The organism is Martinezella paranaensis (assembly GCF_014200235.1).
GTDB lineage: Bacteria > Pseudomonadota > Alphaproteobacteria > Rhizobiales > Rhizobiaceae > Rhizobium > Rhizobium paranaense.
This window is the reverse complement of record NZ_JACHBI010000015.1, coordinates 57672-153563: the sequence shown is the minus strand read 5'-3', so window position 1 is coordinate 153563 and position 95892 is coordinate 57672. Positions and strand designations below refer to the sequence as shown.

Genomic DNA, 95892 nt, shown 5'->3' with positions numbered 1-95892 from the left:
CGACGACGTCAATCGCCATCCCGTCATCCACACATGGTCCTATAAACTCGCCGACGCCGCCTGATAGGATTCGAACCACGAAAACGTTGAACTAGGCAGATCCTGCAACGGAGATTTTTTTGCTGTGCGCGATGGCAATTTTGTGTGGGTCAGCGGCCTAGAAACGCAGATTGTTCAGAAGGATGTTAAGATAGCTGATCTTGGATCACATCGAATCGCCATCACTGCCACCTTCAAGGCGGGAAGCATCGTTACAACGTTCGCGTTAAATGACGCAGGAAACATCGCGAAGGTCGCGGACATAACATTCAACACAGATCTGCCCCCAGAAGCATGGGCCAGAGCCGGCATTGATCGTGAGCAATTCGATGCGAAGCTAAAACAGTTTAAGACCATCCCGACAATGGTGCTTTGTCCGCCAGCGGCCACTTAGGCTGTGATGTCTCTTAAACTCAGCCTCGGCTGAGCGAAAAATGGCGGAGAGGGTGGGACCCTCTCCCAAAACAGCCGTAAGTCATTGATTTCCCGTGAAACGGGACGCTGCCTGGGTCCACATTTTGGTACACATTTTCCGACCGGTTGTCAAAGGTTGAACCAGGCTTTTCGCGCACCACCGCGATAGTAGTTGAGGATTGCTAAGGCTCGTGACCGCATGAATCGGTAGCGCAGCCCCTAACGCAATCCCCTATAGGTGAAGCAGGGGGTTAGTGGATTTCGTCTAAAACTTAGGGAGTTCATCAATTGATCGGACAACAACTGGGACTTGGGGAGCCAGGTCATCCGGCAATCCGCACTTAAGACCGCCCTTTTTCAAAAAATCTCCAAGGCCCGAAGCCGACTTCGAGTTTACCGCTTGGGAGGAGCTTCGATCAGATAGTCGGTCCCGGCGAAATGACATTGTTCTCGGCCATTGAAGCCTTGAGGACGGCTTCTTTCTTGTCTTGAAGAACAGCACATGCTCTCGAAAGGACGAAGTCTGTGCCACCAAACGCGAACCCCGGCTGCAGTCGCAGGATGCCATAGGCAGCTTCCACCAATTCCAAAGTCGCTCCGGCCTCCCGCTTGCGCTCGACCATTTCCTTGATCTTAGCTTCATGACGTCTTTTTTCGGCGATTTCCTCAACAACGACCTTCGAGTTCAGCCTATGCAAGCGGCGTTCACAGCCCGACACCTGGTCCGACGCCTGTCTTGCATCATCCTCCAGCGTTCGAAAGCGGCGCTCTACGATGAAAGCCACGCACAAAAGGTAGTGCCACCAACGTACCCGAGGAGCCTTTCGCAACCGCAACTCGGCATTAAAATGGTGGTCGCGTGCCGTTAAAAGCTTCCTTTCCAGGCTTTTGATATCAACGTGGAGTTTGGTGACAGTTTCAGAAAACTTGAAGTCGGGAACCACTCTATGGAAATCATATTGAGCCTGCTCCTCAAGGTGCCATATCGCAGCCATCACGCGCTCGGCAGGCTTCATAGCCAACGTGTTCGCCCACCCCAAAAGCTCAGAAAGACGTGTTTGATGTCCGCCAAGCCCTCGAATCCACCCAGTGGGTTTCAAGTCGGGAGAGACCGCACTGCCTGCGGTTGACTGAGGCATTCGAGCCGGGACAGAAGTTGTTCGAGGCACTCCAGAATCTTGCCCTGCATTTGGATCATCATTTCCAGGCCCTGCGTCTCGGAATTGGTCGAGTTGTCGAGGAGCGCTCGGATTTCTCGGGCCTCGTTGAGGATTGCTTGTTCGATGGTCGCCTTGTTTGTTTGCTGATTCATTTCTGATATTCCTCATCAAATCATCGATTTCTGATTTACGTCTGCCACTCAGGCGGGAAAGTGATCCGACCACATTTCCATTCAGGTCTTCTACGATCCACGTCCCTTCTTTTTGACCGGCAACGACGGTCAATGATTTCGACATTAGCAGAGCTTCGAGGTCGGCCCTCGTCGTTGCGGTGGCGACTGCGGCCTTCACAACCTGTCGGATTGCAGGCAGGTCGATGCCAACTCTCTTTTTCGCCTGGTGCTGCGATTGCGTGAATGCTTCGCCCATCGGTAGCTCGGTTTGGGCAAACTCGGCTTCAATTCTTGAAGCCACATCGACAGCACCGCGCTTTCGCAGTCCGGCGATTACCGTCTTCGTGTGTTTGCCCAGAACAAACCTGTGCCCGAATTTGAATTCTGACCACCTAGCGACAAGCTCATGGATGATCCGATCAAACGAGCAACTGAGCACCTTACCCGCAACAGGATCAATTTCACCGACGAGGACATGCCAGTGAGCGGCATGGGCGTCTGCGGTAGTACGCTTCTTCTTATGTTCAACGATGACCGCTCGCGCTACATCGAAATCGAATTCTCCCGCGATCATCGCAACCACCTCGCGCATCTGCGTCCTGGTGGTGGCTTCGTGAGGGTTAATGATCCAATGCCTAATGGAATATGTTGAGCGCTTGGCAGACGCATCGAGATGCATGTCGTCGATATCGGCTGCCGTGCCCTTCAAGAATTCAACGTCGTCGTTGTCTTTGCCATTTTTGAGATGGCTGATCAGCTTCTTTACGTTCGAGCTGGTCCGAAATCGGATAGCTTTTATAATCATATTGAAGACCATAATGCAGATCATGTCAGGACCCTGGCGGCATCCTTGCGTACCTGCGCGGCGACTTCCTTGAGCCGTGGGACGTCAATGGGTTTTCCGGCAAAGGCTTCGAGCATTAAGTTCGTCGAACGCCGCAATTTCGCAATGCCTTCTCGTCGCTGTTGACCGGCAACGCGCCCGCGCATGGTTTCGTTAATGGCGCAACGTATGATCGCGGAAACAGATTTCCCGGCCTCATCCGCGAAATGCTCCAGCCGTACTTTGTCGACGTCTGAAATTCGGAATTTTACAATCGCGCCCTTGGTCAATTTATAAGTTCCTTTGGGGGTCCACGGGGGCAAAGTCCCCTGGTCAGCTGCGTCCACGGACGCATGGCTGGCAGCCGTAGGCCCCTCGAAATTTTGTGCCTACGTCAAGGATTGTCTGGATGTTGGTCGGCCGCAAGTCGAAAACGCATCAGGTCAGACTGGACGCGAAAAGCCTTCAAGGAAACGGGCTTCTTCAGCGGTGATTTTTGAGATTACTTGCGGTGGATTGAAGCCAACTCTCATCGATCTCAATTGCCTGATGGGAATGGGTGATATTTCGCGCACGTGTCCCAAATAAATACAAACGCCTGACGCTGTACCTTCAAAGTAGCTATCAAAATCTTCTTTAGTTATACCAGTTTCAGCACCGAAACTGGCCCACAACTCGTCCGGATGACCTCGAAAAATCTGGACCGCAACAGCAACGGCAACCACCGCGCCAATTGGTAATGTTGCATAAATCCAGAGAGTTGTTCCGGCTTGAATCGGAGGTATCCGCCTCCGCACCTCAACCGTCTTTACACCCGAAACAATCGCCTGAACAAACTTGGGGCGAATTGAAATAATTGCATTTTCAGACAAATTACCAACCTTCAGCGAGAATTTGGGCGATCTTCTCGCTTGGCAACTCAACTGGGGACACCAGATTGGCACGACCAACGGATTCCAGCTCTCTCAACCTTTTCACCGGCACAGGCTTTGGCAACTGGATGAGATTGTCAAATGTCGTCAACAGAATATCTTCGCTTGCAGAAAAGTCGGCAATATTTTCAACGACCAAGCGACGCTTGTCCTCTCCCGAAATCTCGTGTTTTTTCGAAATCACTGCGTCGACGATCCTAGCGACAGCGACCACCGCACCAATTCCCTGTCGATCCCTCTTAGACTCGTAAAAGATAATCGGCATATCGGGTCGCATCAATTTTGCCGCTTTCGGGCTATTGATATATGCCCGCTTCGTCAAGAAAGAGGCGTCCATACTTTCGATGAAGGACAGCCGTTGCTGTCGGTTTGTGCCAAGAAGTTCGTCTGCATAACGTTTGGTGATCGGCACAATCACTCCAGCACGACCGGGCCAAACGATTATCGTGGGGCTGAGCAAATTTTCTAGTTCGTCAGGACGAAGCAAACCGGCGCTGTCCTGATCGTATCCTGCAACTATGGCGTCCGCATTCGTCGGAAAATTCGCGGGCAATGTAAATCCTGTACGACGCTGTAGTTCCTTTGTAGACGCGGTCCAGTTCTGTTCAGCAAGGGGTTTGCCCACGGCAATCTTGATTAACCGCGAAGCCGGTCCCTTCGTGAAGCCCTGGCCTCGCGCGATGCTGTGAACCATAGATTGCCCAGGAAGCTGCTCCAGCTCAAGCGTAATGGGGCCGCCTTTACATGCTTCGCGTACCAGGAAGTCCAGCAAATAATCGCTGAAAAAAGCAGAGCTTTGATGCTCGGGTCTGGTGTGAACAAGCAGTTTTCCTGATGGCATTATCGAACGTTTAAGCGACAACCAACCCAGGGCGACTATTCTCTGGTCTTGAGCTATCTTCCATATGACGTTGGTTTCAGAAACGGAATCCAAGAATGATTTCGTTGCCGTAGCCACATTGTTTTCTCGTAGATATTTTTCTGCCTCATCCCTGGATGATACTTGGGCCTGAAAGCCAGCTCCCGCGACTGCAACAGCGGCGGAAGCAATTTCATCGACGGGCAACAAATCTATGATTTCATTTAACGAAATCACATCTATCCCAAAATTGCGGATCAACTCATCTCTTGAATCAAGCAAAGCAGCGTCCCGAGTAACGAAAGCAGTCGCACGAGCAATTGCCGCGTGGGCAAGATGGCGTGCATCACTCAAAGCCTGCGCCGTACCGGAGCTTCGCAGCCCTCTCCTGACGAACACAAGGTCATGCACCTTTTCTTGAAGCTGGGCTTGATTGTCGACTTCGGCCGTAGGCAGCCGGGGCATGCTCAGGGCCATTTGCAACAACGGATCGTTGTTCACATCAGTGGAGTTTCTGCGAAGCTCTCGTACGAACTCGTCAGAAACCGCGACACGGATATCGTGGGCCAGAGCAGCACCAAACAACCGGCGAGCTTGATCACTGTGCTGCCGGTTCCGAACCAGGTCCAGAAAGATATTCAAATCTAATGCAAAGAGCGGTGACTGACCGGCACTCCGGCGGCGAAGCCCTAATTCAAATCCCGTGGGCGGGATACGATTTGATATGGAGAACAGTGTATCAGTCTCAAGCTCTCGCATATGCACCAAAATTGTTCGTCCGCGAGCTTTTCCGCCACTTCGTTCTCGAACGATTTCAAATTTTGAGCGGGCGTAAAACGCGAGAGCTGAGGGCAAATCTGCGGCGACATCAGCACGAACCGTCATAAAGCCTCGGACTTCCAACTCCGAGAGGAAGGTGCGCATCAATGCGCCCGCAAACCCAAGGCCACGGTACTTATGAACAACCGCAATTTGCTGAACTTTGGCATGAGGGAAAACACCGCTATATAGAAGGTATCCCGCGAACTCATTTTCTGCGCCAGCGTTCGCCAGCATCGCGATCACACGCCTCCGACTTATAGCCTCTCTGATCGCCGTTTCCGGCAAGAAGCCAAGGGACTCTTTCTCACTGTCGGCCAGGGCCTGAACCTGACCTGCCAAGGCGAGAAGCGTGTCAACATCTTGGACTGGCGACAATTGAAGCTGGCTCACCAACGCACCTCGTACACTAGCTTGCAACCTTCGCCGACGGAGGCAGAAGCCGATTAAGGAAAGCTTCGAGCGCCTGCCCTGGCTCAGGAGAATCCTCGCTTATAACCTTAACGTCCCATTGCCGGAGTACGACTTCCTGGATTGGGTCTGGCGTCGGCAAGAAGACGTAGGAGCTGGGTCGATATTTTGCATGTCCCGAAATCTGCCAAGTTTTCCAAATTTTGTGGAGCAACAAACGGATATTCATGTCAGTCAGACTGTAACCAATAAACAATATCGTTTTACCTAACGCATCCGACCTTAACTTAACGTCCAGAGGATAATCGAACGTCAGCCTTTCAAAATAATCAGTTTCCGTCAGAACTATAGAGTCGTCGTTTTCGAAGTCTCCGTGAAACTTCACTATTTGAGTATGTCCATCTTCAATCCTAGATATATCTCTCACATCCACAATTTTTATATGTTCTTTTTTGTGCAATTTAAAAGATGCTTCAATATTCGAGTCGTAGTTGGTGGTATATATAATAGGAAAGCCGATTTCGGTAATCAGCCTATGCACTTCGGACTTGCGTAAGACCTCGTCGTCAACGTTCCAATTCTTATCCATCCAGCTTCGAAGAGGCCCGATTGAGCCTTTTTCCAATCTGTAGAACTCAGCAAGCGTAAGATAACTTGCACCACGAGCGCCAAACACCTGGGGATCGTAACCCAATTCTCTACCCATGTGGTCAATCAGCTCAGCCCAGGTCGGCGCTCCAAGGTTTTTTGAAACACCCGCGCCGACAAAGAGGATCACATTCTTACTAGCGATTGACTGAATCAATTCATCGAGCACTGACACGTTCCTCCAGATAGGTCCGGAAACTTTCCAGGGCCCGCTTCCGCATTGATATGCTGTTCTTCTGATCCCCAAGTTCGGCAAATGTCTTATCGTAACCGTCGGGAACAAAGATACAGTCCCACTGGAAATCCCGATTTCCTCGTGGCTCAGGCGAAATCTTGCCCGAGATCGCCCCCTCGAACTGGAAGACGTTCTTTCCGTCACAAAAGCCAATCTGGGTCTTAGCGATGACGCTTGTGTCCGCCATTTGACCGAAGATTGCTGCGACGCGATCAGCTTCTAGAGTGTCCCAGAATACCTGGGTGAGGCCTGCTGGAAATCCGTTCAGCGCGTTGATGTATAGACCTGTATGCTCCACAAACAGAGGCCGACCGACCTTCTGAAAAGCCTTTATGCATTTGTCTTTGACAAGTTTTTCGACGTTGTCAGTTTGTATCTCATCGATAGCGGCATCGACCGCCACAATCTCAACGCCGGAGGCTTCAAGGATCGATTTAACCTCCTTGATCTTGAACTCATTTCTAGACATAAAGCGCAATCGCATGTTGTATCTCCTCAGAAAAACACCACTAACTTCGCGACGGAAAAACTGCAATGGCTCCTCCTGGGGGAAACCTTCCCACTATTGATCTTCATGTCCACCTTCGCGGCACCATCGATCAATCAACTGCCCTCACCTTGGCGAAAAAGAACCATGTCCATATAGCCAACCGGTACCTGAAACCGGACGAAGGGTATGTTTGGAGTAATTTCGAGGAATTTCTGAACGTCTACGATCAGATTGGAAGAGTGGTCCGCACCGCCGAGGACCTTTACGCAATAGCGATATCTTACCTGAAGCGATGCGCGTCAGAGGGTACGATTTACGTGGAATTGATGTTGTCGCCCGGGCACTCGGTCCTGAACGGCATTCCTTTTGGAGAGCAGATCAATGCCATGGAGACGGCATTCGAACACGCTCGTCACGAAGCTGGTATCGAAGGCGGGTTGATAGTGACTTGCGTACGCCACCGTGGACCAGATGAGGCCGTTGCTATGGCCGAGCAGACGGTTCAAAATTTGTCACCTGCTGTAATTGGCTTCGGTTTGACAGGTAATGAACTACTATTTGACGCAGCGGAGTTTAAGGGAGCATTCCTAGTCGCTGGGGAAGCTGGTCTGGGCCTGACCGCACATACCGGGGAATGGCGTGACGCCGCTTCAGTTTTGCATACTGTGGAGCAACTGAATCTATCGCGTGTGGGGCATGGAATAAGGGCCAGCGAAGATAAGGCCGTCCTAGAGAGACTCGTAGAACGGAATGTCGGATTTGAGGTATGTCTGTCGAGCAACTTCGCGCTAGCGCCACATTATTCGCGGTTAAAACATCCCCTGGGCGAAATGCTTGCTGCTGGATGCAAAATCTCGCTCGCGACGGACGACCCCGCGTTTTTCAACACCACCCCAAACCGAGAGTATTCAATCGCGGAAAAGTCGTTCGGTCTCTCCGCCAGTCAGCTCCTGCAGATCACGCTCGATTCAATCGACATGTCTTTCGGTCGAAGCGATACAAAGATGAGACTTCGTCAAAAGGTTGGTCACTGAAACGTATTTGGAGCATTGAATTAGTGACGGGATAAGTGACTGCTTGCCGCCTATAAATTCATGACTCAGACTGTGTCATGCAAACGAAGGTTATGAGCGGCATAAACGAATCCGTCGAATATTCTCGTGCCTCCAAACCAGCTGGCGGTTTTGGGTCGATCACTCCTCCCGCAAGGCCCTAAAGACACTCGACCGGCTCACACCCAGTTCCTTCATAATCCCAGCGACTGTCTTCCCCTCTGCCTTAAGCCTGCGCACGTCAGCGGACTTGCGACGAGCGGTAGGAGCACGGCCCTGATACTTACCTTCGGCCTTCGCTTTTGAAATGCCCTCCCGTTGCCGTTCAAGCATTAGCTCCCGCTCGAACTCGGCGATTGATCCCAGCAAGTTGAGCATCAGCTTTCCGGTGGACGTGGATGTATCCAGATTGAGGGCGAGCACCTTCAGCTCAACGCCCTTGGCCTTCAGCTTCGCGGTGATCTCGACGAGGTGAGGCATGGAACGCGCGAGCCGGTCTAGCTTGGTCACAACCAGCGTGTCACCTTCCCGCACGTAGTCGATTGCCCGCTCCAGGTCCGGCCGCTTGGTGTCGACAGAGGAGAGCTGCTCCTTAAAAATACGGTGACAGCCTGCCGCTTCCAAGTCGCGTAATTGCGCCTCAAATCCAGCTGTCTGATCGATGGTGGAGGTTCGTGCGTAGCCGACAATTGCTGATGTCATATGCGCTTAGGTTCCAATAGGCTCTGAAACATCATGAGGCGGGCAGTATCAAAGGTCAACGACCACTCATGTGGCACTTCAAAACGTCGCGCCCTCCCAGTGTCATATGGGCAAGGCCCAATGAGACACCTGAACCGGTGGTTCGGACGACCGTCGGCTCATTGAGCGAACGTCCCGGCTGGGATTTCGGCCTACGCTACTTCACAAACGCCTGTATGTTCGCTAAATGTTCACGTTTGGAGCGTTGCCTTGGGTGCCGTTTCCAAAGACACTCAGGCCATTACAGATGGATTGATTTATGGACGCGACCTACAATCTAAACGGCGGTTTTAAACCCACGACAAAACGGTTTGCCGATCTTGAGGGGCCGGACTTTTTTCCAACTCCTGGGTGGGCAACACACGCATTGATGGACAACGAGCACTTCGCAGGTGACGTTTGGGAGCCCGCATGCGGCGATGGGGCCATGGCCAAGGTGATTGAGGAATACGGCAATCCCGTTTTCGCATCCGATCTGTATGATCGTGGCTATGGGAAAGCTGGTGTAAATTTTCTTGAGGCAGACCACATAGCCGAGAATATAATCACCAATCCACCATATAACTCTGCTGAAGGCTTTGTTGCCTCGGGTACGGCGAAATCGCGAAGGAAATTTGCGATGCTGTTGCGGCTTGCGTTTCTGGAAGGTGCTAATCGTCAGCGAACGATTTTTAAAGACACACCGCCAGCAAGGGTATGGATATTCAGCGAGAGAATTACCTTCTACCCGTCAGGTAGCGTCCAAAAAGGATCAGGTACCACTGCCTATGCTTGGTTCGTTTGGGACAAGGACCATCATGGCAGTTCTGAGCTGAAATGGCTTCCTCTTGGCTACAAGGCAAGGTTTTCGGATCAGGATGCGAACCCGATGCTTTTCAAATAATCGTACCCTTTATCTGTCAGCTTTATCCCGCCGGGGATAATCTCCGCCAAGCCTTGGGTGAAGATACTTTTGCTGCCTTTATGATGGACCTTCACGTTCCCAATGATTTGCCTCCATATTGCCTCACCTTTTCGAGTCAGTGAAGGCGCGAGGTCGTCGTTTGATAGGTCGTAAAAGTCTGGCACGCGGTCCTTTATTTTCCCAGTGCTAGCCTGATGGCCGGAGAATGTGGATATTATTTTTAGCACAAGCACCCTTGCCTCGGGTTCTCTCAAGCGATCTTGAGCCTGCCGCGTGAGTTCTCCATACTGGATTTGTTGCCCCCGCCTCCACGCAAGAGCACTTTCCGGAATATCGAGTGCTCGGATGGCTGTCTCTATCTGCTCCTGTATGGCGTCATCCTGATTGATTTCGCTGGGAAGATATAGGGTGACGGTTTGCGGCGGGTGTCCTAGATACGCGCGGATATCGAAGGGTGTATTATTTTCCGTGTAACCGACGAACTTGAAGTGATCCAGCTCATCCTCATCGTTGAACACGGCGTCGCTGAAATAGGTGATTGGTCTCCACATAATCGCTTGCGGAGAAACCATAGGGCCGAGTGATTGTTTTCGTTTTTTTATCATGATCAGGGCTGCATATTGATAACAGTTGCTGTGATACAAGCCATGTCCTCGCCTTTTGCGTTCACTCGGTGCGAGACGCCCGGCGTGCGCGAGTAATACCATCTGGCTTCAAGCGGCGAACTGCCACCGGGTTCAGGAGGGATATCGCTTTCGAACTGAATGCCCCGGCGGTTTACCAGTGGGCCGACGTAGGCTTGAACCGTAGGCTCCATACCGCCGCGCGGTACACCGCCCCAAATCTCGCCAGTTTTGACTTGCTCAATCGCATCCGCTGAAGTCTGCGTAGGACTTTCCACTCTTCTGTAAGTCATTTTCCCCAACACGATTACCCGCAGGACGAGAACAGCATACTAGAAGATGATCCGTCAATATTGCCTCAACCTTGTTGGCGACGTGTGAGGAGCCGCTATCAGCAAAGAAGGTGTTTGAGGAGGGTTTTCCCGGTTCTCTCAATTTTCCGCTTCCACGATAACGTTAGCGCCCTGGTCCAGCTGCAGGCCCTTCTAAGGCCATTTGCTATTCGATGGGACGGTGGGCGAGCCAGCTCTAGCGGAATCGTCGGTCCCACCCCCAAGGCCTCTCCCTGAGATACGACATTAGCCGCTGAAGAATACTCCCGGGCGGGCTGCCCCCGCGCGGGAACCATGGAAGGTGCCGTTTCGAAGAGTAGTGCAGGGACCCGCACTCCACGGATGGTCATGACAATCTTGGAGAGCAGCCGGTCCCCATTGGTAACCCGCTGCCGACTATCGGTAGTCTCGGCCCGGTTACGGCGCTTCTTGTCGTCGTCAACTCTCTGACCGGTTTTCTCCCTAAGTGGCGACTTTGACGCTCTCCATTGAGCGAAGGCCCCTCCGGCCCTAACAAACTTGAAACGGCCTTCTGTGAGCTTCCAAGCAGCTTGCAGGGCATGATCAGGCCATTGAATCATTGCTTTATTCCGGAAGACGCCCCAAAGCATGTAGGTTGCAACTGCACCCGCCTTGCGGATCGGACTGTTTGAGAAATCGTGCTTACTGAATTTCAGGCGCAACCTATTTGCCACGGCCTCGCGATGTTCCTTTGGGACCCTGGCAATAAAATGCGCGTGCAAATCGAAAAGCCCCGAGACATCATCGTATCGCGGATGGATCACGAGTAGGAGTACCTCGAATTTCCCACTTTTTCGCAGTTCGCTGAACTCAATATTGATCCTGTCGTTGAAGCCCTTTAACGCTTTATCAAGGCGATCCGGATGGGCTTTGGCTCCCGTAAGACCAATGCACCAAAACACGCAGTCGCACAGACCATCTTGTTTTGCAAACGCTTCAAAATCAGCCACCATGGGGCGATCCTTGCGGATAGCGTTGGGGCCGAAAAAGCGGGTTCCGCGTAGCGGTCGCCCCCAATCCAGGATTTCGCCAGCCCCCCCTCCTATTAAGACGACATATCGTTCCACCTCGGATTGGAATGGATTAATCCCGATGGCGAGTAAGCGTTTTGCCAAGGCCGAGGCCGCAGCATAAGGAGATTGTCGAAGGGTCACGAGGCGGCCCAAATTGTCACTGTTTCAAATGGTCAGAGCATTTGTGGCAACAGTCAAGTTTGGGCGGCCTCACGACTAGGCGGGGGGTTAGTACCGTTCTCTCTTTTGCAGGTAGGGTGAAAGATCGAGGCCCGGCGGTAGCGGCATCGCACGTAGCACCTCAACTTCTTCGGTTTTAAGATGTTTCTTTCCGTAGTTTTGGGACACGGAAGACAGGCGATGGCCGCTTTGTAGATCGCTTGTGCGCTCATCGATGCGAGCCAGCCGCATAGCGTCTTTCGCGTTGTGGCGCGTGCTATGAAACGTGCTTTCGATGCTTTTATGAATCCCAACTTTTTTCAACATATTGTTCATGCGCTTGCTGGCGGCATCAGCTGGGTCTTTGACCTCCCCCTTGTTGAACCAGAAAGCTGCCGGGAAGACCCATTGTGTGGCATCTCTGTCGCGGGCGTACTTGATAAAGCCCGTCTCTTCGAAGACTTCATGTAAGGCGATCAACCTGCGGCTCGGCTTATTCTTAAGCTGCCGCTTTTCCTTGCCGCCATCGTCGTCAATCAAATCCGTCCGCAGATCGAGGACCCAGTAAAGCTGCCCACTGGCACCGATCATCGGATAGACATCTTTCCCCTGGAGATAAACCAGCTCCCCGACCCGGGCTCCGGTGATCGTACCGAGAAGCGGAAGCCACTTGTGGTCTGGCCGCGATAGTGTCGCTGCATGTGCAAACCAGGCATTGAGGTCTTCCACCTCGAACGGGACGCGGTCGACAGATTCCTTTGCGTCTTTAGGAATTCGGATGATCACGTCGGTCAATGGAGAACGAAACTGATATTGTGCGGCCATGTCACGGAAAAACATTCTCAACGGTGACAGGTAATTATCCTCAATACTTTTTCCAGCGAGTGTATCCAGTCTGTCCTCGGGACTTAAAGAATTGTTGTAGTCAGCGGCCTCTTGCCTGGTTTTTCCCTTTAATTCAGGAAGCTTTGAGTAGTTGGATGGGACACGTGCCAGGAGGCTCGCGAATTTTTGGAAATCAAAAAATTCATACTTGTTCACTGGTTTGTCACCAGCAAATTCCTTGAAATCATTTATCCGGTTCTGGTCCGTCCGAACTTTTTTCGGGTCAATGCCCTCATGATACCGGATTTCATTCGTCCATTGCTCCAATGACTCCGATAGAAGAGGGCGTTGGGGGCCGCCGTCTAAAGACAGGGCGACCAATCTTGCAAGACCATCCAGGTCTGCCTTCACGCCTTGCATACCATTGGAGCCCATCTGATCGGCCTGTTTCTGTAGCCTTTCGATTCGCTCACCGACTTCCTTGATTTTGATCGCGGTGGCAGAATGCTGTCGAATTTGTTCGTTATAATGCTTCAACGTCAGAGCTTTAATTTCTTTCCTGCGCACCTCCTGCTGTAGTTCGAGTGTGGAGATCGCTTCGTCATAAGTGGCCTCAAGGAGATCAACAAGTTGATCGATGATGACGCCACGCATGTCCGGAATTGTCATATTTATCGGTCCGTTGTTTCGAACCGTAATGAATATGCCTTCCGCATGACCGGCAAGTAAACGCGCAGTTTTTTTCGCTGCCGAAACGCCAGCACTCTTGAGTGTAATGCGAAGGGGGGTGCTTCCAAGCTGCTCAACTAGGTCGCGGGGCACGCGAATCTGGAACCGAAAGCGGCCAGCAGACTGGGTAAAATACATCGAATTTCCTGGTACATCGTGTGGTACAATGCCCAGTCACAGCGCCCGTTCATAAGGGAAATTCAGTGGTACAGCGATGGCGGAGAGGGTGGGATTTGAACCCACGATGCCCTTGCAGGCATGCCGCATTTCGAGTGCGGTGCATTCGACCACTCTGCCACCTCTCCGGTTATGCTGGTCGGCGCGTTTCTCAGCGCGGGCTGTCTCATAGCGAGAGAAGGATGGGATGGCAAGGGTGAATATTCAAGCTTTTCATCCTTTTGCCTTGACAGATCACAGGCCCTTATATATCCCGTGCGACGCAATAGGTGTGGATAAGTCCGTGCCTTGGCCGCCCTGCTTTGTGCGGGGCTTCACCGGCAGATCCTTTTCGAGGCCGCAAGCCTTTGAAATCCCTGCTAAATTTAGACTGATAAAAAGACGGCCGCTCGCCTTTGTGGTGAGAGAGCCGGAACGAACATGAAAGGATAAAAAATGTTCGCAGTCATCAAGACCGGCGGTAAGCAGTACCGTGTGGCAGCAAACGACGTGCTGACCATCGAGAAGCTGGAAGTCACCGCCGGCGACACCGTAGAATTCACCGAAGTCCTCGTTATCGGCGAAGGCGCCGACGCTGCGATTGGTGCTCCCTTCGTCAAGGGCGCTTCCGTCAAGGCCGAAGTGGTCGAGCACAACCGCGGCAAGAAGGTCATCGCCTTCAAGAAGCGCCGTCGTCAGAACTCGAAGCGTTCGCGCGGCCATCGCCAGCATCACACGGTCGTCCGTATCACGGACATCGTGGCTGCCAAGTAAGTAACGGGATCAAGGTTTAAAGGAGAACTCCAATGGCACACAAAAAAGCTGGCGGTTCCTCGCGCAACGGTCGCGATTCCGAATCCAAGCGCCTTGGCGTGAAGAAGTTCGGCGGCGAAGCCGTCCTCGCAGGCAACATCATCGTGCGTCAGCGCGGTACGCAGTGGCATCCGGGTTCCAACGTTGGCCTCGGCAAGGATCACACGATTTTTGCGCTTACGGCGGGCAACGTGAACTACCGTACGAAGGCCAATGGCCGCGTGTACGTATCTGTAATGCCGAAAGCGGAAGCAGCGGAATAAGCCGGTAGCGCTCTAAAACAGCCGGCGTCTCATCGACCCGGCTGACGCATCAGGTTCAGTCAAGAAAAAAGGGGAGATGGGGCGCCATCTCCCCTTTTTCTTTACCCCAACCAGGAGGACTGAACCATGCAAGGCGAATTGTTAAGGGAAGACCAATCGAGGTCTCCCGAAGAACGGCTGAGGCCGGAGCGGTTAAGGACCGATTGCCCTGTCTTATTGTCGGAAAGGCTCGTCATGCGCGCGCCCCACGAAGAAGACATTGACGCCCTTGCCCATCTCGCCAACAACGCCAACGTCGCCACAATGGTATCGCGTATGCCGCACCCGTATACGACCAATGATGCCGCCGATTTCGTGCGACGCACGAAGCTTGGCGAGATTGGCAAGTGCGTCTATGCGATCACCAAAGCCGAAAACGGCGCCTTTCTCGGTTGCTGCGGCGTCGAGCCGACGGCCGACCCAGAGACCGTCGAGATCGGCTATTGGCTGGGCGAGCCCTATTGGAACAAGGGCTACATGACGGAAGCCGCCCATGCCCTGATCGACATGGTCTTCCGGACGCGCGAAAACGTCGCCCAGATCGATGCCCGTTGCCGGGTGATGAACGTCGCCTCCAGGCGAGTCTTGCAGAAGTGCGGCTTCCAGTTCCAGGGATCCGGCCTTGCCGCATCGCTGGCGCTTGGCAGCACGGTATCGGTCGAATGGTACCGGCTCGACCGCAAGACCTGGATGTCATTGCGTAGCTGGGGAGGTCTGAGATGAACGCCGCCATCCTCCCCCGCCGTGACGTCAGGCCCCTGACGCCCGGACCGACGCCGGTCATCCGGACCGAGCGGCTGACGCTGCGCCCGCACCGGCTCGGCGACGCCGACTCGATGACGGAATCCCTGTCGGATTTCGCCGTCACCCGCATGCTGGCCCGTGTGCCGGTGCCATACGACCGACAGGATGCGCTGGATTGGCTGATCCCGCGCACCGCCGGCCTCGAGAGCGACTGGATGCTGGCCATCACCGAGCGCGACGATGTCCATATCGGCTGCGTCGGCATCGATCTCCGGCATGGCCGCTGGCATCTCGGCTACTGGCTGAACCGCTACTACTGGCGGCGCGGCATCATGAGCGAGGCTGTCGCGGCCGCGCTCGAGCGCTTCGCCCGTCGCATGCCCGAGGTCGCCGTGTTCTCCGGCGTCTTCGCCGACAATCCGGCGTCGTTGAAGCTGCAGCAGAAGCTCGGCTTCGACATCATCGGCTGCGCGGAGGTCTACAGCTTCGCCCGCAACACCATGGTTCCGCATATCGAAACCGTGCTGAAGCCGGGCGCGCTGCGGCTCTCGCAGGCGGCATGAGGCCCCGAAACAGTCATCGCCGGCTCTGTCCGGCGATGACACCTTTATCCGTCGATCTCAATCCACACCGGAAAATGATCGGACCCTTCCGCATCGATATCCACATGGGCCGATCGCAGACGATCACTGAGCCCGCAACTGATGAAGCAATAGTCGAGATGCATGCGCTTGCTACGATCGTTCGGATCCATCCAGCTATAAGCTTCCGGCTTCAGCCAGCCGGCGGCATCGAGCGCGTCGGTCGGCACGTCGAAGCGCGGCAGACGGCCGTAGAAGGCGTCTTTCAGGCCGGCAAGCGCACAATATTCCGGCGATTCCGGCACCATGTTGAAATCGCCCATCAGGACAAAATCCTCCGGCAGCGGCGGATCGGGGAGGTCGATCTCGATTGCGCCTGTCAGCGAACCGCCATCGCGCGCAAAGTTGATCGCATGATCCCGAAGACAGTGGATCTGGCGGATGCGCTCGTCCGGAGAGACGTGGTCGAGCTGCACGGAATAGGCCCGGATGGCGGCGCCGGGCGCATGGATCACCGCCTCGACGGCAGCGCGCTGCAGATTGAGTTTGGAAAGCGTGCGGCTGCGCGGCAGAAGCAACGTCCGTGTCGCAACGATCGGCCAGCGCGACAGCACCATATTGCCGAACTGAAAGCGGAGATCGCGTGGACCGGCGCCGAGCGGCAGCAGGTCCATCCCCACCCCATAGATGGAGTAATAGCCGGGCAGCAACGCTTCGATCGCCGCGACCATGTCGATGCCGCCGTTGCGGGCGAAGCCGCGGGTTACCTCCTGCAAGGCAATAATATCGGCGCCCGCAAGGTTGGCGACGATGCGTTCGAGATCATATCTACCGTCGAGGCCGAAGCCGTACTGGATGTTATAGCTCACCAACTTCACGATAATCTTTGACCTCCGGCTGAACGGCCTATATCGAAGGCGACATGACGGGCAAATGACCGCGCCGCCTGTCCTGGCGGACATGCAGAGGACGCGGTAACAATTGAAAAGAGCGCAGAGGCTTTCTTGAATCCCATTCGATCTCAGGGGTTATGCGCCAATACCGAGTGACGGAAGTAAAATGAAATTTCTCGACGAAGCAAAGGTCTATATTCGGTCTGGTGATGGCGGCGCGGGTAGCGTCTCCTTCCGGCGTGAGAAATTCATCGAGTTCGGCGGTCCCGACGGCGGTGATGGCGGCCGCGGCGGCGATGTCTGGGTCGAGGCTGTCAACGGGCTGAATACGCTGATCGATTTCCGCTATCAGCAGCATTTCAAGGCCACGATCGGCATGCACGGCATGGGCAAGAACCGCGCCGGCGCCAAGGGCGCCGACGTGACGCTGAAGGTCCCGGTTGGCACGCAGATTTTCGAGGAAGACGAAGAAACCCTGATCTGCGACCTGACGCAGGAGGGCCAGCGCTTTCGTCTCGCCGCCGGCGGCAATGGCGGCTTCGGCAACGCCTATTTCAAATCCTCGGTCAATCAGGCGCCCGATTGGGCCAATCCCGGCCTGCCGGGCGAGGAAAAGACCATTTGGCTGCGGTTGAAGCTGATTGCCGATGCCGGTCTCGTCGGCCTGCCGAATGCCGGCAAGTCGACCTTCCTTGCCGCCGTCAGCCGCGCCCGGCCGAAGATAGCCAACTATCCGTTCACGACTCTTCATCCCAATCTCGGCGTCGCCACCATCGACAGCCAGGAATTCATTCTGGCCGATATTCCCGGCCTGATCGAAGGCGCGCATGAGGGTGTGGGCATCGGCGACCGTTTTCTCGGTCATGTCGAGCGCACCCGCGTGCTGCTGCATCTCGTCTCCGCCCAGGAAGAAAAGGTCGGCAAGGCCTACAAGACCGTCAAGCACGAGCTGGAAGCCTATGGCAACGACATCACCGACAAGCCGGAGATCGTCGCACTGTCGCAGATCGACGTGCTGGACGACGAAACTCTGAAGAAGAAGACCCGCGAACTGGCGCGCGCCTGCGGCAAGACGCCGTTCCGCATTTCCGCCATCACCGGCAGCGGCATGACCGAGGTGCTGCGCGCTTTGCGTGACGTGATCGTCGAGGCGAATGCAGGCATCCAGGAAGAGAAGCCGGCGAAAGCGCCGAAGCTGCGCCACCGCGACATGCAGCCCTCCGCCGGTGCGGACGAAGATGAAGGCGATCATGGGCGCCTCAGTGACGACGGGGATTATCAGGGATGACTGCCCGCAAGCCACTCGAGCGCTACCGCCGTATCGTCATCAAGATCGGCTCCGCCCTTCTCGTCGACCGCAAGGCAGGCCTGAAGAAGGCCTGGCTTGATGGCATGTGCGCCGATATTGCCGGGTTGAAGGCCAAAGGCGTCGATGTCCTCGTCGTCTCCTCCGGCGCCATTGCGCTCGGCCGATCCGTGCTCGACCTGCCCTCCGGCGCGCTGAAGCTGGAGGAAAGCCAGGCAGCGGCCGCCGTCGGTCAGATTTCTCTGGCGCGCGCCTGGTCCGAAAGCCTGTCGCATGACGATATCGTCGCCGGCCAGATCCTGCTGACGCTCGGCGACACCGAAGAGCGCCGCCGCTATCTCAACGCCCGCGCCACCATCAATCAGCTCCTGAAGATCAGGGCCGTGCCGATCATCAACGAAAACGACACGGTCGCCACCAGCGAAATCCGCTATGGCGACAATGATCGCCTCGCCGCCCGCGTCGCCACCATGACCGGCGCCGACCTGTTGATCCTGCTGTCCGACATTGATGGGCTCTACACTGCTCCGCCGCATCTCGATACGCAGGCAAAATTCCTCGAAACGATCGCCGAGATCACGCCGGACATCGAAGCCATGGCCGGCGGCGCCGCTTCGGAACTGTCGCGTGGCGGCATGCGCACCAAGATCGATGCCGGCAAGATCGCGACCGGCGCCGGCTGCGCCATGATCATCGCCTCGGGCAAGACGGATCGGCCGTTGAACGCCATCGCAAACGGCGCGCGCTCCTCCTGGTTCGCGCCTTCGGGCACGCCGGTCACCGCCCGCAAGACCTGGATTGCCGGACAGTTGCAGCCGGCCGGTGAGCTGCATGTCGACGAGGGCGCCGTCACCGCGCTCGGAGCCGGCAAGAGCCTGCTGCCCGCCGGCGTGCGCAGCATCGTCGGCCATTTCAGCCGCGGCGACACCATTGCCGTCATCGGCCCGTCCGGCCGGGAAATCGCCCGTGGCCTTGTCGGTTACGATGCCGAGGAGGCCCGCCAGATCACCGGCCGCAAGTCGACGGAGATCGAGGCGATCCTCGGTTACCCCGGCCGCGCCGCCATGGTGCACCGCGACGACCTCGTCATGACTGCGTCCGTCAAGACGAAGGCCGAGAAATTGAAGAAGGATGAAGCCCATGCTTGATACCGTCGCACAAAGCCCCGACATCGATACTTTGATGAACGATATCGGCCGCAAGGCCCGGGCTGCGTCGCGACCTCTGGCCTTCGCTTCGACCGAGAGCAAGAACAAGGCCTTGGAAGCCATGGCGGATGCCATTCTGGCCCGCAAGGATCATATCCTTACCGAGAACGCCAAGGACCTGAAAGACGTCGAAGGCACGGATATGCTCGCCTCCTTCGTCGATCGCCTGACGCTGAACGACAAGCGCGTCATCGAGATGGCCGAAGGCATTCGCGCCATCGCCGCACTGGCCGATCCCGTGGGTGAAGTCATCGCCGCCTGGGATCGTCCGAACGGCCTGAAGATCGAGCGTGCGCGCACCCCGCTCGGCGTCATCGGCGTTATCTTCGAAAGCCGGCCGAACGTCACCGCCGATGCCGGCGCGCTGTGCCTGAAGGCCGGCAATGCCGTGATCCTGCGCTGCGGCAGCGATTCGCGCCGGTCGTCCCAGGCGATTCATGAATGCCTGGTCGAAGGGCTGAAGGCGGCGGGCCTGCCGGAGCACGCCATTCAGCTCGTGCCCGTCAGCGACCGCGCCGCCGTCGGCGCCATGCTGCGCGGCCTCGAAGGCAATATCGACGTTATCGTGCCGCGCGGCGGCAAGAGCCTCGTCGCTCGCGTCCAGACCGAGGCAGGCGTGCCGGTCTTCGCGCATCTGGAAGGCCTCTGCCACATCTACATCGATGCCTCGGCCGATCTGGAAATGGCTAAATCCATCGTCGTCAACGCCAAGATGCGCCGCACGGGCATCTGCGGCGCGGCCGAAACGCTGCTGGTCGATTCGAAGGTCGCTTCCACCCATTTGAAGCCGCTGCTCGATGGCCTTGCCGCGGCAGGCTGCGAAATCCGCGGTTCCGCCGATGTGCTCAAGCTGATGCCCGGCCTCAAGGCGGCAACGGAAGAGGACTGGTCGACCGAATATCTGGCCGCGATCATCTCGGTCGCGCTGGTCGACGGCATTTCCGGCGCCATCGCCCATATCGGCAAATATTCGTCGAACCACACCGAAGCCGTGATTGCCGAGGATGCCGCAGTCGTCGAACGCTTCTTCACCGAGATCGATTCGGCGATCCTGCTGCACAACGCCTCGACGCAATTTGCCGATGGCGGCGAGTTCGGCATGGGCGCGGAGATCGGCATCGCCACCGGCAAGATGCATGCGCGCGGGCCGGTCGGCGTGGAACAGCTTACCTCCTTCAAATATCGCGTGCGCGGCACCGGACAGATACGGGCCTGACGTGCATAGAGAAGAGATCGATTACCGCTATCAGCGCATGCCACATGCCGAACGCGGCATGGTAGTCGGTCTTTTCGGCGGCTCCTTCAATCCGCCGCATCAGGGCCATGCCCTGGTGGCTGAAATCGCACTCCGCCGGCTCGGCCTCGACCAACTCTGGTGGATGGTAACGCCGGGCAATCCGCTGAAGAGCCGTAATCATCTCGCGCCGCTTGCCGAACGCATCGCGCTCAGCGAGGCGATCACCCATGATCCGCGCATCAAGGTGACGGCTTTCGAGCAGACGCTCGGTATGAGCTACACGGCCAATACGCTCGCCTACGTCAAGGCGCGCAATACCCACGTTCACTTCATCTGGGTCATGGGCGCCGATAGCCTCAATACGTTTCACCGCTGGCAGAAATGGCAGGAGATTGCCCGCACCTTTCCGATCGCCGTCATCGACCGGCCGGGATCGACGCTGTCCTATCTCTCCGCAAAAATGGCCAAGACGTTTCACTACGCGCGCGTCGACGAGGACGACGCCCGGGTCTTGTGGAAAAAACCGGCGCCCGCCTGGACCTTCATCCACGGCCGGCGCTCGACATTGAGCTCTACCGCCCTGCGCGCAGCACAATGACCGCTTAGAGCAGTTCCAGGAAAAGTGCGCAGCGGTTTTCCGTCCGGAATGCGTCAAAACAAAGGGATAGAGCGGGAAGGCAATTCCTTGAAACGCTGGACCGCTCTGGACGCAATATCGACTCTAAATTTTTCGGAAAAACCTCCAAAATGAAAAAGCCCGACGGGGGAGGAGATCCGTCGGGCTTTCAAACCTGATCAGCAACTGGGAGGAGGAGAGTTGCTGATCCATATCGAAAGGCATTGGGAGGAGGAGATCGCCGTTTCGATGATTATGTTTTAGCAGATTTGACCAAATGATAAAACGCTGATAGCGCAATGCAGCAATGCATTATCATCATAGCTATGAAAACGATCTGCCCAAAAACGCTTCTTTTTCATGATCTGACCAGGAACCCTGGGCTGTCTCAAGAATAGCACGCCTGAAAACTCCTGTGAAATTGCACGATTCTTAACGTTACGTCTTACGCCGTGAGCGTTTGCCAGTGCGCTGAGCGAATCAAGCCATGCATTTCTGCAGTAACAAAGCAGCCCAATATGCGCCCCAAAGGCAAATCCCTATAAAATTCGTAGAGTTACGTCCCTCAACAACGCTATGTTTTCCAAAATATATCCCTAGCCAAGCTTCTTCGGTCGTTATATCTCTCGCAATACGACGACACCTTTCGGGAGAAGCATGATGGCCTCGAGCCGCCGCCAATGGATCAAACTTGCAATCGCCGCCCTTTCCGCCGCCTGGCTTGGCATATCCGCAATTCCTGCGCCGGCCTTTGCCGCCGACAAGATCACCGTCTTTGCCGCTGCGAGCATGAAAAACGCGCTGGATAACATCGACGCTGCCTTCACCAAGGAAACCGGCAAGCAGGTCACCGTCTCCTATGCAGCAAGCGGACCTCTGGCCAAGCAGCTCGAAAACGGTGCGCCGGCCGACGTCTTCATCTCCGCCGACACCGACTGGATGGACTATGTCGCCAAGAAAAAGCTGATCAAGGACGACAGCCGCGTCAACCTGCTCGGCAACAAGATCGTTCTCGTCTCCGCCAAGGACAAGGCTAAGCCCGTCGAGGTGAAGCAGGGTATGGACCTTGCAGGCCTTCTCGGCGATGGACGCCTGGCGATCGGCCAGCCGGAATCGGTGCCGGCAGGCAAATACGGCAAAGCGGCGCTGGAAAAGCTTGGCGTCTGGTCTTCCGTCGAGAAGAAGGTCGCCGGTGCTGAAAGCGTGCGCGCCGCGCTCGCGCTGGTTTCACGCGGCGAAGCGCCCTACGGCATCGTCTACCAGACCGACGTTTCCGCCGATCCGGGCGTCGCCGTCGTCGGCACCTTTCCGGAAGACAGCCATCCGCCGATCATCTATCCGATCGCGATCACGGCCAGCAGCACCAATCCAGACACGCAGGCCTATGTCGATTATCTGAAATCGGCTAAGGCTGTTCCGTTCTTCGAGCATGAAGGCTTTACGGTTCTGAAGCGCTGAGCGCTATCGCTCGACCGTAGGCAAAAAGCTCATCTCTACAGGCTCGCCGGCTAATGGCGGGCCTGACATGTCTTTGCGAGGCCGGACTTGGACGCATTGGGTTTGAGCAGCGATGAATGGACGGCGATCGAGCTGAGCCTGCGCGTCTCGACCGTCGCCATGCTGGTGAGCCTGCCCTTCGGCATTGCCGCCGCGATGGTGCTTGCGCGCGGTAAATTCTGGGGTAAATCGATCTTCAACGGCATCATCCACCTGCCGCTGATCCTGCCGCCCGTCGTCACCGGCTTTATCCTCCTCATCCTCTTTGGCCGCAAAGGCCCGATCGGTGCTTTGCTCGACCAATATCTCGGTATCGTCTTCTCCTTCCGCTGGACCGGCGCAGCACTTGCCTGCGGCGTGATGGGCTTTCCGCTGATGGTCAGAAGCATCCGCCTGTCGATCGAAGCGGTCGATCGCAAACTTGAGGAGGCCGCTGGTACGCTTGGTGCCAGCCCGCTCTGGATATTCCTCACCGTGACCTTGCCGCTGATCCTGCCCGGCATCATCGCCGGCATGATCCTGTCCTTCGCCAAGGCCATGGGCGAATTCGGCGCCACCATCACCTTCGTCTCCAACATTCCAGGCGAAACACAGACGCTGTCGTCGGCGATCTACACCTTTACGCAGGTTCCCGGCGGCGATGCCGGTGCGCTGCGGCTGACGATCGTCGCCATCGTCATTTCCATGGTGGCATTGCTCGCCTCCGAATTCCTCGCTTATCTCGCCGGCAAGAGGGTGGATTGGGAATGACGCTGACCGTCGACATCCGCCATCGATTGGGCGCTTTCTCGCTCGAGGCCGCTTTCACTTCCGACGGCGGCGTCACGGCCCTGTTCGGCCGCTCCGGCTCCGGCAAGACCTCGATCATCCGCATCATCGCCGGCCTGATCCAACCCGATCATGGCCGCGTCGACCTTGATGGCACAGTGCTCGCAGATACCGACGCCGATGTCTTCGTCCCGCGCCACCGCCGCCATTTCGGCTATGTCTTTCAGGAAGCGCGGCTGTTTCCGCATCTTTCCGTGCGGCAGAACCTGAATTACGGCCGGTGGTTCGCGCCGAAGAGCGCACGCAGCGAAAGCTTCGATGGAGTCGTCGATCTCCTCGGCATCGAAACGCTTCTCGATCGACGGCCTGCGAAACTTTCCGGCGGCGAAAAGCAGCGTGTCGCCATCGGTCGCGCCCTGCTGTCGTCACCGCGGTTGCTGCTGATGGACGAACCGCTGGCCGCACTCGACGAGGCCCGCAAAGCCGAGATCCTGCCCTATCTCGAACGGCTCCGCGACGAGACGAAGGTGCCGATCATCTATGTCAGCCATTCCATCGCCGAGGTAGCGCGGCTGGCCAACCGTGTCGTTATGATGCGCGACGGCAAGGTGGAGGCAACGGGAGCGGCGGTCGACATCTTCAGCCAGCTTTCCGGCCCGCAGGCTATCGACCGTCGCGAAGCCGGCGTTCTGCTCGAAGGCCGCGTGGAACATATCGACCGCGAGCACCGCCTGACCATCGTGGCGCTGAGAGCGGCAAAGCTCTTCGTACCCGGCGAAGCGGCTGCAATCGGCAAGACCGTTCGCGTCCATATCCCCGCCCGCGACGTCATACTGGCAACGGCGCGGCCAGAAGGTCTCAGCGCCCTCAATATCCTCGAAGGCCGGGTGCTTGCCATTGGCACAGCCGCCGACGGCACCGTGGAAGTAAAGGTGGATTGCGGCGGCGACACCGTACTTGCCCGCATCACGCAGTTTTCGTCTGAACGGTTGGGTCTGCAGATCGGATTGCCCGTCCATGCGGTCATCAAGACCGTAGCGCTCGAATCGTAAGCGCGATCAGGACTCTGTTTGCGGCTCTGCGGCGGCCTCTGCGGGGTTGCGATTGGCCTCCAGCCATTCGAGATCGCCGGCAATCGCTGCCCGTACAGAGTTCTCCATGCCGCGGAACCGCCGCAGTAATTCCTCGCCGAACGGCGTTAATGCAGCGCCGCCGCCATTCTGGCCGCCGCGCTGGGATTCGACCACCGGCTCCTGGAACATATGGTTCAATTCGCTGATCAGCAGCCAGGCGCGGCGATAGGACATGTCCATGGCCCGGCCGGCCGCCGAGATCGAGCCGGTTTCGCGAATATGTTCAAGCAGTTCCATCTTGCCGCGACCAAGCCGGTCCTGTCCCGGAAAATTGATCCGGAGAATGGGCTTCAGGGACTGTTGCGGGGCTTTGGTCATGGCGTCGGAGCGTTTCGATCTGCTCCTGTGTATACGCGTCCTTGGCTCGCCTGTACATGGGAAGCGGGAGGGCGGCGGCCTCTGCCGAATTTTACATCACCTAACGTGAGTTGGCGCCTCCGTTGAGGAGTTGCGTGGACAATTGCCCATATATGGTGCGAAAGCGGTGAAAAATACCACAAAAGCTTGTCTTTACGTCCAATAGATGACAACCAGCGTCTTGAAACCTTAATGCTTTGGTGCCTATCTTTAAGGCGTGATCGACTCAGATCATGTGCCTGTTCTGTTACTCAAGGAAGGAAGAGCACTGACAACAGTACACGCCAAGGGAAGAACGCCTGTCGTTATCCCGAAGAGCCCGGAACGTGGCGTCGATGCCGCTGCCCGCGCCCTGCAAGCCGTCCTCGTAAGCCTCGAGGACTCCAAGGCCGAAAATATCGTCACCATCAACATTGCTGGCAAGTCCGCGCTTGGAGACCACATGGTCGTCGTCTCCGGACGCTCGAACCGGCATGTCCTGGCGATCGCCGACCATCTGATCACCGACCTCAAGGACGAAGGCCTGGGCAATGCCCGCGTCGAAGGCCTGGAAGGCGGCGACTGGGTGCTGATCGACACGGGTGACATCATCATTCACGTGTTCCGTCCCGAGATTCGCGAGTTCTACAACATCGAAAAGATGTGGGCAGCACCCGATCTCGACGAAGGCACGCTGCACTAACCTGTTCCGGGCATTATTCCCGGTCCCGGTTAGTAGTATCGAATCGCCGGACATGTTTGTCCGGCAACGATCTATATTTGTGCCGCCATGATGGCGGATATGCTTGGGAGCGGGAATGCGGATAGGTCTTTTTGCCGTGGGACGGTTGAAAACCGGCCCTGAAAAGGATCTTGCGGCCCGCTATCTCGACCGTTTCGCCAAGGCTGGTCCGGCAATCGGCCTCGAATTGGCGCGCATGACCGAAGTCGCCGAAAGCCGCGCATCCAACGGCGAGACGCGCAAGCGCGAAGAAGCGGTCCTGTTGCAGAAAGCGCATCCGGACGGCGGCGTCCTCATCCTCCTCGACGAGCGCGGCAAGGCGCTAGACAGCGAAGCCTTTGCCACTTTGCTCGGCACATTCCGCGATCAGGGCAAGCGCGATCTTACGATTGCCATCGGCGGTGCCGACGGTCTCGACCCCTCCCTTTACGACAAGGCCGACGCGACCATCTGCCTCGGCAAAATGACCTGGCCGCACCAGCTTGTGCGCATTCTCATCGCCGAACAGCTCTACCGCGCCGTCACCATTCTGTCCGGCCACCCGTACCACCGGGTTTGATGTCTTCTGCTTGGAATCGAAAAGCTCGAAAACAGTTTGGCTTTCCGATATTTTGCGTTAACGGAACGCTCACACAGGCGTGTTTTGATTCCCGCCGCAAAATTGATGATGCTTCCTAGATAATCGCGCCAAACCGGTTTAATTTCACGCGATTTGAAGGGGCTAAGCCCAAACGACTGGATGAGAAAAACCCCGCCCACGCTTTTCCGCTTGCTGCTGCCCTCCCTGGCAGTGTGCCTTGGCGTCGGCGTCTATCTGGAAAGTCCGTTTCAATTCCGGGACATGGCCCTGGCGCAGGAAGATGACGGTGCTTCGCCCGCTCTCGCGCCAACCAAAGACGATCAGCCCGTCGCCACATCGACCGCACCATCGGCGCAGCAGCCGGAACAGGCGCCAGATCCGGCCGCCGACCTTGCTCGGAAGCGCGACCAGACCCGCGCCGAGCTGCAGGAATTATCAAAGACGATCAGCCTTTCCTCCGACAAGACGAAAGCCCTGGAAGACAGCATCGCTTCGCTCGACAAGAGCACCGACAGCCTGCGCCAAGCGTTGATTGACAGCGCCGCCCGCCGAAGGGATATGGACCGCAAGATTCAGCAGAGCGAAAAGACGCTGACCGATCTCGCGGTCAAGGAAGACAAGATCCGCCAATCGCTGCATGAGCGCCGTGCGCTGCTGGCCGAAGTTCTGGGCGCGCTGGAACGCATGGGCCGCAACCCGCCGCCGGCGCTGCTGGTGACGCCCGACGATGCGCTTGCTTCCGTGCGTAGCGCCATCCTGCTCGGCGCCGTCGTTCCCGGCATGCGCAAGGAGACGGACAAGCTCATCGCCGACCTCACCGATCTCACCAAGCTGCATGCCGCCACCGCGGCAGAAAAGGCTGATCTCACGGCCACCATGACCAACAGTCTGGAGGAAGAACGGCGCATGGACATGCTGATCGCCGAAAACGACAAGCTCAGCCATGAGAACGCCGCCAAACTGGATGCCGAGCGCAAGCGTTCCGAGGAATTGGCGGGCCAGGCGACCAGTCTCGAGGGCCTCGTCGCGTCGCTGGAAAGCCAGATCGGCTCGGTGCGCGATGCCGCCGCCGCGGCCCGCGCGGAAGAGGCCCGCCGCGAGCAGATGACCGATCAGCAGCGCGAACAGGCAAAGGCCCTGGCCGAAAACGGTGTGCCCGATAAAAACCGCATTGCGCCCGCATATCCGTTTTCCGACCTTAAACGGAAATTGGAGCTGCCTGTGGCGGGTGATATTCTCCGCCAGTTCGGCGACGATGATGGTACGGGGCATACGGCGATGGGCCTGACCGTCGCAACCGGCCCCGATGTGCTCGTCACCGCTCCCGCCGATGGGACGGTCGTTTACGCCGGCGCGTTTCGCAGCTATGGCCAGATGGTTATTCTCGATACCGGCGACGGCTACCATATGGTGCTGTCGGGAATGGACGCGATCAAGACGCGTCTGGGCAAATTTGTCTTCGCTGGCGAACCGCTTGCTGTGATGGGCCAAAAAAGAGTCGCGAGCGCGACTGCATTGGCGCTGGAAACGGATCGGCCAACGCTTTACATTGAATTTCGAAAAGATGGGAAGCCGGTCGATTCTCGGCCTTGGTGGACCTCCAAAGACACTGGAAAGGCACGCAATGATACGTAGGGCTTCTCTTGTTCTCGTTGGCGCATTGATGGGTGCGACCGCGATGAGCGTCATCTACACGGCGGTAGCGCCGGCGGAAGCCGCAGGCGCTTCCACGTACAAGGAACTGTCGATTTTCGGCGACGTCTTTGAACGTGTGCGCGCGCAGTACGTAACGCCGCCCCAGGAAGACAAGCTTATTGAAGCCGCCATCAACGGCATGCTGTCCTCGCTGGACCCGCATTCGAGCTACATGAATGCCAAGGACGCCGACGATATGCGCACCCAGACCAAGGGTGAATTCGGCGGTCTCGGCATCGAAGTGACCATGGACAACGACCTGGTCAAGGTCATCACGCCGATCGACGACACGCCCGCCGCCAAAGCCGGTGTTCTCGCCGGCGACTACATCACCGCCATCGACGGCCAGTCGGTCCGCGGCCTCAAGCTGGAAGACGCCGTCGAGAAGATGCGCGGCGCCGTCAAGACGCCGATCAAGCTGACGCTGATGCGCAAGGGCGCCGACAAGCCGATCGAACTCACCATCATCCGTGACGTGATCGCCGTTGCTGCCGTCAAGTCGCGCGAAGAGGGCGGCGATGTCGGTTATCTCCGCATCATCTCCTTCACCGAAAAGACCACGCCGGACCTGGAAGCCGCGATCGCCAAGATCAAGAAGGATATCCCGGCTGACAAGTTGAAGGGCTATGTCCTCGACCTGCGCCTCAATCCGGGCGGTCTGCTCGACCAGGCGATCAACGTCGCTGACGATGTGCTGGAGCGTGGCGAAGTCGTCTCGACCCGCGGCCGCAACCCGGACGAAACCCGCCGCTTCAACGCCGGCCCGGGCGATCTGACCGACGGCAAGCCGATCATCGTGCTCATCAACGGCGGTTCGGCATCGGCATCGGAAATCGTTGCCGGCGCCCTGCAGGATCTGCGCCGCGCCACCGTTCTCGGCACCCAATCCTTCGGCAAGGGCTCCGTGCAGACCATCATCCCGCTTGGCGATGGCAACGGCGCGCTGCGTCTGACGACGGCGCTCTATTACACGCCGTCGGGCCGTTCGATCCAGGGCACCGGTATTACGCCTGACGTCAAGGTCGACGAGCCGCTGCCGGATGACCTGAAGGGCAAGCTGGTGACGGAAGGCGAATCCAGCCTGCCGGGCCACATCAAGGGCCAGAGCGAAACCGATCAGGGCTCCGGCTCGGCCGCCTACGTGCCGCCGGATCCGAAGGACGACGTCCAGCTCAACTACGCGCTCGACCTGTTGCGTGGCGCAAAGACCGACCCGTCCTTCCCGCCGAACCCGGAAAAGGCGGTTTCCTCCAAGTAAGGAAATAGCGCCGGGCTGGAAACAGACCCGGCGCGTTCATATCAAGAGCGAGGTGACTCATCTCATCTCGCTCTAACTATTTGAATAAGCAGGATCTTATTCGAAATCCATTTTGGATCTGCTTGAGTGTTTTGAATCTGGAGCGTCCTTCCGCTTTGATGGTTGCATGACAGCGGAAGGCACAGGGGCAGACAGTTTCCCTTTTGGGGTGGATACGGACTTTGGGAACGGATTTGCATGCACCGCTGGGCCAGAACCGCGGCTCTGGCCGCAAGCCGCGGCGTCCGCCCTTCGGGCGCATCCTCGCCGGCTTCTGCCTGATCGCGATCGCCAGTTTTTCGCTCTATTCGGCACTGCTGCGCGACAACCTGCAGAAAACTCCCCCCGTCGAGACCACAGCGAAGGTATCGCCGCCTCAAGCCGACGATAAGCAGGCTACAGCCGATCAAACCCCGGGCCTGAAGCAGGTCGATCCGCAATCCGGCGCCGATACGCATCGGGTCATCACCAGCGATGGTTCCGTTGTGACCATGTTCAGCCCGAACACCCGCGATGGCGATGGCCCCGTACTGATCAATGCCAATCAGGTCGGCCAGGATCCGCGCATGGCGGCAACGCCGAACGACAGCCTGCTGGAGGATTCGCCTTTCGGCAAGCTGCCGATTACCGCGCCCGGTGGCTTGAGACCGATGGACCAATATGCGCGGCCATGGTCCGGCGCCCGCGGCACGCGCATCGCCATCGTCGTCAGCGGCCTCGGCCTCAGCCAGACCGGCACGCAGCGCGCCATCGAGAAACTGCCGGAGGATATCACGCTCGCCTTTGCCGCCAGCGGCAACAGTCTGCAGCGCTGGATGCAGGAGGCGCGGCGGGGCGGCCATGAGATTCTGATCCAGGTACCTTTCGAGCCGTTCGATTATCCCAGCAACAATCCGGGACCGGATACGCTTCTGACCTCGCAGCCGGCGGCCAAGAATATCGAAGACCTGCACAAGGCCATGGCCGAAATCACCAATTATACCGGCGTGATGAACTATCTCGGCGGGCGATTCCTGTCGAATGCCGGCGCCATGGAACCCGTCATGCGCGATATCGGCAAGCGCGGCCTGCTGTTCCTCGACGACGGCTCCTCGGCGCAGTCCAAATCCGGTACTATCGCCAAGGCGCTGGAGATGCCGCATGCCTTTGCGGATCTGCAGCTCGACGGAGAATTGAAGCAGGATGCCATTCTGAAGAAGCTCGACGAGCTGGAGCGCATCGCGCGCCGCAATGGATCGGCAATCGGCGTTGCATCCGCTTTCGACGAGAGCGTCGACGCCATTAGCAAATGGAGCGAGGAGGCAGCCATGCGCGGCATTGAGATCGTCGCCGTCTCCGCCCTCGCCGACGACCCAAAACATCCCTGAGGCTTAGAGGATAATCATGAGCAAGAGCCACTTCCCCGTCAGAGCTGAAGACCTGCCCTATCGCGCTTGCGTCGGCATCATGGTGCTCAACCGCGATGGGCTGGTCTGGGCCGGCAAGCGCATCCCGGACGGCAATTCCGAATATGACGGCTCTCCGCATCTCTGGCAGATGCCGCAGGGTGGCATAGACGAGGGCGAAGACCCGCTGGCGGCGGCCTATCGCGAGCTCTACGAAGAGACCGGCATGAAGACCGTGACCCTGCTCGCCGAAGCCAAGGACTGGATCAATTACGATCTGCCGCCGCAGTTGATCGGCATCGGCCTCAGGGGAAAATTCCGCGGCCAGACCCAGCGCTGGTTCGCCTTCCGCTTCGACGGCGACGAGAGCGAAATCGCCATCAACCCGCCGCCTGGCGGTCATGAGCCGGAATTCGATGCCTGGGATTGGAAGCCGATGGCAGAGCTGCCCGGCCTGATCGTCGCGTTCAAACGGTCGGTCTACGAACAGGTCGTCGCCGAATTCCAACATCTGGCCGGTCTGAAGGCGGAAGATTGAGGGCGTTCCGGCCACCTTTCAGGCGGCCGGAAGCAATAGAGCGGTTCAGCTTTTCACAGCATCTAACAACCGCTCTATCACTTTGTTTTTACGCAATTCCGGACGGAAAACCGCTTCGCACTTTTCCTGGAATTGCTCCAAGCCAATTATTCAGCAGAATCAGCGGAATCGGCGTTGAGCTGGCCGTATTTGGCCTCGCCGATCTTTTCGAGCAGTTCGATCTGGGTTTCCAGGAAGTCGATATGGCCTTCCTCGTCCGCCAGCAGCTCTTCGAACAGCTTCATCGAGACATAGTCGCCGGCATCGTGACAGATATCGCGCGACTTCTTGTAGGCGGTGCGGGCATCATATTCGCCGGCGAGATCGGCCTCCAGCACTTCCTTGACGTTCTGGCCGATGCGCAGCGGCGCCAGCGTCTGCAGGTTCGGATGTCCTTCGAGGAAGATGATCCGAGCGACGAGGCGATCGGCGTGGTGCATCTCTTCGATGGATTCCGCGCGCTCCTTCTTGGCAAGCTTGGTATAGCCCCAATCTTCCAGAAGCCGGTAATGAACCCAATATTGATTAACTGCACCGAGTTCGAGAAATAGGGCCTCGTTAAGCCGCTCGATGACTTTTTTGTCGCCTTTCAATGTCCGCTCTCCTGTTGTCTTCATGAAATTTTTTCAAGCGGGACATGAAATCAAATATTTCCGCCTCCGTCGAGTGGCGGCGGGCATGATAGTCCTCGGTCGTCTGTATAATGATGTCGACGACATTCGGGAAACAGCCGCAGCAACGGCCACGCTTCGACATGGCGTGATAGACCTTGGCAGGAACGATGAGCTGCCAACAATCCTGATCGAGGAGCTCGATAATCGTCTCCCGGATTTCCTTGTCGGTGATGTAATTACAACTGCAAACCAGCATTCTTCGCTCAGCCCGTCAAACATGACATCTGCTGTCTTGTTATCTGCGAAAGAAGACGATCTTTGTCAAGAAAAATCGATTCATTTTCCAGCGGGCAAGCCGGACAAGGTCACTTCAGCGTGAGCCCTAACATCCGGCGCATCAATGGAAGTTACGGCCTCGCGGCATGACGCTTGCCGTCTGGGCGATAGTGCTGCGGCCATCTGCCGCTATCTCAGCAGTCTGCTCGCGCACCGACCGGCTTTCGGCAAGCCGCTTCTTTTGCCGATGATCCATGGTCGGACGCAGGGCCTCATCCGCCCGATCGTTGACGCCGAACCGCCTGGCTTCGCGTTGCAGGATCCCCAGCGCTGGTGTCATATCCTCGATATAATCGACCACCACATGGATGACACCGCTCTCGCTCTGCAAGCGGCCGCGTATCTTGACCAGCCGGGCGCCCATCACGATGGCCCGGTATTTCTCGAACATCTTCGGCCAGACGATCGCATTGGAGACGCCGGTCTCGTCCTCCAGCGTCATGAAGATCACGCCCTTCGCCGATCCCGGTCGCTGCCGCACCAGCACCAGCCCGGCAATCGTCACCATCCTACCATTAGGAACATTGGGCAAATCCCGGTTCTGCACGATGCCCAGTCGGGCGAAATCCGCACGCAGGAAGGACACCGGATGCGCCTTCAGCGACAGCGAAAGATAGCGATAATCCTCGATCACCTGCTCGCCGGGGAGCATTTCCGGCAGGGAAACTGCGGGCTCGACTTGCAGGTCGGTCCGATCGGCAAGATCGAAGAGGGGAAGCTTTTCCGCGGCGCTGCCGACATCGAGCGCCCTGACAGCCCATAGCGCCTCGCGACGGCTGAGGCCGATCGAGCGAAAGGCATCGGCATCGGCCAGGCGCTCGATAGCGGACTTGGCAAGCCCGGAGCGCAGCCAAAGATCGCGCACGGACCGATAGCCATCGCCGCGGCGCTCGACGAGCTGTTCCATCTCATCCTCGGACAAACCTTTGACCTGCCGGAAGCCGAGGCGGACGGCACATTGCGCCTTGATGATCTCGCGCATCGACGCATGACGCGGCTCGACGGCATCCTGATCGAAACGCGCCTTCTCCAGCAGGCAATCCCAACTGGAATGATTGACATCCACCGGCCGCATCTCGACACCATGCTCACGCGCATCGCGCACGAGCTGCGCCGGCGCATAGAAGCCCATAGGCTGGGCATTCAGGATCGCCGCACAGAAGACATCGGGATAATAGGCCTTGAGCCAGGAAGAGGCGTAGACGAGAAGCGCAAAGGACGCCGCATGGCTTTCGGGAAAGCCATATTCGCCGAAGCCTTCAATCTGGCTGAAACAGCGCTCCGCAAAGTCCCGAGGGTAACCGTTCGCGACCATGCCCGAAACCAGGTCCTGCTTGAATTCGTCAACCTTCCCCGTTCGTTTGAATGTCGCCATGGAACGGCGTAGCCGATCGGCCTTGGCGGGCGAGAATCCGGCCGCTGTAATGGCAATCTGCATCGCCTGCTCCTGAAACAGGGGAACTCCCAATGTTCTTTCCAAGACCGCTTTCAATTCCGGACGATGGTATTCGATCGGCCTATTATGAAGAATGTCATCCCGCCGCTTGAGATAAGGGTGAACCATGTTGCCCTGGATGGGACCGGGCCGGACGATCGCCACCTCGATGACCAGATCATAGAATTTGCGAGGACGGAGACGCGGCAGCATGCTCATCTGTGCCCGGCTTTCGATCTGGAAGACGCCGATCGTATCGGCGCGGCAGATCATGTCGTAGACCGGTATGCGATCGGGATATTCGCCGCTACCAAGATCGGCGAGCTGCTTCTTCACATCGTAATGCAGCAGCAACAGATCGAAAGCCTTGGCGAGACAGGTCAGCATACCGAGCGCAAGCACGTCGATCTTCAGTATGTTGAGATTGTCGAGATCGTCCTTGTTCCACTCGATCATATAGCGATCGTCCATCGCCGTGTGCATGATCGGCACCACCTCGTCCAATCGATCCCGGGTGATGACGAAACCGCCGACATGCTGGGTCAGATGCCGCGGAAACCCCATCAGAGTCGTGGCGTAGGAAAGGACGTTGCGTGTCGTCTTGTCCTTGAGATCAAGACCGGCAATCTTCGCCTCGCGTTCGGACAACTCCTCCGTCGACCAGCCCCAGACACCGCTTGCAAGGGCAGACTGCACATCCTCGGACAAGCCGAAAGCCTTGGCGACTTCGCGACCGGCCGAGCGCGCCCGATAGCTGGTGACCGCCGCCGTCAGCCCGGCATGCTCCTTTTTGTAATGCTTGTAGATGAATTGGATGACCTCTTCACGCTTCTCATGCTCGAAATCGACATCGATATCAGGCGGCTCCTCGCGTTCCGTCGATATGAAACGCTCGAAGAGCAAGCTTGTTATTTCCGGATTGACCTCGGTAATCCTGAGGCAATAACAGACCGTCGAATTGGCCGCCGATCCCCGTCCCTGGCACAGGATATTCGCGCTACGGGCAAACTCCATGATGCGGTGCACCGTCAGGAAATAAGGCTCATATTGCCGCTCACGAATGAGCTTGAGTTCATGCTCGATCTGCATCGAGACCTTTTCGGGAATCTTTTCAGGAAAGCGCCTTCTGGCCCCCTCCCACGTCAGTCGCTTCAGCGTCTCCGCAACGGTCTCGCCATCAATGCTTTCGTCGGGATAATTGTGCTTCAACTCGTCCAGCGAAAAAGACAGCCGGCTAAAAAACTTCTGCGTATTGGTGATCGCCTTCGGATAATCCCGGAACAAGCGTGCCATCTCGACCGCATTCTTCATGTAGCGTTCGGCATTGGCCGCCAGTTTGAAGCCGGCCTCGGCGATCGGCACATGCTCGCGGATCGAAACGACGATATCGGCAAGCGGCTTGCGTTCGGTCGCGTGATAAAGCGGCTGGTTGCTGGCGATTAGCCGCACGCCGTTGCGCAATGCGATGATGGAGAGCGTAGCAAAGACCAGCCGATCCCTACCATCATAGGCCGGCGACAGGACCAGATGGAGCTTGCGGCCGAAGCGGGCCCATAGTCGCGCTAGGCACTGTTCCAGCTTGGCCTGCCCCTCCGACGTCTCGACGCTATCAGCATCAGGAACAAGGGCCAGCATCATCTCGTCGCCCCATTCCATGAGGTCGCTTTCATTGAGGATACAGACGCCTTTCTCGCCGCTCAGATTGCCGGCGCTCAACAGCCGGCAGAGATGCGCCCAGCCCTTGCGGTTCTGCGGATAGGCAAGGATGTCGGGCGTACCGTCCGAAAACACCAGGCGAGCGCCGGGTTGGAAGGGAACCGGCTTCAGGAGGGGCTTTTCCGGCTCCCCCTTGGCTCGAAGCTCCCTGTTGTTCCTAGCGGCCTCTTCATATTTTTCTCGGAGAACTTTGGTATGCGCATGCGCCTTGACGACGCCTGCAACCGAATTGCGGTCGGCAATTCCAAACCCCGAAAGTTTCAGGATAGCGGCTTGCGCCACTATTTCTTCCGGATGCGAGGCGCCTTCGAGAAAGGAGAAATTCGTTCTCACCCCGATCTCGAAGAAGGGTACGGGGTCGTGAAAGCTCGGGCGCGCATTCATGCGAAGACCCCGTGCATGTACCAGTCCGGCGCCGTTCCGCCTCGGCCGTAGAGACCCTTGCGAAACAGCCAGAAACGATGGCCCTCTTCATCCTCGATCTGGAAATAATCGCGGGCAGGCTCCTCCTTTTCCTCGACCCACCATTCCGCCGAAAGCCGCTCCGGCCCTTCGGCTCGGCTGACCCGATGCATGATCCGTCGCCAGCGAAACTGCCGGGGAGGACCGTCGGGCACTTCGGCGGCAACGGTTTCGACCAGCTCCGGCATGCGAAACAGCCGCAGCGGCCGCTCACCGCGGAAGAAGCCAGACCCGGCATCTTCCTTACCTATCCGCCGCCGGGAAGCGAGAAGCCCCATGGCCGGCATCGGTCGCACGGCCCGCTCGGGAATATGGCTTTCCTGCAATTCGAAACCCTGCAGGCAATCCGGCCCCAGCCGCGCAGCCACCCGGTCGACAAAAGCGGCGAGCGACGCGTCCTGGCGGCCTTCTCCGACAAAATCGCCCTGCATCGCGTCGAAAGGCGCATGCTGCAGCACATTGAGACGGACGATTTCAAAGCCGTATCCCACATCGAGATCGTCATGAATGGCGGTGAAGCGCTCCGTGAACAGGTTGGCGATCCGGCTCGGCTCCCGCAGCGGCTGCGATGCGCCGGCGGCAATGCGGAACACAGCGCCATCGACCCGGAACAACAAAAGTTCGAAGGAGCGGCCGCCGACACCGCGGGCCTCCAGCCCCGGCTTCAAGGTTTCGGCAAGCTGACGGGCAAGCTGCAGAATATCGTCTTCCGCCTGCACCGGCTCGGCAAGCCGCCGCTCGGCTGACAATTGCGCAACCGGCCGACGAGGCGAGATAGGCTCCTCGTTGAGGCCGATGGCCTGATCGAGCCGCAAAAGGAGTTGCGCACCGAAACGGCGGGTCAGCGGCGCCCGCGGCGCTGCCAGGAGATCGCCCACCTGCCTCAATCCCAGCTTCTGCAATGCGGCGACGGTTTCCTCGCCAAGCCTGAGCGAGGCGACCGGCAGCGGCGCCAGCGCCTCTTCCATGGCCTCCGGAGGAACAACGCGGCTGTCGTCGAAGCGGGCAACCGCCCAGGAAAGGCCCGGTGCGGAGGAAATGGCGCCGCGCACATAGAGACCAAGCCGGGAAATTCGGATCAGAATATCCTCGAGCAGCGCCTCTTCGCCGCCGAAGAGATGGGCGCAGCCGGTGATATCGAGGAAAAGCCCATCCTTGCCGTCGATCGCCACCAGCGGCGTATAGCGATCGCACCAATCGGCGATCGCCTCCAGCAGTTTGCGGTCCGCGCCCGGGTCCTCTTCGACGACGTCAAGGGTGGGACAGATTGCCTTCGCCTCGGCAACGCCCTGTGCGAGCTTCAGGCCGATCGTCTCGGCCCTTTCATTGAGCGCGGTGAGCCGCATGGCATTGTTCAGCTTGCCGGCACAGGCGAGCGGCGGCGCCTCAAGCCGACCGGTCGAACGCCAGGACAGACCCCATCGCTTGCGCGCGATCCGGTCGGTCGGCAGGTGCGGAAAGGTCAGCGCCAGAATGCGCTGCGTGTTCACCGGGAAAGGCAGGGTGCTGAGCGTCGAGGACAGGGGCAAACTGGCGGTCATGGGCATTCCACTCCAGGGTTATGGAAAAGGGCGCCGGGTTACGGCTTTTTTCCAGGGTGAGACGAAAGGCCGGATGACCGATGCTGCCGCCAAGCAGCGATCCGTCCGGCAAGGGCCGCGCCAGGGCCGGCGCGGGTTCGACGGCGAGACGGAAGAGAGCGCTGCTCGCCTCCTCCTCGCCCGCTTGACGCAACAGAAACAAGGGCCGCCCCGCCGCCTTGGCCCGCAGCGCCAGCCGCCGGCTCTCGGTCAGCCCGAAGCGGGCCGGATTGCCGCGCACCTCCAGAATGACGACCGCAAAGGCCGCACTGGCAAGCGCCGTCTCCGCCAGCCATAGCGCCTCTTCCAGCTTGCGCGGCGACGCCTGTAGAAAGCCGGCCGGCTCCAATCCGAAATCCTGAAGCCCGAGCGCATAGGGCAGGCCCGCCTCCATCCCCGCGACAGTATCGCCGATCCACAAAACCGGCGATACGGCCGTGGTTTTGCCGACGGCTTGCCCCCGAGGCCGCCCTGCAAACACTCTGAGCCGGGCAGCAAGAGCAAGGGTGAAACCGCTCGCCGCTCCGGCATCACGCAAGGCGAGCGAACGGATCTCCGTCAGCGCATCCAGCGGCACGCCGCCCTGCATCGCCTCGTCGAGAGCGGCAACCCCTATTGCAAGCGGCTGGACAGCATCGGCCGAACCGGCCTCCGGCTCTGCCGCCCGTGTCTCATGCGCCATGGCTGCCAGCGCCGGTATCGGCCTGCCTTCCAGTCGGGCAATGGTTTCACGCAGGGCAAAAAGCGTCTCCCGCGCCACGGCGGCCTCAGCCATGACGGTAGCTCCAGATCAATTATGTTCCTGTTATGTTCTTATGGATTCCAGAGGTCGGAAGAAGAGTCAACACCATTTTATGAGAAAATATTCCTCTGCCTGAATCCACTCTCGAAAAACCGAAACAAAGGCTCTATATGACCAGCTAAGGAAGGAAGCATTCATGGCCCGCATTGACCAGAGCGAGGATTGGCGGGACCGCCATGCCCCCTCGATCAGCACATTCGAATCCCTGGCCACGGAGGCTTACAGCCACCTGCCGGACGAATTCCGTTCGCTCACCGGCAATCTCATCATCCTCATCGAAGATTTCCCCGACGACGACGTGTTCGAGGACATGGCGCTGGAAACGCCGTTCGACCTGCTCGGTCTGTTCGAAGGGCGCGGCATATCGGAGCGTTTCACAGCCCAAACCGGGGAAATGCCGAACAAGATCCGCCTCTATCGCCGGCCGATCATCGATTATTGGGCGGAAAACGACGAAACCCTCGGGGACATCATCACCCATGTCCTGATCCACGAAATCGGCCACCATTTCGGCCTGAGCGACGAGGACATGGAACGCATCGAGGCGAGCGCCGAAGAGGCGACGGACCGCTGAATAAGCGATCCTGTTACTCTTACTGCTCCGAAAGCTTCATTTCCGGATCGTAATCCTTGCCCGCGACGTCCTTGACGACTGCCTGGCCGCACAGCATTAGGCCGGTCGCCGCATTGAAGGCGTAGGTCGGCGAGCCCGAGAGTTCCCAGCCTTTGTTCAGCGCCGCGGTCACCTTATGGCAGAAGGAAGCGTCGTCGGGGCCGGTAAGGAAGCGATAAAGTTTCATCAAATCGTCTTTCATAACCTAGCAGTTCAGCGCTTCACGGAATCTCTGAACTGCTCTATCTCTTTGTTTTCACACAATTCCGGACGGAAAGCGGTTCACGCACTTTTCCTGGAATTGCTCTATCAGCCTTCATCCCGAGGTGCGGCCGTAGACAACCGCAAAGGACGCTCTGAAATCAGGCGAGCTTTATGGACCAGTCTCTCCGCCTGGACAAGATGCAGCCGCTCGACCATGCGCCCGCCGAGGTTCACGACATTGAGACCGGCCGCCGCCGGATCGGCGAAAGCGGCGATAATGGCTTGCGCCTCGGCAAGAGCGGCCTCGTGCGGCCCGAAATGCCGGTTGGCGGCTTCGATCTGGTTTGGATGGATCAGCATCTTGCCGGCAAAGCCCATGGCTCGGCCCTCCGCACATTCGACGTCGAAGGCTTCCATATCCTTGAAATCGTTGAAAACACTGTCGATGGCGTCGAGCCCATAGGCGCTGACGGCCAAGATCACCTGCATGAGCCACGGCATGAGATAGGTGCGGCCCGGCTGCGGCAACACACCGGTTTCCTTGCGCAGATCATTGAGGCCGACGGTCAAACAATCGAGCCGGCTTCCCGGTGTGCGGCCGGCCTCGGCGATGGCCGCGGCATTCAAGACGCCGCGCGGCGTCTCGATCATCCCCCAGATGCGCAGGCTCTCCGGCGCATCCGCCTCGGCAAGCCTGTCGCTGACAACAGTCACATCCTGCGGCTCGTCGACCTTTGGCAGAAGAACCGCATCGGGCTCAAGCGCCAGCACCAGCTCCAGGTCTTCGGCACCGAAGCCGGATGACAGCGTATTGATGCGGATGATGCGCTCCTTGCCAGCCTCTCCTTTGCCGGCAAGCAGCGAGCCGGTGAAAAAAGCCCGCAAATTCTCCCGCGCTTCCGCCTTTTTCTCCGGCGCCACGGAATCCTCGAGATCGAAGATGACTGCGTCGCAATCGAGATCGGCTATCTTCTCAAGCGCACGGCGGTTGATCGCAGGGACACTCAGCACCGAGCGGCGCAGACGGACGGAACGGGGAGGGGCGAGACGGCTCATGATGCAGTTTTGCCGCGCTTTCCGCCGTCAAGCAAGACAACAACGGGCAAGACAACAAAAAGCCATGCTCCTCTTGCAGAGAGAAGAAGAGAGGACCACATTGCCATGAGTAGAGAGGTCTCGACCATGCAGAATATCCGTTCCCTGTTCATCGCGCTTGCCGGCATCACCGTGTTTGCAGCCCTGGCGCTGTTTACCGTTTCAATCACGCTCGCTGTCGGCGGCATCCTCACCGTGCTTATGGTGGGCCGCGCGATTTCGTTGCGGATGAAACCTGCTCCGGTGCGTGCCAAGGCGAATGCTCAGCGCGAAATGCGCGTTTGGAACGACGGCCGCGGCACGATCATCGACCTCTAAGCCAAGATCAGGGCAGGGCGGCGCCTCGCCGCTCTCCAATGCGCTTAATCCACGCGCAATTCCTGAACTGCGGCCAAGGCGCCCGGTTTAGAGCATTTCCAAGATTCCCCTTCATTTTTGCCGGGATTTGCTCTATTGGCAGGATAATTCGTGCATAGACGAAAATTGAAGGCAGGACCCCCATGGACAAGTTCGTGAAGTTGACTGGTGTCGCAGCACCCCTCCCGGTCGTGAATGTCGATACCGACATGATCATCCCGAAGGACTATCTGAAGACCATCAAGCGCACCGGTCTTGGCACGGGATTGTTCGCCGAAGCCCGCTACAATGAGGATGGTTCGCCGAACCCGGATTTCGTGCTGAACAAGCCGGCCTATCAGAATGCCAAGATTCTCGTCGCCGGCGACAATTTCGGCTGCGGTTCCTCGCGCGAACATGCCCCGTGGGCACTGCTCGACTTCGGCATCCGTTGCGTCATTTCGACCAGCTTCGCCGACATCTTCTACAACAACTGCTTCAAGAACGGCATTCTGCCGATCAAGGTCAGCCAGGAAAATCTCGACAAGCTGATGGACGACGCCTCGCGCGGCTCCAACGCCATCCTGACGATCGATCTGGAAAACCTTGAGATCACCGGCCCGGACGGCGGTTCGATCAAGTTCGATCTCGACGAATTCAAGCGTCATTGCCTGCTGAACGGCCTCGACGATATCGGCCTGACGCTGGAAAAAGCCAAAGCGATCGACAGCTTCGAAAAGACGAATGCCGCATCCCATCCCTGGGCTGCCTGATCGATTTCATCATCACATTTGCGTGTCGAAGCCGGGCTGAAAAGCCCGGCTTTTTGTTTTCATGCCGTGGCAAGCTGATGACTTTGCCGGCTGTAATATGCCCGACAAAAAGGGGGATCATATAGCCTTTGCGGAGCCCCTCTGGCCGCTCCCGCTCCCTCCATCTCCTCCTCCCGATCGGAGCATTTCATGTCTTCCCTTCCCATTCTTGGCGCCGCCATGACGCTTGACGACGTCGAAACCCATCGCAACTGGCTGCTCGAAAAGCGGCGCGACTTGGAACTGCAGAGCTTCGTCGAAGCCGAAATCTTGAATGGCGACTGGGCGCCGCTTGCCGAGCGCGCGAGGAAGCTGCTTGACGGCCATCAGGGCCGCCTCGGCATCCACGGCCCGTTCTGGGGCTTCATCATCGCCTCGCAGGACCCGGAGATCCGCGCCGTCGTCACGAAGCGCCTGCTGCAGGCACTCGACGTCTGCGCCAATATCGGCGCCACCCAGATGGTCATCCATAGCCCCTATACGTCATGGTCCTACAACAACCTCGACAACAACAAGGGTGAACGCGAGAAGATCATTGAATACACGCATCTGACGTTGAAGGATGCCGTGAAGCGCGCCGAAGACATTGGCCTGACCATGGTCATCGAGAACATCGAGGATAAGGATCCCCATATCCGCGTCGGTCTTGCCGACAGCTTCAACTCGCCCGCCGTCGCCGTTTCGATCGACACCGGCCATGCCCATTACGCGCACGGCTACACCGGTGCACCGCCGGTCGACTACTACGTCCACGCCGCCGGCAACCGCCTCCAGCACGTCCACCTGCAGGATGCCGACGGCTATGCCGACCGCCACTGGAGCCTCGGCGAAGGCAATATCCACTGGCGCGCCGTCTTCGCCGCCCTTGCCAAGCTCAACAGCAATCCGCGCCTGATCATCGAGATCAAGGACAAGTCCAAGATCCCGGCATCGGCAGCCTATCTCGCTTCGCTTGGATTGGCTGAGTAAAGATAAAGCAACGCAAGCCATCCGCCCTCGTGGTTCGAGACGGCCCTTTGGGCCTCCTCACCATGAGGGCTCGTCCTCTCGCCTGGCTTATAGTTCGCTCCGCCCTCATGGTGAGGTGTGAAGCCCAAAGGGCGCAGCCTCGAACCACGAGGGTCGGCCGCAAAAGCCCCAAACCGTACCGTTTCCGCCCCTTCCTCGCTTGAAAAGCCTTCTTGGCGGGTCTAAGAACCCGCAACTTATTTCTTTTGCGGAGGCTTTTCCCATGACAGTGCGCAATCTCTTCCTCCTGCCGGGTGACGGCATTGGTCCCGAAGCCATGGGCGAAGTCCGCAAGATCATCGCCTATATGAACGAGGCGAAGAATGCCGGTTTCGTTACGGATGAAGGCCTTGTCGGCGGCAGCGCCTATGATGCGCATGGTGTCGCCATCTCCGAAGAGGACATGCAGAAGGCGCTTGCGGCCGACGCCGTGCTCTTCGGCGCCGTTGGCGGCCCGAAGTGGGACGACGTTCCCTACGAAGTGCGCCCGGAAGCCGGCCTGCTGCGCCTGCGCAAGGACCTCGAGCTTTTCGCAAACCTGCGCCCGGCCATCTGCTATCCGGCGCTGGCATCGGCTTCCTCGTTGAAGCCGGAACTGGTCGACGGCCTCGATATCCTTATCATCCGTGAGCTCACCGGCGGCGTCTATTTCGGCGAGCCGAAGGAAATCATCGACCTCGGCAACGGCCAGAAGCGCGGCATCGACACCCAGGTCTACGACACCTACGAGATCGAGCGCATTGCCGGCGTCGCCTTCGAACTGGCACGCACCCGCAACAACCGCGTCTGCTCGATGGAAAAGCGCAACGTCATGAAGTCGGGCGTGCTCTGGAACCAGGTCGTCACCGCGACGCACAAGGAAAAATATGCCGACGTGCAGCTTGAGCATATGCTCGCCGACGCCGGCGGCATGCAGCTCGTTCGTCAGCCGAAGCAATTCGACGTCATCGTCACCGACAATCTCTTCGGCGACATGCTGTCCGACGTCGCTGCCATGCTGACCGGCTCGCTCGGCATGCTGCCGTCCGCTTCGCTCGGCGCACCCGATGCCAAGACCGGCAAGCGCAAGGCGCTCTACGAGCCCGTGCATGGCTCGGCCCCCGACATCGCCGGCAAGGGCATCGCCAACCCGATCGCCATGATCGCCTCCTTCGCCATGTGCCTGCGCTACTCCTTCGGCCTGGTGGCCGATGCCGATGCGCTGGAAAAGGCAATCGCCAACGTGCTCGACAGCGGCATCCGCACCGGCGACATCATGTCGGCTGGCAGCCGCCAAGTCGGCACCGCCGAAATGGGCGATGCCATCCTCGCCGAATTCAAGGCGCTGTCGGCATAATCGCGGTCTGATATTTCATGTGAAACATCAAAGGCCCTCGCTCTCGGCTTGCAGAGCGGGGGCTTTTCGTTGAACTCCGCGCGGCGGACCCTTATTTCCGTTGGATGAGCACGGAAACGACATCGCCGCCGGTGAGCACAATCCAGAAGCAATCACGGCCTTGGCAGAGGCTGGCGCGGCGTTATGACCTTCGCCGCAACCGTCATGGCCCCCTTCCTTGGCTTGGCTACACGCTGACCGCGGTCAACATCGTCATTCTTGCCTTCCTCGTCTTCGATACGCCACTTGGACAGGCTGCAAAGAACCTCTCGCCGCAACTGATCGCAGTCGCAGGCGCCATCACCGATATCGGCAGGCTGGCCTGGATCCTCGCCGCTATCGCCGTCGTGTCTGCCGTCGGCCTTTTCATCCTACGTCGTGCACCGACGCACGGCCGTTACCGGGCCGCCCTTTTCATCCGGATGATCGCCTATGTCGGCCTGTCCGTTCTCACGACCAGCATCGTCGTCAATCTTCTGAAATACGCGATCGGCCGCGCCCGGCCCCCTCTTTATGATCAATACGGCATTTTCGGTTTCGAGCCGTTTCACGGCGACTTTCTGTTTGAAAGCTTTCCCTCGGCGCATTCGGCCAATGTGGGTGCGCTCTTTGTCACTCTGGCCCTGCTTTTCCCGCGATTCCGGCTGCTGTTCATCGGCATCGGCCTTTGGCTTGGCGCTTCGCGCATCATCATCGGTGTCCACTATCCAAGCGATGTCACCGCCGGCCTGGCGCTCGGCGCCTGGATCGCTTTCGCCGTTGCGATCCTCTTTTCCCGTTTCGGCCTGGTTTTTTCCGTGGTCAAAGACGGGTGGCCGCGGCCGCGGCTGAACCACGGGCTTCGCTGAACCACCGACCGTCTTAAATCTGTAAAAAAACTGTTGCAGGAGCCTGCTACAGCAATTCCAGGAAAGTGCGTGAGCCGCTTTCCGTCCGGAATTGCGTGAAAACAAAAAGATAGAGCAGTCCAGCGATTCCGTGAGGCGCTGAACTGCTCTGGGCGTAATTGCCGACTTGGGTAGGAAGTAGCGGCGACAGGCGGTGGATATGCAGGCGATCTTGACGTCTCTGGACAGGCGGTGGCGGCGGAACAAGAGCGGCTTCGCACCGTCGCATTGGAAGATCTGTCTGTTCCTGACCGCCAATGTCGTCTTGCTCGCGGCGCTGCTGTTCGATTGGCCGGTCGGCGCCAACATCAAGAACATCGCTCCACCCATTCATTTCTTCGGCAAACTGCTCACCAATTTCGGCGAATCCGGCTGGATCATCCTGCTCAGCGCCTTTCTGTTCTTCGAAGGCTGGGCCGGCAGCCGGCTGTTGCAATCGCCACGCTGTCGTTGCCAGGCCCTGCGCATCTGTCAGATCGGCGGCTATCTGCTGACGACCATCACGCTGTCGGGTATCATCGCCAATCTCCTGAAGCGCGCCATCGGCCGTGCCCGCCCAATGCATTTTGAGGATTGGGGTCCTTTCGGTTTCTCGCCCTTCAACGGCCATGCCGGCTTCGAAAGCTTCCCGTCCGGCCATGCGACCACCATCGGCGCCTTCTTCGTGGCGCTTGCCTTCCTCTTCCCGCGCTATCGTTACATCTTCATCGCCTGCGCCCTCTGGCTGGCGACCACGCGCGTGATGATCGGCGCCCACTATCCGAGCGACGTCATCGCCGGCCTCGCCCTCGGCGGCTGGTTTTCCTTCATGGTGGCGATCGTCTATTCCCGCTACGGCCTGCTCTTCCGCATCGGCGAGACCGGCTGGCCGGTGCCGAGATTGCCGCTGTTGAAGGGGAAGTAACCTCTTTGCCGCGGCCTTGGGGCCACCCTCGTCCTTCGACAAGCTCAGGATGAAGGTGGAGCGCATACCGCGCCCGGCCACAGGGGATAAAGTCCTTCACTCCGAGGAGCGAAGCCAAAAAAGGTTAGCCCTCATGGTGAGGCGGCGCACAGCGCCCTCGAACCACGAGGGCGGATGAGGGAAAAGAAAATTCCCCTCATCAATATGCCACGCAACGCACCATCACACCTCGAATAGTTGCCAAGTATTGCCTGCATTCATATATCTGAAGCGGCGAATTTGCGGGAAATCCATTCCCCGTTCGAGTGTGGCGAAGACAATGACCGATGCAGGACAGACGCGACTGAGCGAAAGGCAACTCGGGTTGATTTCCCGGGCGCTCGCCGAGCCGCGCCGCGTGCAGATATTGAAGGAAATCGGCGGTCGCGCCGAGCCTATGCCTTGCAGCATCCTGACGCAGTGCCATGCTGTCAGCGCCGCGACGATATCGCACCACATCAAGGAACTCGAAAACGCCGGCCTCATCGAGATCGTGCGGGAAGGCAAGTTCGCAAACTTGCTGCTTCGGCGCGATGTCCTGAATGCCTACATGGCGGAACTCGCCACCATCTGACAATTCTTTTCCCTCCGCCCGCAACGGCTGCTCTTGTATCAGTTAGATGATTATCTAAATATCAAAGGGACGGGATGAAGGTCGACACACTAAGGCCCTCGTCTGCGTCAACAATTCGATAGTTATAAAATTATCTAACAACCTTCTCGACAGGAGATAACATGAGCAAGCTGGCAGGCAAGGTCGCGATCGTGACCGGAGCATCGAAGGGTATCGGCGCAGGCATCGCCAAGGCATTGGGCGAGGCAGGCGCGGCCGTCGTGGTCAATTATGCGTCGAGCCGGGAAGGCGCCGACAAGGTCGTGGCCGAGATCACCGCCAAAGGCGGCAAGGCGATCGCAGCACACGGCGATGTTTCGAAATCCGCCGACGTGAAGCGGCTTTTTTCCGAAACCAAGGAAGCCTTCGGCGGCCTCGACATCCTCGTCAACAATGCCGGCGTCTATCAATTCCAGGCGCTGGAAGAGATCACCGAAGAAGAATTCCACCGCGAATTCAATATCAACGTTCTCGGCACACTGCTGACGACGCAGGAAGCGGTGAAACATTTCGGCCCCGAAGGCGGGAACGTCATCAACATCGCCTCGACAGCCGTTACCATGAACCTGCCGACCGCTGCGGTCTATACGGCGACCAAGGCCGCCGTCACCTCGATCACCCAGATCCTTGCCAAGGAACTCGGCCCACGCAACATCCGCGTCAACACCATCTCGCCCGGCGGCGTCGAGACTGAAGGCGTCATCGCGGCAGGCATTATCGGCAGCGATTTCGAGAAGCATATGGTTTCGCAAACACCGCTTGGCCGCCTCGGCCAGCCGACCGATATCGCTCCGATCGCTGTTTTCCTCGCCTCGAAGGATTCCGGCTGGTTGACGGGCGAAACCCTCTATGCCGGCGGCGGCTTGAAGTAACCGCTTATCCCGCAGAGCCGCTTTCCTCCCAACGAGGGAAGCGGCGTCCCCCATGCCATGGCCGATCCGGCCGGCCGGCACCTCCGGCAACAATTGCCAAACCGCATCCGTCTTCATACTATCATTGCCGTTCGGGTTTTTCCGTCGATCCGCAGCCACTTTTGCTGCAAACGACATCTTGACCGCGAAAACCTTCACGACAGATCCTATCTGCAATGCGATCCCTTGCGAGCGAACGCCGTAAATTCCTGTGAAAGTCTCTGAGAGATCGCTGTTGCGACCAACGAAACGGAGCACGTCATCATGAATACCGCCAATACCAAATCGAAACTGGGCACGCGCACCAATCTCAGCGAAGAAGCGACACGCGATATTTCCGCAGCACTGAATGCGCTGCTGGCCGACGTCTTTTCCCTTTATCTCAAGACCAAGAATTTCCATTGGCATATGAGCGGGCCACATTTTCGCGATTACCACCTGTTGCTGGATGAGCAGGGCGAGCAGATCTTCGCCATGACGGACCCGATGGCCGAACGGGCCAGAAAGATCGGCGGCACCACGTTGCGTTCGATCGGCCACATCGCCAAGCTGCAGCGCATCCCCGACAATAATGCCGAATATGTCGACGCTCAGGATATGCTCGCCGAACTGGCCGACGACAATCTCAGGCTTTCCGCCGAAATCCGCGCCACGCACGATGTCTGCGATGAATATGGCGATGTCGCCACCGCCAGCCTTCTTGAAAATTGGCTGGACGAGACGGAACGCCGCATCTGGTTCCTGTTCGAATCCACGCGCAACAGCAGTCGCTGAGGCTGAGATCGATTTCCGCGTTCCCGCCTCGGTGGGAACGCAAAATCCTTGACTCCTGTGGAAAACCCCTTAGAACCGGCGACGGAAAAGGAAGACCTCCATGGTTCGCTTCGAACAGATCGATAGATTCGATCACCTGGCAGAATTTGCCGGGCAGGAGTTCCGTTTTCCGGTTTCTTCCAAAACCAAGGCCAAAACGACGACGAAAACCGTCTGACGTCTCTGGCCTGCCGCTCTCTCCCCGGCTCGGCTGGGGACAGGAACCGGTCGTCATGACCGTGGTTCCCCCCTCGCCAAAGAGGAGAGAAGAGAAAGAGAGCTTGAGAAATGGGTTTCAAAGTTGCAGTTGCGGGCGCGACCGGGAATGTCGGCCGCGAAATGCTCAATATCCTGTCCGAACGCGGTTTTCCGGCTGACGAGGTCGTAGCGCTCGCATCGGCCCGCTCGCAGGGCACCGAAGTTTCCTTCGGCGACCGGACGCTGAAGGTTTCGAACCTGGAGAATTACGATTTCTCCGATACCGATATCTGCCTGATGTCGGCCGGCGGCGATGTCTCCAAGAAGTTCTCGCCGAAGATCGGTGCCCAGGGCTGCGTCGTCATCGATAACTCCTCGGCCTGGCGCTACGACGCCGACGTGCCGTTGATCGTGCCGGAAGTGAACCCCGATGCCGTCACGCAGTTCACCAAGCGAAACATCATCGCCAATCCGAATTGCTCGACCGCGCAGCTCGTCGTGGCGCTGAAGCCGCTACATGACTTTGCCAAGATCAAGCGCGTCGTCATCTCCACCTACCAGTCCGTTTCCGGCGCTGGCAAGGACGGCATGGACGAGCTATTCAACCAAACCCGCGCCGTCTTCGTCGCCGATCCGATCGAGTCGAAGAAGTTCACCAAGCGCATCGCCTTCAACGTCATTCCGCACATCGATGTCTTCATGGAAGACGGCTACACCAAGGAAGAATGGAAGGTGCTGGCCGAAACCAAGAAGATGCTCGATCCGAAGATCAAGGTCACCTGCACCGCCGTGCGCGTGCCGGTCTTCATCGGCCATTCGGAATCGGTCAACATCGAATTCGAAAACGAAATCACTGCCGATCAGGCTCGCGATATCCTGCGCGAAGCCCCGGGCTGCCTCGTCATCGATAAGCGCGAAAACGGCGGCTACATCACGCCTTATGAGTCTGCTGGCGAAGACGCGACCTACATTTCGCGCATTCGCGAGGATGCGACGGTCGAAAACGGTCTCAACATCTGGGTCGTCTCCGACAATCTGCGCAAGGGCGCGGCACTGAACGCCATCCAGATTGCCGAACTCCTGATCAACCGCGGCCTCGTCAAGCCGCGCAAGCAGGCGGCCTAAACGGTTTATAAACCAATTTACGGTTCTTAAACCTTTGCTGGCTAAGCAGGATTTAAAGAAAAGCCTCGTCATTTCGCATCGAAAGGCGAGGCTTTTACAAAGCTGCTTAGGTGCAATGTTTCACGTGAAGCGAAATATTGATCGCGAAAACGTGATAATGACAGAATTGCCGGATACTGGCATGGTCCGGTCACAGTAAGACCGCGTGTAGGCCTGGAAAATAGAAGGCTTATGCGCCATCAAAAACCGTTACCGCGTCTCGCGCGGTAAGAATTCGGGGACTCTGAATGCGCATGACAAAGTCTGGAATGGCAGCTCTCGTAGCAGGCGGGTTGCTGTTGGTGACGCCGTTTGCGGCCAATGCGGCAGCTTGTGGCAATACGTCGGCTGGTTTTGAGAATTGGGTGCAGCAATTCAAGCAGGAAGCCCAGGCTCAGGGCGTCAGCGCCTCTGTTCTCGACCGGGCCTTTGCCAACGTGCACTACAATCAACCAACCATCCGCGCCGATCGCGGTCAGAAAAGCTTCAAGCTCTCCTTCGAAGACTTCATGAGGAAGCGCGGCGGCCAGACGATCATTACCCGCGGCAAGGCCATGAAGCAGGCCAATGCCCCGTTGTTTGCGAAAATCGAGAAGCGCTATGGCGTGCCCGCCGGCCCGATCATTGCTATCTGGGGCATGGAAACCGGTTTCGGTGGCTTCATGGGCGACCAGCATACGCTTTCCGCCGTGTCGACGCTCGCTTATGACTGCCGCCGCTCCGATTATTTCACCGATCAGCTCTATGCCGCCCTCAAGCTCGTCGGCGAAGGCTATCTTAGCCCGACCGCCCGCGGTGCAGCCCATGGCGAAATCGGCCAGACGCAATTCATGCCGAAGAACGTCGTCAATTTCGGTGTCGACGGCGATGGCGACGGCAGGGTCGATCTGGTCGGATCCCGCGCCGACGCGCTGGCCTCGACTGCAAACTTCCTGAAGGGCCATGGCTGGCAGCCGGGTCTTGGCTATCAGCCCGGCGAGCCGAACTTCGCAGCGATCGGTGGCTGGAACGATGCAGCCGTCTACCAGCAGGCAATCGCCTATATCGGCAAGCAGATCGACGGCCAATAATCACGGCGACAAAATTGATAAAAGGCGCTCGGCCAAATGGCCCGGGCGTCTTTTTCGTTTGTCCCTATCGAGGTCTCAGATTTCCGGCCGGATAAAATCGCGCGTCTCGGGGTCCATCACCCACAGCTCGCCAGTCGAAATATCGAACCACGCACCGTGCAGGCTCAATTTCCCTTCCTCTTCCAGCGCCTTGATATCAGGAAAGCTGCGCAGATTATTGAGCGAATTGCGGATGGAGATGCGCTCCAACGCCGTCTGCCGCTCGGCCGGCGTCATGACGTCATTGCTCTGGATCTGCTCGGCGGCCGGCTTTACGAGGCCCATCCAGCGGCCGATGAAATCGCCCGGCGACAGCGGCTCGGCATTCGGGTCCAACGCTGCGCGGATACCGCCGCAACGACCATGCCCCATGACCACGATATCTGAGACCTTCAGCGACTGCACCGCGAATTCCAGAGCTGCGGACGTCGAGTGAAAATGACCATCCGGCTCGTAGGGCGGCACCATATTGGCGACGTTGCGGATGACGAAAAGCTCTCCGGGACCCGCATCGAAAATAGTCTCCGGTGCAGAGCGGCTGTCGGAACAGGCAATCACTAGCGCCGCGGGCTTCTGCCCATCCTCCGCCAGACTGCGATAGCGCTCGCGTTCGTCGACGTAACGCCCGCTCATGAAGTTGCGATAGCCATTCAGAAGGGAGGTAGGAAAGCTCAGCATAGTATTGAATTACAGCGCACTGCGGCCGATGGCAACTATTGCGCTGCAAAAACCTATCGCCCGAGCCGATCGCTATTTCTTCCGCCGTTGCGCCGGATGCAGCAGGCGCCGCATCTGCACCATTGCCATGGGGGTCGATAGGCTGGAAGCATCGGCGGCGAGCGTCAATTCGTCGCTGCCGCGCTTAACCGCCCGCGCCAGCACTTCGTAGACGCTGGCCGTGGTCAATTGCAAAGCCCGCTCTTCGTCCATCCCTGACAGCAGCCGCGACAGGAACACGGCCGAGAGCAGGTCGCCGAGCCCGTTCGGCGCCTTGTCGATGCTGCGATGTTCGGCAAACAGCGCGTTGCGGCCGCTGAGATAGAGATTTCCGGTGCCGCCGGTCATCATCGGAACGGCCGACGTTACCAGCATGCGCGGCGGCCCCAGCGCCAGGGCAGCCTCCATGACGGCATTGTTGTCCTCTAGCGGCGCGCCGGCGAGCCAGGCAAGCTCGTGGCGGTTCGGCGTCGCCAGCGATGCAAGCGGGATGAGGTGATCGCGGATCGCTTCCGCGGTTGCTTCCGGCACATAAAGCCCACCGGAATCGCCGATGACGGGATCGCAGGCATAGAAGATATCGGGGTTCTTTTCCCGCAGTGCCGTTACCAACCGCGCGACGGAGCGCACTTGCGCTGCATTGCCGAAATAACCCGACAGCACCGCCTTCACCTCCGCCAGCCAAGGCGCGGCGATGAGATCGTCGATCGCATGGTCGAAATCCGCCTCGGCAAAGGTTAGCCGGGTGGAGCGGCCATGGCCGGGGTGCCAGGGCAAAACGATGGTCGGCAGCGCCCAAACGGGGTGACCCAGGGTTTCCAGCGCGAAGACGGCGGCGCGATTGCCGACGGAGCCTCTGACGACATGGCTGGAGATGACGATAACGGCGCCTGCCGCAGTGTCCGACATGATGCTTGTTTCCAGTTCCGATCTTCGGGCCACGATGGCGCCGGTGATGATCTCTTTATCGTCAGTCTGTCAACCACGCTTCACAGAGTCATGAAAACCTCTGTTGAGGACGCAATATCGCCAATTCTGCGCCGATTTTCCCGCGATTTGCATCGAGATCACAAAAACCAGCAAGATTTTTCAAAATTTGAGGCCAAATCCGTCGAAAAGCGATGAAATCCGCATTCATTTTGCCAGTTTTTTCGATAAATCTTCTGATAAGGTCACCAAAACTCTGAAATGGGGAGGAATTTCATGGCATCGAGGACCAATCCGAAACGGGAAAAACAGATCGAAGCGGCCCGCAAGATCGCCGCCGCGACCGGCGAGGCGCATCTCGATCCGGAAATCCTGTTCGGCCGGGCGAGCAATGACGATATGGAGCGCTACAGCCCGGAAATGCTGGCTCTTGCCGCCGTGCATGCGGCGGGTGAACTGGCGGCCTGGAGCGGCTCGTCTCCCCGTGTGACCATCGAACAGGTCGCCAATATCGAGCCCGAAGGCGCACCCGTTTCGATCCTGTCTATAACGGATCATAACATGCCGTTCCTCTACGAATCGGCGATGGGCGAGGTGACGAGCAGCTACCGCGACCTTTACATGGCGGTGCATCCGATCCTCGTCATCGAAGACGGCAAGCAACCCACGCTCTATTCCGCCGATCAACCAAGCGATCCGGCCAATCGCGTCAGCCATATTCAACTGCACCTGTCGCCGCTGACCGCGGCGCAGGCAGCGGACTTGATCAAGCGCGTGCAAACCGTGCTCGACCAGACGCATCTGACCGTTTCCGACTGGAAGCCGATGCTGACGCGGCTGGATACGGTGATATCCGAGCTTTCCACTTACGAGACCACCGGCCGTCGTAAAGCGGATCGCGATGAAGCGCTGGCCTTCCTCGCCTGGCTGCGCGACGGCAATTTCACCTTCCTTGGCATGCGCGAATATGTCTATTCCGGCAAGGGCGCCAGCGCCAAGGTGGAGCGCGACCGCGGCGCCGGCCTCGGCATCCTCTCCAATCCCGATGTCCTCGTCCTGCGCCAGGGAAAAGACGCCGTCACCACGACCCCGGAAATCCTGGCCTTCCTCGAGGGACCGGATTTCCTGATCGTCACCAAGGCCAATGTGAAGTCTGTCGTCCATCGTCGCGCCTATATGGACTATGTCGGCGTCAAGCGTTTCGATGCCGATGGCAAGGTCACCGGCGAACTGCGCATCGTCGGCCTCTATACATCCACCGCCTACACCAGCGCCGCCGCCGAAGTGCCGCTGCTGCGTTCCAAGGTGCAGAAGGTCAAGGACTACTTCGGCTTCGACCCGGCCAGCCATTCCGGCCGCATGCTGGACAACACGCTGGAATCCTATCCGCGCGACGATCTTTTCCAGATCGATACGACGCTGCTCGCAAGCTTTGCCGAACAGATCAACGACCTTGCCGATCGGCCGCGCGTCCGTGCGCTGCCGCGCATCGACCATTTCGATCGCTTCGTCTCGGTCATCGTCTACGTTCCGCGCGAGGAATATGATTCCTCCGTCCGGGAGCGAATCGGCAATCATCTGAAGACCGTCTATGACGGCCGCGTCTCCGCCTACTACCCAGCCTTCCCGGAAGGTGGCGTGGCGCGCGTGCATTTCATCATCGGCCGCAGCGGCGGCAAGACCCCGCACATTCCGCAGGCCAGGCTTGAAGCAGCGATCCGCGCCATCACCGCCCGCTGGGACGACCGCTTCGAAATGCTGGCCGGGCCTAAGGCGCCGCATATCTCCGTCAGCCAGGCCTTCCAGGAGGCCTTTTCGCCGGAGGATGCCGTTGCCGACCTGCCCAACATCATGGCCATTGCCGGTGCCGGACAGATCCGCATCGCCTTCTACATCCGCAAGGATGAAACGGGCGATATCCTGTCCCTGAAGATCTTCCACGGCGAAGGCAATCTGGCGCTGTCGCGCCGCGTGCCGCTGCTCGAAAACCTCGGCTTCAACGTACTCAGCGAGCGGACCTTCGACATATACGTCACCGCCAAGAACGGCGGGAACGGCCATATCGTTCTCCATGATATGGAGCTCGAAGCTCGCGGCGGCGTGACGATCGACCTCGCGCGCCACGGTGCGGCGCTGGAGGAAGCCTTCCTCGCTGCATTCGGCGGTACGATCGACAATGATAGCTTCAACCGGCTGATCATCTCCGCCGGCCTTTCCGCCCGCGAAACCAACGTCCTGCGCGCCTATGCCCGTTATCTCCGCCAGGCTGGCATTGCCTATTCGCAGGATTACATTGCCGCGACGCTGGACAAATATCCGCGCATCGCGGGCTCGATCTTCCGCCTGTTCCACGACACGCTCGACCCCAGGCTCAGCGAGAAGAACCGCACGAAGAAACTCAGCGACTTGCATGCGACGATCGAGACCGAACTCGCCGACGTTCCAAGCCTCGACGACGACCGGATTCTCCGCCGCTACGTCAATGCCGTCGACGCGACGCTGCGTACCAACCATTTCCAGAGAAACCCAGATGGCACGCCAAAGGCCATGCTTGCCTTCAAGCTCGATCCGAAGCTTCTGGACGGTCTGCCGGAGCCGCGGCCTTTCCGCGAGATCTTCGTCTATGGCGTCGAGGTGGAGGGCGTGCACCTGCGCTTCGGCAAGGTCGCCCGCGGTGGCCTGCGCTGGTCGGACCGCGCTGAAGACTACCGTACCGAGGTTCTGGGCCTTGTGAAGGCGCAGCAGGTGAAGAATGCCGTCATCGTGCCTGTCGGCGCCAAGGGCGGCTTCTATCCGAAGAAACTTCCGGTCGGCGGCAGCCGCGACGAGATCTTCAATGCCGGCCGCGAAGCCTACAAGACCTATATTCGCACCCTGCTGTCGATCACCGACAATATCTCGGGCAACGATATCGTCCCGCCGCCGGACACTGTGCGGCAGGATGGAGACGACCCCTATTTCGTCGTCGCCGCCGACAAGGGCACGGCTACTTTCTCCGACACCGCCAATGCCCTGGCGCAGGAAGCCGGTTTCTGGCTCGACGACGCCTTTGCCTCGGGCGGCTCGGCCGGCTACGACCACAAGAAGATGGGCATCACCGCCCGTGGTGCCTGGGAGACCGTCAAACGGCACTTCCGTGAAATGGATATCGATATCCAGACGACGCCCTTCACCGTCGCCGGCGTCGGCGACATGTCCGGCGACGTCTTCGGCAACGGCATGCTGCTGTCACCCAAAATCCGCCTGCTCGCCGCCTTCGATCACCGCGACATCTTCATCGATCCGGATCCGGACATGAAAAAGACGCTTGCCGAGCGGCAGCGGCTTTTCAATCTCGCCCGCTCGAGCTGGCAGGATTTCGACAAGAGCGTCCTGTCGAAGGGTGCGATGATCATCTCGCGTTCGGCCAAATCGGTGACGCTGACACATGAGGCCGCTGCCACTATCGGCATCGACAAGACGGTGGCGACACCCTTCGAGATCATGACGGCGATCCTGAAGAGCCCGGTGGACCTGCTCTGGTTCGGCGGCATCGGCACCTATGTGAAGGCGCCGGCCGAAACGGATTCGGAAGTCGGCGATCGCGCCAACGATCCGATCCGCATTACCGCGGAGGAGGTTCGCGCGAAGGTCATCGGCGAAGGCGCCAATCTCGGCGTCACCCAGAAGGGCCGCATCGCCTACGGCCTCAAGGGTGGACGCTGCAATTCCGACGCCATCGACAATTCCGCCGGCGTCAACACCTCGGACGTCGAGGTCAATATCAAGATTGCGCTGGCATCCGCCATGTTTGATGGCCGCCTGACGCGCGCCAAACGCGATACGCTACTGGCATCGATGACCGACGAAGTCGCGACACTGGTGCTCCGCAACAACTATCTGCAGTCGCTGGCGATCTCGCTGACGGAACGCAAGGGCACTGGCAACGGTCTGGAGCTCAGCCGCTTCATGAGTGTTCTCGAAGGCGCAAAACAGCTCAACCGCAAGGTCGAGACGCTGCCGGACGACCAGACCTTTGCCGAGCGCTACGCCAATGGCCGGCCGCTCAGCCGCGCCGAGATCGGCGTCCTGCTCTCCTATGCCAAGATCGTCCTCTTCGATGCCTTGGCGGCGAGCGACCTGCCGGACGACCCCTATTTTGCCGCGACGCTCAGCCGATATTTCCCGGCGAAGATGCAGCGCTCACATGCCGCCGATATCGCCGGCCACCGGCTGCGCCGCGAAATCATCGCAACGGCATTGGCAAACGAAGCGATCAACCGCGGCGGACCGGGCTTTGCCGTCAGCATGATGGATGCAACGGCCGCTTCTGCCGCTGAAGTGGTCAAGGCTGCCGTGCTCGCCCGCGACGGCTTCGATCTCGACAGGCTGTGGAACGAGACCGATGCGCTCGACGGTAAAGTCGGCGGCCAGACGCAGAACCGCGTCTATGGCGAAATCACCGAAGTCTATACGGTGCTGACCCGCCTGCTGCTGAAAACCGGAGCGGCCAAAGGCGACATGGAGGAAACCGTTAGCCGGCTTCAGGCAGCATTGAAACGGCTGCGGCCTGTCTTCCTCAGCCAGATCCCGGCGGATTTCGCAGCCGAGATCGCGACCCGGCAGGCGGATTATCAGACCGCCGGCCTCCCGGAAAAGCTCGCGTCCGAGATCGCGACGATCTACGCGCTCGTCCTCGTGCCGGAGATCATGCAGATCGCCGAGCGCACGGGCGATACGCTCAACCGCGCCGCCGAAAGCTACTTCACGGTGTCGCAGACCTTCCGCGTCGGCCGCCTGCTACTTGCCGGCAGCCGGATCATCACCGGCGATCACTATGAAAGCCTGGCGCTGGCCCGCAGCCTCGACCAGATCGCAGGCGCTCGCCGCGATATCGTCATCTCGGCGCTCAGCAATCATCCCAAGGACAAGCAACCGATCCTCGCCTGGCACGCCGAAGACCGCATCCGCATCAACCGCATTGCCGAAGAGCTTGCGGGCCTCAGCGAAAGCGGCGATCCGAACCTTGCCCGGATTACCGTTGCCGCCGGCCTCCTGACCGACCTTGCGCATGACCGGGCGAGATGACACAGTCCGCCCGGTTCGATTGAGCAATTCCAGGAAAACTGCGAAGCGGTTTTCCGTCCGGAATGCGTAAAAACAAGGATAGAGCGGGAAAGCGATTCCGGGAAACGCTGAACCGCTCTATCCGCGCTATGGAAACAGGGGCAGGCATTTGGTGGCTACAGAAATAAGGGACGATGCGCCGGCAAAAGTGCCGGCGCGGGGCATCTGGGGGTGGATGTTCTTCGACTGGGCGGCACAGCCGTTCTTCACCGTCGTCACCACCTTCATCTTCGGTCCTTATTTCGTCGCGCGGCTGACGGCGGATCCCGCCTCTGCGCAGATAGACTGGGCTAACATGGGGACGATCTCTTCGGTGATCATCGCCGTGTTGTCGCCGGTACTCGGTTCGATCGCCGATCAATCTGGCGCTCGCAAGCCCTGGATTGCCTTCTTCGCCGTCATCAAGATCGTAAGCCTCCTCTGCCTCTGGGGCGCGGCACCAGGCTCGCCTTTGATCTATCCCATCATCTTCATGATCCTCGCGTCGATCTCGGCCGAGTTCTCGATCGTTTTCAACGATTCCATGATGCCCCGGCTGGTCGGCAAGGACGATGTCGGCAAGCTGTCAAACGCTGCCTGGGGACTTGGCTATCTCGGCGGCATGATCGTATTGATCACCGTCGTAACGCTGCTGGCCGGCGATCCGCAAACCGGCAAGACTATTTTCGGTCTGAAGCCGCTCTTCGGCCTCGACGCAAGGCTCGGCGAGGATGCGCGCATCACCGGGCCAATCTCTGCCGTGTGGTATTTCATCTTTATCCTGCCGATGTTTTTGTTCACGCCCGACGCCCCACGCGGCCTGCCGCTTTACGCAGCAGTGCGTTCGGGCCTGCGCGAGCTCTCGACGACCTTGGGTGAATTGAAGCGCCGGCGCGGCATCAGCCTCTTCCTCATTGCCCGTATGATCTATCAGGATGGCGTCAACGGCCTGCTGTTTCTCGGCGGCGCCTTTGCTGCAGGCATGTTCCATTGGACAACAATCGAGATCGGCATCTACGGCATCATCCTCAACGTCATCGCGATTTTTGGCTGCTTTGCGGCTAGCTATGTCGACCGTTGGCTCGGCTCGAAAACGACCGTCCTCATCAGCCTAACATTGTTGCTTATCGCAACCCTCGGCATCATCTCGACAGGCCCGGGCTTCACGCTTTTCGGCCTCGTACCGCTCTCGACGGTCAGCTCCGGCGGTCTGTTCGGCACCGCAGCGGAAAAAGCCTATATCGGCTACGGCCTATTGATCGGCATCGCCTTCGGCCCTGTGCAGGCCTCATCGCGCTCCTATCTTGCCCGCAGCGTCAGCCTTCATGAGGCGGGCCGCTATTTCGGCATCTACGCACTCTCCGGCCGAGCAACCAGCTTCATGGCGACGCTATTCTTCTCTCTGGTGACCTATTGGAGCGGCTCAGCGCGCCTTGGCATGGCAACGCTCATCATTTTCCTCGCTGGCGGGCTGCTGCTACTGCTGCCGACACCGTACCCGGCTGACAAGGCGAAGTAAAATATCCCTCCTTTGATAAGGGATATACCGGTGAGATGACTAGCCCTCATGGTGAGGAGGCCCACAGGGCCGTCTCGAACCACGAGGGCGGGTGGTAGCCTACGGGGCCACCCTCGTCCTTCGACAGACTCAGGATGAGGGTGGAGTAGCGACGATGTTAGTGACGGAAGTGGCGCACGCCCGTGAAGACCATCGCGACATTGTGCTCGTTGGCAGCATCGATGACTTCCTGGTCACGCATCGAACCACCCGGCTGAATGACGGCCGTAGCACCTGCGGCAATCGCCGAGAGCAGGCCGTCGGCAAACGGCAGGAAGGCTTCGGACGCCACGGCGGAGCCGCGCGTTAGCGGTTCGACAAGCCCCATGGCCTTGGCGGCTTCCTCAGCCTTGATCGCGGCGATGCGGGCCGAATCGACGCGGCTCATCTGGCCGGCGCCGATACCCGCCGTCTGGCCATCCTTGGCGTAGACAACGGCGTTGGATTTCACATGCTTGGCGACACGGAAGGCAAACTTCATGTCTTCCAGCTCCTGCGCCGTCGGTGCACGCTTGGTGACGACCTTCAGCTCCATATCTTCGACCAGCGCATTGTCGCGATTCTGCACCAGCAGACCGCCAGACACGGTCTTGGCGGTCAGGCCGGCTGCACGCGGATCGGGCAGGGCGCCGACGGAAAGCAGGCGGAGGTTCGGCTTGCGGGCGATAATTGCCTTGGCTTCTTCGCTGACCTCAGGCGCGATGATGACTTCGGTGAAGAGCTTGACGATCTCTTCTGCCGTTTCCGCATCGAGCAGGCTGTTCAACGCGATAATGCCGCCGAAGGCCGAGACGGAATCGCAGGCAAGAGCCCGCTTATAGGCTTCAAGGAGGCTCGGACCGGTGGCAACGCCGCAGGGATTGGCATGCTTGATGATCGCGCAGGCCGGACCATTTTCCGGCAGGAACTCGGCAACGAGTTCATAAGCGGCGTCCGTATCGTTGATGTTGTTATAGGAAAGCTGCTTGCCCTGGAGCAGCGCCGCCGTTGAAACGCCGGGACGGTTCTCGCCGGTGACGTAGAACGCCGCCTTCTGATGCGGGTTTTCGCCGTAACGCATCTCCTCGCGCAATATGCCGCCGATGACGCGGTGGCGCGGCGTGGCGATATCGAGAGCTTCGGCAAACCAGTTGGAGATCATCGCGTCATAGGCAGCGGTGCGGGCGAAAGCCTTGGCGGCCATGCGCTGACGGAAGGCATAGGCCGTCTGACCGGCATCGGCCGAAAGCTGCTCCAGCAGCTCCGGATAGTCGGCCGGATCTGTGAGGATCGTCACATAGGCATGGTTCTTGGCCGAAGCGCGGATCATGGCGGGACCGCCGATGTCGATATTCTCGACAGTCGTCGGATAATCGCCGCCGGCCTTGCGGACATCTTCGAAGGGATAGAGATTGATGACGGCGAGGTCGATGCCCTCGATGCCGTGCTCCTTCATCGCCGCCTGGTGCTCGGCGTCATCGCGAATGGCAAGCAGACCGCCATGCACCTTCGGATGCAGCGTCTTGACGCGGCCGTCCATGATCTCCGGAAAATTCGTCACTTCCGACACATCGGTGACGGCAAGGCCGGCGGCCGCGATCGTCTTGTGCGTGCCGCCGGTCGACAGCAGGCGCACACCCTTTTCGCTGAGTGCCCGGGCAAGCTCGACAATGCCGGTCTTGTCCGAGACGGACAGAAGCGCGGTCTTTACCTTCACTTTGTCGGGGGCTGGGATTTTTTTGGAAACGACGGCCATGGCTTTCTCCAGTCTAGCGTGAGGAGATGTCCGGCAAGAACGGCGCGGGACAATATGCCCGCCCCGTTAACACAGCTTAAGCACTTAGCCTATGGCCGATGGGATAAAAACCAGCGGATTTCCGGCTTTTCGGCGATCGGGAAAACGATCTCGAGCTGGTCGGAGGAGCGCATGCCGGAAGCGTCGGCAAAAAAGATATCCTCCGCCACCAACACCTCGTTGCCCGGTGAGGAGAATACCCAGGTCTCGCCGTCAGGTGCAATCAGCAACGCCGCATCGGTTTCGGTCTGCAGCAAACTGATGGAGGGATGAACGTGGAAGCGGGCAGAGGCCAGACCGTCGCTCTTCAGCAGCGATTTCTTGCCCTCCGGCACGAAAAAGCGGTCACGACCGGCAAGAATAGTGCCGCTGGCATTCAGGCTCAGCTCGCGCTCATGGGCATAACCGAAGGTCGAGAGATAGCCGTCATGCACCGCCCGGACATAGTCACGGCCATCTTCCGTCTCGGCGCGGTCGACGATGACCTTCTTCACCCCGCTGACCATAACGGGACCGAGAGATTTCGACTTGGAAAACAGGCTCGACGAGGTATCGTCGAGCGTCACCGTCGAATGCGCCGCCGTGGCGCGCGCTGCCTGAAGATAGCGGTCACCGGCAAAATTCGGCGAGCCGGAATTGACGATGAAGCGGTATTTGCCGGAAGACATTTCGAAGGACAGGCAGCCCGCATGCGCCGTGCGGCTGAGATCCGCAGAAGCGGGCGCCCCGGTATCGATGATGACCACGGCCTGTCCGGCTGCCAGCCGATGGTATTTCGTATGCGGTAGCGCCTTGAACACCTGGCCGGCGGTTTCGTCATAGCGCAGGACGGACATCAGCTCGTTGGCAAGCGTCGACGTCGCGCCATTGAACAGCGCGAGATCGCCATCCTGATGCCGGAAGAAACGCAGGGCGGGATACATGCGGTCGATGCCGGGGATCAGCCGCGGCGGCGCATCATGGCCGAGATTGACGTAGGTCTGGCGCAACGGCAACAGATCGAGCAGCAGCTCCAGCGCCACGCGCGGATTGCGCGAGATATGCCCGCCATCTTGAAGGATCTGCCGGTCGATTTCGCGGTCGAGTGCCTGGCCGGCGCGCTTCAGCGTCGAGGCGCCATTCGGCATGGCGACCGAGGACATGGCAAGCGCGATCCGCACCCGAAACCGTGTCTCGCCGTCACGCGTCGTTGCTGCCACGCGGCGGAGATAACGGACATGGAAGACCAGCATGCGCATGAAACGGCGATAAAAGCCGCCATCGGTGCCCTGCAGGACCACGGGCGAATGCGACAACCAGGCGATCAACCGCTGTGCCGCAATATCGGGCGACCAGGCTATCCCATGCAGCCGACGGCCGTGCACGGCCATCCAGTCATTGAGGATGGCGCGCGCCAGGGCCGAGGCCTGATCGCTTTTCTCCGCCCGCAAATGCCGCAGCCAGCGGAAGCTGTGCAGGCGCGCGGCAAAGGCCTGCGACGGCAGCTCCAGGGCGAAGGGCGATTTCCCCTCCGTCTCCAGCACCCGGCCGGCCAACAGAATCCGGCCGTTCAAAAGCTCTTCGACGAAAAAAGGATCGATGCTGCGCAGGTCCGTCGGGGCCACGATCAATCGTTCCGGCACACGCATCGTGTGGCGGGTGAGACGCAATCGCGTCAACGCCGCGCGGCGCGACATTCGCCGCCATGCTTCCCGCATGTGTAAACTCACCGAACCCTGCCGGAAAACTGCATATTTGCTTATGCTTACTCTCTATCTCGGTGGTTAAGAAGAGGTTAGGAATATGCCAAATAAGGACATTGTGCCCTACTTTTGATCAGCTCGAGCGTAAGCGTTCAAAGCTCGCCACTATCGCGTGCGCCGTAGCACCACGGCGAAGAACCCATCCAGTCCGGAAGCAAAACCGCCGGCAAGCGGCAGCATGTCGGGCGTAGTGCGGAAAGCGCCGAGAGGCGAGATCGCGGCTTCGAGACCGGGCCAATCCTCGGGCTTGATCGGCACACGCTCAACCGTGTCCGTCTCAGCTAGAACGCGGGCAACAAGATCCTCGCCCTCTTCCGGATCGAGCGAACAGTTGGAGAAGACCACAAGCCCGCCAGGCTTGACCAGGGTCAGCGCGTGACGAAGCAAGCGCTCCTGCAGGCCGGCAAGCTTGGCGATATCCTCCGGCCGCTTGGTCCAAAGCACATCCGGATGACGGCGCGTCGTCCCTGTGGAAGAGCAGGGGGCATCAAGAAGAGCCGCCTCGAAGAGATCGTCGGGCTGAAACTTGGCCATGTCGGCGACGATGGTTTCCGCCTCCAGCCCAAGCCGTGCCAGATTGGCGGAAAGTCGCTTGAGGCGATTGGCGGATTGGTCGAGTGCGGTCACCTTGCCGCCGGCGAGGATGAGCTGCGCCGTCTTGCCGCCCGGCGCGGCACAGAGATCCACGACGTTGCGGCCGGCAAGCGAACCGAACAATTTTGCCGGAATGCTGGCGGCGGCATCCTGGACCCACCATTCGCCTTCTGAAAATCCGTCGAGCGAGGGAATGGAGCCTTCGAAGGCGGCGAGCCGCACGCCACCGGTCGGCAGAACGACGCCATTCAAGCGCTTCGCCCAGCCTTCGGCATCGGATTTCACCGTGACGTCGATCGCCGCCGGCTCCAGTTGCGTATCCGAAATCCTGGACGCGGCTTCAGCGCCATAGGCAGCTTCGAGACGCGTCAGGAACCAGGCCGGCATGGCGGGCACATTGGCAACCCGGGTCAGAATCTCCTGCTTCTCCCGCCCGATTCGCCTGAGAATGGCGTTAACCAGCTTGGCAAAACGGCGATTGCGCGGATCCTGGTTGGCCTGCTCGACGGCGATATCGACAGCGGAATGATCCGGCACGTCGAGATAGAGCATCTGCGCGGCCCCGACCACCAACACATGATGCAGGGCGCGGGCGCCTTCCGGCAGTGGCGAATCCAGCAGTGAAGCAATCGCCGCGTCGATGCGCGGCAAATGCCGTAGCGCCGAATTCAGAATGGCACGCACCAGTGCCCGGTCGCTCTCACCAAGCGCCTTATAGGCGGGATTGCCGCCTTCGGCATCCAGCATGCCATCGAGCGGCGTTCTGCGATCGATGACCGCGGCCAGGATCTTTGTTGCGGCGGCGCGCGCCGCAAATCCCGGCTTGGCGGGACCCGAATCATGCGGCGGGCGATTGCCGGATTGACTTCTGTCTTTGTTGAAAGGCTTCTTATTGTTGGTATTCAAGACCAGGGTCCCTTCGGCGGTTGCGAACCACCGCGACCCGTATTCGGCACGGAGCGCGATTTGCGCTCCGGATTAGCAGTCAAGATCGGTCCCGTCGAGCCAAAGCCGGGCTGCATGTCGGCAGCAGGGCCGCCACCACCGCCGTAGCGCGCCATCTTATGCAGCGCCGCGATGCGGTTTTCCGTATCCGGGTGCGTGGAGAACAGATTGTCCATGCGCGCACCGGAGAGTGGATTGATGATGAACATATGCGCCGTCGCCGGATGCCCTTCGGCCTCTTCATTGGGGATATGCTCCGCTCCACGGGCGATCTTACCGAGCGCCGAGGCGAGCCAAAGAGGATTGCCGCAGATTTCCGCACCGCGGCGGTCGGCCGAATATTCGCGCGTGCGGCTGATCGCCATCTGCACCAGCATGGCGGCTAGCGGAGCGACGATCATCGCCACCAGCACGCCGATCATGCCAAGGGGATTGTTGTTGTCGCGGCGCCCGCCGAAGAAGAAGGCGAAATTGCCGAGCATGGAAATGGCGCCGGCCAGCGTCGCCGTGATCGTCATCGTCAGCGTATCGCGGTTCTGCACATGCGCCAGCTCATGCGCCATGACGCCGGCGACTTCCTCCGGTGTTAGCGCATTGAGCAGACCTGTCGAGGCGGCGACGGCGGCATTTTCGGGATTGCGGCCGGTGGCAAAGGCGTTCGGTTGCGGGCTGTCATAGAGATAGACTTTCGGCATTGGCAGGCCTGCATTGCGCGCGAGGTCGCGGATGATGCGATAGAATTCCGGCGCGCTGCGCTCGTCCACTTCCTGGGCGTTGTAGGTGGAAAGCACCATGCGATCGGAATTCCAATAGGAAAAGAAATTCATGCCCGCAGCGGCGACGAGCGCAATCATCATGCCGGCTTGGCCGCCGATCAAATAGCCGACGCCCATGAACAGGGCGGTCATGAAGGCAAGCAGCATGGCTGTGCGCATAAGGTTCATCTGATGTCTCCATCACATCGTCAGTCCGAACCTTTCTCTTTGCGGCCGGACGCACTATGATTTGGCTATTCACCCGCCTATTTCAACGGTTCCGGGCCGCTTCACACCATGCAGACTGCAGATAACGATAATAAAAACGACGTCGACACCCATGCGGCGCCTTGCAAACCGCTCTCGCCAGCCGCCAAACGAGCGCTCGCGGAAGCCGAGGAGCGCCGTAACGCCCAAACGCAATCCGATCTTCCCCCCGAAACCGGCGGCCGCGGCGGCGCCGAGCCCTCGCGATTCGGCGATTGGGAGATCAATGGGCGCGCAATCGATTTTTGAGAGCGGCTCTAAAGGCCATTCTTCACGAACTGCCCTCGCGCCAACAATCGGGGTGCCGCCGTAAGGGAAAGCAATGCCCGTAGGCTTTCGTCAGGGTCTGTCTTTCGATGCAAATCGAACGAACTGGGACAGCACCGGTCCGCGCCCGCTCGCTTGGTCCGCCTGGTATCCTGCGATCGATGAAGCGATCGAGATTCCGCCGTCCGCGCCTTCCTGGTTTAAACGCCAGGCCATTGCGTTCGACGCGCCGATCAAACTATCTCCCAATCCGCGACCTGTGGTGCTCTTATCCCATGGCTCGGGTGGCGTCGCCACCGGATTGGAATGGCTCGGCCATTATTTGGCGCAATCCGGCTTTGTAGCCCTGGGCGTCAACCATCATGGCCATACCGGCAGCGAGCCCTGCAGGCCTGAAGGCTTCCTGTGCCTTTGGGAGCGGGCAACCGACTTGAGCGCCTTGCTCGATGCCAATGATTGTAAAGAGGCTCTAGGCGGGACATTCGAGAGCCGTGCCTATGTCGCGGGCTTCTCTGCTGGCGCCCACACCGCCATGCTGGTCTTAGGTGCGCGGATTGCCTACTCACAGTTCGAGCCGGATAACCCTCAAAAGAGCCCCATACGAGGTCCGAGAGAGTTCCCGGATCTCGCCGATCATATTCCCTCGCTGCTTCAGAACAGAATTTTTCTGGAATCATGGAGCCGGCGAAGGAACAGCTTCAAGGATGATAGATTCAAAGCTGCCTTAGCGATCGCGCCGGGTCGTTCGGTCCTTGGCTTTGCCGAAGAAAGCCTCGAGCAGATAAAGACACCGGTTCACATCATCGGAGGCGACGCGGACACCATCGCGCCAGCCGCCGAATGCTGTTCTTGGCTTCACAACAAGATGCGGTCGAGCTGCCTGGATATCATGGAGGGAGGAGTAGGCCACTACACCTTCTTGCCGGAACCCACGCCTCAAGGCATTGAAGCGGACCCAGACATCTTTCGAGACGCAATTGGCCTGGAGCGAAAGAGCGTGCACGATCGGATTGCCCGCGCGGCGGTCGCCTTTTTCAACGCTTCTGGGCGAAGTGAGGATTAGGCGAGGGAGAAACGCTCGCCTAATCCTAAGAAATCGCCATCTCACCCCCGCAAAAGGAGCGAGATAGCCTGGCATCAAGCCGCATCAGCCCTGTTCTGCCGGTTGGCGATCAGATCATCGACAACAGCCGGATCGGCCAGCGTCGACGTATCGCCGAGCGCGCCAAAATCGTCTTCGGCGATCTTGCGCAGGATGCGGCGCATGATCTTGCCGGAGCGGGTTTTCGGCAGGCCGGGGGCGAACTGGATCTTGTCGGGCGAGGCGATCGGGCCGATTTGCGCGCGAACGTGCTTGACCAGCTCCTGCCGCAACGTATCCGAACCTTCCTGGCCCGCCATCAGCGTCACATAGCAATAGATGCCCTGACCCTTGATCGAATGCGGATAGCCGACAACGGCGGCTTCCGAGACATGCTGGTGCGAGACGAGCGCCGATTCGACTTCGGCCGTGCCAAGACGGTGGCCGGAGACATTGAGCACGTCGTCGACGCGGCCGGTGATCCAGTAATAGCCGTCCGCATCGCGCCGGCAGCCGTCGCCGGTGAAATATTTGCCTTTATAGGTGGAGAAATAGGTCTGGATGAACCGTTCGTGGTCGCCATAGACCGTCCGCATCTGTCCAGGCCAGCTATCGGCGATGACGAGATTGCCGTCGGCCGCCCCTTCCAGCAGGTTGCCCTCACTGTCCACCAGTTCCGGCTGGATGCCGAAGAAAGGTAGGGTCGCCGAACCCGGCTTCAGATCGGTGGCGCCCGGCAGTGGCGTAATCATGTGGCCGCCGGTCTCCGTCTGCCACCAGGTATCGACGATCGGGCAGCGACCGTCGCCGACAACGTTGTAGTACCACTCCCAGACTTCCGGATTGATCGGCTCGCCGACCGTGCCGAGTAGGCGCAGGCTGGAGCGCGACGAGCGCTTGACGAAGTGATCGCCGGCGCCCATCAGCGAGCGGATCGCCGTCGGCGCCGTATAGAAGATATTGACCTTGTGCTTGTCGATGACCTCCCAGAAGCGGCCTTGATCCGGGAAATTCGGCACACCTTCGAACATCAGCGAGGTCGCGCCGTTCGCCAGCGGCCCGTAGACGATATAGGAATGGCCGGTCACCCAGCCGACATCGGCTGTGCACCAGTAGATATCGCCGGGGTGATAGTCGAAGACATATTCATGCGTCATCGCCGCATAGACGAGATAGCCGCCCGTCGTGTGCAGCACGCCCTTCGGCTTGCCGGTCGAACCGGAGGTATAGAGGATGAACAACGGGTCCTCCGCCTTCATCTTCGCAGGCGGGCAATCCGGTTTCACCTTGGCGGTTTCCTCGTGATACCAGAGGTCACGGCCCGGTGCCCAGCCGGTCTTGCCGCCGGTGCGGCGCACGACCAGGACCTTTTCCACGGTGACATAATGCCGGCCGGCAATATGGATCGCCGTATCGGTATTGTCCTTGAGCGGCACCGGCTTGCCGCCGCGCAGGCCCTCGTCGCAGGTAATGACGAAGGTCGACTGGCAATCGATGATGCGGCCGGCCAGCGCCTCGGGCGAGAAACCGCCGAAGACGACGGAATGCACCGCGCCGATGCGGGCGCAGGCGAGCATCGCATAGGCAGCCTCGGGGATCATCGGCATATAGATGGTGACGCGATCGCCCTTCTTGACGCCTTGCTTCTTCAGGACATTCGCCAGCCGGCAGACATGCTCGTAGAGCTCGTTATAGGTGACCTTCTTGTCGATATAGGGATTGTCGCCTTCCCAGATGAAGGCCACGTCTTCGCCATGCTTCTTCAGGTGACGGTCTATGCAGTTGTAGGAAACGTTGGTCAGCCCGTCTTCGAACCATTTGATCGAGACTTTCCCTCTGAAGGACGTGTTCTTGACCTTAGTGTAGGGCTTGAACCAGTCGATCCGCTGGCCGTGTTTGCCCCAGAAATAGTCGGGATCCTCGACGCTCTGCCTATACCATTTCTGATATTTCGCGGCATCAATCAAAGCGCGCGCTTGAACCGGCTTGGTGACCGGATGAATCTTTTCCGACATGGTTTCCTCCTCAACCTTGGCACCCGCCATCGAGATCATGGGTGCTCATTCCACGCAATCAATAGCAGCTCAAGTTACGACAGCAATTAGACAAAGCGCATTTCATCCGCAAAGAATTGCAATTCCGCAACACTGCGGTTATATAGGGCCATATTTCCCGGACAATGTGGTGTTACACCCCGGACCGCGACACCGGCGCGGACTGACAGAAGGACTATATCCATGGCTCAACAATTGCTCATGCCGAAGGCAACAGCCATCTGGCTTGTCGACAATACGGCCTTGTCGTTCGATCAGATTGCACAGTTCTGCAAGCTGCATCCGCTCGAAGTCAAGGCAATTGCCGATGGCGAAGCCGCTCAGGGCATCAAGGGCCTCGACCCGATTGCTACCGGCCAGCTCTCCCGCGATGAAATCGCACGCGCCGAAGCCAATCCGAACCACAAGCTGAAGATTTCCGAACCGAAGGTTCGCGTGCCGGAATCCAAGCGTCGTGGCCCGCGCTATACGCCGGTCTCCAAGCGCCAGGATCGTCCGAACGCCATTCTCTGGTTGGTCCGCAACCATCCGGAACTGAAGGACGCGCAGATTTCCCGCCTCGTCGGCACCACCAAATCCACCATCGAGCAGATTCGCGACCGCACGCACTGGAACTCAACGAACCTGACGCCGATGGATCCGGTGACCCTCGGCCTCTGCAGCCAGATCGACCTCGACATGGAAGTCGAAAAGGCCTCCAAGGGCCGTCCGCTGCCGACCGCCGCCGAACTCGGCGCGACGCTGCAGCCGGCACAGGAAACCGAGAAGCTCGGCTTCAGCTATGATCGCGATGACGAGAAGGAAAAGGAAATCGACGCCGACGCCGTCTTCGCCAAGCTGAAGTCGCTGAAGTCCACGACGCCGGACGATGACGACGACGACCGCTACTAAGACACGACCGATTCCGTGATTCGAAGCCCCGGTGAAAGCCGGGGCTTATTTTTTGGCCTTCACCGCGCGCCGAAAATTGCCGAGCCAACGCGAACGCTGGTAGCGCCAAAAGCCACGGCGATCTCATAGTCGCTCGACATGCCCATGGAGAGTTTTTCAATACCGGCCTTGGCTGCGAGCTTGGCGAGCAACGCGAAGTGCGGCCCAGGATTCTCATCCGCTGGCGGAATGCACATCAGCCCCTCGATCGAAAGTCCAAGCTCCTTCCGGCAGAAGTCGACGAAGGTGACCGTATCGTCAGGCGCGATTCCCGCCTTCTGCGGCTCCAGGCCGGTATTGACCTGCACATAGAGCCTCAGCATCTTGCCCTGGCGTTTCATCTCATCAGCCAAGGCGCGGGCGATCTTTTCCCGATCGACAGTTTCGATAACGTCGAACAACGCCACGGCATCCGCCGCCTTGTTCGATTGCAGCGGCCCGATCAGGTGCAGCTCGATTCCCGGTGTTTCGGCCTTGAGCTCCGGCCACTTGCCCTGGCTTTCCTGCACGCGGTTTTCGCCAAACACTCGCTGGCCGGCCAAAATCGCGGGGCGGATCGCTTCCGCATCGAAGGTCTTGGAAACGGCGACGAGCTGCACGGCGCCCGCCGGCCGGCCGGCCTGACGCTCCGCCGCCGAGATATGGGCACGAACCGCGTTCAATCGCTCTTGAAGTTCCATCTTTTCGCCTCGATATTTGCGACTGTTCCTGACACTTTGCAGTAATGAGGCAACCGGCCTTTGCCAAGGGCCGATGCCGTCGAATCCGGCTTTGCTTTGCAAGATAAGGCACTTGCCGCACCCACTAAACTTGACGCTTGGTTGGTTTCGTGATGAAGGTCACGGCCAACTCCCCATGATTTTCCGGAATACAAGATCAGATGGCTACCGAACGTTATAATCCGCGCGATGCCGAGCCTCGCTGGCAGCAGAAATGGAACGAGGAAAACGTCTTCCTCACCGACAACGCCGATCCGCGCGAGAAATATTACGTCCTCGAGATGTTTCCCTATCCGTCGGGCCGCATCCATATGGGCCATGTGCGCAACTATGCCATGGGCGACGTCGTCGCCCGCTACAAGCGCGCCCGCGGCTATAATGTCCTGCATCCCATGGGCTGGGACGCCTTCGGCATGCCGGCAGAAAACGCTGCCCGCGACAACAGGGTGCATCCAAAGGAATGGACCTACCAGAACATCGCCTCGATGAAGGAGCAGTTGAAGGCCATGGGCCTGTCGCTGGACTGGAGCCGCGAATTCGCCACTTGCGATGTCGACTACTACCATCGCCAGCAGATGCTCTTCATCGACATGATGGAGAAGGGCCTGGTCTACCGCAAGAAGTCCAAGGTCAACTGGGACCCGGTCGACAACACCGTGCTTGCCAACGAGCAGGTCATCGACGGTCGCGGCTGGCGCTCCGGTGCACTGGTCGAACAGCGCGAGCTGACGCAATGGTTCTTCAAGATCACCGAATTCAGCCAGGAACTGCTGGACGCGCTGGATACGCTCGACCACTGGCCGGAAAAAGTGCGGCTGATGCAGAAGAACTGGATCGGTCGTTCCGAAGGCCTGACGATCCGCTGGGAGATCGTGCCGGAGACCTCGCCGAACGCGGACCGTGAAATCACCGTCTATACGACTCGTCCGGATACGCTCTTCGGCGCCTCCTTCCTGGCGATTTCGGCCGACCACCCGCTGGCGAAGGAAGCGGCGGCCGTGAATCCGGCTATCGATGCCTTCTGCGAAGAATGCCGCCGCGCCGGCACCTCGCTTGCAGCACTTGAGACTGCCGAGAAGAAGGGCATGGATACGGGTATCCGCGTCCGCCATCCGCTCGACCCGTCCTGGGAGCTGCCGGTCTATATCGCCAATTTCGTCCTGATGGATTACGGCACGGGCGCCATCTTCGGCTGCCCCTCCGGCGACCAGCGCGACCTGGATTTCGCCCGCAAATACAGCCTGCCCGTCGTGCCAGTCGTCATGCCCAGGGATGGTGACGCAGCCAGCTTCGCCATCGGCGATGTCGCCTATGACAGCGACGGCGTCATGATCAATTCCCGGTTCCTCGACGGCATGAGCATTGAGGAAGCTTTTGAGACGGTGGCAACGAAATTGTCGGCGACAAACCTTGGCAATGCGCCGCAGGCCGAACGCAAGGTGAATTTCCGCCTGCGCGACTGGGGCATTTCGCGCCAGCGCTATTGGGGCTGCCCGATCCCGGTGATCCATTGCGACGACTGCGGCGTGCTGCCGGTGCCGAAGCAGGATCTGCCCGTCAAGCTGCCGGATGATGTCACCTTCGATCAGCCGGGTAATCCGCTCGACCGCCATCCGACGTGGCGGCATGTCGCCTGCCCGCATTGCGGCAAGGATGCCCGCCGCGAAACCGACACCATGGATACCTTTGTCGATTCGAGCTGGTATTACACCCGCTTCACTGCACCGTGGGAAAACGAACCGACCGACAAGGCCGCGGCCGATCGCTGGCTGCCCGTCGATCAATATATCGGCGGCATCGAGCATGCGATCCTGCATCTGCTCTATTCCCGCTTCTTCACCCGTGCCATGCGCGAAACCGGCCATGTCGAGGCGAAGGAACCCTTCAAGGGCCTGTTCACGCAGGGCATGGTGGTTCACGAGACCTATAGCCGCGGCAACGGGCTGACGCGTGAATGGGTGTCGCCGGCCGACATCCGCATCGAGGAAACCGACGGTCATCGTCGCGCGACTTTGCTGTCGACCGGCGAAGAGATTGCCATCGGCGCCATCGAGAAGATGTCGAAGTCGAAGAAGAACGTCGTCGACCCCGATGATATCATCGCTTCCTACGGCGCCGATACGGCTCGTTTCTTCGTGCTGTCCGATTCGCCGCCCGATCGTGACGTGATCTGGTCGGAAGCGGGCGTTGAAGGCGCGCATCGTTTCACGCAGCGCATGTGGCGCCTGGTGTCTGAAGCGGCAGAGGCATTGAAAGCCGTTGATGCGACTCCGGCTAAGGAAGGCGAAGCGCTGGCGATTTCACAGGTCGCGCACCGGACGCTGAAGGCGGTTCAGGGCGATTACGACAAACTCGCCTTCAACAAGGCCGTCGCGCGCATCTATGAATTCGTCAATGCACTGGCTGCGCCTCTGGCCAAGGTTGCCGCCGGCGACACGGATGCCAGCTATCGTTCCGCAGTCCGTGAAGCGGTTGAGATCCTCATCGCATTGGTCGCACCGATCACGCCGCATCTGGCCGAGGAATGCTCGACAGCACTTGGCAACATGCATCTGGTCGCCATGAGCGCTTGGCCGAGCTACGACGAAGTGCTCGTCATCGAGAATGAGATCGTGTATCCGGTGCAGATCAACGGCAAGAAGCGCGCCGAATTGACAATTGCGCGCGATGCAGATCAGAATGCCGTGCAAGAGGCTGTACTCGCCCTGGATGCCGTCGGAAGCGCATTGAATGGTCAGGCGCCAAAGAAGATCATTGTCGTTCCACAGAGGATCGTGAACATTGTCGTCTGATAATCTTTTCAAGCTCGCTCGCGCTGCAGGCGTTGCGTCTCTGGTTGCCGTTGCCGGTCTTTTGTCTTCCTGCCAGGTCCGGCCGCTTTACGCGGAAAGCACCGGCGTCACCCAGAAGCTCGCTGACGTTGCTTTTTCCGACGCCGGCACGCGCGTGGGTCAGCAGGTTCGCAATCAATTGATCTTCATCGCCGGCCGTGGCGCCGGCGAAACGAAAACCCCGAAATACACCGTCGATCTGAGCGTCAGCTCCGGCACGGGCGGCGTTCTCTACCTGCCGTCCTCTGACACCTCCGCCGCAGGCCGCACGACCGTGACAGCATCCTTCACGCTGAAGAATGTTACCGATGGCAAGGTTCTGAAATCCGGCAGCCGTTCGGTCACGTCTCTGGTGGACTTCCCGACCCAGGAATTTGCCAAGGCGCGCGCCATCCGCGATTCGGAAGACCGCGCCGCGCGCGAAGTCGCCGAACTGGTGGGCGCCGACATCGCTGCCGCGCTTAGCCGCTGATATGAGCGCGCGGCATGGCGGAAATCAAATCTCACGAGTTTGACGGATTTCTTCAAAACGCCGCGCGCAATTACCGCCTTTTTGTCATCTATGGTCCTGACCGCGGCCTTGTGTCCGAGCGGGCAGGACAGATCGCCGGCAAGATCGGCGTCGATTTGAACGACCCTTTTTCCCTGATCAAACTCGATGTAGGCGATCTTCAGAACGATCCCGGCCGCTTGCTCGACGAAGTCAACGCTATTGGCCTGTTCGGCGGCGAAAAGCTGGTGTGGATCCGCGGTGCGGCCAATGAAAAGGCTCTTGTCGAATCGCTACAGATCATTGCCGACAATCCGCCGGATGCCAGTTTTGTCATCGTAGAAGCCGGCGATCTGAAAAAGGGCTCCGGCCTTCGTAAGGTAGCTGAAAGCTCCAAAGCTGTCGCAACTATCCCTTGCTATCCCGATGATATTCGCGCACTGAATGCTCTCATTGATACCGAACTCGCCAATGAAAATCTGCGCATTACACCGGCGGCGCGGCAGGTCCTATTGGAGTTTCTAGGCGGCGATCGTATCGCTTCGCGCAATGAGGTCCGCAAACTGGCGCTTTATTGCCGGGGGCAGGGGACGATCGAAGAGGACCATGTCACCGATATTATCGGCGATGCCAGCGCCATTTCGGCGGACGACGCCGTGGACGCCATTCTCAAGGGCGATTCCGAAGCCTTTCTGCATGCCATGCAAAAGATCGCATCCTCCAAGACACCGATGTTTCTGGTCTTGCAGGGCTGCCTCAGACAATTTCAGCTATTGGACGTCATGCGCACCGAAATGGACGAGAAGCGCGTGCCGCCGGCACAGGTCATGCAGACTCTCGGCCGGCATCTGCATTTTCGACGCAAACCGATCATCGAGCAGGCTCTGAAAAGCTGGACGGCCCCGGCAATTGCGCGGGAAATGAACCGATTGCAGGCTGCCATTCTTCAAACGCGGCAGCGCGCCAGTCTGGAAGACACGATCGCCACACAGACGCTGCTGGCGACCACGCTACAATCGGCCCGCAAGGGCTGACTCACGCCAACAGATCAACGCCGCTCCAGCAACCGGCAAATCTCTTCAAGCTGCTCCAGGGTCTTGTAGGAGATCTTGACCTGACCGCCCCTGCCACGATGGTTGATCGAGACATCCAGGCCCAGCGTGTCGGACAATGTTCTTTCCAACGCCAGCGTATCGGAATCCTTCTCGTCCTTGCGGGCGCCCGCGGGCCGGGGATCGTTTTGCGCCTTGATATCATTCTGCGCCAGGCGCTCGGCATCCCGCACCGACATGCCCTTGGAAACGATCGTCCGGGCAAGTGCGGCCGGATCGGAGGTGGAAACCAGGGCACGCGCATGACCGGCCGAAAGGCTGCCGCCGGCAAGCATGTCGCGAACCGGTTCCGGCAGCTTTAGCAGGCGCAGCGAATTGGCGACATGGCTGCGGCTTTTGCCGATGATCTCGCCAAGATCGTTTTGCGTATAACCATGTTCTGCAATCAACTGTTCGTAGCCAAGCGCTTCTTCCAGAGGATTGAGGTCCGCACGCTGAACGTTTTCGACAATGGCGATTTCCAGAGCGGTTTTATCATCGACATCGCGCACGATCACCGGAATTTCGATCAGACCGGCCAGTTGCGCGGCGCGCCAGCGCCTTTCTCCGGCTATGATTTCATAGCGATCGGTCGAAACCGTACGCACGACCACCGGCTGAACGATGCCGTGCTGTCGGATAGAGCTGGCAAGATCGTGCAGCTCGGTTTCGTCGAAATAGCGACGGGGGTTCTTCGGGTTGCGACTGATGAATTCGATCGGCACCATGCGATCCGGATTGACGCTTGGCCTGCCGGCATCCACCGGTGTCGGCTGGTCCATCTCTCCGATGAGGGCGGCCAAACCGCGGCCAAGGCGCCGTTTCGAAAGATCATCATTCATCGCAATTACTCACTCCAGAACAAATAGTGAATCAAGCCGCCGCCTTGCGCTGCCGCTCCCGCTGGATCACTTCCGACGCCAGTTGCAGATAGGCTTGGCTGCCGGCGCATTTCAGATCGTAAAGGATTGCAGGTTTGCCATAAGACGGCGCTTCAGACACGCGAACATTGCGCGGGATCAACGTGTGGTAGACCTTCTCACCCAAATGCGTCCGCACGTCGTTGACGACCTGCTGTGCAAGGTTGTTGCGGGAATCAAACATGGTCAAGACAATCCCCTGGATATCGAGCAGAGGATTGACGGTGCGCCGCACCTGATCGACGGTCTCTAGCAACTGGCTCAGACCCTCCAGGGCAAAAAACTCGCACTGCAGCGGCACCAGAACCGAATGGGCTGCCGCCATGGCGTTCATGGTGAGCAGATTGAACGAGGGAGGGCAATCGACCAGGATATAGGAGAAGGCTGTAGCGCCTGCACCATTCAGAGCGCGGCGTAGCCGGAAGACGCGGTCGGCCTGCTGGGCGATTTCCATCTCGATGCCGAGCAAATCCATCGTCGAGGGAACGATGTAGAGATTCGGAACCGCCGTTTCTTGGACCGTATCGAGAATCGTATGGGTCCCGACCAGAAGATCATAGGAGGATACTTTTCGATCCCGCCGCTCAATGCCTAAGCCGGTGCTGGCGTTGCCTTGCGGATCGAGATCGACGATCAGAACACGTTCGCCGATCGCAGCCAACGCCGTGGCCAGGTTGATCGCAGTGGTTGTCTTGCCGACACCGCCCTTTTGATTTGCGATAGTAATAATCCGGTTTCGCTCGCCGATCATTGCCGCATATCCATTATGGTTAAATTCGACGTCGAGGGCGATTTAACTCCAAAACAACAGAATCTCGCTCGACAACACTGTTGTGTTTTACCAGACCAAATTCCCACCGACCACGGGCTTTCTCGACCTCGCGCTCGTAATCCCGGCCTTTATGCAGCAGCAACCGGATATTTTCATTGCGCTCCGCCCACGGTGCTGCGTAGTCCAGCAGCACATCCAGCTCGGCGAGCGCTCTTGCTGAAATCACGTCGCAGTAGGGAATGACCTTCACCGCCTCTTCAATGCGGACGGCATGGACAGCGCCGCGGGCCTCACATTCCCTGAGGCAGACTCGCAAAAACGCAGCCTTTTTCTGATTGCTCTCCACCAGATCGACATGCCCATCCGCCTGTTCCGCAAGGAGAATCGCGGTGATGATACCGGGAAACCCGCCGCCGCTTCCGAGGTCAACCCATCGAGCTGGCTTCGGATGAAGTTGAAAGATCTGGGCGCTATCGGCGATATGTCTTTGCCAGAGGTCGTTGATAGTAGAGGGTGCAACCAAATTGATAGTCTTCGCCCACTTCTGAAAGAGCTCAGCAAAGTGCTGCAGACGTCCTTGTGTTTCACGTGAAACACGCACACCGTTTAATTCCATGGCAGGACTCTCACACCTTGCAATCTCAGGAAACAAGCTTCCGCTCTTCCGGTCCAATCTGCTTCCGCAGGTGGGCTAGCAAGAGCGATATCGCCGCCGGCGTCATCCCGTCGATCCGCGACGCCTGCGCAATATTTTTTGGTCGTGACACGGTCAACTTCTGTTTCAGCTCATTCGATAGGCCGGATAGTCCTGAGAAATCAAAGTTCAACGGAATCAGACGTTCCTCTTCGCGACGCACCTGCACGATGTCGGAGGTTTGGCGATCCATATAGACCGCATAAGCAGCCTCGATCTCGACAGCTTCGACAACGCGCCCCTCAATCGAGCTCAACTCCGGCCACAAAGCAGACAGCGATTCGATGGATTGGCCCGGATAGGACAGCAGATCATATGCCGATCGGCGCTGGCCATCCTTGTTCAAATGCAGCCCGGCTTTCGCCGCTTCTGTCGGAGTGACGCTCAAGCCCTTCAATTGAGTCCGTGCCTGCTCTAGCTTCTCCATATATCCATTAAACCGTTCAGCGCGATTTGCGCCGACGCAGCCAATGGAGATACCGAGAGGTGTCAGCCGAACATCGGCGTTGTCTGCCCGCAGCGACAAACGATATTCGGCGCGCGATGTGAACATGCGATAGGGCTCAGCTACGCCGCGCGACGTGAGATCGTCAATCATCACACCGATATAGGATTCCGTGCGGCTGAACTGTATAGCCTCGCCACCAGCGGCCAAACGAGCTGCGTTCAGGCCGGCAATTAAGCCCTGCGCTCCGGCTTCCTCGTATCCGGTCGTCCCATTGATCTGCCCTGCCAGAAACAGCCCGGGAATCTTCATCACTTCAAGTGATGGCTTCAACTCGCGTGGGTCAACATGGTCATATTCAATCGCATAGCCGCACTGCAGAATCCGAACTCGTTCCAGGCCCGGAATGGTTCGGATAAAGGCGTCCTGAACCTCCTCTGGAAGCGACGTCGATATTCCATTCGGATAGATGGTGGTGTCGTCCAGTCCCTCGGGTTCCAGAAAAATCTGGTGGCCGTCGCGTTCGCCGAATTTGACGATCTTGTCCTCGATTGACGGGCAGTAGCGCGGCCCGACACCTTCGATCTGGCCAGAATACATCGCCGACCGCATGAGATTGTCAGCGATGATCTTATGGGTTTCTGAGGTTGTCCGCGTCACGCCACATTCGATTTGCGGATTGACGATGGTATCCGTCATGAAGGAAAACGGCACTGGCTCATCATCGGCACCTTGGCGTCCTACAGAATCCCAATCAACGGTCGTGCCATCCAGGCGCGCCGGCGTGCCAGTCTTCAGGCGGCCAAGCGCCAGGCCGTAGCGTTGCAGCGTGGCGGACAGCCCCATCGAGGGTTCCTCGCCGACACGGCCGGCCGGAATCTTTTTGTCACCAATATGGATCAGGCCGCGGAGAAACGTGCCGGTCGTCAGGACGACAGCACCGCAGCGGAGAACGCGGCCGTCCTTCAGAACCACCGCTGAAACGCGATCGTTCTCGATAGCGAGATCAAAGGCATCGCCTTCGACCACGTCCAGATTTTCGATCGCATTAATTTCGGCTTGCATGGCGAGACGATAAAGCTTGCGATCCGCCTGTGTACGGGGGCCGCGAACGGCCGGACCCTTCTTCCGATTCAGCATACGGAACTGGATGCCTGCCGCATCTGCGACCCGACCCATCAAGCCGTCAAGCGCGTCAATCTCGCGAACCAGATGACCCTTGCCCAGACCACCAATTGCCGGATTACAGGACATCACACCAATCGTATCGCGCTTATGAGTGACCAGGGCTGTTTGCGCGCCCCAGCGGGCAGCCGCAGCCGCAGCTTCGCTGCCCGCATGTCCACCACCCACGACTATCACGTCATATGTCTTATCGAGCATTGTCAGAACCTCGGTATTGCCGTCTCTTTGGCACACCAAATTTAGGAGTCAAGAAGGTTTCACGTGAAACGTTTTCTACGGCATGTCCGCGCCGTGTTTCACGTGAATCATTTGCCGATGCAGAATTCGGAGAAGATGACATCGAGCAGATCCTCGACATCAACCCTTCCGGTAATGCGGCCCAAACTATGCGCCGCCTGCCGCAGGAATTCCGCTCGTATATCCAGTCCAGCAGAAACGGAGCTTACGGCGCACCCCAGTGATTCAAGGCTATCCGCCAAAAGCGTCCGATGTCTCAAACGACTTGGCAACGCCAGCGATAGAGCTGCAGACCGCATTAGCAAATCGTTAACCAACAACTGGTGCAATTCCGTCAGACCAGTCCCAGTCGTAGAGGAAATGCAGAGATCGTAGCTTCCAGCTTCGATCGGATGAATATCCGATTTGGTGCCAATCCGAAAGACTTTCCCATTGAACCCGGCAAAGTCCGTTTGTGCGGTAACACCAATTTCAGCAAGCGAGAGGATGATATCCGCTTCTGCCGCCGTCTTCAGAGCCCGCTTGATCCCCTCGCGTTCGATGACTTCATCCGTGTCTCGCAGTCCGGCGGTATCATAGAGTCTAACCGCATATCCCTCGATATTGAGATCAATATGCAGAACATCGCGCGTCGTCCCGGCAATATCCGTCACGATCGCCACTTCTCGCCGCGCCAGTGCGTTCATCAAGCTCGACTTGCCGGCGTTGGGCGCGCCAGCAATGACAACCTTCAACCCGTCCCTGACGATCTCACCAAAATCGGCGCCAGCGAGATGATCCGACAATTCGGACTGCAGCTTCGCCATATCCGCCCAGACCATATCGGACACTGAGCCTGGAACATCGTCTTCATCGGCAAAATCCAATTCAGCCTCGATGAGAGCACGAGCACGCGTCAAACGGTCGGCCCATCCCTCATAGAGCTCCGAAAGGCCACCCGCTGTGTGTTCCACGGCCAATCGCCGCTGCATTTCCGTCTCGGCGGCAATGAGATCTGCCAAGCCTTCCACTTCCACGAGGTCCATCTTGCCATTCTCAAGGGCACGGCGCGAAAATTCGCCATGTTCGGCCATCCGACATCCCTGGAAGGACGCCAGCTCTTTGAGGAGGGCGGCAACAACAGCTTTGCCCCCGTGAATGTGAATCTCGGCGCAATCCTCGCCGGTAAAGGAAGCCGGAGCAGGAAAAATAAGAACCAGTCCACGGTCGACAACAAGACCGTTTCGAGTCCGAATCGTTTTTAACGCCGCTTGCCGTGGCTTTGGTAGCGATCCAACGAGCGTCTTTGTCGCGACCAGAGCCTCCGGCCCGCTGATGCGCACGACTCCGACCCCAGCCGGCAGACCGCCGCTCGATAGCGCAAAGATCGTGTCGTTAAAATTCTGCATGGGATTGATCCGCGTCCGAATCGTTTTGGCCGAGATCGATTTTCAAAACCTAAAACGCATCGCGACCATTTGGATTCGCTTCCCGCATCTTCGGTCGCCTGTCGTCTCGCAAAACCGCTGCACACTTTTGCGCGACATCTCTTAAAAGTCACGCTCACAAACAAAATCGGGCCGCATAAAAGCGACCCGATCGGTTTCTTTCGACTTGCCTCACTCTGGAGTGAGGATAAATCCGGCTAAGGATTACGTGTTCATCGAGTCGAAGAAGTCCGGATTGTTCTTCGTCTGCTTCAACTTGTCGATGAGGAATTCGATCGCATCGGTCGTACCCATCGGTGCAAGGATACGGCGGAGAACGAAAATCTTCTGGAGATCCTGGCGCGGCACGAGCAGGTCTTCCTTACGAGTGCCGGACTTGAGAATATCCATGGCCGGGAAGATGCGCTTATCGGCAACCTTACGGTCAAGAACGATTTCCGAGTTACCAGTGCCCTTGAACTCTTCGAAGATCACTTCATCCATGCGGCTGCCGGTATCGATCAGCGCGGTCGCGATGATGGTCAGCGAACCACCTTCTTCGATATTACGCGCGGCACCGAAGAAGCGCTTCGGACGCTGCAAGGCGTTGGCGTCGACACCACCAGTCAGAACCTTACCGGAGGAAGGAACGACGGTGTTGTAGGCGCGGCCGAGGCGGGTGATCGAATCGAGCAGGATAACAACGTCACGGCCATGCTCGACTAGGCGCTTGGCCTTTTCGATGACCATCTCGGCAACCTGTACGTGGCGAACGGCCGGTTCATCGAAGGTCGAGGAAATGACCTCGCCGCGCACCGAACGCTGCATATCCGTCACTTCTTCCGGACGTTCGTCGATCAGCAGAACGATCAGATAGCAGTCCGGGTGATTGGCGGTGATCGAATGGGCAATGTTCTGCAGCAGCACTGTCTTACCGGTACGCGGCGGCGCCACGATCAGACCGCGTTGGCCCTTGCCGAGCGGCGCTACGAGATCGATGACGCGCGGCGACAGGTCCTTGGAGGTCGGAACGTCGAGTTCCATACGGAAGCGTTCATTCGGATAAAGCGGCGTCAGATTGTCGAAATGGACTTTGTGACGAATCTTTTCCGGATCGTCAAAATTGATGGTGTTGACCTTCAACAGCGCGAAATAACGCTCGCCTTCCTTCGGTCCGCGGATCGGCCCCTCGACCGTATCGCCCGTCTTCAGCGAGAAACGGCGGATCTGCGACGGGGAGATATAGATATCGTCCGGACCCGGCAGATAATTGGCATTGGCAGAACGCAGGAAACCAAATCCGTCCTGCAGAACCTCGACAACGCCTTCGCCGATAATTTCCACGTCCTGGCTGGCAAGCACCTTCAGAATGGCAAACATCAATTCCTGTTTGCGCATCGTGCTTGCATTTTCGACCTCGAGCGATTCGGCAAAGGCCAGGAGATCGGTCGGGGATTTATTCTTAAGTTCTTGAAGCTTCATTTCAGCCATGAAGGGATTTACTCTGTTTTAGAAAGGGGAAAGGCAATGTTGGTCGTATTCAGAACCGCGATGAGGGTGTTCGCGGGCGACAGAACTGATACATGCCACGAAGAAGAGATGGCGGGAAAATAGCGATTCACTTTGTGCCCCGCAAGGGGGGCTGACAAAATGAAAGAAATTTAACGTCAGTGCTAAGTTTTGCTTCTTATTTCATGCAAACGGCTTCACCACGACGAGAATGACGATCAGGATCATCAACACCGTCGGCGCCTCGTTCATGAACCGCCAGTAGCGGGCCGAATGACGGTTTTCATCGCGCGCAAAGGCTCGAACGGCGCGGCTGAAGAACATATGGACACCCGTCAGCAGCACGACCAGGCCGATCTTGGCATGCAGCCATCCGCCGTGGAAATCATAGACCGACCAGGCGAGATAGAGCCCGAAAATCCAGGTCAGCATCATTGCCGGCGTCATGATCACCCGCAATAGCCGCCGCTCCATCACCTTGAAGGTCTCAGACTGCTGCGAGCCGGGCTCGGCGTCGGTGTGATAGATGAAAAGCCGCGGCATATAGAAGAGCCCGGCCATCCACGAGATCACAGCGATGATATGGAACGCCTTGATCCAGAGGTAGAGATTGTCCGGATGCCAGGCAAACAGGCCAATCGCCAACGCTGCGAATAGGAGGATCATGAAATAGGCGCGCCGGCTGGCGTAGGCGCCTGGACGAGGGTCTATCTGCTTTTCCGCGTTCACCTCGTCACCCCTTCCATGCACGCACATGCTCGACCAGAGCGGTGACGTGAGATGGATCGGCCTGAGGGGTAATGCCATGGCCAAGATTGAAGATCAGCGGACCATGGCCGAGATGCTGCAGGACGTCGTCAATTCCATCCCTGAGGGCCTTGCCGCCGGCAACGACACGCATCGGATCGAGATTGCCCTGCACCGGTCCTTCCTGCTGCAGTTCCTTGGCAAAGGCGAGCGGCACGGACCAGTCGAGACCGATTGCATCGGCCCCCGTCTTCTGCCGGTAGGTCTTCAACATATATCCAGCGCCCTTGGCAAAGGCGATGACCTTTGCTTTCGGCCTCTGTGCCTTGACCGAAGCGATGATTCTGGCAACCGGCTTGACCGCAAAAGCCTCAAACTCCTTTTCGCCGAGAACGCCAGCCCAGGAATCAAAGATCTGCACGGCATCGGCACCGGCATCAATCTGCGCCAAGAGATAGTCGGCGGAAATATCGGCAAGCAGCATCAACAGATGCTCGAATGCCTTTGGATGCCGATAGGCGAAAAGCCGAGCAGGGGCCTGATCCGAAGTGCCGTGGCCAGCGATCATATAGGTCGCAACCGTCCAGGGTGCTCCACAAAATCCGAGCAGCGTCGTTTCCTCAGGCAGCTCGCTGCGCAGCCGCCGCACCGTCTCCATGACCGGGGCCAGATAATCGACCACGCCACCGCCCTTCAGCGCCTGAATGCCGGCTTCATCAATGGGATCCATCTCCGGGCCATGCCCTTCGGTATAACGGACATTGCGCTTCAGCGCGTCGGGGATCACCAGGATATCGGAAAACAGGATCGCAGCATCAAAGCCATATCGCCGGATCGGCTGCATGGTCACTTCGACCGCATGCTCCGGGCTATAACAGAGTTCGAGAAAGCTTCCGGCCTTTGCCCGTGTCTCTCTATATTCCGGAAGATAGCGGCCAGCTTGGCGCATTAGCCAGAGAGGGGGAGGGGTCAGCGTTTCTCCACCCAGCACCCTCATAATCTTCCGGCGTTCATCGCTCACAGACATCACCCCATATAAAACCAAACATATATCTAAGGTTTCTATTTCTTAGAGTCGGTGACTATCAAGGATTAAAATCCATCCACGACTGATCCAAAATGTCGCGCATCCGTCAATATCCGGCAAAGAGTTCAGCATAAGTGCTGGATATGTGGAAAAGCGAAACGTTACGGCAATCTTTTGAAGGACTTGGCTCCTATTTCATTTCAGTCCAGACTGGGGATAAAGTGGGGAGCCTTGCTAACGAATGCAAATTATCCACATTGCCCACAAACCCAAAGAAGCGCCCTCGTCAAAATTCGAAATGTGGAAAAGTCGGCGGTTTTCCACTTGCCCCAGAGCGGTCGGTTCCCGTACCTCTCTTCTCTCCCGAGATATCAACAGGTGATGGAAAGTAGCGTGGAAAACCGGACAAGCTTCTTTCATCTGCATCTGATTTCTGACTCAACGGGCGAGACTCTGATTTCCGCCGGCCGCGCCGCCTCGGTGCAATTCCATGCCAGCCAGCCGCTCGAACATGTTTATCCGCTGATCCGGAATCGCAAACAGCTCCTGCCGGTTCTGGAAGCGATCGACCACAGTCCGGGTATTGTCCTTTATACGATCGTTGACCGCGAGCTTGCCGATTTCATCGACGAGCGCTGCCGCGAAATGGGCGTGCCCTGCGTCAATGTCCTTGAACCAGTCATGAATGTCTTTCAGACCTACCTCGGCACGGCGTCGCGCCGCCGGGTCGGCGCCCAGCATGTCATGAATGCCGATTACTTCGCGCGCATCGAAGCGTTGAACTTCACGATGGATCACGACGATGGGCAGATGCAGGATGACTATAATGATGCCGATGTCGTCCTCGTCGGCATCAGCCGGACATCGAAGACGCCGACCAGCATCTATCTTGCCAACAGAGGCATCAAGACGGCCAACATTCCCATCGTCCATGGCGTGCCGTTGCCCGAAAGTTTGATCCGGGCGACGAAGCCGCTGATCGTCGGGCTGGTGGCGACCACCGACCGGATATCGCAGGTTCGCGAAAATCGTATCCTCGGTGCAACAGCCGGTTTTGATCGCGGTGACTATATCGATCGCGCGACCATCTCCGAGGAGCTGAAATATGCCCGCTCGCTCTGTGCCCGGCACAATTGGCCGGTCATCGACGTCACTCGCCGCTCGATCGAAGAGACCGCCGCCGCCATTGTTGCCCTGCGCCCGAAGCTGCGCTAAGCGCTGAATTCCATGATTTCCGAGGTTCGTTTGATATGACAGCGCCGCTCATCCTTGCTTCTTCCAGCCCATTCCGGTGGATGCTGATGCAAAATGCCGGCCTGCATTTCCAGGCGATCGCGGCTAATATCGATGAACGTGCGATCGAAGCACCGCTGGAGCAGGATGGCGCCGGGCCGGATGCCGTGGCACTGGTGCTCGCCAAGGCCAAGGCGAAAGAGGTGAGCGATCGTTTCCCCGACTCGCTCGTCATCGGTTCAGATCAGACAATGTCGCTTGGCGATGAAGTCTTCCACAAACCGAAGACGATGGCGGATGCGGAAAACCATCTGCGAACGCTATCCGGCAAGACCCATCGTCTGAACAGTGCCATCGCACTGGCGCGCAATGGCGACATCATCTGGGAACATGTGTCCCACGCCGAATTGACCATGCGCGATCTCTCATCCGATTTTATCCATCGCCATCTGAGCCGTGTCGGCGACAAGGCGCTGTCGAGCGTCGGTGCCTATCAGCTCGAGGCGGAGGGGATACAGCTTTTCTCGAAAATCGACGGCGATTATTTTACCATCGTCGGGTTGCCGATGCTGCCGCTCCTTCAGCAGCTTCGCGAACTGGGAGTGATTGATGGGTGATTCACGTGAAACATTCGGCCCCAACGCCTTCGTTACGGGCTTTCCCGTCAAGCATTCCCGCTCACCCTTGATCCATGGCCATTGGCTGCGCGCGCTCGATCTTGCAGGCAGCTATCGCGCCCATGAAGTCTCGCCGGATGATTTTCCGGCCTTCATTGCTTCATTGAAAGATGGCTCAAGCGGCTTCGTCGGCGGTAACGTGACGATCCCGCACAAGGAGACGGCATTTAAGCTGGCGGACCGGCCGGATGAGTTGTCTGAAGAGCTCGGGGCTTCGAACACACTCTGGCTTCAGGACGGATTGCTGCATGCGACGAACACGGATGGCCGCGGTTTCACGGCCAATCTGGATGAGCGCCATCCCGGTTGGGATCGTACCGACCGCGTGGTGATCATGGGTGCCGGCGGCGCCAGCCGGGCCATCATCCAGGCGGTGCGCAATCGTGGTATTGGGGAAATTCATGTCGTCAACCGCACTGTCGAGCGGGCGCGGGAACTGGCGGGTCGGTTCGGCGAGCGTGTGCATGCCCATCCGATGGCAGCGCTGAACGAGGTGATGCGAGGTGCCGGCCTCCTCGTCAACACGACCTCGCTTGGCATGGATGGCGAGGCGGCACCACAGATCGATTTTTCGCCGCTTGCTGAAAATGCCGTCGTCACCGACATTGTGTATGTGCCGCTGAAAACGCCGCTGTTGACTCAGGCAGAAGAACAGGGCTTCGCCATTGTCGATGGCCTTGGCATGTTGTTGCACCAAGCTGTGCCGGGTTTCGAAAAATGGTTCGGCAAGCGTCCGGTGGTGGATGAGGCGCTGCGGGCACTGATCATCGCCGATATGGACAAACATTGATGATCCGCGTTGGCCTCACCGGATCGATCGGCATGGGAAAATCGACGTCGGGAAAACTCTTCGCCGAAGCCGGCATCCCTGTGAATGATGCCGACGCCGTGGTGCATGATCTCTATAGCGGCGAAGCCGTGCCCCTGGTCGAAGCCGCTTTTCCCGGAACGACGAAAGATGGAGCTGTTGACCGCCAGGAACTTGGCCGCAAACTCGCCTCCGATCCATCCGGTTTTAAGCGACTGGAAGCCATCGTCCATCCGCTGGTGCGGCAGCGCGAGCGGGAGTTTTTGGATGAACAGACTGCCGCCGGCGCCGATATCGTCGTGCTCGACATCCCCCTGCTGTTCGAGACCGGCGCCGACGAAAGGGTGGACAAGATCGTCGTCGTCAGTTGCGATCCGCAGATTCAACGGGAAAGAGTGCTTGCCAGGCCGGGCATGACTGAGGAAAAATTCAACATGATTCTCTCCCGCCAGACGCCGGATGCGGAGAAGCGGGCACGGGCCGATTATATCATCGACACCGGCGGCAGCATCGATGCGGCGCGGAAGCAGATAAAAGACATCATAGCCGATCTGCGGCAGCGGCCGGCAGACAATGGATCGACAGGCGGAGAGCCCTGATATGCGTGAAATCATTTTCGATACGGAAACGACCGGCCTCGATAATAGAGCCGACCGTGTCATCGAAATCGGCGGTATCGAACTCTTCAATCACTTCCCGACCGGCAAGACCATCCATATCTATATCAATCCCGGCGACCGCAAGGTCCATCCGGACGCGCTTGCCGTGCACGGCATTACCGACGAATTCCTGAAGGACAAGCCGTCCTTTGCCGATGTTGCCGACGAGATTCTTGCCTTTTTCGGCGAAGCGAAGTGGATCGCCCACAATGCGACGTTCGACATGGGCTTCGTCAATGCCGAATTCGCACGGCTTGGCCGTCCGCCGATCCTGCCCGACATGGTGACCGATACGCTTGCCATGGCTAGGCGCAAACATCCGATGGGGCCGAACTCGCTGGATGCACTTTGCCGTCGCTACGGCATCGACAATTCCCACCGCACCAAACACGGCGCGCTTCTCGACTCCGAATTGCTGGCTGAAGTCTACATCGAGATGATCGGTGGCCGGCAGACGGCCCTTGGTCTCGGCAGCATCAATGGTTCATCTGCACGGTCCCGGCAGGCCGACGATATCGAAGAGATCGCTGCGGATATCCTGGTGCGACCGAAGCCTCTGGCAAGCAGATTGAGCGAGGCCGAGCTGGAAGATCACGCCGCGCTGATCGCCAAGATGGGCGAAAAGGGCATCTGGTCGAAATACCGCACCGTGAATTGAAGACATAGTCCAAGCTCCAAAAGAAAATGCCCGGATCGAAATCCGGGCATTTTTGTTTCCATCGATGGAAAAAATCGAAGGCTTAGTTCGGAACTGCTTCGACCTGGGCGCGGGCCTGTTCTTCCGCAACGCGCTGGGTGAACATCTGCGCGAAATCGATCGGGTCGATCATCAGCGGCGGGAAACCGCCATTGCGGGTGACGTCGGCGATGATCTGACGGGCGAAGGGGAACAGCAGGCGCGGGCACTCGATGAAGAGCAGCGGCAGCATGTGTTCCTGCGGGAAACCGGTGACGCGGAAGACGCCGCCATAGACCAGCTCGGTGTGGAAGAGAACGCGGTCGCCATCCTTGGCTTCGGCATTCAGCGTCAGCACGACGTCGAAATCCGATTCCGACAGCGGGTTGGCGTTGACGTTGACATTGATGTTGATATCGGGGGCGTTTTCCCGGGCCTGCAGCGAGCGCGGAGCACCAGGATTTTCGAAGGAAAGATCCTTGGTGTATTGAGCAAGGATGGAAAGGCTCGGGCTGGCTGCGCCGTTACCGCTGTTCTCGTTGGCCATGGGGGTTTCCTCTGACGTCAATGGGTGTCGCCATCTAGCATTTCGAATAAGGGCTTACAACCCTTGAGGCTTTGGCCGTCCTTGGCCGCTTTGCCTACTCTTCAAGGCGCTTTTTGTCAGACCAGGGCGAGTTGCGATTGGGCTCGCGATGAAAATCGGTTTCGTCCAGATCGACGACATTCCCGGGTCCGCGCGGCCGGGTTTGAGGGCCGGGACCTGAGTTCGGGCCTTGTCCGGCGCCACGTCTGAAGGCGCGCGAGCTGCCCAGAACGACGATGCGCTTCCGCAGAACCTTCCAGGCGAGCTCACGGATCGCCGGAATGAAGAGCAGCAAACCGATAATATCAGAAATGAAGCCAGGCAGCATCAGCAGGAATGCGGCAACGACGATCATAGCGCCATGCACCATCTCGCGTCCCGGATCACCGCCATTGCGGCTCTCGGCGGAAATGCGCTGCAGGATACCGATGCCCTGGATTCTAAGGAGAGCAGCACCTAAGAGGGCGCTAAGGATCACGAGGCCCAATGTCGCCCAGACGCCGACCATCTTGCCGACGATGACGAATCCGGCGATTTCCGCAAGCGGCATCAGAAAGACGAGGATAGGAACGAGGGATATGCGCATGTTAACGTATCCTGGAAGCGGTCTTATACGCTTAGCGTTAGTCTATCGCGTATAATAAAGATACCGGTCCGCTATTTGAATGATAGATCGATGCGGACTATATGGGGATTGAAACTCTTAATTTTAACGGCGGTTCCGATACGAGATGGGTGCAAACGACTTTGTGACGATCTTTTTCCTGGTGGCAGCGGTGCTGATCTTCTTTCAGCTCCGGAGCGTCCTTGGCCGCCGCACGGGGAATGAGAAGCCGCCGCGCGATCTCTATGGTTCTCCCGATTCTGCTACGGGTCCGACCGTACCGGATGCCGGCAAGGTGGTGACCCTGCCGCGACGCGATGCGACAGAGGATGAGGATCGCTTTGCTGCCATCGACGCCTTCACGGCAGCAGGCACGCCGCTCAACGATTCGCTGCGCGAACTGAGCAAGGCCGATCCCAACTTCAATCCGAAGGAATTCGTCAACGGCGCCCGCATGGCCTACGAGATGATCGTCATGGCCTTTGCCGATGGTGATCGCAAGGCGCTGAAGGGCCTGTTGTCGCGCGAGGTCTATGAAGGCTTCGATGCCGCCATTACCGAGCGCGAAACCAGGGGCGAAAAGGTGAAGTCTACCTTTGTCGGCATTGATAAGGCCGATATCCTCAGCGCCGAGATGAAGGGCACGGAAGCCTTTGTGACGATGCGCATCGTCAGCCAGATGATTTCGGCGACCTATGACAAGGCCGGCACGCTGATCGACGGCGATGCCGAAGCCGTTGCCGAGATCAGCGATCTCTGGACCTTTGCCCGCGACAGCCGTTCGCGTGATCCGAACTGGAAACTCGTGGCGACCGAATCCGAACAATGACGACCCCATCGCAGGATTTCAGGCTTGAGCCGGCAACCTTCGCCGATCTGAAGGGCTGGAAGGATGACGATCCTTCCGGCCTTTTTCGCGCCATGGAAGACTGTCGAGCCCATATCAGAGATGTAAAGCCCTATCGCACCGGCGCAGCCGGGCTGACCGCAAATGACCTTCTGGCCCTGCTCGACGAGGCCAAGGGTTATGAGCCCAGGGATGCCGCCGAGGCCCGAGCCTTCTTCGAAGAACGCTGCCAGCCCTTCTTCATTCGCCGAGGCGACGGCGCCAGAGGTTTCGTCACTGCTTTCTACGAGCCGGAGATCGCAGTCTCCGCAACGCCGGACGAGACCTATCGCTACCCCTTCTATCGCCGGCCGGACGATCTGATCGACCTCGACGACACCAACCGGCCTACGGATCTCGATCCGTCCTATATGTTCGGCCGCCTCAAGGATGGGATCATCTCCGCTTATCCCGATCGTGGCGAGATCGATCGAGGATATCTGAAGGGCAGGGGCCTGGAGATCGCCTGGGCGAAGTCCGAGGTCGATGTCTTCTTCGTGCATGTCCAGGGAGCGGCGCGATTGCTCTATCCCGATGGGCGGATGGGTCGCATCACCTATGCCGCCAAGGCCGGTCATCCCTTCTCGGCCGTCGGCCGTCTGCTGATCGAGCGCGGCGTGCTCGACAGGACGACGATTTCGATGCAGACGATCCGCGATTGGCTCTATGCCCATCCGCAGGAAGTCGATGAGGTGCTGTGGCACAACAGGTCCTACATCTTCTTTCGTGAGGCCGATGTCAGCGATGCCTCGCTCGGTCCGATCGCAGCGGCGAAGGTGCCGCTGGTTGCCGGCCGCTCGCTGGCGGTCGACCGGTTGATCCACACCTTTGGCTTTCCCTTCTTCATCCAGTCGGAAAGCCTGACCCATCTCGATGGCGGCAAGCCTTTTGGGCGGCTGATGCTGGCGCTCGATACCGGCTCGGCGATCGTTGGCCCGGCGCGTGGGGATATCTTTACCGGTTCCGGCTACGATGCCGGAGAGCTTGCCGGCACCGTGCGCAATGATGCGGATTTTTATATATTGGTTCCGAAGGCGGCAGCTCAGAGGTTCGGCTGATGGCTTCAGAACGACAGACCAAGGAACGAAAGCTCAGTACGGACGAACGCATCCTCTGGGGCAAGGTGGCGAAAAGCACCCGGCCGATGCCGGAACGGCTCGCCGATATCGAAGCTTTCGACGAGGTTCTGGCGGCGGAGGCACAGGCCGAAGAGACCGCACGCGCCGCGAAGGCGACGGTCTCTGCCGATCCGCAAACTGCGCCGGTACCAGCCAAACAACCCTCCGGCACGCATCATCCGCTGGAACGCCCGGTCAAGCGCAAGATCGCCAAGGGCCGGCTGGCGCTGGAAGCACGGATCGACCTTCACGGGCTGATCCAGAGCGAGGCGCACGCCATGCTCCTCGATTTTCTGCTGCGGGCGCATCAGCGCGGCCTTCGCCATGTGCTTGTCATCACTGGCAAGGGCAGCTCCATGGGCAGCGAGGGCGCCTTGAAGCGTGCCGTGCCGATGTGGTTTTCCAAGCCGGAATTCCGGTTCCTGATTTCGTCCTATGAGACGGCGGCGCAGCATCATGGCGGTGATGGCGCTCTCTATATCCGCCTGTCGCGGCTGAAGGGGGAGAGGCTGTGACCCCCTTCGGCGAAGCGGTGAGAAAACTCAGGGCGCGCAAGGGTGTCTCGCAGAAGGAAATGGCCGCGGCCTTGAATGTGACTCCGGCTTATTTATCCGCCTTAGAACATGGAAAGCGCGGTACGCCGACCTTCGATCTGCTGCAGCGTATCGCCGGATACTTCAACATCATCTGGGATGAGGCCGAGGAATTGTTCCTGCTGGCGCGCTTTTCCGACCCGCGCGTCGTCGTCGATACCTCTGGCCTGGCGCCCGAATATACGGCCTTTGTCAATCGGTTGGCAGGCCAGATTCGCGGTCTCGATGCAGCAACGATCAGGGAGCTGTCCCAGCTTCTCGAAAATGCCGGTAAAAGCGGCTGAAAACCGCCTTAATCCCCTGCTTTATGCCTGATATGAGGGGCCTTCCATTTGGAAGTTCGGGGCGAAACATCCTATATTCAGGGAAAGAAAAACCGCTGATTCGGCAGTGATCGGCAGGGTTCTCTAAAACACTGGAAAGACTTCAATAAATGACCGACACATCCGTAACCGAAAACGGCGGCAATGCCGAGTATGGCGCAGATTCCATCAAGGTTCTGAAGGGCCTTGATGCGGTGCGCAAGCGCCCCGGCATGTACATCGGCGACACGGATGACGGCTCGGGCCTGCATCACATGGTTTATGAGGTGGTCGACAACGCCATCGACGAGGCGCTGGCCGGTCATGCCGACATCGTCACGGTGGCGCTGAATCCCGATGGTTCGGTGACCGTCACCGACAACGGTCGTGGCATCCCGACGGACATCCACACCGGCGAAGGTGTTTCCGCGGCCGAAGTCATCATGACCCAGCTCCACGCCGGCGGTAAGTTCGACCAGAACTCCTATAAGGTTTCCGGCGGTCTGCATGGCGTCGGCGTCTCCGTCGTCAACGCGCTGTCCGTCTGGCTGAAACTGAAGATCCGCCGCCAGGGCAAGATCCATGAAATGAGCTTCACCCACGGCGTCGCCGATGCGCCGCTCAGGGAGACCGGCGATGCCGGCAACGAGACGGGCACGGAAGTTAGCTTCATGCCGAGTTCGCTGACCTTCACGATGACGGAATTCGACTACGCGACCTTGGAGCATCGCCTGCGCGAACTGGCGTTCCTGAATTCCGGCGTCCGTATTCTCCTGACCGACAAGCGGCATTCGGACATCAGGCAGGAAGAAATGATCTACGACGGTGGCCTCGAAGCTTTCGTCTCTTATCTCGATCGCGCCAAGAAGCCGCTGGTCGACAAGCCGGTTTCCATCCGCGGCGAAAAGGATGGCATCACCGTCGAAGTGGCGATGTGGTGGAACGACAGCTACCACGAAAACGTGCTCTGCTTCACCAACAACATCCCGCAGCGCGATGGCGGCACGCATATGGCCGGCTTCCGTGGCGCGCTGACGCGCCAGATCACCTCCTATGCCGACACTTCCGGCATCACCAAGAAGGAAAAGGTGACGCTGACGGGTGATGATTGCCGCGAAGGCCTAACGGCGGTGCTTTCGGTAAAGGTTCCGGACCCGAAATTTTCCTCGCAGACCAAGGACAAGCTGGTGTCGTCGGAAGTGCGTCCGGTGGTCGAAAGCCTCGTCAACGAAGCGCTGAGCACCTGGCTTGAAGAACATCCGGCCGATGCGAAGGTGCTAGTCGGCAAGGTCGTCGAAGCCGCCGCCGCCCGCGAAGCCGCCCGCAAGGCGCGTGAACTGACCCGGCGCAAGGGCGCTCTCGATATTGCGTCTTTGCCCGGCAAGCTTGCCGACTGCTCCGAACGCGATCCGGCCAAGTCCGAAGTCTTCCTTGTGGAGGGCGATTCGGCAGGCGGTTCGGCCAAGCAGGGCCGTTCGCGCGAAAACCAGGCCATCCTGCCGCTGCGCGGTAAGATCCTCAACGTCGAGCGCGCCCGCTTCGACAAGATGCTGTCGAGCCAGGAAATCGGCACGCTGATCACCGCCCTTGGCACCGGCATCGGCAAGGACGAGTTCAACGCCGACAAGCTGCGCTACCACAAGATCATCATCATGACGGACGCCGACGTCGACGGCGCTCACATTCGCACGCTGCTGCTCACTTTCTTCTTCCGCCAGATGCCCGATCTCATCGAGCGCGGTCATCTCTATATCGCACAGCCGCCGCTCTATAAGGTGACGCGCGGCAAATCCGTGCAATATGTGAAGGATGAGAAGGCGCTGGAAGAATATCTGATCGGCCAGGGTCTCGAGGATGCCAGCCTGCGTCTCGGCACCGGTGAAGTCCGCGCCGGCCAGGATCTGCGCGAGGTCATTGCCGATGCGCTGCGCCTGCGCACGCTGATCGACAATTTGCATTCTCGCTATAACCGCGCCGTCGTCGAACAGGCGGCGATTGCCGGCGCCCTGAATGCCGAGTTGGTCAGCAACCCGGCACGGGCCGAAAGCCTGGTGAATGATGTTGCCAAGCGGCTCGACATCATTGCCGAGGAAACTGAACGCGGTTGGAGCGGTGGTCTCACCAGCGAAGGCGGCTTGCGTTTCGAGCGCATGGTGCGGGGCGTCAAGGAAGTTGTCGTTCTCGACATGGCGCTGATCGGTTCGCAGGACGCACGTCTTATCGATCAGCTCGCTTCGCGCCTCAAGGAGACCTACGACCTGCCGCCGAAGCTCGCTCGTCGCGACGGCGAAACCGAGATTTCCGGTCCGCGCATGCTGCTGGAAACCATCTTCGCCGGCGGCCGCAAGGGTCTTACCATGCAGCGCTACAAGGGTCTCGGCGAGATGAATGCCGAGCAGCTTTGGGAAACGACACTCGATCCGAACGTCCGTTCGCTGCTGCAGGTCAAGGTCACCGATGCGACCGATGCCGACGGTTTGTTTGCCCGGCTCATGGGCGACGAGGTCGAGCCCCGGCGCGAATTTATTCAGGACAACGCACTGAGCGTCGCCAACCTCGATATCTGATCGCTGATTTCAGAAATTAAAAAAGGCCCGCCTGAAACATCGGGCGGGCCTTTGCATTTCAAGATCAACTACTTGGCGATAAAGGTGCCGTTAAAGGCAACTTCGGAAAGCGGCTTGCGATGGTTCGGCACTTCGCGTTCCCTCAGCTTCTCCGGAAGCTGATCCTTGTCGCCAATCTTGCCGATCGCAACGGCAGCCTCGACGCGGAAGCCTTCCGGGATACCAAGAACCTCATAGGATTTCTCGACATGGAAACCACCCATGCCGTGAGCTGCGTAGCCGGCTAGGTGCGCCTGTAGCGCCAAGAAGCCCCAAGCTGTACCAGTGTCGAAGGAGTGGCTGTAGTTGGGCTTCTGTTCGGCCGAGCCGAGTTCGCCGTTATGGGTGCGCGAAACGACGAAAAGCAGCGCTGCGGCGGATTTCGCCCAGCCCTGGTTGAACTCGATCAGCAGATCGAGGAATTTCTCCCAGTTCTCCGAGCCGCGCAGCGCGTAGACGAAGCGCCAGGGCTGCATATTGGAGGCGGACGGCGCCCAATGGGCGGCTTCCAATATGGTCAGGAGATCGGCCTCCGGCATGGTTTCGTTGGAATAGGCACGCGGCGACCAACGGTCGAGAAAGAGCTTGTCGATCGGATATTGCGATTCGCGGGAATTGCTGGACGTCATAAGATTCTTTCCATCTGAGGAAGGCAGTCGCGGACCGTTGGGAGCGGAAAGGCGACCGGCCTTGGCGGATACGAGGCGAACCTATACCCGGCTTGCATCCGCAGTCCAGACCACGTCGAGTTCTTCGCGGAAGGCAAATCGCTTGAGGTGATCGGTCACCACATTCTGCATGCGCTCGAGATCCTGCGGATTTTCGACGTGCAGGGTCATTCGCAAAACGGAGGCATCGGCCGCGAATTCGACAGAGGTTTCAGGGCTGAACGGCACTTTGCCGGCGGTTTCGTTGAATTCGACGGTGAATCGGTGGCTCCAGTGCTTGCAAAGCTGCTGCAGATAGCGGCTGGCATGCTCGGTTTTCACGGAAGAAACGGAAGTAGGCATAGGGCGCTCCAATAACTGGAATTTGTCAGGCAAGTTTATAGTCGCATCAGGTCTCGCCCGGTAGACAGTCTGTTTCAACATTGCGTTATTTCGGTGAAACCCGATTTCGCTATGATCCCCGGCGTCAAAACGCGCGCGAATTGGAGACAGAACCGTGCTGGTGAGCGGAAAGTGGATGGAAGACTGGCAGCCGGTCCAGGCCAAGGATGAAAAGGGCGGCTTCGTTCGCCAGACCTCAAGCTTCCGCAATTGGGTGACATTAGATGGGCGGCCGGGCCCGACGGGTGAGGGTGGTTTTGCTGCCGAAGCCGGCCGTTATCATCTCTACGTCGCTCTCATCTGCCCCTGGGCCTCTCGCACGCTCATCGGCCGCAAGTTGAAGGGCTTGGAAGATGCCATTTCCGTATCGGTGGTCGAGCCGGCCTTGAGCAAGCAAGGCTGGCGCTTCGGCAATTACCCCGGCGCGACCGACGATCCGGTCAACGATGCCAGCTATATGCATGAAATCTATACGAAGGCCGATCCGCTCTTCTCTGGCCGTGCCACCGTGCCGGTGCTTTGGGACAAGCGGAAGAGCACGATCGTCAACAACGAATCCGCCGATATCCTGCGCATGTTGAACGACGGTTTCGGCGATCTCGCCCGCCATGCGATCGATCTTTATCCGGCCGGTCAGCGTGAAGCCATCGATGCTTTCAACGCCCGCATCTATCCGGTCCTCAACAATGGCGTCTACCGCGCCGGCTTTGCGACGACACAGATCGCCTATGAGGAAGCCTTCCGCGATGTCTTCGATTGCCTCGATCGGGTCGAAGGCGAGCTGGAAGGCAAGGATTTCCTCTTTGCCGGTCACCCGACCGAAAGCGATATCCGGCTTTTCGTCACGCTCGTTCGCTTTGATGTTGCCTATCACGGCCTATTCAAATGCAATCTCCACCGGCTGTCGGACTATGCCAATCTCCAGGCCTTCTGCCGTCGCATGCTCGACTGGCCGGGCGTTGCCGAGACCGTCAGCTTCGATCATATCAAGCGCGGTTACTATTCGATCGCCGCGCTCAATCCGACGGGAAT

The 95892-nt window shown here is 58.7% G+C and carries 91 protein-coding genes and 1 tRNA gene (1 of these 92 cut by a window edge); 52 read left to right on the top strand and 40 right to left on the bottom strand.

Annotated features, from left to right (window positions below; all coding sequences use genetic code 11):
- Positions 1-124: 124 nt before the first annotated feature.
- Positions 125-433: a hypothetical protein gene (locus GGD50_RS27305; RefSeq protein WP_107109873.1), complete on the top strand. Its 309-nt coding sequence runs from the start codon at positions 125-127 to the stop codon at positions 431-433.
- A gap of 436 nt (positions 434-869) precedes the next feature.
- On the opposite strand, the gene GGD50_RS27300 is transcribed toward GGD50_RS27305, so the two are convergent.
- The 6 genes from GGD50_RS27300 to GGD50_RS27275 all read right to left on the bottom strand — a co-directional run bounded on the left by GGD50_RS27300 (position 870) and on the right by GGD50_RS27275 (position 7048).
- On the bottom strand, positions 870-2615 hold the full coding sequence (locus GGD50_RS27300; protein WP_107109874.1) for a hypothetical protein: 1746 nt from the start codon (positions 2613-2615) through the stop codon (positions 870-872).
- Positions 2612-2899, bottom strand: a complete 288-nt coding sequence (locus GGD50_RS27295; RefSeq protein ID WP_107109875.1) for a ribbon-helix-helix protein, CopG family — start codon at positions 2897-2899, stop codon at positions 2612-2614. Before GGD50_RS27295 ends, GGD50_RS27300 begins: the two co-directional genes overlap by 4 nt.
- A gap of 153 nt (positions 2900-3052) precedes the next feature.
- On the bottom strand, positions 3053-3481 hold the full coding sequence (locus tag GGD50_RS27290; protein ID WP_181316115.1) for an ASCH domain-containing protein: 429 nt from the start codon (positions 3479-3481) through the stop codon (positions 3053-3055).
- 1 nt (position 3482) lies between these two features.
- The gene (locus tag GGD50_RS27285) at positions 3483-5612 is read right to left on the bottom strand and encodes a GNAT family N-acetyltransferase (protein WP_146144008.1); all 2130 of its coding nucleotides are present in this window, start codon (positions 5610-5612) and stop codon (positions 3483-3485) included.
- Positions 5613-5628: 16 nt separating this feature from the next.
- Positions 5629-6447 (bottom strand): SIR2 family NAD-dependent protein deacylase, encoded by an 819-nt coding sequence (locus GGD50_RS27280; RefSeq protein WP_107109878.1) that lies wholly within the window; start codon positions 6445-6447, stop codon positions 5629-5631.
- Entirely contained in the window at positions 6437-7048 is a 612-nt protein-coding gene (locus tag GGD50_RS27275; protein WP_210318970.1) for a non-canonical purine NTP pyrophosphatase, read from the bottom strand. The genes GGD50_RS27280 and GGD50_RS27275 overlap by 11 nt, the downstream gene beginning before the upstream one ends.
- On the opposite strand from GGD50_RS27275, the gene add reads away from it, so the two are divergent.
- Entirely contained in the window at positions 7048-8037 is a 990-nt protein-coding gene (gene add, locus GGD50_RS27270; RefSeq protein WP_107109880.1) for an adenosine deaminase, read from the top strand. The two genes, GGD50_RS27275 and add, sit on opposite strands and share 1 nt — an antisense overlap.
- A gap of 159 nt (positions 8038-8196) precedes the next feature.
- On the opposite strand, the gene GGD50_RS27265 is transcribed toward add, so the two are convergent.
- Positions 8197-8757, bottom strand: a complete 561-nt coding sequence (locus GGD50_RS27265) for a recombinase family protein (RefSeq protein ID WP_107109881.1) — start codon at positions 8755-8757, stop codon at positions 8197-8199.
- A 298-nt stretch (positions 8758-9055) separates the two neighbouring features.
- Here GGD50_RS27265 and GGD50_RS27260 point away from each other — a divergent pair, with 298 nt between their 5' ends.
- Positions 9056-9679 (top strand): hypothetical protein, encoded by a 624-nt coding sequence (locus GGD50_RS27260; RefSeq protein WP_107109882.1) that lies wholly within the window; start codon positions 9056-9058, stop codon positions 9677-9679.
- Here GGD50_RS27260 and GGD50_RS27255 read toward each other — a convergent pair.
- The 4 genes from GGD50_RS27255 to GGD50_RS27240 form a co-directional block, all read right to left on the bottom strand.
- The gene (locus GGD50_RS27255; RefSeq protein ID WP_146144009.1) at positions 9649-10344 is read right to left on the bottom strand and encodes a hypothetical protein; all 696 of its coding nucleotides are present in this window, start codon (positions 10342-10344) and stop codon (positions 9649-9651) included. The genes GGD50_RS27260 and GGD50_RS27255 overlap by 31 nt on opposite strands.
- Positions 10345-10714: 370 nt before the next feature.
- On the bottom strand, positions 10715-11629 hold the full coding sequence (locus GGD50_RS27250; RefSeq protein WP_146144010.1) for a hypothetical protein: 915 nt from the start codon (positions 11627-11629) through the stop codon (positions 10715-10717).
- Between the two features lie 288 nt (positions 11630-11917).
- Positions 11918-13540, bottom strand: coding sequence for a site-specific integrase (locus tag GGD50_RS27245; RefSeq protein WP_107109885.1), 1623 nt, complete (start codon positions 13538-13540; stop codon positions 11918-11920).
- A 77-nt stretch (positions 13541-13617) separates the two neighbouring features.
- A tRNA-Ser gene (locus tag GGD50_RS27240) sits at positions 13618-13707 on the bottom strand.
- A gap of 307 nt (positions 13708-14014) precedes the next feature.
- On the opposite strand from GGD50_RS27240, the gene rplU reads away from it, so the two are divergent.
- From rplU to GGD50_RS27220, 4 genes are all read left to right on the top strand, one after another.
- Positions 14015-14332, top strand: a complete 318-nt coding sequence (gene rplU / locus GGD50_RS27235) for a 50S ribosomal protein L21 (protein WP_028753733.1) — start codon at positions 14015-14017, stop codon at positions 14330-14332.
- A 32-nt stretch (positions 14333-14364) separates the two neighbouring features.
- Positions 14365-14634 (top strand): 50S ribosomal protein L27, encoded by a 270-nt coding sequence (gene rpmA, locus GGD50_RS27230; RefSeq protein WP_028753734.1) that lies wholly within the window; start codon positions 14365-14367, stop codon positions 14632-14634.
- 126 nt (positions 14635-14760) lie between these two features.
- Positions 14761-15396 carry a GNAT family N-acetyltransferase gene (locus GGD50_RS27225; protein ID WP_107109886.1) on the top strand — a complete coding sequence of 212 codons (636 nt, stop codon included), beginning with the start codon at positions 14761-14763 and terminating at the stop codon, positions 15394-15396.
- Positions 15393-15980: a GNAT family N-acetyltransferase gene (locus GGD50_RS27220; RefSeq protein WP_107109887.1), complete on the top strand. Its 588-nt coding sequence runs from the start codon at positions 15393-15395 to the stop codon at positions 15978-15980. Before GGD50_RS27225 ends, GGD50_RS27220 begins: the two co-directional genes overlap by 4 nt.
- A gap of 44 nt (positions 15981-16024) precedes the next feature.
- Here the strand turns inward: GGD50_RS27220 and GGD50_RS27215 are convergent, their stop codons facing one another.
- Positions 16025-16876, bottom strand: coding sequence for an endonuclease/exonuclease/phosphatase family protein (locus GGD50_RS27215; RefSeq protein WP_107109888.1), 852 nt, complete (start codon positions 16874-16876; stop codon positions 16025-16027).
- Positions 16877-17057: 181 nt separating this feature from the next.
- On the opposite strand from GGD50_RS27215, the gene obgE reads away from it, so the two are divergent.
- From obgE to modC, 7 genes are all read left to right on the top strand, one after another.
- Positions 17058-18179: a GTPase ObgE gene (gene obgE / locus GGD50_RS27210; protein WP_107109889.1), complete on the top strand. Its 1122-nt coding sequence runs from the start codon at positions 17058-17060 to the stop codon at positions 18177-18179.
- Positions 18176-19345 carry a glutamate 5-kinase gene (gene proB / locus GGD50_RS27205; protein WP_107109890.1) on the top strand — a complete coding sequence of 390 codons (1170 nt, stop codon included), beginning with the start codon at positions 18176-18178 and terminating at the stop codon, positions 19343-19345. Before obgE ends, proB begins: the two co-directional genes overlap by 4 nt.
- Positions 19338-20621 carry a glutamate-5-semialdehyde dehydrogenase gene (locus tag GGD50_RS27200; protein ID WP_107109891.1) on the top strand — a complete coding sequence of 428 codons (1284 nt, stop codon included), beginning with the start codon at positions 19338-19340 and terminating at the stop codon, positions 20619-20621. Before proB ends, GGD50_RS27200 begins: the two co-directional genes overlap by 8 nt.
- Before the next feature lie 37 nt (positions 20622-20658).
- The gene (locus GGD50_RS27195; RefSeq protein ID WP_245407539.1) at positions 20659-21240 is read left to right on the top strand and encodes a nicotinate-nucleotide adenylyltransferase; all 582 of its coding nucleotides are present in this window, start codon (positions 20659-20661) and stop codon (positions 21238-21240) included.
- A 678-nt stretch (positions 21241-21918) separates the two neighbouring features.
- Positions 21919-22716, top strand: coding sequence for a molybdate ABC transporter substrate-binding protein (gene modA, locus GGD50_RS27190; protein ID WP_107109893.1), 798 nt, complete (start codon positions 21919-21921; stop codon positions 22714-22716).
- Positions 22717-22803: 87 nt separating this feature from the next.
- A complete protein-coding gene (gene modB / locus GGD50_RS27185; RefSeq protein WP_107109894.1) occupies positions 22804-23505 on the top strand; it encodes a molybdate ABC transporter permease subunit in 702 nt (233 codons plus the stop codon).
- Positions 23502-24575 (top strand): molybdenum ABC transporter ATP-binding protein, encoded by a 1074-nt coding sequence (gene modC, locus GGD50_RS27180; RefSeq protein WP_107109895.1) that lies wholly within the window; start codon positions 23502-23504, stop codon positions 24573-24575. The genes modB and modC overlap by 4 nt, the downstream gene beginning before the upstream one ends.
- Before the next feature lie 6 nt (positions 24576-24581).
- On the opposite strand, the gene GGD50_RS27175 is transcribed toward modC, so the two are convergent.
- On the bottom strand, positions 24582-24974 hold the full coding sequence (locus tag GGD50_RS27175; RefSeq protein ID WP_107109896.1) for a winged helix-turn-helix domain-containing protein: 393 nt from the start codon (positions 24972-24974) through the stop codon (positions 24582-24584).
- 274 nt (positions 24975-25248) lie between these two features.
- Here GGD50_RS27175 and rsfS point away from each other — a divergent pair, with 274 nt between their 5' ends.
- From rsfS to GGD50_RS27145, 6 genes are all read left to right on the top strand, one after another.
- The gene (rsfS, locus tag GGD50_RS27170) at positions 25249-25695 is read left to right on the top strand and encodes a ribosome silencing factor (protein WP_107109958.1); all 447 of its coding nucleotides are present in this window, start codon (positions 25249-25251) and stop codon (positions 25693-25695) included.
- 115 nt (positions 25696-25810) lie between these two features.
- On the top strand, positions 25811-26293 hold the full coding sequence (gene rlmH / locus GGD50_RS27165; RefSeq protein WP_107109897.1) for a 23S rRNA (pseudouridine(1915)-N(3))-methyltransferase RlmH: 483 nt from the start codon (positions 25811-25813) through the stop codon (positions 26291-26293).
- A 180-nt stretch (positions 26294-26473) separates the two neighbouring features.
- Complete coding sequence (locus tag GGD50_RS27160; RefSeq protein WP_414124100.1) at positions 26474-27949, top strand: murein hydrolase activator EnvC family protein; 1476 nt, start codon at positions 26474-26476, stop codon at positions 27947-27949.
- A complete protein-coding gene (locus tag GGD50_RS27155) occupies positions 27939-29267 on the top strand; it encodes a S41 family peptidase (protein ID WP_104824886.1) in 1329 nt (442 codons plus the stop codon). The genes GGD50_RS27160 and GGD50_RS27155 overlap by 11 nt, the downstream gene beginning before the upstream one ends.
- A 221-nt stretch (positions 29268-29488) precedes the next feature.
- Entirely contained in the window at positions 29489-30673 is a 1185-nt protein-coding gene (locus GGD50_RS27150) for a divergent polysaccharide deacetylase family protein (protein WP_107109899.1), read from the top strand.
- Positions 30674-30689: 16 nt separating this feature from the next.
- A complete protein-coding gene (locus tag GGD50_RS27145) occupies positions 30690-31229 on the top strand; it encodes an RNA pyrophosphohydrolase (protein ID WP_107109900.1) in 540 nt (179 codons plus the stop codon).
- A 146-nt stretch (positions 31230-31375) separates the two neighbouring features.
- On the opposite strand, the gene bfr is transcribed toward GGD50_RS27145, so the two are convergent.
- Together bfr and GGD50_RS27135 are read right to left on the bottom strand one after the other, a co-directional pair.
- The gene (gene bfr / locus GGD50_RS27140) at positions 31376-31861 is read right to left on the bottom strand and encodes a bacterioferritin (protein WP_146144011.1); all 486 of its coding nucleotides are present in this window, start codon (positions 31859-31861) and stop codon (positions 31376-31378) included.
- Complete coding sequence (locus GGD50_RS27135; RefSeq protein WP_343070018.1) at positions 31827-32084, bottom strand: (2Fe-2S)-binding protein; 258 nt, start codon at positions 32082-32084, stop codon at positions 31827-31829. The genes bfr and GGD50_RS27135 overlap by 35 nt, the downstream gene beginning before the upstream one ends.
- Here GGD50_RS27135 and GGD50_RS33385 point away from each other — a divergent pair.
- A complete protein-coding gene (locus GGD50_RS33385) occupies positions 31965-32261 on the top strand; it encodes a hypothetical protein (RefSeq protein WP_343070017.1) in 297 nt (98 codons plus the stop codon). The two genes, GGD50_RS27135 and GGD50_RS33385, sit on opposite strands and share 120 nt — an antisense overlap.
- An 18-nt stretch (positions 32262-32279) precedes the next feature.
- On the opposite strand, the gene GGD50_RS27130 is transcribed toward GGD50_RS33385, so the two are convergent.
- Genes GGD50_RS27130 through GGD50_RS32900 form a run of 3 tightly spaced genes read right to left on the bottom strand, consistent with a single transcriptional unit; the run spans position 32280 to position 38186 of the window.
- Positions 32280-35753: an error-prone DNA polymerase gene (locus GGD50_RS27130; protein WP_107109903.1), complete on the bottom strand. Its 3474-nt coding sequence runs from the start codon at positions 35751-35753 to the stop codon at positions 32280-32282.
- A complete protein-coding gene (locus GGD50_RS27125; protein ID WP_245407542.1) occupies positions 35750-37177 on the bottom strand; it encodes a Y-family DNA polymerase in 1428 nt (475 codons plus the stop codon). The genes GGD50_RS27130 and GGD50_RS27125 overlap by 4 nt, the downstream gene beginning before the upstream one ends.
- A 40-nt stretch (positions 37178-37217) precedes the next feature.
- On the bottom strand, positions 37218-38186 hold the full coding sequence (locus tag GGD50_RS32900; RefSeq protein ID WP_245407530.1) for an ImuA family protein: 969 nt from the start codon (positions 38184-38186) through the stop codon (positions 37218-37220).
- A 163-nt stretch (positions 38187-38349) separates the two neighbouring features.
- Here GGD50_RS32900 and GGD50_RS27120 point away from each other — a divergent pair, with 163 nt between their 5' ends.
- Positions 38350-38787: a metallopeptidase family protein gene (locus tag GGD50_RS27120; protein ID WP_107109905.1), complete on the top strand. Its 438-nt coding sequence runs from the start codon at positions 38350-38352 to the stop codon at positions 38785-38787.
- Between the two features lie 19 nt (positions 38788-38806).
- Here GGD50_RS27120 and GGD50_RS27115 read toward each other — a convergent pair whose 3' ends face one another.
- Both GGD50_RS27115 and GGD50_RS27110 read right to left on the bottom strand, forming a co-directional pair.
- Positions 38807-39013 carry a DUF1737 domain-containing protein gene (locus tag GGD50_RS27115; protein WP_107109959.1) on the bottom strand — a complete coding sequence of 69 codons (207 nt, stop codon included), beginning with the start codon at positions 39011-39013 and terminating at the stop codon, positions 38807-38809.
- Between the two features lie 122 nt (positions 39014-39135).
- Positions 39136-40086 (bottom strand): HpcH/HpaI aldolase/citrate lyase family protein, encoded by a 951-nt coding sequence (locus tag GGD50_RS27110; RefSeq protein ID WP_107109906.1) that lies wholly within the window; start codon positions 40084-40086, stop codon positions 39136-39138.
- 126 nt (positions 40087-40212) lie between these two features.
- On the opposite strand from GGD50_RS27110, the gene GGD50_RS27105 reads away from it, so the two are divergent.
- From GGD50_RS27105 to GGD50_RS27055, 11 genes are all read left to right on the top strand, one after another.
- Positions 40213-40443 carry a hypothetical protein gene (locus tag GGD50_RS27105; RefSeq protein ID WP_107109907.1) on the top strand — a complete coding sequence of 77 codons (231 nt, stop codon included), beginning with the start codon at positions 40213-40215 and terminating at the stop codon, positions 40441-40443.
- A 182-nt stretch (positions 40444-40625) separates the two neighbouring features.
- Complete coding sequence (leuD, locus tag GGD50_RS27100; RefSeq protein WP_107109908.1) at positions 40626-41234, top strand: 3-isopropylmalate dehydratase small subunit; 609 nt, start codon at positions 40626-40628, stop codon at positions 41232-41234.
- A 189-nt stretch (positions 41235-41423) separates the two neighbouring features.
- Positions 41424-42242: a sugar phosphate isomerase/epimerase family protein gene (locus GGD50_RS27095; RefSeq protein WP_107109909.1), complete on the top strand. Its 819-nt coding sequence runs from the start codon at positions 41424-41426 to the stop codon at positions 42240-42242.
- A gap of 262 nt (positions 42243-42504) precedes the next feature.
- Positions 42505-43617, top strand: coding sequence for a 3-isopropylmalate dehydrogenase (gene leuB, locus GGD50_RS27090; protein ID WP_107109910.1), 1113 nt, complete (start codon positions 42505-42507; stop codon positions 43615-43617).
- Between the two features lie 131 nt (positions 43618-43748).
- The gene (locus GGD50_RS27085; RefSeq protein ID WP_245407531.1) at positions 43749-44504 is read left to right on the top strand and encodes a phosphatase PAP2 family protein; all 756 of its coding nucleotides are present in this window, start codon (positions 43749-43751) and stop codon (positions 44502-44504) included.
- 199 nt (positions 44505-44703) lie between these two features.
- Positions 44704-45447, top strand: a complete 744-nt coding sequence (gene lpxE / locus GGD50_RS27080) for a lipid A 1-phosphatase LpxE (protein WP_107109912.1) — start codon at positions 44704-44706, stop codon at positions 45445-45447.
- A 319-nt stretch (positions 45448-45766) separates the two neighbouring features.
- Entirely contained in the window at positions 45767-46060 is a 294-nt protein-coding gene (locus GGD50_RS27075) for an ArsR/SmtB family transcription factor (protein ID WP_107109913.1), read from the top strand.
- A gap of 161 nt (positions 46061-46221) precedes the next feature.
- Positions 46222-46971, top strand: coding sequence for a glucose 1-dehydrogenase (locus GGD50_RS27070; protein ID WP_107109914.1), 750 nt, complete (start codon positions 46222-46224; stop codon positions 46969-46971).
- Positions 46972-47274: 303 nt separating this feature from the next.
- Positions 47275-47784, top strand: a complete 510-nt coding sequence (locus GGD50_RS27065; protein ID WP_107109915.1) for a Dps family protein — start codon at positions 47275-47277, stop codon at positions 47782-47784.
- A 327-nt stretch (positions 47785-48111) separates the two neighbouring features.
- Positions 48112-49146: an aspartate-semialdehyde dehydrogenase gene (locus GGD50_RS27060; RefSeq protein WP_104824905.1), complete on the top strand. Its 1035-nt coding sequence runs from the start codon at positions 48112-48114 to the stop codon at positions 49144-49146.
- A 287-nt stretch (positions 49147-49433) separates the two neighbouring features.
- Positions 49434-50255 (top strand): lytic murein transglycosylase, encoded by an 822-nt coding sequence (locus GGD50_RS27055; protein ID WP_107109916.1) that lies wholly within the window; start codon positions 49434-49436, stop codon positions 50253-50255.
- A 75-nt stretch (positions 50256-50330) separates the two neighbouring features.
- On the opposite strand, the gene GGD50_RS27050 is transcribed toward GGD50_RS27055, so the two are convergent.
- Both GGD50_RS27050 and pdxY read right to left on the bottom strand, forming a co-directional pair.
- Complete coding sequence (locus GGD50_RS27050; protein ID WP_107109917.1) at positions 50331-50972, bottom strand: carbonic anhydrase; 642 nt, start codon at positions 50970-50972, stop codon at positions 50331-50333.
- A 72-nt stretch (positions 50973-51044) separates the two neighbouring features.
- The gene (gene pdxY / locus GGD50_RS27045; protein ID WP_107109918.1) at positions 51045-51920 is read right to left on the bottom strand and encodes a pyridoxal kinase PdxY; all 876 of its coding nucleotides are present in this window, start codon (positions 51918-51920) and stop codon (positions 51045-51047) included.
- 294 nt (positions 51921-52214) lie between these two features.
- Between pdxY and GGD50_RS27040 the strand changes: the two genes are divergently transcribed.
- Positions 52215-57005 (top strand): NAD-glutamate dehydrogenase, encoded by a 4791-nt coding sequence (locus GGD50_RS27040; protein WP_107109919.1) that lies wholly within the window; start codon positions 52215-52217, stop codon positions 57003-57005.
- A 148-nt stretch (positions 57006-57153) separates the two neighbouring features.
- Positions 57154-58542: an MFS transporter gene (locus tag GGD50_RS27035; RefSeq protein WP_107109920.1), complete on the top strand. Its 1389-nt coding sequence runs from the start codon at positions 57154-57156 to the stop codon at positions 58540-58542.
- 157 nt (positions 58543-58699) lie between these two features.
- On the opposite strand, the gene purH is transcribed toward GGD50_RS27035, so the two are convergent.
- From purH to htpX, 4 genes are all read right to left on the bottom strand, one after another.
- Positions 58700-60316, bottom strand: a complete 1617-nt coding sequence (gene purH / locus GGD50_RS27030; protein WP_183940098.1) for a bifunctional phosphoribosylaminoimidazolecarboxamide formyltransferase/IMP cyclohydrolase — start codon at positions 60314-60316, stop codon at positions 58700-58702.
- An 89-nt stretch (positions 60317-60405) separates the two neighbouring features.
- Positions 60406-62052, bottom strand: coding sequence for a heparinase II/III family protein (locus GGD50_RS27025; protein WP_107106356.1), 1647 nt, complete (start codon positions 62050-62052; stop codon positions 60406-60408).
- Positions 62053-62202: 150 nt separating this feature from the next.
- Positions 62203-63603, bottom strand: coding sequence for an RsmB/NOP family class I SAM-dependent RNA methyltransferase (locus tag GGD50_RS27020; protein ID WP_107106357.1), 1401 nt, complete (start codon positions 63601-63603; stop codon positions 62203-62205).
- Positions 63594-64580 carry a zinc metalloprotease HtpX gene (htpX, locus tag GGD50_RS27015; RefSeq protein ID WP_107106358.1) on the bottom strand — a complete coding sequence of 329 codons (987 nt, stop codon included), beginning with the start codon at positions 64578-64580 and terminating at the stop codon, positions 63594-63596. The genes GGD50_RS27020 and htpX overlap by 10 nt, the downstream gene beginning before the upstream one ends.
- 108 nt (positions 64581-64688) lie before the next feature.
- On the opposite strand from htpX, the gene GGD50_RS27010 reads away from it, so the two are divergent.
- Both GGD50_RS27010 and GGD50_RS27005 read left to right on the top strand, forming a co-directional pair.
- The gene (locus GGD50_RS27010; protein ID WP_107106359.1) at positions 64689-64907 is read left to right on the top strand and encodes a DUF1674 domain-containing protein; all 219 of its coding nucleotides are present in this window, start codon (positions 64689-64691) and stop codon (positions 64905-64907) included.
- Between the two features lie 73 nt (positions 64908-64980).
- Complete coding sequence (locus GGD50_RS27005; protein ID WP_107106360.1) at positions 64981-65988, top strand: alpha/beta hydrolase family protein; 1008 nt, start codon at positions 64981-64983, stop codon at positions 65986-65988.
- Between the two features lie 74 nt (positions 65989-66062).
- On the opposite strand, the gene acs is transcribed toward GGD50_RS27005, so the two are convergent.
- The gene (acs, locus tag GGD50_RS27000; RefSeq protein ID WP_107106606.1) at positions 66063-68021 is read right to left on the bottom strand and encodes an acetate--CoA ligase; all 1959 of its coding nucleotides are present in this window, start codon (positions 68019-68021) and stop codon (positions 66063-66065) included.
- A 222-nt stretch (positions 68022-68243) separates the two neighbouring features.
- On the opposite strand from acs, the gene GGD50_RS26995 reads away from it, so the two are divergent.
- The gene (locus GGD50_RS26995) at positions 68244-68951 is read left to right on the top strand and encodes a DUF1013 domain-containing protein (RefSeq protein WP_028753780.1); all 708 of its coding nucleotides are present in this window, start codon (positions 68244-68246) and stop codon (positions 68949-68951) included.
- A gap of 59 nt (positions 68952-69010) precedes the next feature.
- Here the strand turns inward: GGD50_RS26995 and GGD50_RS26990 are convergent, their stop codons facing one another.
- Complete coding sequence (locus GGD50_RS26990; protein WP_107106361.1) at positions 69011-69670, bottom strand: YggS family pyridoxal phosphate-dependent enzyme; 660 nt, start codon at positions 69668-69670, stop codon at positions 69011-69013.
- A 200-nt stretch (positions 69671-69870) separates the two neighbouring features.
- Here GGD50_RS26990 and leuS point away from each other — a divergent pair, with 200 nt between their 5' ends.
- From leuS to holA, 3 genes are read left to right on the top strand one after another with little or no spacing between them, the layout of a single operon-like run.
- Positions 69871-72501 (top strand): leucine--tRNA ligase, encoded by a 2631-nt coding sequence (gene leuS, locus GGD50_RS26985; RefSeq protein ID WP_107106362.1) that lies wholly within the window; start codon positions 69871-69873, stop codon positions 72499-72501.
- Positions 72491-73012 (top strand): LPS assembly lipoprotein LptE, encoded by a 522-nt coding sequence (lptE, locus tag GGD50_RS26980; protein WP_107106363.1) that lies wholly within the window; start codon positions 72491-72493, stop codon positions 73010-73012. Before leuS ends, lptE begins: the two co-directional genes overlap by 11 nt.
- A 14-nt stretch (positions 73013-73026) precedes the next feature.
- Positions 73027-74064, top strand: a complete 1038-nt coding sequence (gene holA / locus GGD50_RS26975) for a DNA polymerase III subunit delta (protein ID WP_107106364.1) — start codon at positions 73027-73029, stop codon at positions 74062-74064.
- A gap of 14 nt (positions 74065-74078) precedes the next feature.
- Here holA and GGD50_RS26970 read toward each other — a convergent pair whose 3' ends face one another.
- From GGD50_RS26970 to hemE, 8 genes are all read right to left on the bottom strand, one after another.
- Positions 74079-74963, bottom strand: coding sequence for a ParB/RepB/Spo0J family partition protein (locus GGD50_RS26970; protein ID WP_107106365.1), 885 nt, complete (start codon positions 74961-74963; stop codon positions 74079-74081).
- A 31-nt stretch (positions 74964-74994) separates the two neighbouring features.
- The gene (locus GGD50_RS26965; RefSeq protein WP_107106366.1) at positions 74995-75792 is read right to left on the bottom strand and encodes a ParA family protein; all 798 of its coding nucleotides are present in this window, start codon (positions 75790-75792) and stop codon (positions 74995-74997) included.
- A 19-nt stretch (positions 75793-75811) separates the two neighbouring features.
- Positions 75812-76429 (bottom strand): 16S rRNA (guanine(527)-N(7))-methyltransferase RsmG, encoded by a 618-nt coding sequence (gene rsmG / locus GGD50_RS26960; protein WP_107106367.1) that lies wholly within the window; start codon positions 76427-76429, stop codon positions 75812-75814.
- 25 nt (positions 76430-76454) lie between these two features.
- Positions 76455-78335 (bottom strand): tRNA uridine-5-carboxymethylaminomethyl(34) synthesis enzyme MnmG, encoded by a 1881-nt coding sequence (gene mnmG / locus GGD50_RS26955; RefSeq protein ID WP_107106368.1) that lies wholly within the window; start codon positions 78333-78335, stop codon positions 76455-76457.
- Positions 78336-78442: 107 nt separating this feature from the next.
- The gene (gene mnmE / locus GGD50_RS26950; protein ID WP_107106369.1) at positions 78443-79762 is read right to left on the bottom strand and encodes a tRNA uridine-5-carboxymethylaminomethyl(34) synthesis GTPase MnmE; all 1320 of its coding nucleotides are present in this window, start codon (positions 79760-79762) and stop codon (positions 78443-78445) included.
- Positions 79763-80005: 243 nt separating this feature from the next.
- Entirely contained in the window at positions 80006-81271 is a 1266-nt protein-coding gene (gene rho, locus GGD50_RS26945; RefSeq protein WP_004127423.1) for a transcription termination factor Rho, read from the bottom strand.
- A 201-nt stretch (positions 81272-81472) separates the two neighbouring features.
- Positions 81473-82045, bottom strand: a complete 573-nt coding sequence (gene hemJ / locus GGD50_RS26940; protein WP_107106370.1) for a protoporphyrinogen oxidase HemJ — start codon at positions 82043-82045, stop codon at positions 81473-81475.
- Entirely contained in the window at positions 82023-83057 is a 1035-nt protein-coding gene (gene hemE, locus GGD50_RS26935; RefSeq protein ID WP_107106607.1) for a uroporphyrinogen decarboxylase, read from the bottom strand. Before hemE ends, hemJ begins: the two co-directional genes overlap by 23 nt.
- Before the next feature lie 399 nt (positions 83058-83456).
- Between hemE and GGD50_RS26930 the strand changes: the two genes are divergently transcribed.
- From GGD50_RS26930 to dnaQ, 5 genes are read left to right on the top strand one after another with little or no spacing between them, the layout of a single operon-like run.
- Positions 83457-84278: a pyruvate, water dikinase regulatory protein gene (locus tag GGD50_RS26930; RefSeq protein WP_107106371.1), complete on the top strand. Its 822-nt coding sequence runs from the start codon at positions 83457-83459 to the stop codon at positions 84276-84278.
- A 35-nt stretch (positions 84279-84313) separates the two neighbouring features.
- Complete coding sequence (locus tag GGD50_RS26925) at positions 84314-84913, top strand: Maf-like protein (protein ID WP_107106372.1); 600 nt, start codon at positions 84314-84316, stop codon at positions 84911-84913.
- A complete protein-coding gene (locus tag GGD50_RS26920; protein ID WP_107106373.1) occupies positions 84906-85763 on the top strand; it encodes a shikimate dehydrogenase in 858 nt (285 codons plus the stop codon). Before GGD50_RS26925 ends, GGD50_RS26920 begins: the two co-directional genes overlap by 8 nt.
- Positions 85763-86380, top strand: coding sequence for a dephospho-CoA kinase (gene coaE, locus GGD50_RS26915; RefSeq protein WP_107106374.1), 618 nt, complete (start codon positions 85763-85765; stop codon positions 86378-86380). The genes GGD50_RS26920 and coaE overlap by 1 nt, the downstream gene beginning before the upstream one ends.
- Before the next feature lies 1 nt (position 86381).
- Entirely contained in the window at positions 86382-87098 is a 717-nt protein-coding gene (gene dnaQ, locus GGD50_RS26910) for a DNA polymerase III subunit epsilon (protein ID WP_107106375.1), read from the top strand.
- 82 nt (positions 87099-87180) lie between these two features.
- On the opposite strand, the gene secB is transcribed toward dnaQ, so the two are convergent.
- Complete coding sequence (gene secB / locus GGD50_RS26905) at positions 87181-87663, bottom strand: protein-export chaperone SecB (protein WP_107106376.1); 483 nt, start codon at positions 87661-87663, stop codon at positions 87181-87183.
- Positions 87664-87757: 94 nt separating this feature from the next.
- Positions 87758-88288, bottom strand: coding sequence for an FxsA family protein (locus GGD50_RS26900; RefSeq protein ID WP_107106377.1), 531 nt, complete (start codon positions 88286-88288; stop codon positions 87758-87760).
- A gap of 145 nt (positions 88289-88433) precedes the next feature.
- Between GGD50_RS26900 and GGD50_RS26895 the strand changes: the two genes are divergently transcribed.
- The 5 genes from GGD50_RS26895 to gyrB all read left to right on the top strand — a co-directional run bounded on the left by GGD50_RS26895 (position 88434) and on the right by gyrB (position 93772).
- Positions 88434-89135: a Tim44/TimA family putative adaptor protein gene (locus GGD50_RS26895; RefSeq protein ID WP_107106378.1), complete on the top strand. Its 702-nt coding sequence runs from the start codon at positions 88434-88436 to the stop codon at positions 89133-89135.
- Positions 89132-90250, top strand: coding sequence for a murein transglycosylase A (mltA, locus tag GGD50_RS26890; protein ID WP_107106379.1), 1119 nt, complete (start codon positions 89132-89134; stop codon positions 90248-90250). The genes GGD50_RS26895 and mltA overlap by 4 nt, the downstream gene beginning before the upstream one ends.
- The gene (locus GGD50_RS26885) at positions 90250-90825 is read left to right on the top strand and encodes a Smr/MutS family protein (protein WP_107106380.1); all 576 of its coding nucleotides are present in this window, start codon (positions 90250-90252) and stop codon (positions 90823-90825) included. Before mltA ends, GGD50_RS26885 begins: the two co-directional genes overlap by 1 nt.
- Positions 90822-91187: a helix-turn-helix domain-containing protein gene (locus tag GGD50_RS26880; protein ID WP_107106381.1), complete on the top strand. Its 366-nt coding sequence runs from the start codon at positions 90822-90824 to the stop codon at positions 91185-91187. The genes GGD50_RS26885 and GGD50_RS26880 overlap by 4 nt, the downstream gene beginning before the upstream one ends.
- Before the next feature lie 149 nt (positions 91188-91336).
- Positions 91337-93772, top strand: coding sequence for a DNA topoisomerase (ATP-hydrolyzing) subunit B (gene gyrB / locus GGD50_RS26875; protein ID WP_107106382.1), 2436 nt, complete (start codon positions 91337-91339; stop codon positions 93770-93772).
- Between the two features lie 68 nt (positions 93773-93840).
- Here the strand turns inward: gyrB and GGD50_RS26870 are convergent, their stop codons facing one another.
- The gene (locus tag GGD50_RS26870) at positions 93841-94440 is read right to left on the bottom strand and encodes a nitroreductase family protein (RefSeq protein WP_107106383.1); all 600 of its coding nucleotides are present in this window, start codon (positions 94438-94440) and stop codon (positions 93841-93843) included.
- 81 nt (positions 94441-94521) lie between these two features.
- Entirely contained in the window at positions 94522-94821 is a 300-nt protein-coding gene (locus tag GGD50_RS26865; protein WP_107106384.1) for a DUF2218 domain-containing protein, read from the bottom strand.
- Between the two features lie 154 nt (positions 94822-94975).
- Between GGD50_RS26865 and GGD50_RS26860 the strand changes: the two genes are divergently transcribed.
- A protein-coding gene (locus tag GGD50_RS26860) for a glutathione S-transferase family protein (protein ID WP_107106385.1) crosses the window boundary here: on the top strand, positions 94976-95892 show its 5' portion. Its footprint extends 37 nt past the window's final position; only the first 917 of its 954 coding nucleotides appear in the window; the start codon lies at positions 94976-94978; its stop codon lies beyond the right edge, outside the window.

Bases quoted from the DNA above. Each gene is read 5' to 3' on its own strand.
- GGD50_RS27300 (WP_107109874.1), bottom strand. From the start codon at position 2,615: ATGATCTGCATTATGGTCTTCAATATGATTATAAAAGCTATCCGATTT.
- add (WP_107109880.1), top strand. From the start codon at position 7,048: ATGGCTCCTCCTGGGGGAAACCTTCCCACTATTGATCTTCATGTCCAC.
- GGD50_RS27265 (WP_107109881.1), bottom strand. From the start codon at position 8,757: ATGACATCAGCAATTGTCGGCTACGCACGAACCTCCACCATCGATCAG.
- GGD50_RS27260 (WP_107109882.1), top strand. From the start codon at position 9,056: ATGGACGCGACCTACAATCTAAACGGCGGTTTTAAACCCACGACAAAA.
- GGD50_RS27250 (WP_146144010.1), bottom strand. From the start codon at position 11,629: ATGGTGGCTGATTTTGAAGCGTTTGCAAAACAAGATGGTCTGTGCGAC.
- GGD50_RS27245 (WP_107109885.1), bottom strand. From the start codon at position 13,540: ATGTATTTTACCCAGTCTGCTGGCCGCTTTCGGTTCCAGATTCGCGTG.
- rplU (WP_028753733.1), top strand. From the start codon at position 14,015: ATGTTCGCAGTCATCAAGACCGGCGGTAAGCAGTACCGTGTGGCAGCA.
- rpmA (WP_028753734.1), top strand. From the start codon at position 14,365: ATGGCACACAAAAAAGCTGGCGGTTCCTCGCGCAACGGTCGCGATTCC.
- GGD50_RS27225 (WP_107109886.1), top strand. From the start codon at position 14,761: ATGCAAGGCGAATTGTTAAGGGAAGACCAATCGAGGTCTCCCGAAGAA.
- GGD50_RS27220 (WP_107109887.1), top strand. From the start codon at position 15,393: ATGAACGCCGCCATCCTCCCCCGCCGTGACGTCAGGCCCCTGACGCCC.
- obgE (WP_107109889.1), top strand. From the start codon at position 17,058: ATGAAATTTCTCGACGAAGCAAAGGTCTATATTCGGTCTGGTGATGGC.
- proB (WP_107109890.1), top strand. From the start codon at position 18,176: ATGACTGCCCGCAAGCCACTCGAGCGCTACCGCCGTATCGTCATCAAG.
- GGD50_RS27200 (WP_107109891.1), top strand. From the start codon at position 19,338: ATGCTTGATACCGTCGCACAAAGCCCCGACATCGATACTTTGATGAAC.
- GGD50_RS27195 (WP_245407539.1), top strand. From the start codon at position 20,659: ATGCCACATGCCGAACGCGGCATGGTAGTCGGTCTTTTCGGCGGCTCC.
- modA (WP_107109893.1), top strand. From the start codon at position 21,919: ATGGCCTCGAGCCGCCGCCAATGGATCAAACTTGCAATCGCCGCCCTT.
- modC (WP_107109895.1), top strand. From the start codon at position 23,502: ATGACGCTGACCGTCGACATCCGCCATCGATTGGGCGCTTTCTCGCTC.
- GGD50_RS27175 (WP_107109896.1), bottom strand. From the start codon at position 24,974: ATGACCAAAGCCCCGCAACAGTCCCTGAAGCCCATTCTCCGGATCAAT.
- rlmH (WP_107109897.1), top strand. From the start codon at position 25,811: ATGCGGATAGGTCTTTTTGCCGTGGGACGGTTGAAAACCGGCCCTGAA.
- GGD50_RS27160 (WP_414124100.1), top strand. From the start codon at position 26,474: ATGAGAAAAACCCCGCCCACGCTTTTCCGCTTGCTGCTGCCCTCCCTG.
- GGD50_RS27155 (WP_104824886.1), top strand. From the start codon at position 27,939: ATGATACGTAGGGCTTCTCTTGTTCTCGTTGGCGCATTGATGGGTGCG.
- GGD50_RS27145 (WP_107109900.1), top strand. From the start codon at position 30,690: ATGAGCAAGAGCCACTTCCCCGTCAGAGCTGAAGACCTGCCCTATCGC.
- GGD50_RS27130 (WP_107109903.1), bottom strand. From the start codon at position 35,753: ATGAATGCGCGCCCGAGCTTTCACGACCCCGTACCCTTCTTCGAGATC.
- GGD50_RS27125 (WP_245407542.1), bottom strand. From the start codon at position 37,177: ATGCGGCTCACCGCGCTCAATGAAAGGGCCGAGACGATCGGCCTGAAG.
- GGD50_RS32900 (WP_245407530.1), bottom strand. From the start codon at position 38,186: ATGGCTGAGGCCGCCGTGGCGCGGGAGACGCTTTTTGCCCTGCGTGAA.
- GGD50_RS27120 (WP_107109905.1), top strand. From the start codon at position 38,350: ATGGCCCGCATTGACCAGAGCGAGGATTGGCGGGACCGCCATGCCCCC.
- GGD50_RS27115 (WP_107109959.1), bottom strand. From the start codon at position 39,013: ATGAAACTTTATCGCTTCCTTACCGGCCCCGACGACGCTTCCTTCTGC.
- GGD50_RS27110 (WP_107109906.1), bottom strand. From the start codon at position 40,086: ATGAGCCGTCTCGCCCCTCCCCGTTCCGTCCGTCTGCGCCGCTCGGTG.
- GGD50_RS27105 (WP_107109907.1), top strand. From the start codon at position 40,213: ATGCAGAATATCCGTTCCCTGTTCATCGCGCTTGCCGGCATCACCGTG.
- leuD (WP_107109908.1), top strand. From the start codon at position 40,626: ATGGACAAGTTCGTGAAGTTGACTGGTGTCGCAGCACCCCTCCCGGTC.
- GGD50_RS27095 (WP_107109909.1), top strand. From the start codon at position 41,424: ATGTCTTCCCTTCCCATTCTTGGCGCCGCCATGACGCTTGACGACGTC.
- leuB (WP_107109910.1), top strand. From the start codon at position 42,505: ATGACAGTGCGCAATCTCTTCCTCCTGCCGGGTGACGGCATTGGTCCC.
- lpxE (WP_107109912.1), top strand. From the start codon at position 44,704: ATGCAGGCGATCTTGACGTCTCTGGACAGGCGGTGGCGGCGGAACAAG.
- GGD50_RS27075 (WP_107109913.1), top strand. From the start codon at position 45,767: ATGACCGATGCAGGACAGACGCGACTGAGCGAAAGGCAACTCGGGTTG.
- GGD50_RS27070 (WP_107109914.1), top strand. From the start codon at position 46,222: ATGAGCAAGCTGGCAGGCAAGGTCGCGATCGTGACCGGAGCATCGAAG.
- GGD50_RS27065 (WP_107109915.1), top strand. From the start codon at position 47,275: ATGAATACCGCCAATACCAAATCGAAACTGGGCACGCGCACCAATCTC.
- GGD50_RS27060 (WP_104824905.1), top strand. From the start codon at position 48,112: ATGGGTTTCAAAGTTGCAGTTGCGGGCGCGACCGGGAATGTCGGCCGC.
- GGD50_RS27055 (WP_107109916.1), top strand. From the start codon at position 49,434: ATGCGCATGACAAAGTCTGGAATGGCAGCTCTCGTAGCAGGCGGGTTG.
- GGD50_RS27050 (WP_107109917.1), bottom strand. From the start codon at position 50,972: ATGCTGAGCTTTCCTACCTCCCTTCTGAATGGCTATCGCAACTTCATG.
- pdxY (WP_107109918.1), bottom strand. From the start codon at position 51,920: ATGTCGGACACTGCGGCAGGCGCCGTTATCGTCATCTCCAGCCATGTC.
- GGD50_RS27040 (WP_107109919.1), top strand. From the start codon at position 52,215: ATGGCATCGAGGACCAATCCGAAACGGGAAAAACAGATCGAAGCGGCC.
- purH (WP_183940098.1), bottom strand. From the start codon at position 60,316: ATGGCCGTCGTTTCCAAAAAAATCCCAGCCCCCGACAAAGTGAAGGTA.
- GGD50_RS27025 (WP_107106356.1), bottom strand. From the start codon at position 62,052: ATGCGGGAAGCATGGCGGCGAATGTCGCGCCGCGCGGCGTTGACGCGA.
- htpX (WP_107106358.1), bottom strand. From the start codon at position 64,580: ATGAACCTTATGCGCACAGCCATGCTGCTTGCCTTCATGACCGCCCTG.
- GGD50_RS27010 (WP_107106359.1), top strand. From the start codon at position 64,689: ATGCAGACTGCAGATAACGATAATAAAAACGACGTCGACACCCATGCG.
- GGD50_RS27005 (WP_107106360.1), top strand. From the start codon at position 64,981: ATGCCCGTAGGCTTTCGTCAGGGTCTGTCTTTCGATGCAAATCGAACG.
- acs (WP_107106606.1), bottom strand. From the start codon at position 68,021: ATGTCGGAAAAGATTCATCCGGTCACCAAGCCGGTTCAAGCGCGCGCT.
- GGD50_RS26995 (WP_028753780.1), top strand. From the start codon at position 68,244: ATGGCTCAACAATTGCTCATGCCGAAGGCAACAGCCATCTGGCTTGTC.
- GGD50_RS26990 (WP_107106361.1), bottom strand. From the start codon at position 69,670: ATGGAACTTCAAGAGCGATTGAACGCGGTTCGTGCCCATATCTCGGCG.
- leuS (WP_107106362.1), top strand. From the start codon at position 69,871: ATGGCTACCGAACGTTATAATCCGCGCGATGCCGAGCCTCGCTGGCAG.
- holA (WP_107106364.1), top strand. From the start codon at position 73,027: ATGGCGGAAATCAAATCTCACGAGTTTGACGGATTTCTTCAAAACGCC.
- GGD50_RS26970 (WP_107106365.1), bottom strand. From the start codon at position 74,963: ATGAATGATGATCTTTCGAAACGGCGCCTTGGCCGCGGTTTGGCCGCC.
- GGD50_RS26965 (WP_107106366.1), bottom strand. From the start codon at position 75,792: ATGATCGGCGAGCGAAACCGGATTATTACTATCGCAAATCAAAAGGGC.
- rsmG (WP_107106367.1), bottom strand. From the start codon at position 76,429: ATGGAATTAAACGGTGTGCGTGTTTCACGTGAAACACAAGGACGTCTG.
- mnmG (WP_107106368.1), bottom strand. From the start codon at position 78,335: ATGCTCGATAAGACATATGACGTGATAGTCGTGGGTGGTGGACATGCG.
- mnmE (WP_107106369.1), bottom strand. From the start codon at position 79,762: ATGCAGAATTTTAACGACACGATCTTTGCGCTATCGAGCGGCGGTCTG.
- rho (WP_004127423.1), bottom strand. From the start codon at position 81,271: ATGGCTGAAATGAAGCTTCAAGAACTTAAGAATAAATCCCCGACCGAT.
- hemJ (WP_107106370.1), bottom strand. From the start codon at position 82,045: ATGTGCGTGCATGGAAGGGGTGACGAGGTGAACGCGGAAAAGCAGATA.
- GGD50_RS26925 (WP_107106372.1), top strand. From the start codon at position 84,314: ATGACAGCGCCGCTCATCCTTGCTTCTTCCAGCCCATTCCGGTGGATG.
- GGD50_RS26920 (WP_107106373.1), top strand. From the start codon at position 84,906: ATGGGTGATTCACGTGAAACATTCGGCCCCAACGCCTTCGTTACGGGC.
- coaE (WP_107106374.1), top strand. From the start codon at position 85,763: ATGATCCGCGTTGGCCTCACCGGATCGATCGGCATGGGAAAATCGACG.
- dnaQ (WP_107106375.1), top strand. From the start codon at position 86,382: ATGCGTGAAATCATTTTCGATACGGAAACGACCGGCCTCGATAATAGA.
- secB (WP_107106376.1), bottom strand. From the start codon at position 87,663: ATGGCCAACGAGAACAGCGGTAACGGCGCAGCCAGCCCGAGCCTTTCC.
- GGD50_RS26900 (WP_107106377.1), bottom strand. From the start codon at position 88,288: ATGCGCATATCCCTCGTTCCTATCCTCGTCTTTCTGATGCCGCTTGCG.
- GGD50_RS26895 (WP_107106378.1), top strand. From the start codon at position 88,434: ATGGGTGCAAACGACTTTGTGACGATCTTTTTCCTGGTGGCAGCGGTG.
- mltA (WP_107106379.1), top strand. From the start codon at position 89,132: ATGACGACCCCATCGCAGGATTTCAGGCTTGAGCCGGCAACCTTCGCC.
- GGD50_RS26885 (WP_107106380.1), top strand. From the start codon at position 90,250: ATGGCTTCAGAACGACAGACCAAGGAACGAAAGCTCAGTACGGACGAA.
- gyrB (WP_107106382.1), top strand. From the start codon at position 91,337: ATGACCGACACATCCGTAACCGAAAACGGCGGCAATGCCGAGTATGGC.
- GGD50_RS26870 (WP_107106383.1), bottom strand. From the start codon at position 94,440: ATGACGTCCAGCAATTCCCGCGAATCGCAATATCCGATCGACAAGCTC.
- GGD50_RS26865 (WP_107106384.1), bottom strand. From the start codon at position 94,821: ATGCCTACTTCCGTTTCTTCCGTGAAAACCGAGCATGCCAGCCGCTAT.